The organism is Streptomyces sp. NPDC003943, assembly GCF_053605265.1.
In genome coordinates this window covers 56,168-143,913 of sequence record NZ_JBSGIW010000006.1, presented here as the reverse complement: position 1 = coordinate 143,913, position 87,746 = coordinate 56,168, and the positions used below count along the sequence as shown (strand labels likewise).

Annotated in this window: 70 protein-coding genes and 1 pseudogene (1 of these 71 cut by a window edge); 27 read left to right on the top strand and 44 right to left on the bottom strand. The window is 73.6% G+C overall.

The window, feature by feature from the left end:
- The first annotated feature begins 181 nt into the window (after window positions 1-181).
- Entirely contained in the window at window positions 182-538 is a 357-nt protein-coding gene (locus ACWEV0_RS04565; protein WP_453146389.1) for a DUF805 domain-containing protein, read from the top strand.
- A gap of 257 nt (window positions 539-795) precedes the next feature.
- Complete coding sequence (locus ACWEV0_RS04560; protein ID WP_453146387.1) at window positions 796-2,070, top strand: ATP-binding protein; 1,275 nt, start codon at window positions 796-798, stop codon at window positions 2,068-2,070.
- Window positions 2,071-2,134: 64 nt separating this feature from the next.
- Here ACWEV0_RS04560 and ACWEV0_RS04555 read toward each other — a convergent pair whose 3' ends face one another.
- The 3 genes from ACWEV0_RS04555 to ACWEV0_RS04545 form a co-directional block, all read right to left on the bottom strand.
- A complete protein-coding gene (locus ACWEV0_RS04555) occupies window positions 2,135-2,623 on the bottom strand; it encodes a GNAT family N-acetyltransferase (RefSeq protein ID WP_453146386.1) in 489 nt (162 codons plus the stop codon).
- A gap of 76 nt (window positions 2,624-2,699) precedes the next feature.
- The gene (locus tag ACWEV0_RS04550) at window positions 2,700-2,906 is read right to left on the bottom strand and encodes a hypothetical protein (RefSeq protein WP_453146384.1); all 207 of its coding nucleotides are present in this window, start codon (window positions 2,904-2,906) and stop codon (window positions 2,700-2,702) included.
- Between the two features lie 181 nt (window positions 2,907-3,087).
- Window positions 3,088-4,644, bottom strand: a complete 1,557-nt coding sequence (locus tag ACWEV0_RS04545) for a hypothetical protein (protein ID WP_453146382.1) — start codon at window positions 4,642-4,644, stop codon at window positions 3,088-3,090.
- Between the two features lie 210 nt (window positions 4,645-4,854).
- On the opposite strand from ACWEV0_RS04545, the gene ACWEV0_RS04540 reads away from it, so the two are divergent.
- A complete protein-coding gene (locus ACWEV0_RS04540) occupies window positions 4,855-6,312 on the top strand; it encodes a PP2C family protein-serine/threonine phosphatase (protein WP_453146381.1) in 1,458 nt (485 codons plus the stop codon).
- Window positions 6,313-6,462: 150 nt separating this feature from the next.
- Here ACWEV0_RS04540 and ACWEV0_RS04535 read toward each other — a convergent pair whose 3' ends face one another.
- Window positions 6,463-7,953, bottom strand: a complete 1,491-nt coding sequence (locus ACWEV0_RS04535; RefSeq protein ID WP_453146380.1) for a DNA-binding protein NsdB — start codon at window positions 7,951-7,953, stop codon at window positions 6,463-6,465.
- Window positions 7,954-8,190: 237 nt separating this feature from the next.
- Here ACWEV0_RS04535 and ACWEV0_RS04530 point away from each other — a divergent pair, with 237 nt between their 5' ends.
- The 3 genes from ACWEV0_RS04530 to ACWEV0_RS04520 all read left to right on the top strand — a co-directional run bounded on the left by ACWEV0_RS04530 (window position 8,191) and on the right by ACWEV0_RS04520 (window position 13,919).
- The gene (locus tag ACWEV0_RS04530; RefSeq protein ID WP_453146378.1) at window positions 8,191-9,321 is read left to right on the top strand and encodes an aminoglycoside phosphotransferase family protein; all 1,131 of its coding nucleotides are present in this window, start codon (window positions 8,191-8,193) and stop codon (window positions 9,319-9,321) included.
- Window positions 9,322-9,589: 268 nt separating this feature from the next.
- Window positions 9,590-11,539: an N-acetylmuramoyl-L-alanine amidase gene (locus ACWEV0_RS04525; RefSeq protein ID WP_453146377.1), complete on the top strand. Its 1,950-nt coding sequence runs from the start codon at window positions 9,590-9,592 to the stop codon at window positions 11,537-11,539.
- A 172-nt stretch (window positions 11,540-11,711) separates the two neighbouring features.
- Window positions 11,712-13,919 carry a terpene synthase family protein gene (locus ACWEV0_RS04520; RefSeq protein WP_453146376.1) on the top strand — a complete coding sequence of 736 codons (2,208 nt, stop codon included), beginning with the start codon at window positions 11,712-11,714 and terminating at the stop codon, window positions 13,917-13,919.
- Between the two features lie 46 nt (window positions 13,920-13,965).
- Here ACWEV0_RS04520 and ACWEV0_RS04515 read toward each other — a convergent pair whose 3' ends face one another.
- From ACWEV0_RS04515 to ACWEV0_RS04475, 9 genes are all read right to left on the bottom strand, one after another.
- On the bottom strand, window positions 13,966-14,334 hold the full coding sequence (locus ACWEV0_RS04515; protein ID WP_451611348.1) for an RNA-binding S4 domain-containing protein: 369 nt from the start codon (window positions 14,332-14,334) through the stop codon (window positions 13,966-13,968).
- A gap of 16 nt (window positions 14,335-14,350) precedes the next feature.
- Window positions 14,351-14,851, bottom strand: a complete 501-nt coding sequence (locus tag ACWEV0_RS04510) for a hypothetical protein (protein WP_389213830.1) — start codon at window positions 14,849-14,851, stop codon at window positions 14,351-14,353.
- 51 nt (window positions 14,852-14,902) lie between these two features.
- Window positions 14,903-18,127 carry an ATP-binding protein gene (locus tag ACWEV0_RS04505; protein ID WP_453146375.1) on the bottom strand — a complete coding sequence of 1,075 codons (3,225 nt, stop codon included), beginning with the start codon at window positions 18,125-18,127 and terminating at the stop codon, window positions 14,903-14,905.
- A 96-nt stretch (window positions 18,128-18,223) separates the two neighbouring features.
- Window positions 18,224-18,646 carry an ACT domain-containing protein gene (locus ACWEV0_RS04500; protein WP_453146373.1) on the bottom strand — a complete coding sequence of 141 codons (423 nt, stop codon included), beginning with the start codon at window positions 18,644-18,646 and terminating at the stop codon, window positions 18,224-18,226.
- Entirely contained in the window at window positions 18,643-18,909 is a 267-nt protein-coding gene (locus tag ACWEV0_RS04495; RefSeq protein WP_453146371.1) for a DUF397 domain-containing protein, read from the bottom strand. Before ACWEV0_RS04495 ends, ACWEV0_RS04500 begins: the two co-directional genes overlap by 4 nt.
- 64 nt (window positions 18,910-18,973) lie before the next feature.
- Window positions 18,974-20,155, bottom strand: a complete 1,182-nt coding sequence (locus ACWEV0_RS04490; RefSeq protein WP_453146370.1) for a thiolase domain-containing protein — start codon at window positions 20,153-20,155, stop codon at window positions 18,974-18,976.
- Window positions 20,148-21,209: a thiolase domain-containing protein gene (locus ACWEV0_RS04485; RefSeq protein ID WP_453146404.1), complete on the bottom strand. Its 1,062-nt coding sequence runs from the start codon at window positions 21,207-21,209 to the stop codon at window positions 20,148-20,150. Before ACWEV0_RS04485 ends, ACWEV0_RS04490 begins: the two co-directional genes overlap by 8 nt.
- Before the next feature lie 8 nt (window positions 21,210-21,217).
- A complete protein-coding gene (locus tag ACWEV0_RS04480) occupies window positions 21,218-22,180 on the bottom strand; it encodes a Zn-ribbon domain-containing OB-fold protein (RefSeq protein ID WP_453146368.1) in 963 nt (320 codons plus the stop codon).
- A 105-nt stretch (window positions 22,181-22,285) separates the two neighbouring features.
- Window positions 22,286-23,086, bottom strand: coding sequence for a crotonase/enoyl-CoA hydratase family protein (locus ACWEV0_RS04475; protein WP_453146366.1), 801 nt, complete (start codon window positions 23,084-23,086; stop codon window positions 22,286-22,288).
- A gap of 166 nt (window positions 23,087-23,252) precedes the next feature.
- Between ACWEV0_RS04475 and ACWEV0_RS04470 the strand changes: the two genes are divergently transcribed.
- The gene (locus ACWEV0_RS04470; RefSeq protein ID WP_453146365.1) at window positions 23,253-24,875 is read left to right on the top strand and encodes an acyl-CoA synthetase; all 1,623 of its coding nucleotides are present in this window, start codon (window positions 23,253-23,255) and stop codon (window positions 24,873-24,875) included.
- Here the strand turns inward: ACWEV0_RS04470 and ACWEV0_RS04465 are convergent.
- Window positions 24,872-26,392 (bottom strand): alpha/beta fold hydrolase, encoded by a 1,521-nt coding sequence (locus tag ACWEV0_RS04465; protein WP_453146364.1) that lies wholly within the window; start codon window positions 26,390-26,392, stop codon window positions 24,872-24,874. The two genes, ACWEV0_RS04470 and ACWEV0_RS04465, sit on opposite strands and share 4 nt — an antisense overlap.
- Before the next feature lie 102 nt (window positions 26,393-26,494).
- Here ACWEV0_RS04465 and ACWEV0_RS04460 point away from each other — a divergent pair, with 102 nt between their 5' ends.
- Window positions 26,495-27,340 carry a pentapeptide repeat-containing protein gene (locus ACWEV0_RS04460; protein ID WP_453146362.1) on the top strand — a complete coding sequence of 282 codons (846 nt, stop codon included), beginning with the start codon at window positions 26,495-26,497 and terminating at the stop codon, window positions 27,338-27,340.
- Here the strand turns inward: ACWEV0_RS04460 and ACWEV0_RS04455 are convergent.
- From ACWEV0_RS04455 to ACWEV0_RS04435, 5 genes are all read right to left on the bottom strand, one after another.
- Window positions 27,337-28,113, bottom strand: a complete 777-nt coding sequence (locus ACWEV0_RS04455) for a GNAT family N-acetyltransferase (protein ID WP_453146360.1) — start codon at window positions 28,111-28,113, stop codon at window positions 27,337-27,339. The genes ACWEV0_RS04460 and ACWEV0_RS04455 overlap by 4 nt on opposite strands.
- Before the next feature lie 134 nt (window positions 28,114-28,247).
- Window positions 28,248-29,489 carry a cytochrome P450 gene (locus ACWEV0_RS04450; protein WP_453146359.1) on the bottom strand — a complete coding sequence of 414 codons (1,242 nt, stop codon included), beginning with the start codon at window positions 29,487-29,489 and terminating at the stop codon, window positions 28,248-28,250.
- Window positions 29,486-30,037, bottom strand: coding sequence for a cupin domain-containing protein (locus tag ACWEV0_RS04445; protein WP_453146358.1), 552 nt, complete (start codon window positions 30,035-30,037; stop codon window positions 29,486-29,488). The genes ACWEV0_RS04450 and ACWEV0_RS04445 overlap by 4 nt, the downstream gene beginning before the upstream one ends.
- A gap of 16 nt (window positions 30,038-30,053) precedes the next feature.
- A complete protein-coding gene (locus tag ACWEV0_RS04440; protein WP_453146357.1) occupies window positions 30,054-31,277 on the bottom strand; it encodes a cytochrome P450 in 1,224 nt (407 codons plus the stop codon).
- Complete coding sequence (locus ACWEV0_RS04435; RefSeq protein ID WP_453146403.1) at window positions 31,274-32,434, bottom strand: type III polyketide synthase; 1,161 nt, start codon at window positions 32,432-32,434, stop codon at window positions 31,274-31,276. The genes ACWEV0_RS04440 and ACWEV0_RS04435 overlap by 4 nt, the downstream gene beginning before the upstream one ends.
- Before the next feature lie 332 nt (window positions 32,435-32,766).
- On the opposite strand from ACWEV0_RS04435, the gene paaK reads away from it, so the two are divergent.
- Complete coding sequence (gene paaK, locus ACWEV0_RS04430; protein ID WP_453146355.1) at window positions 32,767-34,065, top strand: phenylacetate--CoA ligase PaaK; 1,299 nt, start codon at window positions 32,767-32,769, stop codon at window positions 34,063-34,065.
- Window positions 34,066-34,243: 178 nt separating this feature from the next.
- Here paaK and ACWEV0_RS04425 read toward each other — a convergent pair whose 3' ends face one another.
- Window positions 34,244-35,788 carry a fatty acyl-CoA synthetase gene (locus ACWEV0_RS04425; protein ID WP_453146353.1) on the bottom strand — a complete coding sequence of 515 codons (1,545 nt, stop codon included), beginning with the start codon at window positions 35,786-35,788 and terminating at the stop codon, window positions 34,244-34,246.
- Window positions 35,789-35,987: 199 nt separating this feature from the next.
- Here ACWEV0_RS04425 and ACWEV0_RS04420 point away from each other — a divergent pair, with 199 nt between their 5' ends.
- Entirely contained in the window at window positions 35,988-38,417 is a 2,430-nt protein-coding gene (locus ACWEV0_RS04420) for a penicillin acylase family protein (protein WP_453146351.1), read from the top strand.
- Between the two features lie 11 nt (window positions 38,418-38,428).
- Here ACWEV0_RS04420 and ACWEV0_RS04415 read toward each other — a convergent pair whose 3' ends face one another.
- The 5 genes from ACWEV0_RS04415 to ACWEV0_RS04395 all read right to left on the bottom strand — a co-directional run bounded on the left by ACWEV0_RS04415 (window position 38,429) and on the right by ACWEV0_RS04395 (window position 44,143).
- Entirely contained in the window at window positions 38,429-39,535 is a 1,107-nt protein-coding gene (locus tag ACWEV0_RS04415; RefSeq protein ID WP_453146350.1) for a calcium:proton antiporter, read from the bottom strand.
- A 90-nt stretch (window positions 39,536-39,625) separates the two neighbouring features.
- Window positions 39,626-40,498, bottom strand: coding sequence for a S1 family peptidase (locus ACWEV0_RS04410; protein WP_453146348.1), 873 nt, complete (start codon window positions 40,496-40,498; stop codon window positions 39,626-39,628).
- Between the two features lie 136 nt (window positions 40,499-40,634).
- A complete protein-coding gene (locus ACWEV0_RS04405) occupies window positions 40,635-41,375 on the bottom strand; it encodes a hypothetical protein (protein ID WP_453146346.1) in 741 nt (246 codons plus the stop codon).
- Window positions 41,376-41,459: 84 nt separating this feature from the next.
- Window positions 41,460-43,037, bottom strand: coding sequence for an acyl-CoA synthetase (locus tag ACWEV0_RS04400; RefSeq protein WP_453146345.1), 1,578 nt, complete (start codon window positions 43,035-43,037; stop codon window positions 41,460-41,462).
- On the bottom strand, window positions 43,034-44,143 hold the full coding sequence (locus tag ACWEV0_RS04395; RefSeq protein WP_453146344.1) for an NAD(P)H-dependent flavin oxidoreductase: 1,110 nt from the start codon (window positions 44,141-44,143) through the stop codon (window positions 43,034-43,036). Before ACWEV0_RS04395 ends, ACWEV0_RS04400 begins: the two co-directional genes overlap by 4 nt.
- 98 nt (window positions 44,144-44,241) lie before the next feature.
- Here ACWEV0_RS04395 and ACWEV0_RS04390 point away from each other — a divergent pair, with 98 nt between their 5' ends.
- The gene (locus ACWEV0_RS04390; RefSeq protein WP_453146343.1) at window positions 44,242-46,098 is read left to right on the top strand and encodes a serine hydrolase; all 1,857 of its coding nucleotides are present in this window, start codon (window positions 44,242-44,244) and stop codon (window positions 46,096-46,098) included.
- A gap of 25 nt (window positions 46,099-46,123) precedes the next feature.
- Here the strand turns inward: ACWEV0_RS04390 and ACWEV0_RS04385 are convergent, their stop codons facing one another.
- The 9 genes from ACWEV0_RS04385 to ACWEV0_RS04345 form a co-directional block, all read right to left on the bottom strand.
- Window positions 46,124-47,032, bottom strand: a complete 909-nt coding sequence (locus ACWEV0_RS04385) for a LysR family transcriptional regulator (RefSeq protein ID WP_453146342.1) — start codon at window positions 47,030-47,032, stop codon at window positions 46,124-46,126.
- Window positions 47,033-47,036: 4 nt separating this feature from the next.
- The gene (locus ACWEV0_RS04380; RefSeq protein WP_453146340.1) at window positions 47,037-48,236 is read right to left on the bottom strand and encodes a glycine C-acetyltransferase; all 1,200 of its coding nucleotides are present in this window, start codon (window positions 48,234-48,236) and stop codon (window positions 47,037-47,039) included.
- An 18-nt stretch (window positions 48,237-48,254) separates the two neighbouring features.
- On the bottom strand, window positions 48,255-49,283 hold the full coding sequence (tdh, locus tag ACWEV0_RS04375; protein WP_453146401.1) for an L-threonine 3-dehydrogenase: 1,029 nt from the start codon (window positions 49,281-49,283) through the stop codon (window positions 48,255-48,257).
- A 192-nt stretch (window positions 49,284-49,475) separates the two neighbouring features.
- Entirely contained in the window at window positions 49,476-51,029 is a 1,554-nt protein-coding gene (locus tag ACWEV0_RS04370) for a phytoene desaturase family protein (RefSeq protein WP_453146338.1), read from the bottom strand.
- 80 nt (window positions 51,030-51,109) lie between these two features.
- On the bottom strand, window positions 51,110-53,242 hold the full coding sequence (locus ACWEV0_RS04365) for a tetratricopeptide repeat protein (protein ID WP_453146336.1): 2,133 nt from the start codon (window positions 53,240-53,242) through the stop codon (window positions 51,110-51,112).
- Window positions 53,218-54,144 (bottom strand): oxygenase MpaB family protein, encoded by a 927-nt coding sequence (locus tag ACWEV0_RS04360; RefSeq protein ID WP_453146335.1) that lies wholly within the window; start codon window positions 54,142-54,144, stop codon window positions 53,218-53,220. The genes ACWEV0_RS04365 and ACWEV0_RS04360 overlap by 25 nt, the downstream gene beginning before the upstream one ends.
- Before the next feature lie 39 nt (window positions 54,145-54,183).
- The gene (locus ACWEV0_RS04355) at window positions 54,184-54,639 is read right to left on the bottom strand and encodes a hypothetical protein (protein ID WP_453146333.1); all 456 of its coding nucleotides are present in this window, start codon (window positions 54,637-54,639) and stop codon (window positions 54,184-54,186) included.
- Window positions 54,640-54,663: 24 nt separating this feature from the next.
- Window positions 54,664-55,938, bottom strand: a complete 1,275-nt coding sequence (locus tag ACWEV0_RS04350; protein ID WP_453146331.1) for a phage baseplate protein — start codon at window positions 55,936-55,938, stop codon at window positions 54,664-54,666.
- Between the two features lie 45 nt (window positions 55,939-55,983).
- Window positions 55,984-56,295, bottom strand: a complete 312-nt coding sequence (locus ACWEV0_RS04345; RefSeq protein ID WP_453146330.1) for a hypothetical protein — start codon at window positions 56,293-56,295, stop codon at window positions 55,984-55,986.
- A 102-nt stretch (window positions 56,296-56,397) separates the two neighbouring features.
- Between ACWEV0_RS04345 and ACWEV0_RS04340 the strand changes: the two genes are divergently transcribed.
- The 5 genes and pseudogenes from ACWEV0_RS04340 (at window position 56,398) to ACWEV0_RS04320 (ending at window position 62,238) form a co-directional block, all read left to right on the top strand.
- On the top strand, window positions 56,398-57,462 hold the full coding sequence (locus ACWEV0_RS04340; protein ID WP_453146328.1) for a helix-turn-helix transcriptional regulator: 1,065 nt from the start codon (window positions 56,398-56,400) through the stop codon (window positions 57,460-57,462).
- A gap of 67 nt (window positions 57,463-57,529) precedes the next feature.
- On the top strand, window positions 57,530-58,876 hold the full coding sequence (locus ACWEV0_RS04335) for a nicotinate phosphoribosyltransferase (protein ID WP_453146326.1): 1,347 nt from the start codon (window positions 57,530-57,532) through the stop codon (window positions 58,874-58,876).
- Between the two features lie 30 nt (window positions 58,877-58,906).
- Entirely contained in the window at window positions 58,907-59,770 is an 864-nt protein-coding gene (locus tag ACWEV0_RS04330) for a potassium channel family protein (protein WP_453146325.1), read from the top strand.
- 508 nt (window positions 59,771-60,278) lie between these two features.
- Window positions 60,279-60,440: pseudogene (locus ACWEV0_RS04325) on the top strand (molybdenum cofactor biosynthesis protein MoaE); the annotation flags it as partial.
- A 106-nt stretch (window positions 60,441-60,546) separates the two neighbouring features.
- Window positions 60,547-62,238, top strand: a complete 1,692-nt coding sequence (locus ACWEV0_RS04320; RefSeq protein ID WP_453146400.1) for an FUSC family protein — start codon at window positions 60,547-60,549, stop codon at window positions 62,236-62,238.
- A 32-nt stretch (window positions 62,239-62,270) separates the two neighbouring features.
- On the opposite strand, the gene ACWEV0_RS04315 is transcribed toward ACWEV0_RS04320, so the two are convergent.
- The 4 genes from ACWEV0_RS04315 to ACWEV0_RS04300 all read right to left on the bottom strand — a co-directional run bounded on the left by ACWEV0_RS04315 (window position 62,271) and on the right by ACWEV0_RS04300 (window position 66,652).
- Window positions 62,271-64,589, bottom strand: a complete 2,319-nt coding sequence (locus tag ACWEV0_RS04315) for an FdhF/YdeP family oxidoreductase (RefSeq protein WP_453146323.1) — start codon at window positions 64,587-64,589, stop codon at window positions 62,271-62,273.
- A gap of 157 nt (window positions 64,590-64,746) precedes the next feature.
- Window positions 64,747-65,937: an acyl-CoA dehydrogenase family protein gene (locus ACWEV0_RS04310; protein WP_453146321.1), complete on the bottom strand. Its 1,191-nt coding sequence runs from the start codon at window positions 65,935-65,937 to the stop codon at window positions 64,747-64,749.
- Window positions 65,938-66,100: 163 nt separating this feature from the next.
- Window positions 66,101-66,313 (bottom strand): hypothetical protein, encoded by a 213-nt coding sequence (locus tag ACWEV0_RS04305; protein ID WP_451607215.1) that lies wholly within the window; start codon window positions 66,311-66,313, stop codon window positions 66,101-66,103.
- Window positions 66,314-66,442: 129 nt separating this feature from the next.
- Window positions 66,443-66,652 (bottom strand): hypothetical protein, encoded by a 210-nt coding sequence (locus ACWEV0_RS04300; protein WP_453146319.1) that lies wholly within the window; start codon window positions 66,650-66,652, stop codon window positions 66,443-66,445.
- A 175-nt stretch (window positions 66,653-66,827) separates the two neighbouring features.
- Here ACWEV0_RS04300 and ACWEV0_RS04295 point away from each other — a divergent pair, with 175 nt between their 5' ends.
- Entirely contained in the window at window positions 66,828-68,921 is a 2,094-nt protein-coding gene (locus ACWEV0_RS04295; protein ID WP_453146318.1) for a SpoIIE family protein phosphatase, read from the top strand.
- Between the two features lie 19 nt (window positions 68,922-68,940).
- Window positions 68,941-69,951 (top strand): PHP domain-containing protein, encoded by a 1,011-nt coding sequence (locus ACWEV0_RS04290; protein WP_453146316.1) that lies wholly within the window; start codon window positions 68,941-68,943, stop codon window positions 69,949-69,951.
- 4 nt (window positions 69,952-69,955) lie between these two features.
- Here ACWEV0_RS04290 and ACWEV0_RS04285 read toward each other — a convergent pair whose 3' ends face one another.
- From ACWEV0_RS04285 to ACWEV0_RS04275, 3 genes are all read right to left on the bottom strand, one after another.
- Window positions 69,956-71,077, bottom strand: a complete 1,122-nt coding sequence (locus tag ACWEV0_RS04285; protein WP_453146398.1) for an MFS transporter — start codon at window positions 71,075-71,077, stop codon at window positions 69,956-69,958.
- A gap of 148 nt (window positions 71,078-71,225) precedes the next feature.
- The gene (locus tag ACWEV0_RS04280) at window positions 71,226-72,617 is read right to left on the bottom strand and encodes an NADP-dependent succinic semialdehyde dehydrogenase (RefSeq protein ID WP_453146314.1); all 1,392 of its coding nucleotides are present in this window, start codon (window positions 72,615-72,617) and stop codon (window positions 71,226-71,228) included.
- A gap of 113 nt (window positions 72,618-72,730) precedes the next feature.
- Window positions 72,731-73,420, bottom strand: coding sequence for a ThuA domain-containing protein (locus tag ACWEV0_RS04275; protein WP_453146312.1), 690 nt, complete (start codon window positions 73,418-73,420; stop codon window positions 72,731-72,733).
- 152 nt (window positions 73,421-73,572) lie between these two features.
- Here ACWEV0_RS04275 and ACWEV0_RS04270 point away from each other — a divergent pair, with 152 nt between their 5' ends.
- Window positions 73,573-74,439: a DUF3626 domain-containing protein gene (locus ACWEV0_RS04270; RefSeq protein ID WP_453146310.1), complete on the top strand. Its 867-nt coding sequence runs from the start codon at window positions 73,573-73,575 to the stop codon at window positions 74,437-74,439.
- Window positions 74,440-74,511: 72 nt separating this feature from the next.
- Window positions 74,512-75,318: a class II aldolase/adducin family protein gene (locus ACWEV0_RS04265; protein WP_453146308.1), complete on the top strand. Its 807-nt coding sequence runs from the start codon at window positions 74,512-74,514 to the stop codon at window positions 75,316-75,318.
- A gap of 11 nt (window positions 75,319-75,329) precedes the next feature.
- Here the strand turns inward: ACWEV0_RS04265 and ACWEV0_RS04260 are convergent, their stop codons facing one another.
- Window positions 75,330-75,959 (bottom strand): TetR/AcrR family transcriptional regulator, encoded by a 630-nt coding sequence (locus tag ACWEV0_RS04260; protein ID WP_453146307.1) that lies wholly within the window; start codon window positions 75,957-75,959, stop codon window positions 75,330-75,332.
- 111 nt (window positions 75,960-76,070) lie between these two features.
- Here ACWEV0_RS04260 and ACWEV0_RS04255 point away from each other — a divergent pair, with 111 nt between their 5' ends.
- From ACWEV0_RS04255 to ACWEV0_RS04245, 3 genes are all read left to right on the top strand, one after another.
- Window positions 76,071-78,671 carry an FHA domain-containing protein gene (locus tag ACWEV0_RS04255; protein ID WP_453146305.1) on the top strand — a complete coding sequence of 867 codons (2,601 nt, stop codon included), beginning with the start codon at window positions 76,071-76,073 and terminating at the stop codon, window positions 78,669-78,671.
- Window positions 78,672-78,734: 63 nt separating this feature from the next.
- The gene (locus ACWEV0_RS04250; RefSeq protein WP_453146303.1) at window positions 78,735-79,457 is read left to right on the top strand and encodes a hypothetical protein; all 723 of its coding nucleotides are present in this window, start codon (window positions 78,735-78,737) and stop codon (window positions 79,455-79,457) included.
- Window positions 79,454-80,554: a serine/threonine-protein kinase gene (locus ACWEV0_RS04245; protein WP_453146301.1), complete on the top strand. Its 1,101-nt coding sequence runs from the start codon at window positions 79,454-79,456 to the stop codon at window positions 80,552-80,554. Before ACWEV0_RS04250 ends, ACWEV0_RS04245 begins: the two co-directional genes overlap by 4 nt.
- Before the next feature lie 97 nt (window positions 80,555-80,651).
- Here ACWEV0_RS04245 and ACWEV0_RS04240 read toward each other — a convergent pair whose 3' ends face one another.
- Window positions 80,652-82,022 (bottom strand): streptophobe family protein, encoded by a 1,371-nt coding sequence (locus ACWEV0_RS04240; protein WP_453146300.1) that lies wholly within the window; start codon window positions 82,020-82,022, stop codon window positions 80,652-80,654.
- 85 nt (window positions 82,023-82,107) lie between these two features.
- Here ACWEV0_RS04240 and ACWEV0_RS04235 point away from each other — a divergent pair, with 85 nt between their 5' ends.
- From ACWEV0_RS04235 to ACWEV0_RS04225, 3 genes are all read left to right on the top strand, one after another.
- Window positions 82,108-83,553, top strand: coding sequence for a DUF6777 domain-containing protein (locus ACWEV0_RS04235; protein ID WP_453146298.1), 1,446 nt, complete (start codon window positions 82,108-82,110; stop codon window positions 83,551-83,553).
- Window positions 83,554-84,180: 627 nt separating this feature from the next.
- Entirely contained in the window at window positions 84,181-85,662 is a 1,482-nt protein-coding gene (gene yczR, locus ACWEV0_RS04230; protein WP_453146297.1) for a MocR-like transcription factor YczR, read from the top strand.
- Window positions 85,663-85,746: 84 nt separating this feature from the next.
- Entirely contained in the window at window positions 85,747-86,250 is a 504-nt protein-coding gene (locus ACWEV0_RS04225) for an FBP domain-containing protein (RefSeq protein ID WP_453146295.1), read from the top strand.
- Window positions 86,251-86,255: 5 nt separating this feature from the next.
- Here ACWEV0_RS04225 and ACWEV0_RS04220 read toward each other — a convergent pair whose 3' ends face one another.
- Window positions 86,256-87,461 carry an acyl-CoA dehydrogenase family protein gene (locus tag ACWEV0_RS04220; protein WP_453146293.1) on the bottom strand — a complete coding sequence of 402 codons (1,206 nt, stop codon included), beginning with the start codon at window positions 87,459-87,461 and terminating at the stop codon, window positions 86,256-86,258.
- A gap of 245 nt (window positions 87,462-87,706) precedes the next feature.
- On the opposite strand from ACWEV0_RS04220, the gene ACWEV0_RS04215 reads away from it, so the two are divergent.
- Window positions 87,707-87,746, top strand: partial view of a CaiB/BaiF CoA transferase family protein gene (locus ACWEV0_RS04215; RefSeq protein ID WP_453146291.1) — the 5' end (the start) only. The gene runs 1,133 nt beyond the window's last position; only the first 40 of its 1,173 coding nucleotides appear in the window; it begins with the start codon at window positions 87,707-87,709; its stop codon lies beyond the right edge, outside the window.

The following is an 87,746-nucleotide window of genomic DNA, read 5'->3' as shown; positions in this document are numbered from 1 at the left end:
CCTCCCGCTCAACACCCACCCGAAACAACACCCCCCGCCGTTCACTTTCGTCCCGCCCGTGCCTGTGAAAGGCCACTGTTCGGTAACTCATTGACCCCTCAGGTTTGAGCCACATAAGTTCTGCGTAAAGCTTGCTCCACAGGGACAGGCTCCCGCTCACCACCAGTGCTTGGGGGGAAAAGTGAACTGGTACCTCGACGTTCTGAAGAAGTACGCGGTATTCACCGGCCGGGCGCGCCGCCAGGAATTCTGGATGTTCGCGCTGTTCAACATCATCGCGGCGATCATCGTCATGGTGATCGACATGGCGATAGGTTCCTACCCGCTGCTGTACACCGTCTACGCCCTGGCCGTGCTCCTGCCCAGCCTCGGTGTGACCGTTCGCCGTCTGCACGACACCGGCCGCTCCGGCTGGTGGATCCTGATCGACCTGATCCCCTTCGTCGGCGCCATCATCCTGATCGTCTTCCTCGCCACCGAGGGGGCCGCCCAGGACAACGCCTACGGTCCGAACCCGAAGGCCGCCCAGGCGTACTGACGCCCCACTCGTCGGCGCCCCGCTCGTCGGCGACCTGCTCGCCGGCGGCCCGCTCGTCGAGACGCACAACCCCCCGGAAGCAGCGCTTCCGGGGGGTTTCCCTTTGCACACGCGCCGCATAGAGCCGGTACGGAGCGTTTGACCGCCCCGCCTTGTGCACGGCGGCACAGGACCGCCCGCGCCCGCCCCGCCTAGCCTCGCCGACACCAGGCGCGTCAGCACGCGAGCACACGCAGCAACGAGGGGCGGTACCACCGGTGAACTGGCTCATTCACGACTACCGCGAGAGCGATCTCGCCGCCGTCGTCCATCTCATCGACACCACGGCCGAGCTCGGCCAGGAGTCGGTCTTCTCGCTCGCCGAGTGCATCGGCGCCCTCACCTCCCGCCAGCCGGCCGTCGTCGCCGTCCACCAGGGCGCGCCCATCGGCGCGGCCCTCGCCTGCGTCGCCGGGGAGCGGGCCTGGGTGATGCGGATCGCGATCTCGTCGGCGTGGCGCGGCCGGGGCCTGGCCAGCGCGCTCCTGATGGAGCTGGAGCGGCGGCTGGTGGCGGCGCGGGTGGCCCGGATCGCGTACGTGCTGCCGGAGGAGGAGCTGCTCGGCGAGGGACTGCTGAACGCCGGCTACACCCGGCAGCCGGCCGTCGCCTACTTCGAGAAGGTCGAGCCGCTGCACGGCCCGGCCGCCGGCCTCCTCGACGACCTCGGTGGCCGGCTGCTGCCGACTGACCTCTGGGGCAAGGTCGCCGGCATGGAGCGGGAGAAGGACCTGATCGAACGGCGTGTCGTGCTGCCGCTCGCCGAGCCCGAGCGGGCTGCCAGGCACGGCGTGCGGCCGCCGCGCGCGATCGGTCTCTTCGGGCCGCCCGGCACCGGCAAGACGACCTTCGCCCGGGCCATCGCCTCCCGGCTCGGCTGGCCGTTCGTGGAGATCCTGCCGTCCCGGCTCGCCGACGAGGGCAACCTGGCGGCGGCGCTGCGCGCGGCCTTCGCCCGGATCGCCGAGCTGGACCGGGTGCTCGTCTTCATCGACGAGGTGGAGGAGATCGCGCCCGTGCGCGCCGAGCCGGTGCAGCCGGGCGGCATGCACGGCGTCACCAACGAACTCCTCAAGCTGATACCGGGGTTCAGGGAGCGGGACGAGCGGCTGCTCGTGTGCGCGACCAACTCGATCCGCTCGATCGACCCGGCGTTCCTGCGCCCGGGCCGCTTCGACTACCTCATTCCGATCGGTACGCCGGACAAGGCGGCCCGCGCCGCGATCTGGTCCCGTTACACCGACGCCCGCCCGGACGTCGACGTGGACGCGCTGGTCGCCGCCAGCGATCTGTTCACCCCGGCGGACATCGAGCACGCGGCGCGGATCGCCGCACAGAACTCCTTCGAGCGGGACCTGGTGGCGCTGCAGGCGGCGGCGCCCGGCGCGAGCACGGAGGACTACCTGGAGGCGATCGCGCAGTGCCGGCCGACGGTGACCGCCGAGATGATCGAGCAGTTCGGGTCGGACATCACGACGCACGCCCGCTTCTGACCGCGCGCGGTCCGCCGGTACCGGAGGACGGCGGGGCCGGCCGCCGGCCGCCTGACGGCCGGCTTCAAGCGGTGCGGCGGTAGAGCACCTGGTGGGCGTCCCACTCCGTGAACGACTCGGCGTGGGTCATCCCGACCGCCTCCAGGAGCCGGCGGGACGGCGTGTTGGCCTCCTGGGTGACGGCGACGACACTCCGCGTGTCCTCAAGGGCCCGCGCCACGGCCGCGGCGACGGCCTCGCGCGCGTACCCCTGCCCCCAGTGCTCGGGCAGGAACTGGTACGACACCTCCGTCTCGCCGCCCCGCCCGGCCCGCTCGACCGTGACAAGGCCGAGCACCACGCCGTCGGCCGCCCGCTCCACGGCACGACAGTGCGGCGCGCCGACGATCCGCCGCTGCCGGATCCGCACGACGGACTCGGTCACCGGGCCGCCGAGGTGCCGCCGCACCTCCGGGTCGGTCCACAGCCGCGTCATCACCGGGAGGTCCCGGGGGCGCACGGGGCGGAGCACGAGCCGGTCGGTGATCAGCGGTGCGTCGGAGGAGGAGGGCATACCTCGATGATGACAGGCCCCGGGACCTCCCGGCGACGCCCCGCAGACGCGGGTCACTCCCCCGTGACCAGCGCCTTCAGTCCTCCCACGCCAGGTCCACGAGGGCTTGGGCGTCCCGGGCCGTGGCCGTGTCCGCGTAGCCGCCGGAGGTGGCCACGCGGACGACGGGGCCGTCCTCGTCGGCCGGCTTCGGGCCGTTGGCGCGCAGGCCAGCGAGGCCGGCCGCGGCGGAGACCTCGCACCGGAGTCCCTGCCCCGCCAACTCGGCCTGAGTCGCTGCCAACTGAGGATCGGTCACGGTACGGGCCCCGCCACGGTGGCCGCCGATCTCGCAGTCCACGGCGTACGCGGCGGTCACAGCGGGTGGCGCACGTCCGGGTCGCGGAGCGAACGCTGAGCGATGGCAAGGGAGCCGGTGGACGCGGTAGGGGTGAACCCGCCGTCGGCCGGGTCGGTGCGGAGGCTCATGCCCCCATCCTCCGCTGGAGTGCGGCGAGCGCTCCGGCGTGTCGTCCGGGAACCCGGCGGCGCAGCTCGACGAGCGCCGGGCCGAGGGCACGGGCCCGGGCCGGGTCCTTGATCTGCTCCCACTGGTGGTGTGCCCGGTCCACCGCACCCTCGACGTCCGGCTCGTCCGGCTCCTGCCGCAGCCCGAGCCGGGCCTGCGCGGCGGCGATCCACAGCTCGCAGCTCCGGGCCGGCTCTCCGGCGAGCCGCGCCAGATCCGCCCGTACCTCCACCCAGTGCAGCGCCTCCGCCGACCTGGGCCCGTGCCGCCTGAGCGCCTCGCTCTCCCACGCGGCCGCCATCGCGGCGGCCTCCCCGTGCCGCCCGGCCATCGCCGCGGCCAGGATCGCCGGATGCGGGTCCATGTCCCGGCCGGGCCCGGGCGAGCCGTACCCGGCGGGGACCTCGGGCGCCTGCGCCGGACGCGGCGGCACGACGGCGGGGGTGCCCGCGCGGGGCGGGACCGGCGGCATGGTCGCAGGGGCAGGGGCGGGGGTACTCACGCCAGGCGGGACCGGCGGCATGGTCGCAGGGGCGGGGACGGGGGTGCTCACGCGGGGCGGGACCGGCGGCACGGCCGCAGGGGCGGGGACGGGGGTGCTCACGCGGGGCGGGACCGGCGGCACGACCGCGGGGGCAGGGGCGGGGGTGCTCGCGCGGGGCGAGGACGGCGGGTCGGCCGGGGGCCGCGACGCGCCGTACGCGCCTGGGGCACTCTCCTGGGCCCGGGCGTGCGCGGGCTCGGCGTGCCCCGCCTCCTCTCCCTCCTGCTGTCCCGCCTGCTGCACCGCCTGCTGTCGCGGCACCGCCATGGCCCCGGGCCCCGTCGCCGCGCTCAGCGGCGTGTCGGCCGACCCGTCGCCCACGCTCAGGAGAAGCGCCTCCTCCTGGCCCGCGGCCCGCGCCACCGCTCCCGCCTCCTCGTGCAGGGCGGCGAGCGCGGGACGCGCGCCCGACCGCCACACCGAGGCGAAGTGGCGGAGGTAGTCGGGCGTGTTGAGCGCGCCGCGCCGCGGGAAGGGGGTGATCCGGGCGAAGAGGCCGACGGCCGGGGCGAGTTCGAGCGGGCCCGGTCCGGCGCCGCGCAGCCGCTCCCACAGCTCCGGATCGGCGGACAGGTCCGCGATGACCGTGGTGGTGCCGGGTCGGCGCTGGGCGAGTTCGGTCGCGAGCCAGTGCCAGGGGAGGCCGGTGTAGCGGAGGGTCGCGGGGGTGCTGCGGGCGAGCGCGAGGTGCGGCAGGCGCTGGCGGCGGTCGAGTTGGAGCTGGCCCGCGAGGCACAGGGCGAGCGGGCCGGGCGCGGCCGCGGCGGCGCGCAGCCGGGTGAGGACGGTCTGCGGGTCGAGGGGGTCCGCCAGTTCGACGACCGTCGCCGTGTGCGTACCGGTGAGCACCCCCGCGGGCACCGCCGCGAGCACGGGCAGCACCGTCGCCGCGTCCATCGCCCGGCCTCTTCCGGCCGGCGCCGCCGCCAGCAGTACCGCCGTACCCACCGCGTTCACCTCGTTGCTCACCACCCCTGCACCGTAACGCGTGGCCGCCTGGCCGAATTGCGGACGGGGTGTGTCCGGATCGCCGCTGGGCCTTTGGCACATGCCAGAAGCACCACCGTATCGAGTGTTGCCAAATCCCTTACGGCGTGTCCCGGGCTGTGCGAGAGTCTTACCCGGGCTTTCCTTCCAGACCTGGCCGTGCCACGTCGCCTGCCTGCATCGGAGTACGACATGCCGTCCCATCTGTCCGCGGACCGTCCGGCCCAGCCGCCCGAGCCGGGCACGGTGGACGCGCTCATCAAGCAGACGCGCCGGCTGCGCGGCGGGGTGGACGCGGTGCGCCGGGACGCGGTGGTGAACGAGGACGACCCGCGCAACCGCTGGCAGCGCGCTCTGTGCGATCTCGCGGTGCACCAACTGGACGACCTCGACGAGCACTTGGGTCAGCTGAAGGCCGGGCTGCCCGGCGATGCGACGCCGGCCTTCGCTGACCCGTCCGGGGCCGCCGCCGCGTACGCCGAGCCGGCGGCCCCGCCCCGGCTCACCGGATCGCTCCTCTCCCGGGTCGGCAGCGCCGAGTGGGACCTGCTCACCGATGACGCACACTGGTCCGAGGAGCTGTTCCAGATCTTCGGCCGGCCGCGGGAGAGCGGCCCGATGACGCTGGACGAGCTGCCGTCGATGGTGTTCGCCGAGGACCAGCCGCTCCTCCAGGCGATGGTGACCGACTGTCTGATCGACGGGAAGCCGATCGACGGCGAGTTCCGCATCGTCCGCACCGACGGCCGGGTCCGCACCGTGCACATGACGGGCGAGCCGGTGCTCGACGCCGACGGCTGCACCGCCTCCATGTGGGCGGTCTTACGGGACGTCAGCGAGCTGCGCCGCAGCGAGCGCGCGGTCCGCGAGACCCGGGACAGCCTCCAGCGCCACCGGCAGATCGAGCACACCGAGCGGCGGGTGGCGGTCGAGCTCCAGGAGGCCGTGCTGCCGCCGTGGCGCGGCTCGCTCCGCTTCGCCCACGACGGCCCCGCCCCGCTCGACGTGGCCGCCCTCTACCTGCCGGCCGAGACGACCGGCCTCATCGGCGGCGACTGGTACGACGCGCTGGCGCTCCCGGACGGGGACGCGCTGCTCACGGTCGGCGACCTGACCGGGCACGGCGTCGCCGCGACCTCCTCGATGGCGATGCTGCTCGGCGCACTGCGCGGCATGGCCGTGGCCGGGATCCGGCCGGGCGCCCTGATGGGGCACCTCAACCAGCTCCTGGAGACGTCGGTCCAGCCCGCCCTCGGCAGCGCGCTGTGCTGCCGCTACGACCCCGCCGCGCAGACCCTCGCCTGGGCCCAGGCCGGCCACCCCGCCCCGGTGCTGTTCCGGGACGGGACGGGGCGCGCCCTGAGCCGCCCGGAGGGCGTGCTGCTCGGCGCGACGACCGGGGCGGTGTACGAGGAGGCCGAGACGCGGCTGCTCCCCGGCGACCTGCTCCTGCTGCACACCGACGGACTGACCCGCACCGGCGACGCCCCGGAGGACACCGGTCCGGAGCGCCTGCTGGCTCTCGCCCCGCGCCTCACCACCGCGCGCGACGCGCAGGACTGCGTCCGGTCGGTGGTGGAGGAGTTCGGCGAGGGTCCGCGCGAGGACGACGCCTGTGTGATGGTCGTACGGGTCGGGGACGGGCGCTGAGCACCGGGCCGGCGGCCCGCCCGCCGGTCCTCGGCCCCGATGGCGCCAATGGCCCCGACCCCCCGCTCCGTAGGGTGACCCGGCCCCGTACCCGGTCCTGTGGCCCAGCCCCCCCCGTGCCCGGTCCCGCGACCGGGCGACGGCTCCGCCTCACGCCTCCCCGGTCCGCGGCCGGTTCGCCGGCGCCTTCGGGAGCGCGGTCTCGATCTCCTCCCGCAGGTCCTCGATCTTGGTGTAGCCCGCGTACTGGCCGGTCAGCCGGTACATCTCGCGCAGTCGGTCCCAGGTGCGGTGCGAGGAGGTCTCGCCCATGGAGACCAGCGCGAGCCGGGCGTAGCGGTCCGCCTGCTCGGGGTCGTCGGCGATGAAGCAGGCCGAGGCGAGCGAGATGTGGTCGAAGAGCTTCGACCGGTCGTGGCCGTTCTTGCGCAGTTCGAGGGCGAGCTTGGCGTGGCGCTGGGCCGGGACCGCGGCGGCCGGGTCGTGCTCGGCGAGGGTGCGGTAGGCGAGCGCCTGCATGCCGTGCAGGTCGGCCTTGTCGAAGTTCTGCATCCAGCTCGGCTTCTCCTCGCCCTGGTCGGAGACGAAGAGGTCCTCGGCCTCGCCGAGCGTGCGGCGCATGGCCTGGCCGCGGCCCATGGACGCCTGTGCCCACGCCTCGATGGTGTGGAACATGGCCTTGGTGCGGGGCAGCAGCCGCTCCCCGGCGCCGGAGGTGGCGAGCTTCATCAGGTCGAGCGCCTCGTCGGGCCGGCCGAGGTGGACCATCTGGCGGGCGGCACGCGAGAGCGCCTCACCCGCGCGCGGCCGGTCGCCGCCCTCGCGGGCCGCGTGCGCGGCGATGACGAAGTACTTCTGGGCGGTGGGTTCGAGGCCCACGTCGTGTGACATCCAACCGGCCAGCACGGCCAGGTTGGCGGCCACGCCCCACAGTCTGCGCTGCAGGTGGTCGGGGTGGTGGTAGGCGAGCATGCCGCCCACCTCGTTGAGCTGGCCCACGACGGCCTTGCGCTGCAGCCCGCCGCCGCGGGAGGCGTCCCAGGCGCGGAACACCTCGACGGAGCGCTCCAGGGCATCGATCTCCTCCGACCCGACGGGGGCGGCCTCGTAGCGGTCGTACCCGGCGGGGTCGGCGTGGAGGGGATCGATGGCGCGGGGGGCGGCGCCGGCGCGTGCGGGGTCGGTGTGGAGCCATTCGTGCATGGCGTTGGTGAGTACGGAGCCGGCGGCGAGTGCCGCGCCGGCGCCCACCAGGCCGCGTCGGTTGAGCATGAGGTCCATTCCCGTGAATTCGGTGAGGACCGCTGCCGTACGCTCGGGCGCCCAGGGCAGCCCGTCAGGGTTGTCGGTGTTCCTGACGTCCCGCCTCTTTCCGGCGCGCCCGTGTCGTACGAACCCGAGGTCCTCGATGGTCACGACACGGCCGAGTCGCTCGGTGAACAGCGCCGCCAGCACCCGGGGCACGGGATCGCGCGGGGTCTCCCCCATGTCGATCCAGCGCCGGACCCGTGAGGTGTCGGTCGCCAGCTGCGGGTGGCCCATGGCCGCCGCCTGCCGGTTCACGAGTCTCGCGAGTTCGCCCTTGGACCAGCCGGCCAGGCCGAAAAGGTCCGCCAGGCGGGTGTTGGTTTGTCCTGTCACGTCTAAGCCCCCAGGTTCTCGGCTGAGTTGACAGTAGCCCGCTGTCATAGGGCTGGCGACTATTCGCCAGGGTTCGCCAGGGTGCGCCCGATGTTCCGCCACCCGCGCCCGGGTGTCAGGTAGGAACGCGCCACCCCGCCCCGTCGACCGGCCCTCATTTTCCCCAGGGTGCGGTCCGGTCGGGCGGGCGGGGCGACGCACGCAACTCGTCGGCGCACGAAGGGATCTGTCTCCTCCATGTACACAGCATCGTCCTCCGTGTCCGCCCCGCCCCGGCCGCTCTACCCCACCGTTCCGGCCGGTTCCGGACCGTACCTCGCCCCCGCTCCGAGGCAGGGAGCGGCGCGGCCGAGGCGCTGGGCGGGCAGCACCGTCCAGCCTCCCAGCGGGAGAATCGATCTGTCCGGCCCCCAGGGCGCCCAACTGCGCATGGCCATCGCGTCCGTCCACCGGATCTGCCCGGAGTTCAACCCGGTGCAGGTGCTGCGGCGCAGCGGACGCTCCGTACTGATCGTGGGCACGACCGGGCGGATGACCGCGGTCGCCAAGTGTTTACTGGACCACTCCCCCGCGTGGGTCGAGCGGTTCCGGCACGAGATAGCTTCCTACCGCTCCTTCGTCCGGCACCGTCCCCCGGTGCGCGCGCCGCGGCTGGTCGCCGCGGACCCGGAGAACTGCACGCTGGTCATCGAGCGGATGCCGGGACGGGCGGCGGCGCTGACCCGTCACCCGGTCGAGGCGCCGCCCCGCGCGGACGTCCGGGCCGCGCTCGGCGCCGTGGCACGGCTCAACGCCTGGCGGCCGCCGGCCGGGACGTTCGACGCGCCGCTCGACTACGGGGCGCGGATCGCCCGCTACCACGAGCTGGGTCTGTTCACCGACCGGGACCGGGACGACCTGCAGAAGCTGCTGCACGGGCTCGCGCAGGCGGGCGGACGGCAGGGCATGGGGCAGTTCTGTCACGGTGACGCCCTGCTCTCCAACATCCTGCTGTCGCCGGCCGGTCCGGTGCTCGTCGACTGGGAACACGCGGGCTGGTACCTGCCGGGCTACGACCTGGCGACGCTGTGGGCGGTGCTCGGCGAAGCGCCGCTCGCCCGGCGCCAGATCAGCCAGCTGGCGCAGCAGGCGGGGACGGCCTCGCGGGACGCGTTCCTGGTGAACCTGATGATCGTGCTGACCCGCGAGATCCGTACGTACGAGACGGCGGTGCAGCGCACGATCAAGGAGGCGCCGCCGGCCGGTTCGGTCCCGGTGCCCGCGGGCGCCCTGGCGCCAGGAGAGGAGCAGCGGCTGCTGCTGCGGCGGCTGCACGACGACTGCGCCATGGCCCGGCGGGCCGTGCGCGCGGCGGTCGGCACGCGCTGAGCGGGCCGGTCGTACGGAGAAACGGGGTGGCGCGCCGCGCGCCCGGTGCCGACACACCGGGGGCGCGGCGTTTCGTTTCGGTACGCCGGGCCCGCCCCCATTGGTCCACTCCACTGACGCGCCGCAGGCGGGCGCACCGCCTCCGGGAAACTGCCCTGACGTGGGAAATCGACGCGTCCGGCGGGTGATTGACGGATCGTCCGGGAGCCGCTACCCCTGTACGGGTTCGGTCCCGCACGCCCCCGCCCACCCCTCCCTGGAGGCTGCTTTGCTCCGTTCCACGTCCCTCAGACGTGTCGCGCCCGCCGTCCTGCTCCTTCCCCTGCTGTCCGGCGCGCCCGCGGCCACCGGCACCGCCACCGCCGATCAGCCCGAAGCGGGTCTGCTCCAGCGGCAGTTCGCGGTGGCCGCCGAGCGCCACGGCGTGCCGCAGAGCGTGCTGCTCGCCGTGTCGTACCTCCAGTCGCGCTGGGACACGCACGGCGGCGCGCCGAGCGTGACCGGCGGCTACGGTCCGATGCACCTCACCGACGCGGTGACGGCGCTCGCCGAGGCGCCGCACCACGCCGACGGCACGGAGGACGCGCGTGGCGACGACGCGCGGGCGCCACGGCTGCCGAAGCCCGTGCCGGAGCCGGAGCCGGGCACGGCGCTGCCCGCCCGGCTGCGGACCCTGGAACAGGCCGCCGAGCTGACCGGCCGGCCGGCCGAGGAGCTGCGCACCAGCACGGCCGCGAACATCGACGGCGGTGCGGCGCTGCTCGCCGCCGCGCAGCGCGCCGCCGGCCTGCCGGCGAGCGCCGATCCGGCCGACTGGTACGGGGCGGTGGCGCGCTACTCGGGTGCGGACGACACGGCGACGGCGGCCACGTACGCGAACGACGTGTTCGACGTGATCCGCTCCGGCGAGTCGCGCACCACGGACAGTGGCCAGGAGGTCGTCCTGGCGGCCGACCCGGACGTCGCTCCGGCCACCGGCCAGGTCGCGGCGCTCGGCCTGCGGGCGCCCGCGAAGGGCCCGGTGGAGTGCCCGGAGGCGGTGGCGTGCGAGTGGGTCCCGGCGCCGTACGAGGAGTTCGGGGACGGCGACTACGGCAACCACGACAAGGCGGACCGCCCGGTCTCGCAGTCGGTGGACTACATCGTCATCCACGACACCGAGGGCAGCTGGGCCACCACCCTGAAGCTGGTGCAGGACCCGACGTACGTGTCCTGGCAGTACACCCTGCGCTCCTCGGACGGGCACGTGGCACAGCACCTGGCGCTGAAGGACGTGGGCTGGCACGCGGGCAACTGGTTCCTGAACGCCAAGTCGGTGGGTCTGGAGCACGAGGGCTTCCTCACCTCGCCGGACTCCTGGTACACGGAGGCGATGTACCGCTCGTCGGCGCGCCTGGTGCGCTATCTGGCGAAACGGTACGGCATTCCGCTGGACCGGCAGCACGTCCTGGGCCACGACAACGTGCCGGGCCCGACCGCGTCGAGCGTCAGGGGCATGCACACGGATCCCGGCCCGTACTGGGACTGGGCGCACTACTTCCAGCTGCTCGGCCGGCCGATCACGCCGAGCGCGGGCCCGGACGCGGGCGTGGTGACGATCCGCCCGGACTACGCGTCCCACCAGCCGGTGTACACGGGGTGCGTGACGGCCGGGGAGGCGTGCGCGCCGCACGGGAGCGGTGCGGTGCGCCTGCACACCTCTCCGAGCGCCGACGCGCCGCTGGTGAAGGACATCGGACTGCGGCCCGGCGGGCAGGATTCCACGACCGGGGTGAACGACACGGGCGCGCGGGCGTCCACCGGCCAGAGCTACGCGGTCGCCGAGCGGCAGGGTGACTGGACGGCGATCTGGTACCTGGGGCAGAAGGCGTGGTTCCAGAACCCGAAGGAGGAGCCGACGGCGGTGAACGCGCGCGGTTCGGTGCTCACTCCGAGGGAGGGCCTGGCGTCGGTGCCGGTGTACGGGCGGGCGTATCCGGAGGCGGCGGCCTATCCGGCCGGGGTGCCGGTGCAGGCGGTGTCGCCGCTGCCGTACAAGCTGCTCGCCGGGCAGCGGTACGTGGTGGGCGGCCGCACGGCGGGCGAGTACCTCTACGCACCCACGTTCGATACAGCGGGCCACGCGGTCGTCCGCGGTCAGGAGGAGTACTACGAGATCCAGTTCGGCCATCGGGTGGCCTTTGTGAAGGCCGCTGACGTGCGGGTTTCCCAGGCCTGAGCGGGGCTGGCCGAAACCCTGCGGGTGTCGCCGGGCCGCGGCTGGAACGCGGTCCGGACGGCACCCCATGGCCGTTCGTATGACTATTCCGGTGTCCGCGTGGAGGCAGGGGTCGGCGGGTAATGCTCGGCCGGACGACCGCCCACCACGCTCACCGAGAGGCCCTCCTCGCATGGCTCAGCCCTTCGTTCTGCCGGATTTCTATGTTCCGTATCCGGCGCGGCTCAATCCCCATGTGGAGGTGGCCCGGACGCACACGCGCGACTGGGCGCGCGCGATGGGGATGCTGGAGGGCTCCGGCGTCTGGGAGGAGGCCGACCTCCAGTCGCACGACTACGCACTGCTCTGCTCGTACACCCATCCCGACTGCGACGCCGAGGTGTTGTCGCTGGTCACCGACTGGTACACCTGGGTCTTCTTCTTCGACGACCACTTCCTGGAGATCTTCAAGTACAGCGGGGACCGGGCCGGCGGCAAGGCCTATCTCGACCGGCTGCCGCCCTTCATGCCCGCCGATCCGGCGGCCGGCATGCCCGAGCCGACGAACCCGGTCGAGGCCGGGCTCGCCGATTTGTGGCGGCGGACCGTGCCGGCGATGTCGGAGGCGTGGCGGGTGCGGTTCGCCGAGGCGACCGAGCACCTGCTCTACGAGTCCCTGTGGGAGCTCGACAACATCAACTCGGGCCGGATCGCCAACCCCGTCGAGTACATCGAGATGCGCCGCAAGGTCGGCGGCGCGCCCTGGTCGGCCGGGCTCGTCGAGTACGCGGCGGGCGCCGAGGTGCCCGAGCAGTTGGCGCACTCCCGGCCGCTCCGCGTGCTGCGGGACGCCTTCTCCGACGCGGTCCATCTGCGCAACGACCTCTTCTCGTACCAGCGGGAGGTGGAGCGGGAGGGCGAGAACAGCAACGGGGTGCTGGTCCTGGAGAAGTTCCTCGGCTGTACGACGCAGGAGGCGGCGGACGCCGTCAACGACCTGCTGACCTCGCGGATCCAGCAGTTCGAGAACACGGCGCTGACCGAAGTGCCCGCGCTCTGCCTGGAGCAGGGCCTCGGCCCGGCGGAGGCCGCGGCGATCGCCGCGTACACCAAGGGACTCCAGGACTGGCAGTCCGGCGGCCACGAGTGGCACATGCGCTCCAGCCGCTACATGAACGAGGGGCTGGTGACCGGCGGTGCGCCGTTCGACGGGGTGCTCGGCACCTCCGCCCGCGACGTCCGCACGCTGTTCGGGCGCCCTGCCGAGAGCCGGGTGCGCGCGCTCACCCACCGGCCGCACCAGGAGGTGGGCCCGTCGCTCCTGCCGGACTTCGACCTGCCGTATCCGCTGACGATCAACCCGTACCACGCGGAGGCGGCGCGGCACACGGTGGACTGGGCGGAGCGCATGGGACTCCTGGACGACATCTGGGACCGGTCGATGGCGGAGGGCTTCGACCTCGCGCTCTGCTCGGCGGGCCTCGACCCGGACGCCACCGCGGAGGAGCTGAAGCTCAGCGCCGACTGGCTGAGCTGGGGCACCTACGCGGACGACTACTACCCGATCGTGTTCGGCCGGCCCCGCAACCTCGTCGCCGCGAAGCGCCAGACCGACCGGCTCAAGTCCCTGATGCCGTTGGGGGATCACCGAACCGCGGGGGCGGGTGTGGCGGGAGCGCTCAACCCGCTGGAGCGCGCGCTCGTCGACCTGTGGGCGCGCACGACGGGTCCGATGACCGAGGCGGCCCGCGCCGAGCTGCGCACGGCCCTGGACGCCATGCTGGACAGCTGGCTGTGGGAGCTGCACAACACGGCCCAGCACCGGGTGCCCGACCCGGTCGACTACATCGAGATGCGCCGCAGCACCTTCGGCTCCGAGCTGACGATGCTGCTGTGCCGGCTGCGCCACGACACGGCGCTGCCGCCGGAGCTCTTCCGCACGGGCACGGTGCGCGCGCTGGAGGGCTCGGTGATGGACTACGGGGCCATGGTCAACGACCTGTTCTCGTACCAGAAGGAGATCGAGGTCGAGGGCGAGCTGCACAACCTGGTGCTCGTGGTGCAGAAGTTCTTCGACTGCGACTACCCGGCCGCGGTGTCGATGGTCGACGACCTGATGCGCGGACGGCTGCGCCAGTACGAGCACCTGAAGAAGCACGAAGTGCCGCTGCTCTTCGAGGACTTCGAGCTCGACGCGGCGGGCCGGGCGGCCTTCGGCGCGTATCTGCGGGAGCTGGAGGACTGGCTCGCCGGGGTCCTCAACTGGCACCGCAGCGTGCGGCGTTACGGAGCGGAGGACGTCCACGCGGGCGCCGGTACCTCGCTGGCGCGGCGGGGCCCGCGGGGCCTCGGCACCTCGGCGGCGCGGCTCGCGGCGGCGTACGGCTCGCTCGTGCCGTAGTGGCGCGGACAGCCCCCGGCATCGCGCCGGGGGCTGTCGTGGCCGGTCAGGGGTGCAGGCCGCGCAACCGGTCGAGCTCGCGGCGGTCGCGCTTGGTGGGGCGGCCGGCCCCGCGGTCGCGGACGGCGGCGACGGCGACCTCCTCGCGCGGCGGCGGGGGCGGGGAGTTGTCCACGTACGCCTCGGCGGCGACGGGCGGGCCGACCCGCTTGGTGTGCAGCTCCTTGACCTCGACGATCCGCTCCCGGCCGCCGTGGAAGATCCGCACCTCGTCGCCCGGCTTCACGGGCTGTGCGGGCTTGGCCCGCTCCCCGTTGACCTTGACGTGCCCGGCGCGGCAGGCCGCCGCGGCCTGGGAACGGGTCTTGGTGAGCCGGACGGCCCAGACCCAGCTGTCGACGCGCGCGCTGCTCATCGCCCCCGCCTCCCGGTCAGCCCTGCTGGAACAGCTCGGCGGGCAGCGGCTTGAGCAGGGCGTACAGGTCGTCGGTGATGGGCCGGTCCCAACTGACGATGGTCACCAGGACGTTGTCGCTGCGGTCGAACTGCACGCAGGAGATCCGGCTCTCGGAGAGCTTGAGCCGGCGCACGATGAGCAGGTTGTCGCCCTGCATCACGGGCACGTCCTCCCGGTCGACGACCTCGACCGGCTCGTCGTTCTCGAGCGCGGCGAGCATCTGCGCCACCTCGAAGGGGACCTGCCCCTCGCCGAGCTCACGCGCCGGGGAGCCCTCGGGCAGGTTGCCGATGATCATCGCGGGGCCGCGGCCGCCGAACAGGTCGTAGCGCAGGAACACGCCCTGGCAGCTGCCGTCGGGGGCCGGCAGGAGACCGGCGCCGAGATTGCCGGGCCAGTCCCCGGGGTCCATGGCCAGGACGTCGAAGTCCGGGCCCGCGGGTGTGGCGGCGCTGCGGCGGCGGAGGAAGGACATACCGCCATGGTACGTGTCCCGGCGCACCGTGCGGCGCGCCGGGGCAGGGGGTCAGCGGCCCATGGCGATCAGGGCCTGTGCGAGGCCGGACTGGTCGGTGCCGAGCTTGCGGTAGACGGCGGAGAGCAGGCGGGTGGCGGTGGCGCGGTCGACGCCGAGGGCGGCGGCCGGATCCTCGCCGCGGGCGGCCACCTCGGCGGCGGTCCGCTCACGCGCGGTGAGCGCGTCGGTGCCGGCCGTCCGCAGCGTACGGGGGCGCAGTCCGGCGGCGGCGAGCTCGGCCCGGGCGTCCTCGACCAGGGCGTCGGCGCCGCAGCTCTGGGCGGTCTCCAGGCCCCGGTAGAGGTGCTCGGCGGCCTCCTCGGTGCGGCCCGCGCGGCGCAGCGCGATGCCGAGGGCGACGAGGGAGCGGGCCAGTTCGTACGCGGCGGGCGAGCGGTCGAGCCACTCGACGGACTCCTCCAGGAGCTTCACCCGGTCGGCGTCGCCGGAGACCTCTGCGGTGACACGGAGCGCCCGGCCGATCGCGGAGGGCGCGCCGTACTGGCGGGCGCGGGCGACGGCCTCCTGGGCCGTCGCGAGGGCCCTCGACGGGGAGACGCCGGACTGGGCGAGGGCGAGGTGGAGCTGCCAGGGGCAGCACGAGGGGTTGCGCTTGCCCCGCGGGTCCAGGCGCCGGCCGACGGCGGACAGCGCGCCGAGGGCCTCCTCGGTGCGGTCGGTGGCGAGGAGCAGTCCGGCGTGGACCGTCTCGCAGTCGGGGATGGTGACGGTGTTGGGGAAGGGGTCGCCGAAGTCGTGCTCGCGGGCGACCCGCTCGGCCTCCTCCGTGCGGCCGCGGGCGAGGAGGATCTCGATCATGACGCCGGTGGCGTACCACAGGGCGGGGGTGCGGGGGCCGACGCGCTCGGCGAGGCGGAGTCCGGCGCGGGCGAAGTCCTCGGCCTCCAGGAGCCGGCCGCGCCGGAAGCGGATGTAGCCGAGCAGGGTGTAGGCGAAGGAGAGGTGGGCACCGCGCCAGCCCCGTTTCTCGAACTCGGCGGTGCCGGCGGCGAACAGCTCCTCGGCGCGGCCGGGCCGGTCGGCGTAGAGGAAGGTGAGGGCGACGAGGACGGGGACCTCGAAGCCGCGGCTCTCGTCGGCCATGCTGAGGCCGCCTTCGAGGGCGCGTTCGGCGTACCGGAGGGCGACGGAGGCGGGTTCGGCACGCAGGGTGGCGTCCCAGGCGCGCAGCCCGATGACATAGCGCTCGGTGAGGTCGCGGCCGGTGAGCCGGTCGGCGAGGGCGGCGAGGCGCCGGGAGCGGGCGGTCGATTCGGGTTCGTCGGCGCGCAGGGCGTCCCACATGAACTTCTCGGCCTGCATGCGCAGCCTGCTGCGGGCGTCGGTGGTGAGCCGGGTCTCGCGTTCGAGGAGCTCGGTGGCCTCGACGAGGCGGTCGCTGTGGGCGAGGACCTGGGCGAGGCGGTAGACGATGCCGTGCCGCAGCGCCGGGTCGGCGACCGGTTCCTCCAAGGCGGCGCGGAGGTGGTTGACGGTGGTGGCGGGTTCGGTGAGGAGGGAGGCGCAGCCCAGTTCGAAGAGGACGGCGGCGCGCTCGTCGTGGTCCGGGGGTTCGCGCAGCGCGCGGGCGAGGTAGCGGCGGGCGGTGTCGGGCGCGCCGGCCCGCAGGGTCTCGCCGGCGGCGGCGCGCAGGTGCTGCACGACCCACGGGTCGCCCTCGGGGTGGGTCTCGACGAGGTGGCGGGCGGCCGCGGTGGAGCCGAGTCCGGCGTCGACGACGCACCAGGCGGCCTGGCCGTGCAGGGCGACGCGGGTGGCGGCGGGGATGGCGTCGTAGACCGCGGTGGCGATGAGCGGGTGGACGAACTCGAGGGCGTCGCGCTCCTCGTCGACGGGGTCGGCGAGGACGCGCGCGCCGCGCAGCAGCGTGGCACAGCGGGTGACCTCCTCGCTGCCGAGTCCGGCGACGGCACCGGCGAGCTGCGGGGAGATCTCGGTGCCGAGGACGGCGCAGGCCCAGGCGAGGCGGACGGTGGCGGTACCGAGGCGTTCGATCTGGGCGATGAGTCCGCTGCCCTTGACGGCGGCGGCGAGGTCGCGCAGGGCGGGGGCGCGGTCGGCGACGGGTTCGAGGCCGCGGTCGCGGATCCTGAGGGCGAGTTCGACGGCCTCGAAGGGGTTGCCGGAGGTGACGGCCCAGCATTCGTGGCAGAAGGCGTCGTCGGCGTGGGCGCCGACGCGGTCGCGGACGAGGCCGGCGATGGCGGTGGAGGTGAGCGGCTCCAGGCCGATGGGGCGCTGGCCGGACCGGCGTCCGGTGAACTCCTCGCCCGCGTCCGGGAGTTCGTCGGGCCGGTAGGCGACGACGAGCAGCATGGGCAGTTCTTCGGCGCGGGGTGAGAAGGCGGAGAGCCAGCCGAGGGACTCGGGGTCGGCCCAGTGCGCGTCGTCGAGCACGACGACGAGCGGGGCGCGGCGGACGGCGAGGTGGGTGAGCACCCAGTCGAGCCCGTCGCGCAGGCCCTGCGGGTCCGGCGGGGCACCCTCGGCGGCGGTGCACAGGCCGAGGGCGGGCCCGACGATGTCGTACCAGCTGCCGAGCCGCTCGCGCAGCTCGGTGCGGGAGGCGGCGGCGAGCTGCGGCTGGATCAGCTGCCGGGCGACGTGGAAGGCGACCCGCTGCTCCTGGTCGCCGCCGCGCGCGGAGAGCACGGTGCAGCCCTTGGCGGCGGCCCGGCGGCGGATCTCGGCGAGCAGGGTGGTCTTGCCGAGGCCGGCGGGCGCGGCGTACGCGAGGACGCCGCCGCGGCGCGGGGCGGCACCGGGCCGTACGGGGGCGCGGCCGGGGCCGGAGCCGGGGACGAGCCGCAGGGCACGGCCCGGACGGCCGAGGTGGTGGAGAGGGGTGAGGGCGGCGACGGCGTCTTCCGGGCGTACGGCGTCGGCGGTCGGGGCCGGCGGGTCCGCCGGGTCGGCACCGTCCTTGCGGGGCGCCACGGCGGACCGGACGGCGCCGGGCTCGCGGCCGGAGTCCGCGGCGGGATCCGCGGGTCCGGACCCGTCGGCGTCCACGGATCCGGGAACGGATCCGGTGACCGGTCCGGGAGCGGACTCGCGCGGGGCCGCGTCCTGGTCCGACGGGGACGGCCAGGCCGCGTCGGAGCCGAGCCCGACGAGCAGGTTCAACGCGTCCTCGGCCGCCGCGAGTTCCGCCTCGCGCTCGAAGAGGCCGAAGCCGCGGCCGGCGGGACCGCCGGTGTGCTGTGTTGTCATCGTCCACCCCCACGATGGGGGCGCACGCCCGGCGCACAGGGGGGTGCGTCGGGGCGGTGGCCCCACGAAAGGCCCAGCGTACGCCGGGAGGCCGGGTCAGTGAGCAGCTTTGTGTGGGTTGTGTGAAAGGGCGTCGAGGACGGCCAAAGCCTGCTCCACCCGGGCGTGTTCGACGAAGAGGTGATCATGATGGAAGCCGGCGACGACGTTGCAGCTCAGGCCCGCGTCGGCGAGGGCCCCGGCGACGGCCGCGGTGAGTCCGACGGCGTCGAGCGCGGAGTGGACGCGCAGGGTGATCCACGCGGCCACGTAGTCGTACGCCAGCGAGGCCGCGTCGGCCTCCTCCTGGCGTACCACCATCGTCACGCCCTCGGGCTCGGCGACGGTGACGACCGGAGTGAGGCCCGCGGGCAGGGAGCCCGGCTCGGCGCGCTCCAGCGTGGTGAAGACATAGCGGCCCGGGTTCGGTTCGGGCCGCATCCCGGCGAGCAGCCGGGCCAGGTCGCGCTCGGGCCTCACGTCAGGTCGAACTCTCCGTCGCGCGCGTTCACCACGAACGCCCGCCATTCCGCCGGGCTGAAGACGAGCGACGGCACCTCCGGCCGCCGCCCGTTGCGCATCGCGATGAAGCCCTCGACGAACGCGATCTCGACGTCCCCGACGCCCTGGCTGCCGGAGCGCCATTCGGCGTGTGACAGGTCGAGTTCGGGCACGCTCCGGCCCGTGACCCCGTCCTCGGTGAAGGCGTGCCGACCGGTAAGGGTGCTGGTGCTGTCCGCCACGTCCCTGCTCCTCTCGCGCGGTGGGGCCTCAGCGTAGCGAGCGGCCGGAGGTGCGGACAGACCCTCATCCGGTGGGCGGCCGGTCGCCCACGACCCACATCGAGAAGAACTGCGCGCCCCCTCCGTACGCGTGCCCGAGCGCCGTGCGCGCGCCTTCGACCTGGTGTTCGCCGGCCTGGCCGCGGACCTGCAGCGCCGCCTCCGCGAAGCGGATCATGCCGGAGGCGCCGATGGGGTTGGTGGACAGGACACCGCCGGAGGGGTTGACGGGCAGGTCGCCGCCGATCTCGGTGACCCCGGCCTCGGTGAGCTTCCAGCCCTCGCCCTCGGCGGCGAAGCCCAGGTTCTCCAGCCACATCGGCTCGTACCAGGAGAACGGCACGTACATCTCGACGGCGTCGATCTGGCGCCGCGGGTCGGTGATGCCGGCCTGCCGGTAGACGTCGGCCGCGCAGTCGCGGCCGGCCCGCGGCGAGACGAAGTCCTTCCCGGCGAAGAGGGTCGGCTCGCTGCGCATCGCCCCGCCGTGCACCCAGGCCGGCGGGCGGGGCGAACGGGCCGCGCCCGTGCGGTCGGTGAGGACCATCGCACAGGCCCCGTCGGAGGACGGGCAGGTCTCGGAGTAGCGGATCGGGTCCCACAGCATCGGTGCGGACTGCACCTTCTCCAGGGTGATGTCGTGCTCGTGGAGATGGGCGTAGGGGTTCTTCAGCGCGTTGCGGCGGTCCTTGTAGGCGACGAGGGAGCCGATCGTGTCCGGCGCGCCGGTGCGGCGCATGTAGGCGCGCACGTGCGGGGCGAAGAAGCCGCCGGCGCCGGCGAGCAGCGGCTGCTGGAAGGGGACGGGCAGCGACAGGCCCCACATGGCGTTGGACTCGGACTGCTTCTCGAAGGCGAGGGTGAGGACGGTGCGGTGCACCCGGGCGGCCACCAGGTTGGCGGCGACGAGGGCGGTGGAGCCGCCGACCGAGCCCGCGGTGTGCACCCGGAGCATGGGCTTGCCGACGGCGCCGAGCGCGTCGGCGAGGTAGAGCTCCGGCATCATCACGCCCTCGAAGAAGTCGGGGGCCTTGCCGATGACGACGGCGTCTACGTCCGCCCAGGTCAACGCGGCGTCGTCGAGCGCCCTTTGGGCGGCCTCGCGGACGAGTCCGGCGATCGACACGTCCCGGCGGGCGGCGACGTGCTTGGTCTGCCCGATGCCGACGACGGCTACCCTCTCTTTGGATGTCACAGCCTTACTCATGCGAGTCCCCTTCCAGGACGGCGACCAGGTTCTGCTGGAGGCAGGGCCCGGAGGTGGCGTGGGCCAGGGCGCGGTGGGAGGCGCCGCGGTGGATGCGGGCGGCGGCCTCGCCGAGCCGGATCAGTCCGGCGGCCATCATCGGGTTGGCGGCGAGCGCGCCGCCGGACGGGTTGACGCGGACGTCGTCGGCGAGGCCGAGCGCCTTGCGCAGGACGACCTCCTGGGAGGTGAAGGGCGCGTGGAGTTCGGCCGTGTCGATGGGCCGTCCGGCGGCCGGGTCGTACGCGCCGGCGCGCTCGGCCGCGAGGCGGGTGGAGGGCGAGTCGGTGAGGTCGCGCACGCCCAGCGCGTGCGCCTCGATGCGGTGGTCCATGCCGGTGATCCAGGCGGGCCGGGCGCACAGCTCCCGGGCCCGGTCGCCCGCCGCGAGGATCACGGCGGCGGCGCCGTCGCCGACCGGCGGGCAGTCGCCGGTGCGCAGCGGCGCCACGACGTAGTCGCCCTGCGGGCGGGCCCCGGGCAGCTGGGCGTGCGGATTGGCGGCGGCGTCCTGGCGGCTGCGGGCGGCGATCGCCGCGAGGCCGCGCTCGTCGGTCTCGCCCGCGTCGATCAGGGCCCGGGCCTGGAGCGCGGCGAGGGCGACGGAGTCGGGCCACAGGGGCGCCGCGTAGTACGGGTCGAGCTGGCGGGTCAGCACGTCGCGGACGGAACCGGGCGAGGACTTCCCGTAGGAGTACACCAGCGCCGTGTCGGCCTCGCCGGTCAGCAGCTTCACCCACGCCTCGTACAGCGCCCAGGCGCCGTCCGTCTCGACGTGCGACTCGGAGATCGGCGGCCAGGCACCGACGCCGTCCAGGGCCATGGTGAAGGAGAAGGCGCGGCCGGCGAGGTAGTCGCAGGAGCCGGAGCAGGTGAAGCCGATGTCGGAGGTCTTCAGTCCGGTCTGCCGGAGCACCTCGTGGAGCACCGGCATCAGCATCTCGACCTCGGAGAGGTCGTCGGTGCGGCGGGCGTGGTCGGTCTGGGCGAAGGCGACGATCGCCACGTCGCGGATGGCGGGGCTCACAGCAGCTCCTTGTACGTGTCGTAGTCGGCGTCCGGCTCGCCGCAGGGGCGGTAGTGGTCCGGATAGCGGCCGCCCTCGGTCCACACCGGCTCGACCCGCAGGCCCATCCGGACCTGGTCGTACGGGATGCCCGCGATCCGGCCGTGCAGCGCGAGGCCGGCGCCGTCGAGGGCGATGTGGGCGTAGACGTAAGGGACTTCGATGTCGAGGTTGCGCGCCTTGATGTTCACGATGCAGTACGTGGTCACCGTCCCGCGCGGCCCGACCTCGACCTTGTCGGTCGTCGCGACGCCGCAGGTGGGGCAGGCGCCGCGCGGCGGGACGTACACCTTGGCGCAGGACGGGCAGCGCTCGCCGACGGTGCGCCGGTCGGCGAGGGCGTGGAGATAGGCGGTCTGGGCGCGGCCGGGGGTGTAGGTGTAGTCGAGGCGGGCGGGCGCGACGATGCCGGTGACGGGCTCGGCGAACACGCCGTCGTGCGGGCGGGGTCGGGGCCGATGCTCGGCCGTGGTGTCCGCGTACGGCTCGAAGCACGCGATGTCCGTGATGGCCCCGTGCCGCTCCTCGGCCCAGCGCACCCGGACCCGCATCCCGCTCCGTACGGCCTCGGGCCCGGGCGCGTCGAGCGCGTGCAGCAGCGCGGTGTCGGCACCGTCGGGCCGTACGAGCACCCAGGCGAAGGGCGTCGCGAGCGGCTGCCCGGGCCGTGGCTCGGCGTTCCACGCCCAGGTGGTCACGGTCCCGGTGGCCTCGACTTCGACCAGCTCCCGCAGCTCGGCCGCGGTCTCGGGGTCGTACTCGACGGGCGGCACGAGCACCCGTCCGGCCTCGGTGCGCACGCCGAGGACGACGCGCTCGCGCAGCCCGGTGAGGAACGCGGACTGGACGGGCCCGAGGGAGCGGGTGAAGGGGAACTCGACGACGAGGGGGGCGCGGAGCGTTTCGGGGGCGGGGGGCATGAGGACCTCCAAGTTCAGCCCGTCCGGCGTTTGAGGACACGGCCGCAGGCCGTACGGGGTCCGGGGCGGAGCCCCGGTTTCGGGAAGGGGCGGGGTGGGGGATCTTCACTCGCGCCGGTACACCGGCGTCCGCTTCTCCGCGAACGCCTTCGCGCCCTCCTTCGCGTCCGCCGTCGCGAAGATCGGCCACCCGCGCTTCAGTTCCGCCGCGAGCCCGTCCTCCTCCGTCATCTCGGCGGTCTCGTAGACGGATGCCTTGACCGCCTCGACGGCGAGCGGACCGCAGGCGTTGATGCGGTCGGCGATCTCCAGGGCCGTGTCGAGCGCCTGGCCGTCGGGGACGACGCGGCCGACGAGGCCGATGCGGGCGGCCTCCTCCGCGGGGTAGGGGCGGCCGGTGAGGAGCATTTCCAGGGCGTGGGTGCGGGGTATCTGGCGCGGGAGGCGGACGGTGGAGCCGCCGATGGGGAAGAGACCGCGGCGGACCTCGAAGAGGCCGAAGGTGGCGGAGGCGCCGGCGACGCGGATGTCGGTGCCCTGGAGGATCTCGGTGCCGCCGGCGACACAGTGGCCCTCGACGGCGGCGATGACGGGTTTGCGCGGGCGGTGGTGGCGCAGCATCGCCTTCCAGTGGAGGTCGGGGTCGGCGGTCATGCGGTCGCGGTAGTGGTCGCCGGCCATGCCGTCGCCGGCGAGGGCCTTGAGGTCCATGCCGGCGCAGAAGGTGCCGCCGGCGCCGGTGAGGACGACGGAGCGGATGGTGTCGTCGGCGTCGGCGGCGAGCCAGCCGTCGTACAGACCGACCAGCATCGGCAGCGAGAGCGCGTTCTTCGCCTCGGGCCGGTTGAGGGTGAGGACGAGTGTGGCGCCCTCGCGCCGCACGGTGAGGTGTTCGGTGCCAGCCATGGGCATCTCCCGTCTCCGTTTCTGGAACAGGTTGCAGGAGTCGCCAGGCCACTTCAATAGTTTTCTGACACCTAGTCAGATTCTTCTGCGCGGGCTCTTCCCACCTCTTCCCATCGGCGCTCTAATGACCGACCGAGTCGCTGGCGGGCCAGGATCAGGAGGAACGGTGGAGTACAACCTTGCCGACCTGTTCGAATCGGTCGTCGACGTGGTCCCGGACCGCGAGGCGCTGGTCTACGTCGACCACCCCGGCACCGGCGCCGAGCGCCGGCTCACCTACGCCGGACTCGACGCCGCCGCCAACCGGCTCGCGCACCACCTCGTCGACGCGGGCCTCAGGCCCGGCGAACACCTCGGCCTGCACCTCTACAACGGGGTCGAGTACCTCCAGACCGTGCTGGCCTGCCTGAAGGCCCGGCTCGTCCCGGTGAACGTCAACTACCGTTATGTCGAGGAGGAGTTGGTCTACCTCTACCGGGACGCCGATCTGGCCGCGCTCGTCTTCGACGCCGAGTTCACGGAGCGGGTGGCGGCCGCGCTGCCGCAGACGGAGAAGCTGCGGCACCTCGTGCGGGTGGGGACCCCGGACGAGGACGCGCCCTCGCTCGACTGCGTGGAGTACGCGGACGCCGAGGCGGCCGGTTCGCCGGAGCGCGGTTTCGGGCCGCGCTCGGCCGACGACCTGTTCGTCATCTACACCGGCGGCACCACGGGCATGCCCAAGGGCGTGATGTGGCGCCAGGAGGACCTGTTCTTCGCCGGACTGTTCGGCGGCGATCCGAGCGGCGAGCCGGTCAAGCGGCCGGAGGAGCTGGCCGAGCGGGTCGCGGCGGGCGGCGCGGGGCTCACCTTCTTCCCGACTCCCCCGCTGATGCACGGCACGTCCACGCTCACCTCGTTCATCGCCTTCAACTACGGGCAGCGCGTGGTCATCCACCGCAAGTACGTGCCCGAGGAGGTGCTGCGCACCATCGAGAAGGAGAAGGTGTCGAGCGTCTCGCTGGTCGGCGACGCGATGCTGCGGCCCCTCGTCGACGCCCTGCGCGGCCCGCTCAAGGGCACCGATCTCTCCTCGCTGTTCAGCGTGTCGTCCTCCGGGGCGATCATGTCGGACACCGTCCGCGAACAGTTCCAGGAGCTCGTGCCGAACGTGCTGCTGCTCAACAACTTCGGCTCGTCCGAGTCCGGTTCCAACGGCCGGGCGACCGACGACTCCGGGCCCGCGAAGGGCTTCCGGCTGCACGTCAACGAACGCACCCAGGTCGTCGACCCGGCCACCCACGAGCCCGTGGCCGCCGGCGGGACCGGCCGGCTCGCGCAGCGCGGACACGTGCCGCTCGGCTACTACAACGACCCGGCGAAGACCGCCGAGACCTTCTTCCAGAAGGACGGCGAACGCTGGGTGCTGCTCGGCGACATGGCCACCGTCGACGAGGAGGGCATCGTCACCGTCCTCGGCCGCGGCTCGCAGTGCATCAACACCGGTGGCGAGAAGGTCTATCCGGAGGAGGTCGAGCAGGCGCTCAAGGCCCATCCTGACGTGTACGACGCGCTGGTCGCCGGCGTGCCCGACCCGAAGTGGGGCAGCCATGTGGCCGCCGTCGTCCAGCTCCGCGCCGGGGCCGCGTCCCTGGACCTGGCAGCCGTCCAGGCCCACTGCCGCACCCGGCTCGCCGGCTACAAGGTGCCGCGCCAGCTGGTGCTCACCGACCGGATCCAGCGCTCGCCCAGCGGCAAGGCGGACTACCGCTGGGCCCGGTCCGTGGCGGTGGAGGCCGACGGCTCCTAGACGCCGAACTCCCTGATGACCGCGAGGAACTCGTCGGGCCGGGTGGCGTGGATCAGATGCCCGACCGCGATGGTGACCAGGCGGGCGTCCGGGATCTGCTCCGCCATCCAGGCGAGCTGGTCCTGCCGCAGATGGCTCTGCTCGCCGCCGCCGACGATCAGGGTGGGCGCGGTGATCGCCGGCAGCTCCGTGCGCCAGGCCGGGTCGGGCTCGTTCAGCTGGGCGTTGGTCGCGCCGACCACCGCCCAGTCGAAGCCGAGCGGCTCGTCCGGACGCTCCACCGGGCCGCGCGGCGGATCGAGCGGGAAGAAGACCGGGGCGTCCTCCAGGACGAGCCGCCCGATCAGCTCCGGCTCCCGCTGGGCCAGGAGGTACGCCGCCGCGCCGCCCATCGAGTGCGCGACGACGGTGGCGCCGGCCAGCCCGAGCGCCTTCAGGAAGCCGCCGAGCTCGTCGCGGAAGACGTCGAAGCCGTAGCGGCCGGGACGGTCGCTGAGTCCGTGGCCGCGCAGGTCGAGCGCGTACACCCGCCGGTCGGCACGGAGCGCGGCGGCGATCCCGGCCCAGTCGGTGCCGTTCTCGCCGCGGCCGTGCACCAGGACCACCGGCGGCGCGCCCTCCGGCCCGCCGACCCGGTACGCGAGGCGGACGCCGTCGACGACGACCGTGCGCACCTCCGGGTCGAGGAAGGCGGCGACCGGGCGCACGAAGGCGCCGGCGTCGTCGACCCACGGGAAGTGTCCGGCGCCCGGCTGGACGACGACCTCGCCGCGCGGGAAGCAGGCGGCGATCTCGGCGGCCCTCGCCGGGGTGGGACCGCCGTCGTACTCGCCCGCCAGGACGAGGACCGGCGCGTCGAGGGCGCGCAGCGCGGCCCGGGTGGTCTCCGGGTCGAAGGCGCCTTCCCCGTAGAAGACCCGCGCGGCCTCCCAGTTGGTCTGCTCGCCGACGCCCGCCGCGTGCGCCCGCGCGGCCTCGTCCCAGCGGCCGTACGCGAACGGCATGACGACCGGGGCGGCCTCCCGCTGCGGGGTGTCGGGGCCGAGGGCCTCCAGGGCGGCACGGGCCTGCGGGTACCAGGGTTCGGCGGCGAAGACCTCGGCGGCCTTGTCCCACTCCTCGTCGGTGACGCCGACGCCGACGGCCCGGCCGCCCGGGGTGACCAGGACCAGGGAGCGGATCCGCTCGGGGTGCGCGGCGGCGTAGAGGGTGGCGAGGTTGCCGCTGCCGGAGTGACCGAGCAGATCGATGCGCTCCAGGCCGAGGTGGGCGCGCAGCGCCTCGACGTCGGCGACCTGGCGGTCGCAGCGGTAGCTCGCCGGGTCGGCGGGGACGGCGCTGTCGCCGGTGCCGCGCGGGTCGAGCACGATCAGCGTGCGGTGGGCGCCGAGTCCCCCGAGGTCGCCGAGGTAGACCGGGTCGCGCATGGGCCCGCCAGGCAGGACGAGCAGGGGTTCGCCCTCGCCCTGTGTCCGGTAGGAGAGTTCGGTTCCGTCGTGGGTGGTGAACTGAGGCATGTCGTCGATCATGTCCGTCCGGCGAGGAGCGCGGCAATCGGGTTCTCTCCGGGCGCGATACGGTGGGATGTCCGCCCCACCAGCGAAGGAACCCGCCACACCGTGTCCGAGACCCGTCAGGCCGAGCCGCATCCCGACGAGCCGCACCACGACGAGCTGCGCGGTGACTGCGCGAACTGCTTCGGGCTCTGCTGTGTGGCCCTGCCCTTCGCGAAGTCCAGCGACTTCGCGGTGAACAAGTCCTCGGGCGATCCCTGCCGGAACCTCCAGGACGACTTCCGCTGCGGCATCCACACCCGGCTGCGGGACAGCGGCTTCCGCGGCTGCACGGTGTACGACTGCTTCGGCGCCGGCCAGAAGGTCTCGCAGGTCACCTTCCGCGGGGTGTCCTGGCGGGAGGCGCCGGACAGCGCCCGGCAGATGTACGAGGTGTTCCCCGTGATGCGCCAGCTGCACGAGCTGCTGCGCTACCTCAGCGAGGCCCGGGCGCTCACCGCGACGCGCTCGCTGCACCGGGACCTGGACCGTGCCCTGGCCCGGGTGACGGAGCTGACGGACGGCTCGGCGGCGGACCTGGAGAAGCTGGACGTCGGCCCGGGGCGGGCCGACGTCAATCCGCTGCTCCTGAAGAGCAGCGTCCTGGTCCGGGCGGCGGCCGGCGGCAAGCCGAAGAGCAGGCGCGGCGCGGACCTGATCGGCGCCCGGCTGCGCGGGGCGAAGCTGCGCGGCGCGGACCTGCGCGGGGCGCTGCTGATCGCCGCGGACCTGAGCGGGGCGGACCTCTCGCTGGCCGATCTGATCGGCGCGGACCTACGGGACGCCGATCTGTCGGGCGCGGACCTGACCGGCGCGCTGTTCCTCACCCAGCCGCAGCTCAACTCGGCCCGCGGCGACGCGGCCACCCGGCTGCCCGAGGGCTTCGAGCGCCCGGCGCACTGGACGCGCTAGAACTCGTACGTACAGGGCGTGGTCGTGGTCAGCGCCGCGAAGCCGAGCCGCGTCAGGATCGGGCGGCTGGTGTCGGCCGCGTCGACCTGGAGGTAGCGGTAGCCGCGGGCGGCGGCGATACGGGCGCGATGGGCGACCAGGGCCCGGTAGAGGCCGCGGCCGCGCCAGCCCTCGACGGTGCCGCCGCCGTACAGGCCGGCGAAGTCGCTGCCCTCCGCGAGCTCCAGGCGGGCGGCGCTGACGGGTTCGCCGTCGGCGAGGGCGACGACCGCGGCGACCGTGCCGGGAGTCTCGGCGAGCTGGTCGAGCAGACGGCGGCCGAGGGCGGAGCTGTCGGTGCCGAAGGCCAGTTCGTGGACCCGCACCACCATCTCCACCCCTGCCTCGTCGGTGACCGCGCGCAGCTCGACGCCTTCGGGCAGCCCCTCGTGCGCGGGCAGGGCGGCGGTCTCGGCGACCATCAGGGTCTCCGGCTCCTCGGCGGTGAAACCGGCGGCGAGCAACCGCCCCGCGAGGTCGGCTGGGCCGTCGTGGCCGTACAGCTTCCATTCGAAGGAACGCCCGGCGAGCCGGTAGTGGCGGATCTGCGCGGCGATGACGGCGTCGGCGTCGTGCGCGTCGAGGCCGGACCAGAGGATGCCGTTCCAGCCGTGCGCGGGCCCCGTCTGGCGGACGACGGGACCGTCGCGTTCGACGCGGGCGCCGGGCCCGTCGGGGCGGGCGCCGAGGCGGAGCTGCTGGTCGAAGAGGGTACGGGTCTGGTGGAGGTCCATGGCCTCACCCCAGCATCGGGCGAGGTCATGGCGCCACTGGATTACGCCGGGCCCTGCTCAGAGCGCCCCGTCACCGGGTGGCCAGTTCGGAGGTGCCCCGGTCACCAGGTGGGCCTGTTCGGAGGCTCCTTCGGTCACCAGGTGACGGGCAGTGTCTCGGGTCCGCGGTTGACCGAGCCGGTGCGCCAGGCGATCCGGTCGGGCGGGACGCCGAGCGCGAGGCCGGGGAAGCCGGCGAGCAGGGTGGCGAGCATGACCTCGGCCTCCATCCGGGCGAGCTGGGCGCCCGCGCAGTAGTGGGCGCCGTGACCGAAGGCGAGGTGCGGGGCCTCGGCGCGGGTGAGGTCGAGCCGGTCGGGGTCGGTGTAGACGGCGGGGTCGCGGTTGGCGGCCGGGTAGAAGACGTGGACGGCCTCGCCCGCCCGGACGGTGACGCCGCCGACCTCGACGTCCTCGGTGGCGACCCGGGGCATGCCGACGCCGTTGCGCTGCGGGATGTAGCGGAGCAGCTCGTCGACGGCCCGGGGCAGCAGCGCGGGGTCGGCGCGCAGCTTGGCGGTCTGCTCGGGGTGGGTGAGCAGCACGTACAGCATGGTGGAGACGATGTTGCGGACGGCGTCGAGCCCGTTGAGGGTGAGCATGACCGCCATGGAGACCAGTTCGGGGGTGCTGAGGCCGCCGGTGGCGCGGGCCGCGGCGAGTTCGCTGATCAGGTCGTCGGCGGGGTGCTCGGCGCGGTGGCGGGCGAGGTCGGCGAAGTAGCCGGCGATCTCCCGTTTGACGGACTCGCCTGCGGCGGCGGTGGTGTCGTGGGAGAGGAGCCCGGCGCGCCATTCCTCGACGCGGTCGAGGTCGCCGGCGGGGACGCCGAGGAGTTCGGCGACGACGGTCGCGGAGAGCGGACCGACGAAGGTCTCGGCGAGGTCGGCGGGCGGTCCGGTGTCGAGGGTGCGCAGGGCGAGCTGTTCGGCCCTGCGGGTGGTGTGGTTCCGCAGGGCGGTGATGCGGCGGCGTCCGAAAGTGGGGGCGATGAGCCTGCGCAGCCGGGTGTGGTCGGGCGGGTCGGCGCGGCCGACGCCGCCGGCCGGGGCGAGGGTGTGCGGGGTGGTGCTGGTGATGGGCCGGCCGACGGTGAGCGCCCGGCTGAACCGCGGGTCGGCGGCGACCTGCTTGACGTCCTCGTAGCGGGTGACGAGCCAGGCGTGGCCCTCGCCGTACGGGAGCCGGATCCGGGCGACGGGCTCCTCGTGCAGGAGCCGGTGCGGCACCGGGTCGAAGTCGGTGCCGCGCAGCGGGGCCACGGCCCAGTCGTGGACGACCGGGCCGTGGGACGGGGACGGGGACGGGGACGGGTGCGGGTGCGGGTGCGGGGTCATGGCGCGGCCGTGCGTTCCGCCCGGGCGCCGGCGTCGTGCCGGAGCGGGGTGATCTGCTCGATGTCGTAGCGGATGCGGAGCTGTTCGATGGCCTCGTGGTCGACCGGGCCGTCCGAGCCGAGAATCTCCATCAGCTCCTCGAAGTACGTCTCGTGGTACGTGGGCGGCGCCACCTGGAAGAGCAGGCGGGCGGGCCGGCCGCCGAGGTTGGCGAAGGCGTGCGGGCAGCCGGGCGGGACGAGCATGAGCGTGCCCGGGGTGGCCCGTACCGCTCGCCGGCCGTCGGCCGAGCGCCAGCCGTGCCAGCTGTCCGCGGTGCGCACCTCGGGTTCGAAGGCGAGCACGTCGAGCTCGCCTTCGAGGAGGTAGAACAGCTCCTCGGCGCGGCCGTGGGTGTGGGCGCCGACGTCGAAGCCCGGCGGGACGACCACCTCGAAGGTGGAGGCGGTGGTGGTGTGCTCGCCGGTGACTTTGAAGGTGACGTGCTGGGCCGGGGTGGACAGGGTCCTGCCCTCCCCCGGTGGCACGATGAGACCGCTGAGGGTCATCGTCGCGTCGGTCCTCTCACCAGGTGACGGGCAGGGTCTCGGGGCCGCGGATCAGCGCGCCGCGCTGCCAGCGGATCTCCTCCTCCGGGACGGCGAGGCGGAGGTCCGGGAAGCGGGTCCACAGCGTGTCGAGGAGGATCTCGGACTCGATGCGGGCGAGGGCGGAGCCGGGGCAGTAGTGCGGGCCGTGGCCGAACGCGACGTGCGGGTTGTAGCCGCGGTCGAAGTCGAGCTTCTCGGGCTCGGCGAAGACGGCGGGGTCGCGGTTGGCGGTGAGGTAGGAGACGTAGACGGGGTCGCCCTGGGGGATCTTGACCCCACCGACCTCGACGTCCTCCGTCGCGATCCGGGACAGGCCCACGGCGTTGCGGTGCGGGATGTAGCGGAGCAGCTCGTCGACGGCCTGCGGGAGCAGTGCGGGTTCGGCGCGCAGCCGGGCCAGGTGCTCGGGGTGGGTGAGCAGCGCGTAGACCATGTTGGCGCTGTTGTTGCGGACGGCGTGCGCGCCGCCGATCTGGATGAGGACGGCGAGGCCGACGGCCTCCTGCTCGTCGAGGGTGTCGTCGTCGATCGCGTCGGCGAGGACGGCGGCGAGGAACTCCTTGCCGGTGCCGTGGCTGCGGCCGATGAGTTCGGCGAAGTAGCGGCCCATCTCGCCCTTGGCGCGCTCGCTGGCCTCGCGGCCCGCGCCGGCCGAGATGATGGTGTCGGACCAGTTCGCCATCAGCGGCTGGTCGCCCTCGGGGACGCCCATGAGTTCGCTGACCATGGCGAGCGGGAAGGGCCGGTTGACCAGCTCCATGAGGTCGGCGGGCGGGCCCTGCCGTTCGAGCCGGTCGAGCAGCCGGTCCATCACGTCCTGGGCGTGGTCGCGGAGCGAGCGCAGCGCGCGGGCGCTGAAGGCGCGGGCGACGACCCGGCGCATCCGGGTGTGGTCCGGCGGGTCGGCGAAGCCGACGGCGCCTTCCATGGGGATGAAGTGGGGGGCGAGCCGGGTGATGGAGCGTCCGTAGACGGCCTGGCGGCTGAACCGCGGGTCGACGGAGACGAATTTGACGTCCTCGTAGCGGGTGACGAGCCAGGCGTGGCCCTCGCCGTGCGGGAGGCGCACCCGGGTGACCGGGTCCTCGTGCAGGAGCTTGGCGAGGAGCGGGTCGAAGTCGAGGCCGGTGAGGTCGGGGACGGCCCAGAAGTGCACCTGGGGCTCGTCGGTGGTGTCGGGGTTCGTGGTCGTGGTCATGAAGCCACCGCCGCAGTCGTGGGGAGAGCGCTGTCGAAGGGGAGATCGGAGGAAACGAGGTCGGGGAGGTCCTGGGGGAGGGTCTCGTGGCGCGGGGGCACGAGGGCCCCGGTCACGGTCCAGCTGCCGAGGGAGATCTCGGCGGTGATGCCGGGGCCGAAGCCGGCCAGGATGCCGGTGGCGCCGGGCTCGGGGCCGCCCTCGTCGAAGAGCCGGCGCAGCGCGTCGAGGACGACGGCACTGGCGATGTTGCCGTACTCGGTGAGGGTGGCCCGGCTGAAGCGGAACAGCTCGGGGGCGACGCCCAGGTGGGCGCCGAGGTCGTCGAGGATGCGGGGGCCGCCGGCGTGGACGATGTAGAAGTCCTGGCGGCCGGCGTCCCGGCCGTGCCGGGCGGCGAGCTCGACGAGGGCGGGGGCGAGCTGCTCCATGGTGCCGGGGACGCGCTTGTCGAGCATGAAGTGGAAGCCGGTCTCGCGGACCCGGTAGGCGATCCAGTCCTCGGTGTCGGGGACCAGGTGGCAGCCGTTCGCCTCGAGCCGGATGCCGGTGCCGCCGGAGCCGCGGACGACCGCGGCGGCGACGGCGTCGCCGAACAGGGCGTTGGACAGCAGGTTGCCGACGCTGAGGTCGGTGGGCTGGTAGCACAGGGAGCAGAACTCGCAGGCGACGATCAGCGCGTTGGCGCCCGGGTAGGCGGCGCAGAAGTCGTGGGCGCGGTTGATGGCGGCTCCGCCGGCGGCGCAGCCGAGCTGGGCGATGGGCAGCTGCCGGGTGTCGCTGCGGAAGCCCAGGGTGTTGATCATCCAGGCGGTGAGCGAGGGCATCATGAAGCCGGTGCACGAGACGTAGACGATGAGGTCGATGTCGCGGGCGGCGAGGCCGGCGTTGCGCAGGGCCTCGGTGACGACAGCGGGGACGCGGGCCTTGGCCTCGGTCTCGTAGCGCGCGTTGCGGGCCTCGAAGCCGGGGTGGGCGAGGGTGTCCTCGATGGGCTGCACCAGATGCCGCTTGGCGACGCCCGTGTTGGCGATCAGGCGCAGGACGAGCGGCAGCGACTCGTGTCCCGCGTGCAGGGTGCGGGCCAGGTCGAGGGTCTCCTGCCGGCTGATCGTGTGTTCGGGCACGGCGACGGAGGGACGGCACAGGACAGGCATGACGGTCTGACGATCCATTCGTCCGGGGGTGGGGAGGGAAGCCGGACGGCCACATCTTCTGTTCCGCTTTCCCTCGCGGCGCGCCGTTCCGGCGTTCGCGGGGACAATCACACCCGAATGTGTGATCTTCGTCCGGAGGTTCGTGACCTGCGGGCGCGGTCGTTACGCTCGGCGGTTCAGGCAGGTGTACGAGCGGAGAAAACCCGTCCCGGACTCTTGCCAAGGCCGGGGGGCGAGCGGCTTTACTGACCCCGTAAAGATCTACCGAATGATCGGTCGTCCGTTTTGTGGCGGATGGAACGCGGTATGCGCGTGAGGCGAGGGAGTGGGGCATGACCGAACTGCTGGACGCGGGCGAGCGGCTGAGCCGCGACGAGCTGGAGGCACTCCAGCTGGAGCGGCTGCGCGCGACCCTGCGGCACGCCTACGAGAACGTGGCGTTCTACCGGCAGTCCTTCGACAAGGCGGGGGTACGGCCCGATGACTGCCGCTCGCTCGCCGACCTGGCCCGCTTCCCCTTCACCGCCAAGACCGATCTGCGCGAGCACTACCCGTTCGGGATGTTCGCCGTCGACCAGTCCGAGATCCGCCGCCTGCACGCCTCCAGCGGCACCACCGGCCGGCCCACCGTCGTCGGCTACACCCAGCGGGACCTCGACACCTGGGCCGACGTGGTGGCGCGCTCGATCCGCGCGGCCGGCGGCCGGCCGGGCCACAAGGTCCATGTGGCGTACGGGTACGGCCTGTTCACCGGCGGCCTCGGCGCGCACTACGGTGCCGAACGGCTCGGCTGTACGGTCATCCCGGCGTCCGGCGGCATGACGGCCCGGCAGGTCCAGCTCATCCAGGACTTCCGCCCCGAGATCATCATGGTGACGCCCTCGTACATGCTCACCCTGCTCGACGAGTTCGAGCGCCAGGGCGTCGACCCGCGCGGCACGTCCCTGAAGGTCGGCATATTCGGCGCCGAGCCGTGGACCGAGGAGATGCGCCGGGAGATCGAGGAGCGCTTCGCGATCGACGCCGTCGACATCTACGGACTGTCGGAGGTGATGGGGCCGGGCGTGGCACAGGAGTGCGTGGAGACCAAGGACGGGCTCCACATCTGGGAGGACCACTTCTACCCGGAGGTCGTCGACCCGATCACGGGCGAGGTGCTGCCGGACGGCGAACAGGGCGAGCTGGTCTTCACCTCCCTCACCAAGGAGGCCATGCCGGTCGTCCGCTACCGCACCCGCGACCTGACCCGGCTGCTGCCGGGCACGGCGCGCGTCTTCCGGAGGATGGAGAAGGTCACCGGCCGCAGCGACGACATGGTCATCCTGCGCGGCGTGAACCTCTTCCCCACCCAGATCGAGGAGATCGTGCTGCGCACGCCGGCCGTGGCCCCGCACTTCCAGCTCCGGCTGACGAAGGAGGGCCGCCTCGACGCGCTCACGGTCCGCGCCGAGGCCCGCCCGGAGGCCACTCCGGAACAGCGCGCGGAGGCGGCGCGGGCGATCACCACCGCGGTCAAGGACGGCATCGGCGTCTCGGTGACGGTGGAGGTGGTCGCCCCGGAGACGCTGGAGCGCAGCGTGGGCAAGATCAAGCGGATCGTGGACCTGCGGGAGGGCCCGCAGGAGCGGTAGGGCCGGCCGGAGCGGAAGGGCCGGTGGGAGCCGGGAGGCCGGCCGGAGCGGAAGGGCCGGTGGGAGCCGGAGGGCCGGCCGGTCCGGGAGGGGGCCGGTCCGGGAGGGGGCCGGTCCGGGAGGGGGCCGGTCCGGGAGGGGGCCGGTCCGGGAGGGGGCGGTCCGGCGCTGGGGAGGGTCAGTCCTTGTAGCGCTCGCGCAGCTCCCGCTTGAGGATCTTGCCGCTGGCGTTGCGCGGCAGGGCGTCGATGAGGATCACCCGCTTCGGGGCCTTGAAGTGGGCGAGCTTCTCGCGGGCATGGGCGAGGAGTTCGGCCTCGGTGACGTCGGCGCGGGGGACGACGAAGGCGGTGACGGCCTCGATCCAGCGGGCGTCGGGGAGGCCGACGACGGCGGCCTCGGCGACTGCGGGGTGGGTGTAGAGGGCGTCCTCGACCTGGCGGGAGGCGACGAGGACGCCGCCGGAGTTGATGACGTCCTTCACCCGGTCGACGACCGTGAAGTAGCCCTCGGCGTCCCGGACGGCGAGGTCGCCCGAGCGGAACCAGCCGTCACGGAAGGCCTCCTTCGTCTCCTCCGGCTTCTCCCAGTAGCCCTCACACAACTGGGGGCTTCGGTAGACCACTTCACCGGGCGTGCCGTCCGGAACGTCCTTGCCGTGCTCGTCGACGATCCGCGCCTGGACGTGGCGGACCGGGCGGCCGCAGGAGTCCATCCGGCCCTCGTGCTCGTCCGGGCCGAGGACGGTGGCGAGGGGGCCGATCTCCGACTGGCCGAAGCAGTTGTAGAAGCGGAGGGCGGGCAGCCGGCCGCGCAGGCCCTCCAGGACCGGAACCGGCATGATCGATGCGCCGTAGTACGCCTTGCGGAGGGCGGAGAGGTCGCGGGCGGCGAACTCGGGGTGTCCGGCGAGGCCGATCCAGACCGTGGGCGGCGCGAACAGGCTGTCGCAGCGGCCCGACCCGATCAGGTCGAAGAGGACGGCCGGGTCGGGGCCGTCGACGACGGTGTTCTCGGCGCCGACCGCCAGGTACGGCAGCAGGAAGACGTGCATCTGGGCCGAGTGGTAGAGCGGCAGCGCGTGCACGGGCCGGTCGTCCTCGTGCAGGTCGAGCGCCTCGATCGCGCTCGCGTACTCGTGGACCAGGGCCCGGTGGGTCATCATCGCGCCCTTGGGCAGGGCGGTGGTGCCCGACGTGTAGAGCAACTGCACGAGGTCGCGGGCGTCCCGGTCCGCCTGGTACGAGTCGGCGCCGGGGTCGGGCCCGGCGAGCGCGGGCCCGGCGAGCGCGGCGAGGAACGAGTCCTCGGTGTCCCGCAGCGGCCGTACGGAGAAGTCGTCGGGCACGCGGCCGGCGAGAGCCGGATCGGCGAGGACCAGCGAACTGCCCGACTGACGCAGGACGTAGGCGAGGTCGTCGCCCGTGAGGTGGTGGTTGACCGGTACGTGGACGAGGCCGGCGCGGGCGCAGGCGAGGAACGCGACGAGGTAGGCGTCGGAGTTGTGGGCGTAGGTCGCGACCCGGTCGTTCTCCTGGAGCCCCCAGCGCTCCCGCAGGACGGCCGCCGCCTCGGTGACGGCGACGTCCAGCTCCGCGTACGTCCAGGTCCGCTCGCCGTACCGGAGGGCGATCCGGTCGGGGACGCGCCTGGCGCTCGTGCGCAGCACGTCGTCGACCGTTCCGGTGAGCAGTTGCGGGTCCATGCGGTCCATGCGCTCCATGGCTGGAGATCTTCGGCGGGGTGGGGCGGCCGGTCAAGTACCCGGACGACCCTGGGGCGTCCTTCCGGGGTTCCCGGAGCCGCCTCTCCGGGAGTACCCGGAAGCGACCCTGAGATACCGAACGGGATGTTGAAGAGCGTGCGCTCAGCGGTGTGTGATGGTTCAACCCGCAGTCATCTGCTGTCCGTTGGGAGGCACCTTGCACTTCCGCACCTTCTTGCCCGCCCGCCTGAAACGCCTCGCGCTCCTCGGCGCGGCCCTCGCCACCGTCACCGCCTCGCTGCCCGCTTCCGCCGGCGCCGCCACCGCCGCCGCGGACGTGGAGGCGCGCGACCACGGCCTGTCGGCGGTCATCCGGTACACCGAGTACGGCATCCCGCACATCGTCGCCAAGGACTACGCGAACCTCGGCTTCGGCACCGGCTGGGCGCAGGCCGCCGACCAGGTGTGCACCCTCGCCGACGGCTTCGTGACCCTCGACGGCGAGCGCTCCCGCTGGTTCGGCGCCGACGCCGCGCCCGACGGCTCCCTGTCGGCGGCGTCGAAGAACCTCTCCAGCGACCTCTTCTTCCGCGGCGTCAAGGACGCGGGCACCGTCGAGGCCCTGGTGGCCACGCCCGCGCCCGCCGGGCCGAGCCGGCAGCTCAAGGAGCTGATGCGGGGCTGGGCGGCCGGTTACAACGCCTGGCTGCGCAGGAACCGGATCACGGATCCGGCCTGCGCGGGCCAGGAGTGGGTCCGCCCGGTCACCGCGCTCGACGTGGCCCGGCGCGGCTGGGCGCTGTCGATACTCGGCGGCGAGGGCCGGGCCGTGGACGGCATCACCGTCGCCCAGCCCCCGGCCGCGCCCACGGCCCCCACCTCGTCCGTCGCGCCCGGCACGGCCCGTGCCGCGGAGTCCCCCGACCCCGCGCGCACCGCGGCCGCCGCCCGCGAGCTGTTCTCGGCCGAGAACGCGACCATGGGTTCCAACGCGGTCGCCTTCCAGGGCTCCACCACGGCCGACGGGCGCGGGCTGCTGCTCGGCAATCCGCACTACCCGTGGCAGGGCGGCCGGCGCTTCTGGCAGTCGCAGCAGACCATCCCGGGCGAGCTGAACGTCTCCGGCGCCGCCCTGCTCGGCTCCACGCTCGTCAGCATCGGCTTCAACGACAAGGTGGCCTGGAGCCACACGGTCGCCACCGGTGTCGCGCTCAACATGCACCAGCTGACCCTCGACCCGGCCGACCCCACCGCGTATCTCGTGGACGGCAGGCCGGAGCGGATGACCCCGCGCACGGTCACGGTCGCGGTCAAGGACGGCGCCCCGGTCACCCGTACGCAGTGGTGGACCCGGTTCGGACCGGTCGTCACCGGGATCGGCACCGGGCTGCCGCTGCCGTGGACGGCGACGACGGCCTTCGCGATGAACGACCCCAACGCCGCCAACCTGCGGGCCTCGGACACCGCACTCGGCCTCGCGAAGTCACGTTCCACCGGCGACATGGTGAAGGCCCTGGCCCGTACGCAGGGCCTGCCGTGGGTGAACACGATCGCCGCCGACGCGGCCGGGCACACGCTGTTCGCGCAGGCGCAGGTGCTGCCGCGGATCACCGACGAGCTGGTGGCGCGCTGTTCGACGCCGCTCGGCCGGGCGACGTATCCGTCCTCGGGCTTCGCGGTGCTCGACGGCTCGCGCGGCGACTGCGTGCCCGGCTCGGATCCCGACGCGGTGCAGCCGGGGATCTTCGGTCCGGCGCGGATGCCGGTGCTGCGGGACGCCCCGTACGTGGAGAACTCCAACGACAGCGCCTGGCTGGCCAACGCGGACCGGCCGTTCGCCGGCTACGAGCGGGTCTTCGGCAACATCGGCACCGCGCGCTCGCTGCGCACCCGGGGCGCCATCGAGGACGTGGCCGCGATGGCCGGGCGCGGCGGTCTCACCGTGGCCGATCTGCAGCGGCAGCAGTTCGCGAACCGGGTCCCGGCCGCCGATCTGGCCGCGGCGGACACCGCCCGCGCCTGTGCGGCGGTGCTCCCCGACGACCCGGAGCCGTGCCGGGTGCTCGGCGCCTGGGACCGTACGGCGAACGCGGACAGCCGGGGCGCGCTGCTCTTCGACCGCTTCTGGCGTCGGTTCACGGCCTCGGCGCCGCCGGCCGAGCAGTGGCGGGTGCCGTTCTCGACGGCCGACCCGGTGCACACCCCGAACACGCTCAACACCGACTCCCCCGCCTTCGCCAAGGCGCTGAAGGACGCGGTGGCGGAGCTGCGGGCCGCCGGGATCGCGCTCGACGCGCCGTTCGGGGAGCACCACTTCGTGGTGCGGAACGGGGCGCGGATACCGGTCGGCGGCGGTACCGAGGCGCTCGGCGTCTGGAACAAGACGGAGGCCGTCTGGAATGCGGCGGGCGGCGGCTACGCGGAGGTCGCGCACGGCTCCAGCCACATACAGGCGGTCGGCTGGGACGGCAGCCGCTGCCCGGTGGCCCGCACCCTGCTGACCTACTCGCAGTCCTCGAACCCCGCCTCGCCGCACTACAGCGACCAGACGCGGCTGTTCTCGGACGAGCGCTGGGTGACCTCGCGGTTCTGCGAGAAGGACATCCTGCGCTCGCCGGACCTCCGGGTGGTGGTCGTCCGGGGCTGATCACCGGCTGATCAGGGGCTGAACGACAGGAACACGAAGGCGGCGAAGATCGAGAGATGGACGCTGCCCTGGAGGAGGGTGGCGCGCCCGGGGACCACGGTCAGGGCGCTCACCACCGCCGTGAGCACGAACAGCACCATGTGGAGGGGCCCCAGACCCAGGATCAGGGGTCCCTCCAGCCACACGGAGGCGAGCGCGATCGCAGGGATCGTGAGGCCGATGCTGGCGATGGCGGAGCCGTACGCGAGGTTCATGCTGGTCTGCATCCGGTCGCGGCTTGCCGCCCGCACGGCCGCGAGCGTCTCGGGCAGCAGCACCATGAGGGCGATGACGACGCCGACGACGGCCTTGGGCAGGCCGGCGGAGGCGACGGCGTCCTCGATGGTCGGCGAGACGAGCTTGGCGTTGCCGACGACGGCGACCAGGGCGACCACGAGCAGCGCGAGGCTGAACCAGGTCTCGCCCAGGGACGGCGGCTCGGCGTGCTCGTCCTCCGCCGCCCGGTCCTCCTGGCCGGGCCGGGGCACGGGCAGGAAGTAGTCGCGGTGCCGGACCGTCTGGACGGCGACGAAGACCCCGTAGAGGAGGAGCGAGGAGACGGCGGCGAAGGCCAGCTGTCCGGAGGAGAACTCGGGGCCGGGGTGGGTCGTGGTGAAGGTCGGCAGGACCAGGGTCATGGTCGCGAGAGTGCAGACGATGGCGAGTTCGCCGCCGGAGCCCTCCGCGTTGAAGACGGCGACCCGGTTGCGCAGCGCGCCGACGAGCAGGGAGAGGCCGACGATGCCGTTGCACGTGATCATCACGGCGGCGAAGACCGTGTCCCGGGCGTAGCTGCTCGCCTTGTCGCCGCCGCCGATCATCAGCATGACGATCAGCCCGACCTCGATGACGGTGACCGCGACCGCGAGCACGAGGGAGCCGTAGGGTTCGCCGACGCGGTGGGCGATGACCTCGGCGTGGTGCACGGCGGAGAGGACGGCCGCGAAGAGGCAGAGCACGATCAGCACCACCGCGAAGCCGGGAAGGTCGCGCCCCCAGCCGAGGGCGAGGCCGACGGCCGCGACGACCGGTCCCCAGGTGGTCCACTGCCGTGCCAGTGCTGCGGTGCTCGAACTCATGCCCCGAATCCTGCCACAATGGGGAGAAATGCCTCTGTCCGCCGCGTTCGGTGCGTACACGGCGGACAGGGGCGGGCGAACTGTGGGGTGTTACGGCTTCGGCAGGGTGCAGCCGGAGCGGTTCAGGTCGATGACGTTGCCGGCGCCGACGCAGGGGACGATCTGGTAGGTCTCCTGGGCGTAGTTGATGCCCTGGCGGACCGTCACGTTGCCGTTCTCGTCGACCTCGCACGGGTTGTTCACGGTGCAGCTCTGCCCGTCCTCGTTACCCGTGTTGTTGACGGCGACGACCTTGCCGGTGTTCCGGTCGATGACCGGCGAGCCGGAGGTGCCGCCGATGGTGTTGCAGGTCGAGGTGTAGCGGACCGAGTCCTTCCAGGTCCAGTCGCCCTCTTCGAGGCGGTAGACGAACCCGTCGATGTCGCAGCTGTAGGTCCGCTTCCAGTACCCGGACACGACGGTGATCGGCGTGCCCGCCACCGGGTGGGTGTCGGCGAGCGTGAGGGCGCTGATCCCGTACGTGCTCTGGATCTGCGCGTACGTCTTGGTCAGCTGGTAGATCGATATGTCCGTGTCGGTCATCGTGCCGTAAGCGATCTTGCTGGCGCGCAGGGTGCCGACACCGGTGCCGGCCGAGTTGAGCAGCGTGAACGAGCGGGTGGAGCGCTTGTTCATGACGACCTGGCCGGGCGCCGGGAAGCCGGTCTCCAGGCAGTGGCCGTTGGAGAGGACGAGCGCGTAGTCGTTCGGCTGGGAGTTGGGCATGCGCACGACGGACCCGGAACAGTTGCTGAGCGCGACCGTGCCGGCGAAGTCGACGGCGGCGACCGTCGTGGACGCGCTGCGCGGTGCGGATGCCGGGGCCTGTGCGACCGTGTCCGACGGCGCGGCCGCCACGGCCGGGGCTGCCGCCGCTCCGGTGAGGAGCAGGGCGAGCAGGGCACCGACGAGAGGCTTCTTCATGTGGGGGTTCCCCTCTGCATGATGTGCAACCGGAGATCCTCCGGTTGTCATGAGCATTCTCGAAAGGTTCGGTGCCGGCTGACAAGAGGGCGTATCTGCCGCCGCGTTGGCGAGATCACGCGGCGGCAGGGGCCGGTCAGGACCCGGCGGGGAGGCCGAGGGCGCGGGTGACGAAGTCCTGGGTCAGCCGGGAGGCCGACGCGACCGGGATGTACTGCCCGTCGAAGGGGAAGAAGTCGACGACGCCGGCCGCCCCGTAGTTGGCCCACAGACAGGTGGTCATGGGGAAGGTGTCCGCGACGTTCTGCTGGCACTTCGTCACCATCGTGCGGCTGGTGACGAGTTGCGGCTTGCCGACGAGGTTGCGGCCGTAGCTCTCGCCGAGGCGCATCGAGTCGCCGAAGATCCTTTCCACGGACGCCTTGGGGTCCTGGATCTTCTCGTACAGCTTCGTCCGGGCGGTGAAGGTGGGCGCCGCCGCCGACCGGGTGCCCTTGCGGAGGATGATCTGGGGGCTGCCCGAGCAGGAGATCTCGTCCGCGATGTCACCGCCGTCGTCCTCGATCTCCTTCAGGCCGTCGTCGCCGGTGACGCTCATGTCGAGGTCGCTGCCGAAGTGGAAGCCCCCGTCGCCCTCGTCGCACACCTGGCCCTCCATCGTCGTCGGCACGACGATCTTGGTGTAGCGGGTGCCGGGGTCGGCGGCGAGCTCCCGCGCCGTCGACCCCTCACCACCCGTCGTGCCGGGCTGCCGCGCCGTCGGTGTCGCGGCCTTGCCGTGCTCCCCCGGCTGTCCATCCGCCTGCTGCTGCGTGCCGCAGCCGGCCAGGGCCAGCCCCACGGTCAGCACCGCCGCGGTCGTCCGCCATGCACTCATGTCCGCCGATTCCCCCGGGATCCGTCGATGTCGATCAAGACCTATGTGATCTTAGGGGAGTGCGGAGCACCGGAGATTCCGCCGTCACATGGGACGCTCGTGCCCCTCCCAGTACGGGTCCCGCAGCCGGCGCTTGTAGAGCTTGCCGTTCGGGTCGCGCGGCATGTGCGTGATGAAGTCGACGGACTTGGGGCGCTTGTAGGAGGCGAGCCGGCTCTCGCAGTGGGCCAGGATCGCGGCGGCCAGATCGGGGCCCGGGACGTGGCCCTCGGCCGGTTCGACGACGGCCTTGACCTCCTCGCCCCAGTCGGCGTGCGGGATGCCGAAGGCTGCGGCGTCGGCGACGGCGGGGTGGGCGAGGAGGGCGGACTCGATCTCGGCGGGGTAGATGTTGACCCCACCGGAGATGATCATGTCGATCTTGCGGTCACGGAGGAAGAGATAGCCGTCCTCGTCCAGGACGCCGAGGTCACCGACGGTGAAGAAGTCGCCGATCCGGTTCGACGCCGTCTTGGCCTCGTCCTTGTGGTAGCGGAAGCCGCCGGTGCTCATCTTCATGTAGACCGTGCCGAGCCGGCCGGGCGGCAGCCGGTGGCCGTCGTCGTCGAAGACGGCGAGTTCGCTGATGGGCCAGGCGCGGCCGACCGTGCCGGGCTTCTTCAGCCAGTCCTCGGCGGTGGCGAAGGCGCCGCCGCCCTCGCTCGCCGCGTAGTACTCCTCGACACAGCTCCCCCACCACTCGATCATCGCCCGCTTGACGTGGTCGGGGCAGGGCGCGGCGCCGTGGATGGCGTGGCGCATCGAGGAGACGTCGTAGCGGCCGCGCGTCTCCTCGGGCAGGGCGAGCAGCCGGTGGAACTGGGTCGGCACCATGTGGGTGTGGGTGCAGCGGTGGGCTTCGATGAGCCGCAGCATCTCCTCGGGGCTCCACTTGTCCATGAGGACGAGCGGATGGCCGATGTGCAGGGCGGCCGCGGCGAATTGGAGCACGGCGGTGTGGTAGAGCGGCGAGCAGACCAGATGGACGTTGCCGTCGAAGGGCTTGATGCCGAAGATGCCGAGGAAGCCGCCGAGGTGGGTCTCCTCGGGGAGCTTGCCGGGCAGCGGACGGCGGATGCCACGGGGGCGGCCGGTGGTGCCGGAGGTGTAGTTCATGACCCAGCCGAGGGTGCGGTCGGCGGGCGTGGACTCGGGCTGTCCGGCGAGGAGTTCGGCGTACGGCTGGAAGCCGGGAACCTCGCCGACCGCGTACCGTACGGCCTCCGGCAGCCCGGCCTCGTCGGCGGCCGCGGCCGCGGCCTCGGCGAAGCGTTCGTGGGCGATGAGGACCTTGGCGCCGGAGTCGGCGACGATCCAGGCGATCTCCGGGCCTACCAGGTGGTGGTTGACGGGCACGAGGTAGAACCCGGCCTGGGTGGCGGCGAGACAGGCGGTGAGGAAGGCGGTGCCGTTGGGCAGGACGACGGCGAACGCGTCGCCGCGCTCCAGACCGGCGGCGCGCAGTCCGTGCACGAGCCGGTTGACGTCGGCGAGCAGCCGTCCGGCGGTCCACTCCTCGCCGTCGGGGGCGACGAGGACGACGCGGGCGGGGTCGGCTGCGGCCTGCGACCAGAATCCTCCCCCGGACTTCGTCCGGGGGGACCCCCACGGTCCGTCACTCACTGCGGGCTCCTTCCGGCGATGCGGTTGATCCGGTCGATCGCCCGCTCGAAGCCGCGGGTGAGGTCGTCGAAGACCTGCTGGACGCTGCGCTCGCTGTTCATCCGGCCGACGATCTGACCGACGGGTGTGCCGAGCAGCGGAGCGATCTCGTACTTCTGGATCCGGGAGACGGCCTCGGCGACGAGCAGCCCCTGCAGCGGCATGGGCAGGGTGCCGGGCCCGGCCGGGTCGTCCCAGGCGTCGGTCCACTCGGTGCGGAGCTGGCGGGCTGGTTTGCCGGTGAGCGCGCGGGAGCGGACGGTGTCACCGGAGCCGGCGGCGAGGAGCTTCTCGGTGAGGGCGCGGGAGTGGAGTTCGGCCTCGGTGGTGGTCAGCCAGAGCGAGCCGAGCCAGACCCCCTGGGCGCCGAGGGCGAGTCCGGCGGCGATCTGCTCGCCGCTGCCGATGCCGCCGGCGGCGAGGACGGGCAGCGGGGAGACGGCCTCGACGACCTCGGGAGTGAGGACCATGGAGGCGATCTCGCCGGTGTGGCCGCCGGCCTCGTATCCCTGGGCGACGACGATGTCGATGCCGGCCTCGGCGTGGTGCCGGGCGTGCCGGGCGCTGCCGGCGAGGGCCGCGACGAGGACGCCGTGGTCGTGGGCGCGGGCGACGACGTCGGCGGGCGGCGAGCCGAGCGCGTTGGCGAGCAGTCTGATGGGGTAGTCGAAGGCGACGTCGAGCTGGCTGCGGGCGACCTGCTCCATCCAGCCGGTGATGCGCCAGCCGGACGCCTCGCCCTCGGCGAGCTCGGGGACGCCGTGCTTGGCGAGCGTGGCGCGGACGAACTCCCGGTGCCCCTCCGGGATCATCGCCTCCACGTCGGCCTCGGTCACGCCCTCGACCTTCTTCGCCGGCATGACGACGTCGAGGCCGTAGGGCAGGCCGTCGGTGTGGTCCTGCATCCAGTCGAGGTCGCGGGCGAGGTCCTCGGGGGCGGTGTAGCGGACCGCGCCGAGGACGCCGAATCCGCCGGCTCTGGTGATGGCGGCGGCCACCGCGGGGAAGGGCGTGAAGCCGAAGATGGCGTGCTCGATCCCCAGTTTCCGACTCAGCTCCGTCTTCATGGGCGGCATGGTGCCGCAGCCGGTGCGCCGAGGGAAGAGATTTTCTGATGCAGTGTCAGATTGTTTCGGGACGGCGGGCCGGGTGGGAGAGGCTGGGCATGACGGAGTCGACGAGGACATCGGGGTACGGGGGGCGTGGCCGGGGGCCGAGCCGCCGGGCGTTCGGCGGTGGACTGCTCGCGCTGGGAGGTGCGCTGATGATCGGTACGGTGCCGGGGACGGCCGGGGCCGCGCCCGAGCCGGGCGGCGGGGGCGAGCCGGGCGGCGGAGGCGAGGGGTCCGCGGGGCCCGGCTTCGGCGGGGCGCGGCGGACCGTGCTGCGGCGGGGCCCGGCCGAGCGGGCCGGCTTGCTGCCCGAGCATCTGGACCGGCTCGTCTCGGACGCCGAATCCTTCCTGCGCCCCTCCCCCACGCATCCCTGGTACGCCGGAGCGGTACTGCTCGCGGGGCGCGGCGGTACGGTCGCGCTGCACCGGCCGATCGGCATGGCCGTGCGCTACTCCGCGTACGACGAGAAGACCGACACCGGCGTGGAGCTGCCGTCCGACGAGCAGATCCCGATGCGCGAGGACACGGTCTTCGATCTGGCGTCCGTCTCCAAGCTCTTCACGTCGATCCTGGCGGTGCAGCAGATCGAGCGCGGGGCGCTGGAGCTGGAGCAGAAGGTCACGGCGTATCTGCCGGAGTTCGGAGGCGGCGGCAAGCAGGAGGTCACGGTCCGTCAGCTGCTCACGCACACCTCGGGTTTCCGGGCCTGGATCCCGCTCTACAAGGAGCCGACGCGGGAGGGGCAGCTGCGGCTGCTGTGGCAGGAGGTGCCGGCGAACCCGCCCGGGACGGTCTATCTCTACTCGGACCTGAACCTGATCACGCTTCAGCTGATCCTGGAGGAGATCACCGGTCGCCCTCTGGACGACCTGCTCCGAACCGAGATCACCGCTCCGCTCGGGATGCACCGCACTCGTTTCAAGCCACCGCTCTCCTGGCGCCGGGAGATCGCCGCCACGGAGGACGCCCGCAAGCCCTGGTCCGGGCTGGACCGGGGAATGGTGTGGGGCGAGGTGCACGACGAGAACGCGTACGGGATGGGCGGAGTCGCCGGTCACGCCGGAGTGTTCTCGTGCGCCTGGGACCTGGCGGTCCTCGCCCGGACGCTGCTCAACGGCGGGGCCTACGGCGACGCCCGGATCCTCTCCCCCGCCTCCGTGGAGCTGATGTTCACCGACTTCAACACCGCGTTCCCCGGCGACGAGCACGGCCTCGGCTTCGAGCTCTACCAGCACTGGTACATGGGCGCGATGGCCACCCCGCACACGGCGGGCCACACCGGCTTCACCGGCACCAGCCTGGTCCTCGACCCGACGACCGACGCCTTCCTGATCGTCCTCGGCAACTCCGTGCACCCGGTGCGCACCTGGCGCTCCGGCTCCGCGCCGAGGGTCGCCGCCGCCGACGCCCTGGCCCGCGCCGTGCCGGTGCGCCCGGCCCGGGGCCGTGAAGCATGGTTCTCCGGCATGGCGAGCGGCACTACGGCGACCCTCACCCTGCCCGACGTCCCCGGCGCCGCCCGCCTCGCCTGCGCCCTGTGGTGGGACACCGAACCCGGCGCGGACACCGCCGTCCTGGAGGCCTCGGCCGACCGCGGCGCCCACTGGGCCCCTGTCCCCTTCACCACCATCCACCGGACCGACCCTCCCGAGGACCGTCCGACGGGCGCGGTCGGCGGCTGGTCGGGCCGGGTCTGGCACGACGTCTCCGCCGACCTGACGACGTGGTCGCCCGGGCCCGTACGGCTGCGCTGGCGGTACACCACCGACCGGCGCTACGTGGGGCGCGGCGTGTACGTGGCCGGGCTGCGGGTCCTGGACGCGGCCGGGGCCCCGCTGTTCGACGCGGCCCGCCCGGCGGACGGGGCGCGGATCGAGCCGGTGGGGTGGACTGCCTCGGCCGACTGAGCACCCGGCCGGGGACGAGGGCCGGTCAGGCGCCCGTCTCGCCCGCCGCGCGCAGGGCGTCGAGCACCGGGCGGATCAGGGGATGCTGTTCGGCCCCGCGCCGTACCGCCGCGAAGACGCGGCGGGTGGGGGCGACGCCGTCGACCGGCCGGACGACGACATCGGTGAGGTCGGTGCCGCGCAGGGCCGAGCGCGGCACCAGGGCGACGCCCGCGCCGGCGGCGGCGAGGGCGACGACGGCGCGGAAGTCGTCGGAGATGTGCTCCAGGCTGGGCGCGAAGCCGGCGTACTCGCAGGCGAGGACGGTCACGTCATGGCACGGGTTACCGGCGGACTGGCCGATCCAGGGGTCCTTGGCGAGGTCGGCGAGCGCGATGCGCTCCCCGGCGGCGAGCGGGTGGTCCGGCGGCAGGACCGCGTCGAACGGCTCCGCGTAGAGCGGTACGCGGGTGAGGCGGGCATCGTCCTCGCCGGGCGCCCCGCGGTACTCGACGGCGACGGCCACGTCGACCTGCCGGTCCAGGACCATCAGCAGGCTCTCGTCGCCCTCCGCGTCGCGCACCCGCACCCGGATGCCGGGAGCGGTGCGGGCGAGGGCGCCGATGGCGGGGGCGACGACGAGACCGATGCCGGTGGCGAATGCCGCCACGGTGACCGTGCCGGCCTCGCCCGAGCCGTACGCCGCCAGCTCGGCCTCGGCGCGCTCCAGCTGGGCCAGGACGGCGTTGGCGTGGCTCAGCAGGATCTCGCCGGCCGGGGTGAGCCGGGCACCGCGGGCATTGCGGTCGACCAGACGGTGGCCGGTCTCCTGCTCCAGGGCGGCGAGCTGCTGGGAGACGGCGGAGGGCGTGAGATAGAGCGCGGCGGCAGCCGCCGTGACGGTGCGGTGGTCGGCCACCGCCCGGAGGATGTGCAGCCGCCGCGCTTCGATCATGCCCCTAGTCTCGCAGGGCGGCGCGCGCGTCGACGAACGCGTCCACAGCCCGGTTCACATCATCCGACGAATGGGCGGCGGAGAGCTGGACGCGGATGCGGGCCTGGCCCTGCGGCACGACCGGGTACGAGAAGCCGATCACGTACACGCCACGCTCCAGGAGCAGCTCGGCCATCCGTCCGGCCTCGGCGGCGTCGCCGATCATGACGGGGGCGATGGCGTGGTCGCCGGGGAGGATGTCGAAGCCCTCCTCGGTCATCCGGCGGCGGAACAGCTCGGTGTTGGCGCTCAGCCGCTCGCGCAGGTCGCCGGCCGACTCCAGGAGGTCGATGACCTTCAGGGAGGCGGCGGCGATCACCGGGGCGAGGGTGTTCGAGAACAGGTACGGGCGCGAGCGCTGGCGCAGCAGGGCGACGATCTCGGCGCGGGCCGCGACGTAGCCGCCGGAGGCGCCGCCGAGGGCCTTGCCGAGGGTGCCGGTGATGATGTCGACGCGGTCCATCACGCCGTGCAGCTCGGGGGTGCCGCGGCCGCCGGGGCCGACGAAGCCGACGGCGTGCGAGTCGTCGACCATGACCATGGCGTCGTAGCGCTCGGCGAGGTCGCAGATGTCGGCCAGCGGCGCGACGTAGCCGTCCATGGAGAACACGCCGTCGGTGACGATCAGCTTGCGCCGGGCGCCGCCCGCGGTGGCCTCCTTGAGCTGCTGCTCCAGGTCCGCCATGTCGCGGTTGGCGTAGCGGAAGCGGCGGGCCTTGGAGAGGCGGATGCCGTCGATGATCGAGGCGTGGTTGAGGGCGTCGGAGATGACCGCGTCCTCGGCGCCGAGGAGGGTCTCGAAGACACCGCCGTTGGCGTCGAAGCAGGAGGAGTAGAGGATCGTGTCCTCCTGGCCGAGGAAGTTCGAGAGGCGCGCCTCGAGCTCCTTGTGGACCTCCTGGGTGCCGCAGATGAAGCGGACGGACGCCATGCCGTAGCCCCAGCGGTCGAGGGCCGTGTGGGCGGCGGCGATGACCTCGGGGTGGTCGGCGAGGCCGAGGTAGTTGTTGGCGCAGAAGTTCAGCACCTCGCCGGGGCGGCCGCCGGCGGTGACCGCGACGGTCGCGGACTGCGGCGTGCCGATGACCCGCTCGGGCTTGTGCAGACCGGCCTGCTGGATCTCGTCGAGGGTGGCGCGGATGCCGTCGCGTACGGAATCAAACATGTCAGGGGCTCCTGAGGATCAGACGGTCCAGTCGAGGATGATCTTGCCGGACTTGCCGGACGCGGCGTCGTCGAACGCGGCGTCGAAGTCGCGGTAGTCGTAGCGGCCGGTGATCACCGGGGAGAGGTCGAGGCCGCCCTCCAGGAGGACGGACATGGCGTACCAGGTCTCGAACATCTCGCGGCCGTAGATGCCCTTGATGGTGATCATCGAGGTGACGATCCGCGCCCAGTCGACGGCGAAGTCCTCGCTGGGCAGGCCGAGCATGGCGATCTTGCCGCCGTGGGTCATGTTGGCAACCATGTCGCGCATCGCGTGCGGGTTGCCGGACATCTCCAGGCCGACGTCGAAGCCCTCCTTGAGCCCGAGGGTGCGCTGGCCGTCGGCGATGGTCTGCTCGGCGACGTTGAGCGCGAGCGAGACGCCGGTCTTGCGGGCCAGGTCGAGGCGCTCCTCGCTGACGTCGGTGATGACGACGTTGCGGGCGCCGGCGTGCTTGGCGACGGCCGCGGCCATGATGCCGATCGGGCCGGCGCCGGTGACCAGCACGTCCTCGCCGACGAGCGGGAAGGAGAGCGCGGTGTGCACGGCGTTGCCGAACGGGTCGAAGATCGCGGCGACGTCCAGGTCGACCTCGACGCGGTGCACCCACACGTTGGAGGCGGGCAGCACGACGTACTCGGCGAAGGCGCCGTCGCGGCCGACGCCGAGGCCGACGGTGGCACGGCACAGGTGGCGGCGGCCGGCCAGACAGTTGCGGCACTTGCCGCAGACGAGGTGGCCCTCGCCGCTGACGAGGTCGCCGGCCTTGATGTCGGTGACGTCGCGGCCGGTGTCGACGACCTCGCCGACGAACTCGTGGCCGAGGGTCAGCGGCGTGGCGATGGTCTTCTGCGCCCAGCCGTCCCAGGAGCGGATGTGCAGGTCGGTGCCGCAGATTCCGGTCCGCTTCACCTTGATCAGAACGTCACCGGGGCCGTACTCCGGCTCGGGCACGTCCGTGAGCCAGAGTCCCGGCTCCGCCTTCTGCTTGACCAGCGCCTTCAATGTCACGGCTCCCGACGTACGTGTCCTGTGATGTCCGGGTCCGGGCACGGCGAAGCACCCAAGATCCCTGGAAGGAAATCTTCCGTACGTCGGGCTCGTGGTCCATCGAGGTTTTCTTAAGCGCGCTCGCAGATCAGCTTCACGCCCCTGGCGGGAGCGGTGCGGCGTCAACCTCGGACGCCTTCGGTTCCGCTACTGCTTTCGAGTAGCCCCGAGTACCGCCATGGCCGCGTTGTGGCCGGGGACGCCGCTCACGCCGCCGCCGCGGACGGCGCCCGCGCCGCACAGCAGGACGTTCGGGCGGTCCGTCTCGACGCCCCAGCCGCCCTCCGTTCCTTCCCCGAAGGGGAAGGAGAGGTCGCGGTGGAAGATGTGGCCGCCGGGCAGCCGCAGTTCGTGTTCCAGGTCGACGGGGCTCTTCGCCTCGATGCAGGGCCGGCCGTCGGCGTCCCGGGCCAGGCAGTCGGCGATCGGCTCGTCGAGGACGGCGTCGAGCCGGTCGAGGGTGGCCTTGAGGAGTGCCTCGCGGGCGCCGTCGGGGTCGGCGGCGAAGAGCCGGGCGGGCGCGTGCAGGCCGAACAGGGTGAGGGTCTGGTAGCCGCGGGCGGTGGCGTCCGGGCCGAGGATGCTCGGGTCGGTGAGGGTGTGGCAGTAGATCTCGGCCGGCGGCGCGCCGGGCAGGTCGCCGGCGGCCGCCTCGGCGTAGGCGGTGCCCAACTGCTCGTATCCCTCGGCGATGTGGAAGGTGCCGGAGAACGCCTCGCGCGGATCCACGGCGCGGTCCCGGAGCCTCGGCAGCCGGGTCAGCACCATGTTGACCTTGAGCTGCGCGCCCTCGGCGGGGGCCGGTGCCGGGTCGCCCAGCAGTCCGGCGAGGGCCTGCGGGGAGGCGTTGACGAGCACGTGGTCGGCGGCGACGACGCCCTCGCCGCCCGCGGTGCGGTACGCGACCTCGGCGCGGGTGCCGTCGGTGTCGATCCGGGTGGCCTCGTGGCCCGTGAGGATCGTGGCCCCGGCAGCGCGGGCCGCGTCGGCGAGGGCGTCGGTGAGCGCGCCCATGCCGCCCACGGGGACGTCCCAGTCGCCGGTCCCGCCGCCGATGACGTGGTAGAGGAAACAGCGGTTCTGCAGCAGCGAGGGGTCGTGGGCGTCGGCGAAGGTGCCGATGAGCGCGTCGGTCAGGACGACGCCGCGGACCAGGTCGTCCGCGAAGTGCCGCTCGATCGCCGCCCCGATGGGCTGCTCGAAGAGCATCTCCCAGGTCTCCGCGTCGTCGACCCGGGCGCGCAGCGCGTCGCGCGTCGGCAGCGGTTCGGTGAGCGTGGGGAAGATCCGGCGCGCGGCGCGCGCGGTCCGCCCGTAGAAGCCCTGCCACGCCTCGTACTCGCGGTCGGAGCCGGTGCGCGCGGCGAAGGAGGCGCGGGTGCGGGCGTCGTCGCTGCCGACGAGCAGCCCGGAGTCGCCGTACGGGGTGTACGAGGCGACCGAACGCTTCCGCACCGAGAAGCGCAGCCCGAGGTCCCGGACGATCTTCTCGGGCAGCAGCGACACGAGGTACGAGTAGCGGGACAGCCGGACGTCCACGCCGGGGAACGGCCGCGTCGAGACGGCGGCCCCGCCGGTGGTGCCGAGCCGTTCCAGGACGAGGACCCGGCGCCCGGCGCGGGCGAGATAGGCGGCGGCGACGAGGCCGTTGTGTCCGCCGCCGACGATGACGGCGTCGTAGGAGCTCTGCGGTGCGGTCATGCCTCTTGCTAACAGCTACCGGCCGGTCTCACCAGGGTCCGCGCACCGGGCGGTTGTCCGTGGCGCCGCCGCCGCGCCTCCTACGCCTCCGCGAGCCGTTCCCGGCAGTAGCCCTCGTCGGCCCGCGCGGCACGGGTGTCCGGGTGGTCCGGGCCGAGGAGCCGGGTGCGGGTCTGTGTCACGCGGCGGTACTGGTCGAGGGCCTCGGGCCAACGGCCCAGCCGGCCCAGGGCGATGGCGGTCTCGCGGCGACTGGCGAGGGTGTCGGGGTGGTCGGGGCCGAGGACGTGGGTGCGCGCGTCGAGGACCGTGCGCGACTCGGCCAGGGCCTCGTCCCACTGGCCGAGGCGGCCCAGGTTGACGCCCAGGCCGTGGCGGGCCCGTAGCGTCTCCGGGTGGTCGGCGCCGTCGACGCGGGTGCGGGCGGCGGCGAGGTCGCGGTAGAGCGTGGCGGCCTCTTCGGCGCGGCCGAGGCGGCCGAGGCAGATGCCGGTCTCGTAGCGGGCGGCGAGGGTGTCGGGGTGGTCGGGGCCGAGGACGGCGTGGCGGGCCTCGGCGACCTCGCGGTACTGGGTGAGGGCGTCGGCCCAGCGGCCGAGCCGGCCGAGGGCGTGGCCGATCTCGTGGCGGGTGGCGAGGGTGTCGGGGTGGTCGGCGCCGAGCAGCCGGGTGCGGGCGTCGGCGACCTCGCGGGCGGTCGCGTACGCCTCGGTGACCCGGCCGATCCGGCCGAGGGTGCAGGCCAGGTTGTGCCGGCAGCGCAGGGTGTCCGGGTGGTCGGCGCCCATGGTGCGTTCGCGGGCGGCGAGCACGGCCTCGTACACCGAGTGGGCCTCGGCGTGCCGACCGAGGCCGCCGAGCACGTACGCGGTCTCCTGCCGGGCCGCGAGGGTGTCGGCGTGGTCGGTGCCGAGGGTGCGGGCGCGGCCCTCGGCGACTGCGGCGAAGCGGCTGAGGGCGTCGGAGGTCCGGCCGAGCCGGGCGAGGGCGAAGCCGAGTTCGTAGCCGCTGGCGAGGGTGTCGGGGTGGTCGGCGCCGAGCACGTGCGTCCGGTCCCGGACGACGGTGCGCAGCAGGTCGGCGGCCTCCGCCCAGCGACCGAGCCGGCCCAGGCCGAGCCCGGCCCGGTGCCGTCCGGCGAGCACGGCGACGAGCTCACCGGACGGCACCGGGGCGTCGGCGACGGGCATGGGAGCGACGGCGCTGGTCCAGGCGCCGGTGAGGGCGGTGGCCGGGTCGTGGGCGGGGGCCGCCCGCCCGGCGAGGGTGCTGACGGCGGTGCGGCCGGTGCCCATGGCGCGGGCCCAGCCGGGCAGGGCGGGCGGCGCCGGGGGCGTGAGGGTCCAGGCGCCGCTGTGGCGGCCGGAGGTGAGCCGTTCGCGCAGTTCCGCCGCGTCGGACGGCCGGCCCTCGGGGGACTTGGCGAGCAGGTCGAGCACGGCCAGGTCGAGATAGCCGGGCAGTTCGGGGCGGTGGCTGCGCAGCGGCGCGGGCGTGGTGTCGCGGTGGCCGATGAGGATGGCCCAGGTGTCGTCCATGTCGAACGGCGGGGCGCCGGTGGCCATCTCGTAGAGCACGCAGCCCAGCGAGTAGAGGTCGCTGCGGTGGTCGACCTCGTCACCGCCGCCGATCTGCTCCGGCGACATGTAGTGCGGGGTGCCCATGGCGATGCCGGTGCCGGTGAGGCGGGAGGTGAAGCCGATGTCGGCGCCGAGGCGGGCGATGCCGAAGTCGCAGATCTTCACGGTGCCGTCGCCGAGCCGCACGATGTTGGCGGGCTTGAGGTCGCGGTGGATGACGCCCTGGCGGTGGGTGTAGGCGAGGGCGTCGGCGACCTGTTCGGCGATCTCGACGACGTCGCCCACGGGCAGCGGCCGCTTGCCGTTGTCGTTGAGAAGCTGGCTCAGGTTGCGCCCGTCGAGGAGTTCCATGACGAGGAAGAGCACGCCGTCGGACTCGCCGAAGTCGTGCACGACGGTGATGCCGCGGTGCTGGAGCGCGGCGGCGACGCGGGCCTCGCGGCGGAAGCGTTCGCGGAGCACGGCGAGGTTGGCGGGGTCGCGCTGCTGGCCGAGCGGCCGCAGGCACTTGACGGCGACGCGCCGGCCGAGCGATTCGTCGGTGGCCCGCCAGACCTCGCCCATGCCGCCGCGGCCGATCACCTCGTGCAGCCGGTACCGGCCCTGGATCAGCCTGGTGTCCGTGTCCGCCATCGCGTGCTGTCGCCCCCGTTTGCCCTGTTGCCGTGCGGCTCCCTCCCCGGCTCGTCCAGTATGGCGGCCGCGCTGCGCAGACTGTACGGCATGGGCCGGGTGTCGGGTCCGAGCCGGTCCATGGCACGCAGGATGTGCCGCGGGGGCAGCCGCCAGCGCAGCCGGCCGGGCACACAGCGCAGCAGGTTCGCGGTGGCGGTCAGCCGGTGGGTGACGGTCCCGGGCGGCGGCGCGGGCCGGCCGTACAGCTCATGGGCGTACGGGGGCAGTGAGTCGTACGCGAGGGCGGCCACGCGCCGCCAGATCACCTCTCGCGCGGGGCGCAGCGCCGGGGCGACCGGGGGGCTGCGCAGGAAGGCGTCGACGGTGCGGGCGTCGTCCCCGGCGGCGAGCCGGGGCCGGATGTCCTCGAAGTAGCGGGCGAGGGTGGCGGTGCTGCCGGGCACGGCGTCGGGGTCGAGGCCGACGAGCCGGGCGGAGGTGCGCTGTTCGTCGACGTACCGGTCGGCCTGGGCGTCGGTGAGCGGGATGCCGGAGCGGCGGACGACGTGGAGGTACGAGTCGATCTCGGCGCAGTGCACCCAGAGCAGCAGCCCGGGGTCGTCGACGCCGAGCAGCCGGTGGATCTTCCGCACCCGGGCGCCCGCGGCCTCGGCGGCCTCGGTGGTGCCGTAGGTGAGGGTGCCTACGAAGCTCGCGGTGCGCATCAGCCGGCCCCAGGCGTCCCGCCGGAAGTCGCTGTTGATCATGACTCCGCGGACGGCGACGGGGTGCAGCGCCTGCAGGTACAGGGCGCGCACCCCGCCGATCCACATGACGGGGTCGCCGTGGAGCTGCCAGGTGACGGACCGGGGGCCGAAGAGCCCCGGGTCGGGGTCGTGCGTGGTGGCGTCGGGCCGCATGGTTCCAAGGCTAGGTGGGGGGCCCGTCCGCGCGAAGGGTCAGCGCCAGATCGTCTGCACGGAGTCGAACTGGACCCAGGTGATCGGGCTGCTCGTGTTGGCGCCGAAGACGCTGACCGAGCCGGTCGGGTTGATCTCGAAGCGGCAGGCGTTGATGCCCTGGCTGTTGTTGCGGGGCACGGCGGCGCGGACGTAGCCGGTGGGCGGGGTGAAGCCGTCGGGCAGCCGGCCGACCTTGGCGTCGCCGGTGAGGCTGCAGGTGACCAGGCCGCGGGCCTGGAGGAAGACGGTGCCGGCGATGGTGACGAGGCGGACCTCGGGCGTGGCGCCGGCGCTCGGGGTGATCCCGGTCTCCAGGACGAGCGGCGTCCAGGCACCGGCGTCGACGGTGCCGGTCACGGCGGCCGCCGGGGTGGCGGCGGCGAGGCCGCCGGCGGTGAGCGCGGCGGGCAGGGCGAGGGCCGCGCCGAGGACGCTGCGGCGGTTGTGGGACATGCGACTCCTTGAGGTGGGGAAGGTCTAGCGCCAGACGGCGCTGAAGTTGTCGAGCTGCGCCCAGGCGATCGGGTTCGTGGTGCGTCCGCCGAACAGCCGCACCGCGCGGTCGCTGCCGATCTCGACGCGGGCGACGGCGGGGCCGCCGGCCGCGTTGTCACGGGGCACGGTGGCGCGGGCGGTGATGCTCGGGGTGAGCGGGTCGGGCAGGGTGCCGAGGACCGTGTCGGCGGTGAAGGGGCCCGCGACCCCGCCGGAGAGCTGGAGCACGGTGGTGCCGGCGAGGCTGATCAGACGTGCCTGCGGGGCGTTCTGATCGGGCGTCACGCCGGTGGCCAGGACGATCGGCTGCCAGTCGGTGAGGACCTTCACGCCGTCGGTCTCGGGGGCCCCGGACAGCGACAGGATCGTGCAGGTGCGCGGGCCGGGGTCCTCGCAGGCATAGCCGAAGTGGAGGTGCGGGACGCCGTCGCGGACGGAGACCGCCATGCCCTCCGGCTCGCGCCATTCAAGGCCGGGTGCGGCGGTGACGAACTGCCGGTCGAGCTGGTTGCCGGTGGCCCACTCGAAGGCGGTGAGGTAGGTGTTTCCGGGCAGCGGGACCTTGGCCAGGGACTGGCCCTGGAGGGTGTAGAGGACGCCGGCGTGGGACGTGTACCCCTGGAAGTCGACGCCCTCGGGCGGCAGCACGGGGGTGATCCGCTGGAGCGGCTGCCATGCCCCGGCGGCCGCCTGCGCGAGGTCGTAGCGCTCGTAGCAGGTGGCGCCGCCGAGTCCGAAGCGGAGCACGAGCTCGTTGGCGCCGTGGTCGACGGTGGGGGTGATCCACCGGGCGGCGGGGTCGGGGGTGTAGGGCTGGGTGTGCCGCGGGGTGTCGTAGTCGACGACGTCGCCGTCCGCGTACGAGAAGCTGGTCACGGCGGTGCCGAAGCCCTCGTTCTTGCTGTTGGGCGTGGAGGCCGTCTCGGTCCACAGCCACACGGCCCCGCCGCGGTTCTCCACGCCGAGGTTGACGCCGTGTCCGAAGCCGCGCAGGTACATGTGCCCGAGGATGGCGCCGGCCGGGCTGAGCCGGGTCAGGCACAGGTCGCCGTTGCTCAGCCGGGTGGCCCAGTCGGGGGCGGTGGTCTCACCGGGCAGCAGGATGCCGCCGTCCATGATCTGGAGGGTGTAGACGTCGGCGGTGACGGGGTCGAAGGCGAACGACTGCATGACGGTGCCGTTCTGCAGCGGGCGCCGGTGGAGCAGTTTGCCCACCGGGCCCGCGATGTCTATCTGTCCTGGGATGGTGACGCTCAACGGCGCGCTCCTCGACGACTCGGCTGGCGATCTGTTCATGCCCGTTCATGATCGAACCGCGTCAGTCTGCCAAACCTCCTCCTCGACCGACAGGAAACGGGTCTGCGGACTTCCCGCGAGCGCGGGCGAGTCGGCCGGCCGCGCCCAGACCCGGGCCGTGAGGAAGCCGAGGAAACGCTCGGCCTGCGCGGCCTCCGCGAAGCCGAGGTCGACCACCACCCAGGCCGGGTCGTCGACGGGGCGGCGGACGGAGTGGTGGAGCACGCCCGCCTCGGCGCGCGCGGCGGCGAAGGCGTCGAAGGCGCGCTTCCACACGGCGTAGTCGGTGATCGGGTGCTCGATGTGCAGGGTGATCATGACTCCTCCTCGTCTCCCGGGCGGTCTCCTCTCAGCGTGGGGCGGGGCGGCGCGGCGCCGGTATCCCAGATATCGGGGGATTCGCCCCGTACGCTCCACGCCATGCCCTCCCCCTCATCCCGGGCGTACGACCGGGCGTACGAGCGGATCGCGCGGGTCTGCGCGGCCGGCGGCGACCCGCGGGAGCTTCGGGTACGGCTGCTGCGCGAGCTGGGCGAAGTGCTCGCCTTCGACGCCTTCGCGTTCCTGCTGACCGATCCGGTGACGGAGGTCGGCTGCGCCCCGGTGGCGCGCGTCCCGGACCTCGCGGACCTGCCGCGGATCGTGCGGCTGAAGTACCTGACGCCGGTGAACCGCTGGACGCGGCTTTCCGGGGCCGCCGCGCTGAGCGGGTACGAGCCGGGGGCGCGGGGCCCGATGTGGGCGGAGGCGCTGGGTCCGCTCGGGGTGCGGGACCTGGCGTCGGTGGTCTTCCGGGACCGCTACGGCTGCTGGGGCTTCCTGGACCTGTGGCGGTACGAGACGGAGGCCGGCGCCTTCGGATCCGCCGAGCTGGGCTTCCTGGACCGGATCGCCGGCCCCGTGACGGAGGCGCTGCGCGCGGGACAGGCGGCGACCTTCACGGCCCGGCCGCCCGGCGCGCTCCGGCCCGGCCCCCTCGTGCTGCTGCTCTCGCCGGGGCTGCGGGTGCGCGGCCGGACGCCCGGCTCGGACACGTACCTCGCCGGACTCCTGCCGCCGAGGGAGGGCGAGGCCCCGGTGCCGGCCGCCGTCTACAACGTCGCGGCCCAGCTCCTCGCCCGCGAGGCCGGCGTGGATCAGCGTCCGCCGCGCGCCCGGGTCCATCTCGCCGACGGGCTGTGGCTGACCCTGCGCGCGGCCCGGATCGGCGACGAGGAGAAGGAGCCGGCGGCGGACCGGGAGATCGCCGTGACCATCGAGGAGTCGACCCCGGCGGAACGGCTTGACGTCTTCTGCCGGGCGTACGGTCTGAGCGCGCGCGAGACCGGACTCCTCGGGCTGCTCGCGGAGGGTTCCGACAGCCACGCGCTCGCCGGGAGCCTCCACCTGTCCGAGCACACGGTCCAGGACCATCTGAAGTCGGTCTTCGCCAAGACCGGCACGCACAGCCGGCGGACGCTGCTCGCACGGGCGCTCGGCACGTAGGAGTGATGAGGCCCCCGTTTCCGCCCGTCCCCGTGCGGGGTGCCGGCCGGCCGCGCATGATCGAAGCATGTCCCAGGTCACCACCACCGACCTGTACGAGGTCACGATGGCGCTCTCGTACCTGCGGGAGGACATGCGCGCACCGGCCACCTTCAGCCTGTTCGTGCGCGAGCTGCCGCCGGGCCGCGGGTTCCTCGTCGCCGCCGGCCTCGAACCGGCCCTCGACTACCTCTCCCGCTTCCGGGTGGGCCGCGCCGACGTGCAGGAGTTCGCCGAGGTGCTGCGCCGGCCCGTCGAGGACCTCGAACCACTGCGCGGCCTCTCCTTCGAGGGGCAGGTCCGGGCGGTGCCCGAGGGACGCCTCGTCCTGGCCGGTGAGCCGCTCCTGGAGGTGACCGCGCCGCTGCCGCAGGCGCAGCTGGTGGAGACGTATCTGCTCACCCTGGTCTGTCACCAGACGGCGGTGGCCTCCAAGGCGGCCCGGTGCGTGCTCGCCGGCGCCGGGCGCCCGCTGGTGGACTTCTCGCTGCGCCGAGCCCATGGGGCCGAGGCCGGCATGCAGGCGGCGCGGCTCGGTGCCCTGGTCGGCTTCGCGGGCACCAGCAACGTCGCCGCCGCCCACCGCTACGGCATCCCGGCGGCGGGCACCATGGCGCACTCGTACGTGGAGAGCTTCCCCTCGGAGGAGGCGTCCTTCCGCGCCTTCGCCCGCACCCATCCGGGGCCGGTGACCTTCCTGGTCGACACCTACGACACGGACCGCGGGGTGGCGACGGCCGCGCGCGTGCTGTCCGACCTGGGGCTCGGGCCGGGGTGCGCGATCCGTCTCGACAGCGGCGACCTCGGCGCGCAGGCCCGCCGGGCGCGGGCCGCACTGGACGCGGCGGGCCTCGGGGACGTACGGATCATCGTGAGCGGCGGTCTGGACGAGTACGCCGTCGACCGGCTGGTTCGGGACGGGGCGCCGGTGGACGCGTACGCGGTGGGGACGAAGGTCGGCACGGCCGCCGACGCGCCCTATCTGGACGCGGCGTACAAGCTCGTCGAGTACGACGGGCGGCCGGTGATGAAGCTGTCGGCGGCGAAGGCGACGGCGCCGGGCCCGAAGCAGGTCTTCCGCGGGGCGGGCACGCGGGATGTGATCGGCCTGGCGAACGAAGAGCCGCCCGAGGGCACCGAGCCGCTGCTCACGACGGTGATGAGCGGCGGTCTTCGCACCGGGCCGCCGGACACCCTGGCGGCGGCCCGCGCCCGCTTCGAGGCGGATCTCGCCGCGCTTCCGGAGGAGGCCCGGCGCCTCGCGGACCCGGTGGCCCCCGCGCCGGAGGTGTCGGCTCGCCTCACCGCCCTGACCAGCGTCGTACGGCACCGGATGGGGAGCCGGACCGGCGCCGGGCGCGGTGAGCCGGGCTGAGGTGCGGGTCCGAGGGAGGAGCGTGGCCGGATGACGTGGGTGCTGTCGCTGGTGGGAGCGGCCCTGGTGCTGATCGTGCTGCGCGACGTCTTCCACACGCTGTGGCACCCGACCCGGCACGGCGGGCTCAGCCGGCTGGTGATGCGGTCCGTGTGGCGGCTGTCGTCCCGGATCGAGGACCGCACGCGGCCGGCCGGTCTCGCGGGACCGACCGGCATGATGATCGTCGTCGCCATCTGGGCGCTCCTCGTGGCCGTCGGCTGCGCGCTGATGTACTGGCCGCACATGCCGGAAGAGTTCTCGTACTCCGCCGGGCTCGCCCCCGGCTCGCACGCGGGTCCGCTGGACGCGCTGTACGTCTCCCTCGTCACCCTGGCCACCCTGGGCCTCGGCGACATCGTGCCGACGTCGGGCTGGCTGCGCGTGCTCGCCCCGATGGAGGCCCTGGTGGGCTTCGCCCTGCTGTCCGCGACCGTCGCCTGGATCCTGGGCGTCTACCCGGCCCTCGCCCGGCGCCGGGCGCTGGCCCTGCGCCTGTCCCATCTGCGCCGCAGCCGCGCCACCGGCCGGGCCCTGGACACCGACGGCAGCGCCGCCCTGCTCGATGCCCTGGCCTCGGCCGTCGCGGTCGTCACGGTCGACTTCCTCCAGTACGCCGAGTCGTACTACTTCTACGACGGCGAGGAGCACATCGCGCTGCCCGCCCAGCTCACCTATGCCACCGGCCTGGCCGATCAGGCCACCCGGGCACATCACCCGGACGTCCGGGTGTCCGGGGCGGCGCTGCGGACGGCCCTGGACGACCTGGCCGCGGTGCTCGACGCGCGATTCCTGCGGACGGGCGAGGACCCGGCGGGTGTCTTCGCGGCGTACGCGGCCGACCACGGGCGCTGACGCGGCGGGCAGGGAGGCCGGGTAGGGCCAGGCAGGAAAGAACGAGGAGGAGGGGCCCATCCGCTTCTCGCGGATCCTGATTGTGCGGTGCACGGCTCGAAGCCGCTTCTCCGCGTCCTCTCGGAAGGGGACCCCTCCTCACCCTCAGCAAAGCACCGGTCGGCGTCCGGCGCCACACTGTGCGTCCGGCTCAGTCCTCGGGCAACCGCTCCAGCGCGGCGACCACGTCGGTACGGCGCGCGACCTCCGTGAGGGCGCGCCAGCACCGAGCCCGGCTCCCGGGCCGCGACCACGAGCCCCCCTCTTTGACTTCGCAGGAAAGTTCCCAGAGGGTTTTCGAGGAGCGATGATTCCGTTTCGGCAGCCCTGAAATGACTGCCTCCGCACAGAGGAAGAAGGCCAGGTGAGCACGATGCGCCGTCGGATCGCCGCGGCCCGCACCCCCGCCGGCCCGATCCGCCTCGTCGGCAGTCGCGACGCCCCGCTTTCCCTCGCCGAGGTGTCCGCGGCCGTCGGCGACGTCGCCGTGATCGCGGCCGTCTCCCGCCCGCACCGCGCGGACGCGTTCGCCGCCTGCGAGCGCCTGGTCGAGGACCTGAAGCACGAGGTGCCGATCCGGAGGCACCAGCTCTTCGCGGACGGCGAAGCGGAGCGGGTGGGCGCATGCTGACGGCCCGCCAGGCGCGGCACACGCGTGCTGTACACCGACTGTGTCCCGTTCGCGCCGTCCGCTCGCCGCGGTGACCGGGCCCGCCCGGCGCCGGTCGGCCGCCCGCATGCGGCGCGCGCTCTCGCCACGGGGCGCGCTCGCCCTGCAGAGCGTTGACGGCGCCCTGTCCTTCGCCCTGCGCGCGGCGGCGGCGATGGCCTTGCCGGCGGTTCCGCTCGCCCTGGCCGGCCGGGCCGACGCGGCCGTCTACGCCATGCTGGGCTCCTTCACCACCACGTTCGGCCGCAACCTGCCCTACGGCCCGCGGGCCCGGGTGCTCGCCCTGGTGGCCGTGGCGATGACGGCCTGCGTCGCCGGCGGTTCCGCGCTCGGCGCCTGGGCTCGGCCCCAGGACGGAGGAGCGGGCGCCGCGCTGGTCGTCACGGCGACGGCCCTGGTGGCCGGGGCCGCCAAGTTCGCCTGCGACGCGGCCCGGCTGAGCGGCCTCGGGGCCGTCCTGCTGCTGTTCTCCTTCGCCGTCGCGGCGAACGGCTCACCGGACCCGTCCGACGTCCTGCCGCACACGGGCCTGGCCGCGTTGGGCGCGGCCGTGGCCTGGCTGCTCGGCGTGTCCGGCCGGTTCGTGCATCCGGACCGGCCGCAGCGCCTCGCCGTCGCCGCCGCGCTCCGCGAGCTCGCGGACCTGCTACAGGCGGTCGCCGCGGGCGAGGGCCACGGGCTCGCCCGGCACCGGGCGACCGCTGCCGTGCTGGCGGCGTACCGGACGCTCGGCCTGCTCCCTCCTACGGCCGCCGAGCGGGGCGGCCGCGGCGACACCTGCGTCCGTCTGACCGATCTCTCCTGGTCGCTGCTCATCGGCTCGGCCCGCCGCCCTCCGGACGACCCCACCGGCCTGGCGGGGCGGCTGCGCCTCCAGGTCCGCCTGCTGGTGCGCCGCCGGGCCGGGCAGCGGGAGCTGCCCGAGCTGTCGCAGGCGTCCGCGGCCGGGCGCGGCAACGCACCCTCCGCCACGGGCCACGATCCGGCACCCGCCCGCCCCGCCGACGAACTGCGCGCGGCGGAACTCCTCGCGGGCCGCGCCCACGGACACACGGCGGTCCTTCTGGTGCCCGCCCTGCGGATGGTCCTCGGCACCGGCCTGGCGGGCGGGGCGGCCCTCGCTCTGGGACTCGGCCACGGCTATTGGGCGGCGATCTCGGCCGCGGCCGTGCTGCACTCGATCAATGTGCGCACGGCGGCGCAGCGAGCCGTGCAGCGCACCCTGGGCACGATCGCCGGCCTGATCCTCGCGCTGGGCATCCTGGCCAGGCACCCCGGCCCCCTGGTGCTGGTCCTCGTGGTCGTGCTCCTGGAGTTCCTGCTGGAGTACGTCGTGGCCCGCAACTACGGACTCGGCGTCGTCTTCCTCACTCCGCTGGCGCTGCTGCTCAGCGACCTCGCCGCGCCCGCGCCGGCCGGGACCCTCGTCCAGGACCGGGCCCTGAGCAGCCTCCTTGGCATCGCCGTCGCGCTGCTCTGCGCGCTCGTGGTGGTGCACGACCGGGCGGCGCTGCGGGCGAAGCGCGCGCTGACCGCGTGCACCGAGGCGTCCGGGCGGGCCGAGCGGGCGCTGGCGGACCGCGACGAGACGTCCTTCCCGCACGCCCAGACGCGCCTGGCGGCCGCCGTGGTGGAGCTGCGCGAGGCCGACGACGCGGCGGCGGGCGAACTCTGGCCCGCGGAGATCGACCCCACCGAACTGGCCGCCGCGGAGCAGCGCGCGTACCTCCTGCTCGAACGGCTCGTACGGGGGCGCTGACGCCGCGTACGAGCCGCTCGAAGGCGTCGGTATCAGGCAGCCGGGCTGATGGTCACCTTCAGGTGCTTCATGATCGGCTGGTCGCTCTGCGTGCTGTAGTCGCCCAGCGCGCAGAGCACGTTCATCTCCGGCATGTAGCCCGCCGCACAACCTCTCGGAATGTCGTACGGGACCGCGAGATAGCCGTGGAGACGGCGCCGTCCGCCGTCCCTGGCCGTGCTCGTGATGTCGACGGGCGCCATGTCCTCGATACCGCGCTCGCGCATGTCGGCACGGTTCATGAAGACCAGGGTGCGAAGGTTCCTGATGCCGCGATAGCGGTCGTTGTCCGAGTAGATCGTGGTGTTCCACTGGTCGTGCGAACGCATCGTGCCCAGCGCCAGCGTGCCCGGCTCCGGCACCACGTCGGGCAGCCGCGCGGTCGAGAACTCGGCCTTCCCCGAGGGGGTGAGGAATACCAGTTCCCGGGCCGGCTGCTTGATCCGGAAGCCCAGCGGCAGCCGCACCCGCCGGTTGAAGTCCTCGAAGCCGTCGAGTGCTCTGGCCATGGTGTCGCGGATGCGGTCGTAGTCCTCGATGTACCACTCCCACGGCGTCTCGCTGTCCGGCAGCGCCGCGCGGGCCATGCCCGCGATGATCGCCGGCTCCGACAGCAGGTGCGGCGAGGCGGGCCGCTTCATGCCGACCGACAGGTGCACCATGCTCATCGAGTCCTCGACCGAGGTGCTCTGGACGCCCCGGCGCTGGTGGTCCTTCTCGGTGCGGCCGAGACACGGCAGGATCAACGCCTGGCGCCCGTGCACGATGTGACTGCGGTTCAGCTTCGTGCTCACCTGCACGGTCAGCTCGCACGTCCGCAGCGCCGCGTACGTGACCGGGGAGTCCGGCGCCGCGAGCGCGAAGTTGCCGCCCATGCCGACGAACACCTTGACTGCGCCGTCCCGCATCGCCTTGATGGTGCCGACCGTGTCCAGGCCGTGCTCGCGCGGCGGGTCGATCCGGCAGACCCGGGCCAGCCGGTCCAGGAACTCGGGGCTGGGCCGGTGGTCGATCCCGCAGGTCCGGTTGCCCTGGACGTTGCTGTGGCCGCGTACGGGAGAGGGGCCGGCCCCTTCGCGTCCCAGGTTGCCGCGCAGTAGCAGCAGGTTGACGATCTCGCGGACGGTGTCCACGCCGTGCTCGTGCTGGGTGAGCCCCAGGCACCAGCTGACGATGCTGCGGTCGGCCTCCGCGTACGTCCGAGCCGCCTTGAGCACGTCCTCGCGGCTCAGTCCCGACTGGTGCTCGATCTCCTCCCACGACGTGCCCTCGCACAGCGCGCGGTACTCGTCGAAGCCCTGGGTGTGGCGCTCGATGAACTCCTGGTCCAGCGCCTTCGGGTCGGTGACCGCCTGCTCCATGATCGCCTTGGCCATCCCGCGCAGCAGCGCCATGTCGCCGCCGATGCGTGGCTGCAGGTTCAGCGTGCTGGTCTTCGTCGAGTGGAGGGTGGCCATGTCGCGGAAGTCGTGCGGGATGATGGCGCGCGTGGCCGCCGCCTCGATCAGCGGGTTGACGTGCACGATCCGCGCGCCGCGGTGGTACGCCTCCGCGAGCGCGGTCAGCATCCGGGGCGCGTTGGACGCGGCGTTGACGCCGAAGATGAACAGCGCGTCGGCGGTCTCCCAGTCCTTGAGGTCGACCGTCCCCTTGCCGGTGCCCAAGGATGCCTGCAGGGCCCGGCCGCTGGCCTCGTGGCACATGTTGGAGCAGTCCGGCAGGTTGTTGGTGCCCAGCTCGCGGGCCATCAGCTGGTACAGGAAGGTCGCCTCGTTGCCGAGCCGGCCCGAGGTGTAGAACGCCGCCTCGTTCGGGTTCTCCAGCTCGCGCAGAGTGCGGCCGACCAGCTCGAAGGCGTCCTTCCAGCCGATCGGGACGTAGCGGTCCGAGTCCGGCTCGTAGACCATCGGCTCGGTCAGCCGGCCCTGGTCCTCCAGGTCGTAGTCGCTCCACTCGGCCAGCTCGGTCACCGTGTGCGCGGCGAAGAACTCCCGGCCGACCCGCTTGCTGGTCATCTCCCAGGTGACGTGCTTGATGCCGTTCTCGCAGATGTCCAGATGGAGACCCTTGGTGTCGTCCGGCCAGGCGCAGCCCGGACAGTCGAACCCGGTGTTCTCGTGGTTCATCTTCATGATCGCCCGGGGCCCGTCCAAGGGCAGGGCGCCCTCGCGCAGCATGAACCGGGTCACGCTCTTCGCCGCGCCCCAGCCGGCGGCGGGGCGGTGGTACGGGTGGAACTCCGGGTCCCCCTGGGGAACGGGGCCGACACGGGGTTCCAGAGCGGCTTCCGGCTCGTCCTTCTCGACGGTCACGGCACTCAACCCTTCCCAGCGGAGGCACACGGGCGCGCGAGGGTGGACCTACGGCACCTTCGAGCAGGCTAAGTCCGCCGCTCGGGCCCCGCCATCCGGCCGCGTCGCCGCCCCGGCGCCGCCCGCTGCCCGCCGCCGGATCAGGCGCCGGGTCCGGTCAGCGGCGGACGCGGGGCATGCCGAGGCCGATCCAGGAGATGATCTCGCGCTGGATCTCGTTGTTGCCGCCGCCGAAGGTGAAGATGACGGCGGAGCGGTAGCCGCGTTCGAGTTCGCCGTGCAGGACCGCGCCGGCCGAGCCCTCCTTCAGCGCGCCGGCCGAGCCGGTGACCTCCATGAGCGAGGCGTAGGCGTCGCGGCGGGCCTCGGAGCCGTACACCTTGACGGCGGAGGCGTCCTGCGGGGTGAGGGTGCCGTGCTGGACGGCGTTCACCATCTGCCAGTTGAGCAGCTTCATCGCGTCGAGGCGGGCGTGGGTGCGGGCCAGGGTGCGGCGGACCCAGCCGAGGTCGAGGACGCGGCGGCCGTCGGCGAGCTTGGTGCCGGCGGCCCAGCGCTGCACGTCGTGCAGGGCGCGGATGGCCATGGTGCCGTGGGCGGCGAGGGTGACGCGCTCGTGGTTGAGCTGGTTGGTGATCAGCCGCCAGCCCTTGTTCTCGTCGCCGACGCGGCGGGAGCAGGGCACGCGGATGTTCTCGTAGTAGCTCGCGGTGGTGTCGTGGGAGGCGAGGGTGTTGATGATCGTGCAGGAGTAGCCGGGGTCGTCGGTCGGCACGAGCAGCATGGTGATGCCCTTGTGCGGCGGCGCGGCGGGGTCCGTGCGGACGGCGAGCCAGACCCAGTCGGCGGTGTCGCCGTTGGTGGTCCAGATCTTCTGCCCGTTGACCAGGTAGTGCCCGGTGGTCTCGTCGCCCTCGCGGACCGCGCGGGTCTTCAGGGCGGCCAGGTCGGTGCCGGCGTCGGGCTCGCTGTAGCCGATCGCGAAGTCGATCTCGCCGGAGAGGATCCGGGGCAGGAAGTACGCCTTCTGCTCGTCGGTGCCGAACTGCATGATCGTCGGGCCGACGGTGTTGAGGGCCATCAGCGGCAGCGGTACGCCGGCCTGGGCGGCCTCGTCGAAGAAGATGAACTGCTCCATGGGCGTGAGCCCGCGGCCGCCGTACTCGGTCGGCCAGCCGACCCCCAGCCAGCCGTCGGTGCCGAGACGGCGCACGGTCTCGCGGTAGAAGCGCTTCTGGGCGGCGGGGTCGGCGTATCTGGCGTGGACGTCCTCGGGGACGAGCTCGGCGAAGTAGGCCCGCAGCTCGGCGCGCAGGCGGTGCTGGGCGGGCGTGTACTCGAGGTGCATGGCGTCTCCCGTGGCTCGGGCTCGGGGCGTGCGGCGGCCACGGTAGAACGTGTTCCAAAAATGCGGAAGGCCCGTGCACCGGCCGGTGGGGTGACACGGCAGGTGGCGCACGGGCCCTTCCGCCCCGCTGGGCGGGAGACGGCGATATCGGGAGTGTGGAGCGTCAGGGGAGGAGTTCGTCCATGCAGGCGCGGGCCCCCTTCTCCGCCATGCGGCGCTCCGCCCAGGCAAGGCTCTTCTTGTTCACGTCACGCCCCGAGGCCAGGATCAGGTCCTCGGCCGTGAACTCGCCCTCGGACCCGGCGTGCAGCAGCCTGTCGGGTGTCGGGCTGTCCCCCCTCAGCGTCTTGGACGTCTTGTCGGCTTCTCCGTTCATGCCGCCTCCTCGTGTTCCGCACGCTTCTGCAGGCACTCGCCATTCTCGCGGCCGGGTCCCGGTCCCGCACGTCGGTGCGGTGCCGAGCCGCGCCGAAGACCCGGCCGCTCGCCCCGCGCACAGCCCCGGTCACCCTCGGCGACGAGTGGTCTGGTCAGACCCGGTGTGGGCGGTGAGGGGGCGGATCCCGGCGCCCGCCGGGCCCTGGGCGACGAGACGGGCGTGACCCAACGCCTCGTCCAGGTCGGCCAGTTCGATCGCTGGTCCGAGGAAGGAGACGAGCGGTGCGGGCAGCGCCGGCCGCGCCGAGGGGCGGCGCGGCCGCTCGCCCGCCGACAACTCCTCGTACGGGGACCGCCGAGGGCGGCTTCGCGGTCGTCGGCGGCGGACGCCTGGGCGGGTCCGCGGATGCGGTGGGGCGGGGGCGGCTGTGCCCGGCCATTCTGCCGAATACGCCCGTGTGGGCGTGTCGCCGCCATGGCGTCCGGGGGGTGCCGGTTCGACAATGGGGAGGATGACCGATGACGAGCTGAGCGCGCACGGCGGCGAGATCAGGCCGGCCGAGCGCCTCGCCATGAACCGCACCGGCAGCTTCGACTGGGACCTCGACACCGGCACCATCGATGTCGACGACGCGGGCCTGCTGGTCTTCGGCCTTGCCCAGGCCGACTTCGACGGGCGGCCCGCGACGCTCGTCCGCGGTCTCGACCCGCAGGAGCGGGCCCGTCTGGAGGGCGTGGTCCGGCACGCCATCACCGGCGGCGAGAACTCGTACTCGGCACACGTGCGGCTGGAGGCGGCCGACGGGACACCCCAATGGACGCATGTCCAGGCCCGCATCCTGCGCCGCGACGACGGGCGGGCGCACCGGATCGTGGGGATCGCGCGGGACGCGACGGCCGAGGTGACGCACTCGGCGTTCCTGCTGGACCTGGAGAAGCGCCGCGAGGTGCAGACGAGCATCGTGGAGCGGACGACGCACGCGCTGTCACGGGCGGTCACCGTGGACGACGTGACGGCCTCGCTGACCGGCCCCGGCGGGCTGGCCCGGCTCGGTGCCGACGGGCTGGCCCTCGGCCTGGCGGAGAACGGCTCGCTCAACCTCATCGCGCTCAGCGGCGAGTCCATGGAGGCCTTCGACGACTTCCGCAGCCGCCGCCTGGACCGGGGCCTGCCGCTCGCGGAGACGGTGCTGAGCGGGCGGCCGCGGTTCGTGTCCTCGTTCCAGGACCTGGGCCGGGACTTTCCCGAGCTGGCCCCGTACGTGCTGCGGATGCCCTTCCGGTCGGCCTGTTATCTGCCGCTGATCGCGCAGGCCCGGGCGCTGGGCGGGATGGCGCTGTTCTACCGGCGGCCCAGTTCGTTCAAGGCCGACGAGCGCAATCTGCTGCTCGGTCTGGCGGCGATCGTGGCGCAGTCGCTGCAGCGGGCGATCCTCTTCGACGAGGAGCGCGAGCTGGCGACCGGGCTGCAGGCGACGATGCTGCCGCGCCGGATCCCGCAGATCAAGGGCGGCGAGATCGCGGTGCGTTACCACGCGGCGTGGAGCGGACGGCAGGTCGGCGGCGACTGGTACGACGTGATCCCGCTGCCGCGCGGGCGGGTCGGGGTCGTCGTGGGCGACGTGCAGGGCCATGACACGCACGCGGCCGCGATCATGGGCCAGCTGCGGATCGCGCTGCGGGCGTACGCGGGCGAGGGCCACTCCCCGTCGACGGTGCTCGCCCGGGCCTCCCGCTTCCTCGCCGAGCTGGACACCAATCGCTTCGCGACCTGCACGTACGCGCAGGTGGACCTGGCCGGCGGCACGGTGCGCGGGGTGCGGGCCGGTCATCTGGGGCCGCTGATCCGGCACACGGACGGGCGGGTGGGCCGGCCGAAGCTGCGCGGCGGGCTGCCGCTGGGACTCGCCACGGTCTTCGGGGACGAGGAGTTCCCGGAGACCCGGCTCGACCTGGTGCCGGGCGAGACGCTGGTGCTGTGCACGGACGGGCTCGTCGAACAGCCGGGCACGGACATCGAGAGGGGTTTCGACGCGCTCGCGGCGGCGGTGAGCAGCGGCCCGCCGCAGGCGGAGGCGCTCGCGGACCACCTCTCCGAACGGCTGTGGGAGCGCTGGGGCTCGGGCGACGACGTGGCGCTGCTCGTGCTGCGCCGCACCCCCGATCCGGGCACGCCCCGCGCTCCGCGCATCCACCAGTACATCCACCAGGCCGATCCGCAGGGCCTGTCGGACGCCCGGGCGGCCGTGGGCCAGGCGCTCGTCGACTGGGGCATGCCCGAACTCTCCGACGACGCCGAGCTGTTGACCGGTGAGCTGCTGGTCAACGTGCTCCTGCACACCGAGGGCGGCGCCGTCCTCACCCTGGAGGTGCTGCCGGAGCCGGTGCGCCGGGTGCGGCTCTCGGTGCAGGACCGGTCGAGCGCCTGGCCGCGGCGGCGCACCCCGGGCGAGGCGGCGACGTCGGGGCGCGGGCTGCTCCTGATGGACGCGATCGCCGCGCGGTGGGGCGTGGAGCCGCGCGGCGAGGGCAAGGCGGTGTGGTGCGAGATCGGGCCCGCGCCGTCGAACGGCCCCGCCGACGGTGTCCCCGTCGGTTCGGACTGAGCGAAGGGCGGTGCGGCCGATGGACCCGGTGGCGGCCCTGGACCGGATCGCGTTCCTCCTGGAGCGCGCGCAGGCGCCCACGTACCGGGCCCGTGCCTTCCGTACGGCCTCCGCGGCCCTGACGGCCCTCGGCCCCGACGAGGTGGCGCGGCGCGCGGCCGCCGGCACCCTGAAGAACGTCAAGGGCATCGGGCCGAAGACGGCGGCCGTGGTGCACGAGGCGCTGGCCGGGCGGGTGCCCGAGTACCTGGACCGCCTGGAGAAGGAGATCCCGGTCCCGGAGGCCGCCGGCGGTCAGGCGCTGCGGGCCGCGCTGCGCGGCGACTGCCACATGCACTCGGACTGGTCGGACGGCGGCAGCACCATCGAGGACATGGGCGGCACCGCGGCCCGAATCGGCCACGAGTGGACCGTTCTGACGGACCATTCGCCGAGCCTGAAGGTGGCGCGCGGGCTGTCGCCCGACCGGCTGCGCGAGCAACTCGACGTGGTGGCCCGGCTGAACGAGCGGTGGGCGCCGTTCCGGCTGCTCACCGGCATCGAGTGCGACATCCTGGAGGACGGCTCCCTCGACCAGGAGCCCGAGCTCCTCGACCGGCTCGACGTGGTGGTGGGCTCGGTGCACTCCAAGCTCCGGATGGACTCCCGGGCGATGACCCGGCGGATGGAGCGCGCGGTGCGCAATCCTCTGATGGACGTCCTCGGTCACTGCACCGGCCGCCTGGTCAGCGGCGGCCGGCTGCGCCCCGAGTCGGAGTTCGACGCCGAACGGGTCTTCGCGGCCTGCGCGGAGTCCGGCACGGCGGTCGAGATCAACAGCCGCCCGGAGCGCCTCGACCCGCCCCGCCGGCTGCTGCGCGAGGCGGTGGCGGCGGGCGTGTACTTCGCGATCGACACGGACGCGCACGCGCCGGGCCAGCTGGGGTGGCAGATCCTGGGCTGCGCACGGGCGGAGGAGTGCGGAGTGCCGGCGGAGCGGGTGATCAACACCTGGCCGGCGGAGACCCTTCTGGCGTGGACGCGGGGCTGAGCCGCTACGGGCCGGCCGCTCGACCAGGACGGGTCCGGCCCGACGTCAGTACGGCACAGGCCGCGGCCGTCAGGAGTCCGCCGGCGAGGAACGTGGCCCGCACGTCGGCGTGCGGCAGGATCAGGCCGCCGAGCGCGGCTCCGGCGGCGATGCCGGCGTTGTAGGCGCCGGAGTTGGCGGCCAGGGCGAGGTCCGTGCGGTCGGGGGCGCAGTGGAGCATGGCGTGCTGGGTGGCCATGAAGACGGGGCCCAGGGCGGCGCCGGTGAGCAGCAGGAAGAGGACGGCGGTCGTGGGGCGGTCGCCCGCCGCGGACAGGCCGAGCAGGCCGGCCGCCTGGGCGCCGACGGCGGCGGTGAGGACACCGCGCGGGTAGCGGTCGAGGAGGGCTCCGGTGAGGGTGACTCCGGCCAGGCAGGCGGTGCCGAAGGCCGTGAGGAGCACGCCGATGGTGCCCGGACGGAATCCGCTGACGTCGCCGAGGAAGGGCACGAGGTACGTGTATCCCGCGAACGCCCCGGTGGCGGAGAGGGTTCCGGCCGCGAGCACGGTGGCGAAGCGGCGCCGGTCGGGTCGCGTTCCGTAGGCCGCGGGTTCCGTTTCGGGGCGCGAGGTCGGCAGAAGGACGGCGACGACCAGCAGGGAGACGAGCCCGAGGCCCGCCACGACCGCGACCGGCACCGGCCAGCCGCCGTGCCGGCCCAGCCAGGTCCCGGCGGGCACCCCGGCCACCAGGGCGAGCGAACCGGCCATGGACAGCGCACCGACCACCCGCCCCCGCACCCGGGCCGGGTAGAGGCCCACCGCGACCGGCCCCATCACGGCCCAGAACAGCGCCTGGGCGAGCGCGGTCACCAGTCGGGCGGTGAGCAGCAGCCCGTACGAATCGGCGAGCGCCGCGGCCAGGCTGGAGGCGACGAGCGCGGCGAGCAGGCCGGTGAGGACGTGTCGGCGGGGCATGGCCCGCACGGCGTGGGCGAGCGGCAGCGACGCGACGGCCACGGTGAGGCCGTAACCGGTCACGAGGAGGCCGACCGCCGGCACGGACACGCCGAGGTTCGCCGCGATGACCTCCAGGAGCCCGATCGGCAGGTTCTCGGCGGTGTTGAAGGTGAAGGCGGCCAGCATCAGCGCGCCGAGCACCGCCGCCCGTCGCCACGCCGCCGTCGGCCGCCGGAGATGCCCGGTTCCGGCACTGACCCTGGTCCCGTCCATGGGACCAGCCCACCGGCCGCGCCGGTCCCGCCGCAACCGAATTCGGCGGGCGGGGGGCGGGTCAGGCGCGCTGCCAGACCGTGGTCGCGTTGCAGAACTCGCGGATGCCGTGCCCGGACAGCTCGCGCCCGTACCCGGAGCGCTTCACGCCGCCGAACGGCAGCGCGGGGTGGGAGGCGGTCATGCCGTTGACGAAGACGCCGCCCGCCTCCAGGTCCCGGACGAAGAAGGCGATGTCCTCGTCGTTGCGGGTCCAGACGTTCGAACTGAGGCCGAAGGGCGAGTCGTTGGCGACGGCGACGGCCTCCTCGATGTCGGCGACCGGATAGAGGGTGGCGACCGGGCCGAAGGCCTCCTCGCGGTGGATGCGCATGGCCGGGGTGATGCCGGTGAGGACGGTGGGCTGGTAGAACCAGCCGCGCGGGAATCCGTCCGGGCGGCTGCCGCCGCACAGCACGGTCGCGCCGACGGAGACGGCGTCGTCGACGAGGGCCTCCAGGTCGGCGCGGCCCTGTTCGGTGGCGAGCGGGCCGACGTCGGTGTCGTCGTCGAGCGGGTCCCCGACGGTGAGGGCGTTCATGGCTGCGGTGAAGCGCTCGGCGAAGTCGTCGTAGACGGCCTCGTGGATGATGAACCGCTTGGCGGCGATGCAGGACTGGCCGTTGTTCTGGACGCGGGCGGTGACGGCGGTCTTGACGGCCCGGGGCAGGTCGGCCGAGGGCATCACGATGTACGGGTCGCTGCCGCCGAGCTCCAGGACCGTCTTCTTCACCTCGTCCCCGGCGATGGCGGCGACGGAGCGGCCGGCCGGTTCGCTGCCGGTGAGGGTGGCGGCCGCGACGCGGGGGTCGCGCAGCACCTCCTCGACGGCGCCGGAGCCGATCAGCAGCGTCTGGAAGCAGCCTTCGGGGAAGCCGGCGCGACGGAAGAGGTCACCGAGGTAGAGGGCGGTCCGCGGCACGTTGGAGGCGTGCTTGAGGAGACCGGTGTTGCCGGCCATCAGGGCGGGCGCGGCGAACCGGATCACCTGCCAGAGCGGGAAGTTCCACGGCATGACGGCGAGGATCGGGCCGAGCGGCCGGTAGTGCACCCGGGCCAGGTCGGCGCCCGAGTCCTGGACGTCCCGCTCGGCCGGCTGCTCGTCGGCCAGCAGCGCCTCCGCGTTCTCCGCGTACCAGCGCATGGCCTTGGCGCACTTGGCCGCCTCGGCGCGGGCCGCGACGATCGGCTTGCCCATCTCGGTGGTCATGGTGCGGGCGATGTCCTCGGCGTCCTCGTCGAGCAGCGCCGCGGCGGCGCGCATCAGCCGGGCGCGCTCGGCGAAGGAGGTGGTGCGGTACTGGCGGTACGCCTCGTGGGCGGCGCCGATGCGCCGCTCGACCTCCGCGGGCCCGTGGGCCTCGTACGTACGCAGCGTCTCGCCGGTCGCCGGATTCACGGTGGCGATGCCCATGTCGTCTCCTCGTGGCCTGGAGCCCCTCGCGCGCGGTCTCCCCCACGGTCAACGTCTCGCGGACCGGGCCCGGCCGCAATCGGGGCGGGACGGCGGGGTGACCGGCGGTCGCCTCAGGCGCGGCGGGTCACCCAGCGCAGGGCGCCGTCGAGGTGGGCGCGGAAGGCGGGATCGGCGTACGACTCCGGGGTGTGGCCGAGCGCGGTGAACAGCACCCGGCCGCGGCCGGGCACGGCCTCCCGGCACCACACCAGGGGGTGGTCGGCGCCCAGTGTGCCGCCGCGGTAGCTGGTCTCGTCGGCGCGGGCGAGGACGTGCACGCCGGTGGCCCGTGGATTGGCGGTGAAGTTGTACCACTCGTCGGTCCACTCCCAGCGGGCCGGCAGCGCGGCCGTCGCCGGGTGGTCGTGGTCGTCGACGGAGACGGCGCCGGGCTGGAGCTCGGGGTGGCCGTCGAAGCGGGTGCCGAGCAGCTCGCCGTAGAAGGGCCAGTCGGGTTCGGCGTTGGCCGCCGCGTGCACCGCGAGGACGCCGCCCCCGCCCCGTACGTACGCCTCGAACGCGGCCCGGCCCGCGTCGGTGAGCACGGTGCCGGTGGTGGAGAGCAGGACGACGGCGGCGCAGCGGGCCAGCCGGCCGGGCGTGAAGGCGGCGGGGTCCTCGGTGGTCTCGGCGGTGAGGCCGATGGCGCGGGCGAGTTCGGCGAGGGCGGCGGCGCCGGCGGGGATGGAGTCGTGGCGGTAGCCGGCGGTGCGGGTGAAGACGAGGACGTCCACGGTGTCACCGGTGTCGCTGCTGGGCACGTTGTGCTCTCCCCTGCCTGTCGATGAGCGCCGTGTCAGTAGGCGCGTGGTGATGAGGCACCGCGCCAGCAAGCGCTTTCCCCCTGTCCGGCCCGACCGTAGCCAGCGAAAACGCCGCGCCGCAAGGCCCGCCCCTGCGGCAGACTGCGCCGATGGACCTGCTTCCCCGGCCGCGCCGCGCCCTCGCCCATGTCTCCGCCCGTGCCACCGGCGGCCCGCTCGACCCCGCCCTGCGGGTGACGCTCAACTTCCATCCCACCTTCCTCTCCCGCCTCGCCGAGGACGGCGTCTACCGCTCGCAGTTCGTCACCGGCACCAGCAACGGCGGGCTCACCGCGCACCCCGGCGGCGACCGCTGGCGCTGGGAGAGCCGGATCTTCGGGGGCGCGTACGACGACGCCCCGGCGCACGAGCGGCCGGTGTACGGCGCGCTCGACCACCGGCGCCGCCCCTTCGGTGCCGCGCCGCGCTTCGGCTCCGCGCATCTGCGGCTCGGCGCGGCCACGCTGTCCCGGACCACCTTCTGCTATCCGGACAGCGTCCTGGAACCGACCGACTTCGGCGTCGTGGAGCGGACGGCGCCGCTGATCGCGCTCGCGCTCGCCGACGCCCGGGACGCGCTCGACGACTACGTGGAGGCGCAGGTGCACGGGCCCGTCGACCTCGCGCGGGACGTGGAGGCGCTGGTCCTGGACCCGTCGTTCCGGGGCACGGAGGTGGAGGCGGCGGCCCGGGCGCTGCCCTGTCCGGTCGAGTGGCACGGCGGCTTCCGGCTGTCGGTGACGGAGCTGCGGCGGCATCCGGAGTACCGGGGGGCCGCGTTCGTGGAGCTGGGCGCGGCCATGGCCGCGGACGGGTGGCTGGACGCGCGGATCGTGCAGGAGGCGGCGGAGTCGGGGCGGTACGACCGGCAGGACGTGAAGCGGGTGTGGCACCTGCTCGCCCGGTTCGGGGCGCCCGGCGCGCAGGAGGCCGAGTCCGGGGGCGGGGTGGGTCGGCCGCTTCCGCTTGAGCGGTGAGGTCATTGTCGTATCGGATACACCTCTGTATCTTTTGGCGCGCCCGCACACCCGATGCCGCCGGAGGTCTCCATGAGCACCCTGCCGCCCGCCCTCGCCGCCGCCGTCGGCCCCCTGCCGGAGGGCGTGACGCTGCCGCTGCCGCCGCGCTTCGACTCGGTCGAGGAGGAGCGGCAGCACCGCAAGGAGCAACTGGCCGCCGGCTTCCGGATCTTCGGCCGGTTCGGCTTCTCCGAGGGCGTCGCCGGACACATCACGGTGCGCGACCCGGAGGACCCCGACACCTTCTGGGTCAACCCGTTCGGCATGAGCTTCAGCCAGATCAAGGTCTCCGACCTGATCCGCGTCGACCACGACGGCCGGGTGCTCGACGGCCGGCGCCCGGTGAACCGGGCCGCCTTCGTCATCCACTCCAAGGTCCACGCGGCCCGGCCGGACGCGATCGCCGCCGCGCACTCGCACTCGCTGCACGGCAAGGCGTTCTCCAGCCTGGGCGTGCCGCTCGACCCGATCACCCAGGACGCCTGCGCCTTCTTCGAGGACCACGGGATCTACGACGACTACCGCGGCGTCGTCAACGAGCTGGAGGAGGGCGAGCGCGTCGCCAAGGCGCTCGGCGCGTACAAGGCGGTCATCCTCAAGAACCACGGCCTGCTCACGGTCGGTCAGTCGGTCGCCGAGGCGGTGTGGTGGTTCGTCACGATGGAACGCTCCTGCCAGGCCCAGCTGTTGGCGATGGCCGCCGGCACCCCGCAGCTCATCGACCGCGAGACGGCGCTGCTCACCCGCGGCCAGGTCGGCACGCCGCTGGCGGGATGGTTCCAGGCCCGTCCGCTGTGGGACCGGATCACGGCCTCGGACCCGGACCTCTTCGACTGAGGCTGAAAGGCTTACGGAGTCGGCAGATCCGACGACACCGGGCGGGTGGCCGCCTCCAGCAGCGGGGCCAGGAAATCCCGTTCGAGGCTGCCCGGGGGCAGCTCGCCCGGTTCGACGTAGCTCTGGGCGAGGCCGCCCTCCCGCAGGGCCACGATCAGGCGGGCGAAGCGGTCGGCGTCCACGGTGAGTTCACGGCCGGCGCGGCCGAGGACAAGTTCCAGGCCGCGGGCGAGTTCGGCGCGCAGCCGGGCCTCGTGGCGGGCGAGCGCCCGGGCCGCCCGGGGGTCGCGGATGGCGTGCAGGGTGAACTCCATGCTGACCAGGTACCAGTCGCGCTCGTCCGGCTCGACCCGCGCGGCGAGTTCGGCGAGCCGCTCCAGGGTGTACTCCTCCGGCGCGAGCGCGTCGATCGACTCGGCGAGCCGGCGCACGATCCCTTCGCCGTGCTCGTCGAAGAGGGCCAGGAAGAGCTCCTCCTTGCTGGCGAAGTTCGAGTAGTAGGCGCCGCGCGTGAACCCGGCGCGCTCGCAGATCTGCTCGATCGACACCGCGTGGAAGCCGTGCTCGGCGAAGGTCTCCAGGGCCGCCCGCAACAGGGCCGCGCGGGTGCGGGGACGGCGCTTGGTGACACCTTTCGGCACGGGTGGCTCCTCCTTCGGGCCCCCGCCCGGGCGGCCGGGGGGTCGGTCGGCCGCCCACGATACCGGCGGCCAGCCCGGGCGAGGTCCGGCCGCCGACGATAGGATTCACGCATGGGAGAGCGGCCCGTCGCGCCCGCCGCACCCGAACTGGTCCTCGAGATCAACGGGGACGCGACCGTCATGAACCCGGGTCGCGTCTATCGCATCGGACGCGACCCCACCAGCGACTTCGTGCTGGCAGACGCCCGGGCGTCCTGGCACCACGCGGTGCTGCGCGCGGTCGACGACCACTGGACGCTCGAGGACGTCGGCAGCACGAACGGCACCTTCACCGACGACCACCGGGTGGGCCTCAGCATGGTCGGCCCCGGCACGGTCATCCGCTTCGGCCATCCCTCGGAGGGACCGATGGCGGTCCTGCTGGCGGCCGCGCCCCCGGAGCCCGTACGAGAACAGCCGCCGCCGGCCCCGGAGCCCGTACGAGACCAGCCGCCGCCGGCCCCGCACCCCGCACGACAGGAGCCGCCGGCCCCAGAGGCCGCACGTGCACAGCCGCCGGCCCCGGAGCCCGTACGGCAAGAGCCGCCGGCCGCGGAGCCCGTACGGGAGCGGCCCGCGCGCCCCGGGCCCGTACCGCCCGCATCCGTACCGCCCGGAGCCGCGCAGCCGCCACCGCGCCCCTCGTCCGTCTCGTATCCCGCCCTGACCGGCACCTTCCGGCAACCCACCTCCGTCCGTCCGCTGCCCGCGCACACCGTCCGCATCGGCCGCGCCTCCGACAGTGACCTGGTGGTCGACGACCTGACCGTCTCCCGGCGGCACGCGGAGCTGCGGGCCGCGCCGGACGGCACGTACTGGATCCATGACGTCGGCAGCCACAACGGCACCTTCCTCAACGGCCGCCCCGTCACCGAGGCGCGGGTGACGGCCGAGGACATCATCGGCATCGGGCACCACGCGTTCTGCCTCATCGGCGGGAACCTCGTCGAGTTCACCGACACCGGCGAGATCTCGCTCGACGTGCAGGAACTGGCCGTCACCGTCGACCACGGCCGCAAGACGCTGCTCGACGGGGTGTCGTTCCCGGTCGGGGAGAAGTGCCTGCTCGCGGTCGTCGGCCCGTCCGGCGCGGGCAAGTCGACCCTGCTCGGTGCACTGACCGGGCAGCGGCCGGCCGACCGGGGCACGGTGCTCTACGACGGCCGCGACCTCTACCGCGACTACGCGGAGCTGCGCCAGCGCATCGGCCTGGTACCGCAGGACGACATCCTGCACCTGCAGCTGACCGTGCGCCGGGCCCTCGGCTACGCCGCCGAGCTGCGCTTCCCCGAGGACACCGCGGCCGCCGAGCGGCGCGCCCGGGTCGACGAGGTCATCTCGGAACTGGGCCTGGAGGAGCGGGCCGGGCAGCCGATCCACAGTCTTTCCGGCGGTCAGCGCAAGCGGGTGAGCGTGGCCCTGGAGCTGCTGACGAAGCCCTCGCTGCTCTTCCTCGACGAGCCGACGTCCGGACTCGACCCGGGCATGGACCGCTCGGTCATGCACATGCTGCGCGGGCTCGCCGACGACGGGCGGACGGTCGTCGTCGTCACGCACAGCGTCCTCAGCCTGGACGTGTGCGACCGGCTGCTCGTCCTCGCGCCCGGCGGCCGGGTGGCCTACTACGGTCCGCCCGGCGACAGCCTGGACTTCTTCGGCTTCCCGCAGTGGCCGGAGGCCTTCGAGGCGTTCGAGAACGACCGGGAGCGGGACTGGGCGGCCCAGTACCGGGCCTCGCGCTTCCACCACCGCTACATCGAGGAGGCCACCGTACGGCCGCCGTCCGCACTTCCCGGGGCGGGCGCGCCGCTGCCGGGCGCGCCGATGGCGGAGGCCGCGCCGCCTCCGCCGCCGAAGGCGCAGAGCTGGGGTTCCCAGCTCCGGACCCTCGTACGGCGGTACGCGGCGGCCCTCTCCGCCGACCGGACCTTCCTGGCGATCATGGTGGCGCTGCCGTTCATCATGGGCGCGATGGCCCGTGCCCTGTCCGAGGGACGACTGGGCCCCGAGTCGACGTTGAACGTGCTGCTGATCCTCTGCGTCGGCGCCGTCCTGACGGGCGCGGCGAACGCGGTGCGCGAGCTGGTCAAGGAACGCAGCATCTACCGCCGCGAGAGAGCCGTGGGCCTGTCCCGCTCCGCGTATCTGATGTCCAAGGTGGTCGTCCTCGGGACCATCACCGTCGTGCAGGCGGTGGTGCTGACGCTGGTGGCGCTGATCGGCGTGCCGCTCGGCGCGCCCGACGGCAAGGGCGTGCTGATGCCGCCGCTGCTCGAACTGACGCTGGCCGTCGCGCTGCTCGCGTTCACGGCGATGATGCTGGGCCTGTTCGTGTCGGCGCTGGTGCGCAAGGAGGAGGTGACGATGCCGTTGCTCGTCCTCCTCGCGATCGTCCAGGTGGTGTTCTGCGGCGCGCTGCTGAGCGTGCGCGGCACTCCGGTCCTGGAGCAGCTGGCGTGGCTGGTGCCGTCGCGGTGGGCGTTCGCGGCGATGGGCGCGACGATCGACATCGGCGCGATCGTGCCGGGTGACAAGACGGCGGATCCGCTGATGCACCACACGGTCGGCGCCTGGCTGTTCGACATGGGGATGCTGGTGGTGCTGTGCCTGGTCCTCGGTCTCGTGGTGGCCAGGCTGCTGCGCCGGCACGAGCCGGTCGTGATGCGGAAGTAGGCGGGACGGGAAGAGACCGGCGGAACTGACGGAAGCAGGCGGGACAGACGGAGGTAGGTGAACGTGGTCGCAGTGGATGGCGTGTCGGAGTACGTGCCGGACTTCCGGCCCACGCATGTGGTGCCGCGGGACGGGCTGCCCGCCTGGGAGACGCCCGATCCTGCGCTGCCGACGGCGCCGCTCGACGCGTTCCTGCCGGTGCGGCTGCTCGACCGGGTCGGCGACTGGGGCCAGGTGCTGTGCTCCAACGGCTGGTCGGCCTGGGTCGACGCGCGGCTCCTCGTCTCCGTGCCCACCGATCCGCCCGCCGCGGGCCGTGCGCTCGCCCGGACCGCCGACCCGCGCCCGCTGATCGCCCGGGCCGCGGACGCGCTCGGCCGCTACCGCCGGGCGGCGGAGGAACTGGCGGCGGGGCGGGCGGACGGCGAGGCGTTCCGGCAGCGGACCCGGGGGCTGCGAGTGGGGATGGTGGTCGACGGGGAGGCGGTGTGGCTGTACGACGCGGAGCACGAGCGCTGGGTCTTCTGTGACGGCACCGGGCTGAGCACGTACGCGGCCTCGTCGGCGCCGTCGGCCGCGACGCCGCCCGCCGAGGAGGCGCACGAACCGACACAGGTGGTGCCGCAGCTCGACGCCGACGGACCCGGGGCCACCCGGATGGCGCAGGAGTCCGACGCCGACGGACCCGGAGCCACCCAGGTCGTGCGGGAGCCCGACGCCGACGGACCCGGAGCCACCCAGGTCGTGCGGGGGCAGCCGGCGGGCGGGCCGGGTGAGGCCGGATGACCCGGGCGCCGGGCCGCGGAACGGGCGCCGTGGGCGGCCTCGGCGGTGGCGGCGGTCGCGGCCTCGGTGGCCGTGGCGCCGAGCGTGCTGCCGGCCGTGGCACGGACGCCGACGGCGCGCTGCCGGCCGGCCGCGAGTCGGGGCTCATCGGGAAGCGGGTCGCCGGGTACGTCGTCGAGGCCGAGATCGGGCGCGGCGGCATGGCCGTCGTCTACCGGGCGCACGACCTGAACCTGGACCGCACGGTGGCGCTGAAGCTGCTGGCGCCGGAGCTGGCCCGCAACGACACCTTCCGCAAGCGCTTCACGCACGAGTCCCGGGTGGCGGCGGCCATCGACCACCCGCACATCGTGCCGGTCTTCGAGGCGGGCGAGACGGAGGGCGTCCTGTACATCGCGATGCGGTACGTGCCGGGCCAGGACCTGCGGGCTCTCCTCGACCGCGAGGGGCCGCTGGAGCCGGTGAAGGCGGGGCGGATCGCGGTGCAGGTGGCCTCCGCGCTGGACGCGGCGCACGCGCACGACCTGGTGCACCGGGACGTGAAGCCCGGCAACATCCTGGTGGCCGAGGGCACCGACCGGGACCATCCGGAACACGTCTATCTGACCGACTTCGGGCTGACGAAGAAGTCTCTTTCGCTGACCGGGTTCACGACGGTGGGGCAGTTCGTCGGGACGCTCGACTACGTGGCGCCCGAGCAGATCTCCGGCAAGCCGGTGGACGGCCGCTGCGACGTCTACAGCCTCGGGTGCGTGGTCTTCGAGACGCTGACGGGCGTGCCGCCGTTCCGCCGGGACGACGACATGGCACTCCTGTGGGCGCATCAGTACGACCCGCCGCCCCCGCTGTCGGAGGAGCGTGCGGGGCTGCCGGAGGCGGCCGACGCGGTCCTCGCGAAGGCGCTGGCGAAGACGCCGGAGGAGCGGTACGGGACGTGTCTGGAGTTCGTCGCGGAGCTGCGGGCGGCCCTGGAGCGAGGCAGGCGGTCGAGGTCGGCGGCCCCGCTCGGGACCGCCCCGGCCGGCACCGGGAGGTGGCCGCAGGGTCCGCCGCCGGAGCCGCCGGTGTGGGCGCGTCCGGTGTTCCGGGAGTTGTGAGGGCTCTACGCCGGCGGTAAGGGCCTTACGCCGGCTTCTGCGGCGGCGGCGGTAACGGGCCTTACGCCGGCTTCTGCGGCGGCGGCGGTAACGGGCCTTACGCCGGCTTCCGCGGCGTCGGGGAGGTCTCGACCTCGCCGCGGCGGTGGACGGGCTTGGCGAGGAGCCCGCCGAGGAAGCCGGCGACCAGGCCCCAGAGCAGGGCGAGGCCGACGGTGGTCCAGACGTTCGGGCGCAGCAGGACCGTGCCGCCGAGCGCGTCGAGGTCGCCGATGCCGATGATCGACAGACCGAAGTGGGCCTCGACGAGGGTCAGCGGGGTGACGACCAGCATCGCGACGGCGAAGCCGATGCCCAGGTGGAGGCCGTGCCGCCAGGGCGGGATGCGGGCGGGCGAGCGGACGGCCATGACGAACGCGGCGCCCAGCACGAGCGCGGCGGCGACCGGCAGCAGCCACCAGGCGCGGGCGTCGTAGGAGGCAAGGGTGGACAGGTCGACGGTCGACAGGTCCTTGCCGCCGTTCCCGCCGCGCAGCACCTCGTCCAGGATCTGCGGCATGGGCAGGCCGAACGGGCCCTCGGCCCGGCCCTCCCAGGAGCCGCCGATGCCGACGCCGAGCGCCAGCCAGGTGACGTTGGGCAGGCCGAGCAGCAGCACGGCGAAGGTCTCGGCGGCGTGCCCCTTGGTGGCGGCGACGACCAGGCCGATGAGGAGGCCGACGAACACGTACGCGAGCAGCAGGAGCAGCAGCGCGGAGGCGGCGGGGCGGACGGCCTGGTGGTGGCGGACGAACCGGGCCGGCAGGGGGGTGCGGCGGGAGACGAGGAGGGCGACGATCAGGACGCCGAGGATCCACAGCAGGCCGTAGAAGAGCGTGGGGCCGTAGTCGGTGCGGAAGCCGACGCTGGGATTGGTGGCGTCGAGGAGGCCCTTGAACAGGTCGGCGAGGTCGCCCGTCGTCTCGGCTTCCTGGTCGGAGCCGCCGAGGCTGATCGGGAAGTCGTGGCGGGCGAGGGCGGAGACGGCGGCGAGCCCGGCCAGCCAGAGCACGACGGTGGGCACGGCGAGCGCGAGCAGGTCGCGGCCGCGGGCGACGGCGTGGTGGCGCAGCGGACGCAGGAACAGGAATCCGACGACGAGTGCGCCCACCAGGGTGACGGTGAGCGGCATGGCGGTGAGTTCGGCCTGGGTGCCGGCGAGGTCGCCGGCCTGGCCGGAGAGGCCGACCTGGCCGCCGGAGGCCATGACGACGACCGCGGCGGTGACGGACACGAACGCGCCCGCGCCGCCCGGCAGGTCGGCGGCGCCCGCGGCCCACAGGCCGAGGGCGGCGGTGACGCCCATCGCGAGGAAGCCGGCGACGACGGTGCCGAGTGCTGCCGCCAGGTCGCGGGCGAGGTGCTCGCCGAGGTCACCGGGGGCGGACCGGCCGGAGGAGGTGGGGACCCGCGTGCTCACCCTGCACACGCTAGTACGGGCGGGTGCGGTCCGCTTGCGGGCTGCACCCGGTAGAAGCACACAATGGGCGCGGAACGGAAGAAAGGGAAACAACGTGACTTCCCACCCGCCTTCCGGGCAGCCCTCGGTCCCCCCGAAGGGCCCGCCCTCGGGCCCGCTCTCGGGCTCCGGCACGCGCCCTGGCCAGACCACTCCCCCGCCGACCTCCGGCCCGCCGCACGGCGGTTCGGGCGGAGGCTCCGGCGGCGGCTCCGGGGGCGGTGGCGGCGGTTCCGGCGGTACGGGCCGGGGCGGGGTGAGCGGCGGTGGCGGCGGGGGCCCGTGGTGGCGCTCGGTACCCAAGGTGGCCTCGCTGACGGCCGTTCTGGTGGCGGCGGTGGCGCTGATCGTGGTGCTGACCCAGCGGGGTGACAACGGAAACTCGAACCAGGCCGGTTCGGGCAGCAGCGAGATCTTCGCGCAGAACGCCGCCGCGAGCGGCCCCTATCCGTTCACCGCGTCCACGGCCCGTACGGGCGCCTCGTTCTCGCCGCCGGCGCTGCCCAGCCAGACCGGCGGAGACGCCAACGCGGCACGCCCCGTGTCGGGTTCCGCCCCGGGCCTGTACGGCGGAACGCAACGGACGGCGAGCTGCGACGTCGAGCGTCAGATCCGCTTCCTCGCCGACGAGCCGGCCAAGAACGCGGCCTTCGCCTCGACGGTCGGCGTCCCGGCCGGCGACGTCCCCGGCTATCTGCGCGCGCTGACGTCGGTTCAGCTGCGCGCGGACACCCGGGTGACCAACCACGGCTTCCGCGACGGTTCCGCGTTCGCCTTCCAGTCGGTGCTCCAGGCCGGCACGGCGGTCCTGGTGGACGACCACGGGGTACCGAGGGTGCGGTGCGCCTGCGGCAATCCGCTGACGCCGCCGGTGGCCCAGAAGTCGCCGAAGCAGGTCGGCACGGCGTGGCCGGGCTTCCGGGCGAACAACGTGGTCTTCGTACAGCCGTCCGTGACGGTGATCAACGTCTTCGTGATCTTCGACCCGGACACGGACCACTTCATCGCCCGCCCTCGCGGCCATGAGGGTCACCGGCACGACCGGCCGACGACTCCCCCGCCGCCGCCGACGACCTCCCCGTCCACCTCGCCCTCCACGTCGACCTCGCCGAGCAGCCCGCTGCCGTGCGTGACGGTGACGGGCAACGAGCCGCCGACCCCCGTGAACGGCGTCACCCCCTCGCCGTGCCCGTCCACCCTGTCGTCCCCGCCGACCACGACGAGCAGCCCGCCGACGTCCGCCCCGACCTCGCCGCCGACCTCGGCGCCCACGTCCCAGTCGGCATCCGAATCCGCGTCCTCGGCCGCGCCTTCGACGCTGTCGTCGCCACCGGAGACGCAGTCCCAGTCGGCTTCGGCGCCGTCCTCGTCGCTGTCCTCCGCCTCGGCGCCGTCGTCGTCACTGTCCTCGGCTGCGGCCTCGACCTCGTCGCTGCCCTCTGGTTCGGCGTCGACCTCGCCGTCCCTGTCGGGCGCGCCGGGCAGTCAGCCGCTGATCTGAGTGCGCGGGGCGCACGCCCCCGACTCCGGTACGTCGGTACGGGCGTGCCGCCGCAGCCGCCCGCGCCTCACCACGGCGCGGCTCGGGGCCCGGGACCACCACTACGGGGCCCCGGGCCCCGGCCATGACCCGCCGCAGCACCGGCCGCCGCCGCAGCCGCCCGAACCGGCCCCGACACGGGGTCATGCCGAGGACCAGCGGACGCCGACGACGATCCTGGTCATGCCTGGGCTCCTCGGCGGAGGGCCCGCTGCAGGGACTGGATCCAATGTCCGGTATCCCGCGCACGGGATCCGATGTCCTGCGAGCGGGCGGGCCGGGATCCAATATCCGATGTCCTGGATCCGACCCACCGCACCGTGGATCCGCTATCCCGGCCCTTGGATCCAATGTCCCGGGCCTTGGGTCCGGTATCCCGGGTCTTGGATCCGATGTCCCGAATCCTGGATCCCCTCCCCCACTGCCGCAGGATCGGCTCCTCGGCGCGGCTCTGCCACTTCCTTTCGTCCCGGTCGGTGAAGTACTCGGACATCTCCCCACGCTCCTTTCCCCAGGGCCACCAGGCCACTTGCAGGGAGTCTGTAACCTTATTGGCCTGGACAGCACAGCCAATGGGGAGTGATTGGCATGGCAGAGGGTCGAGTGGTCCGCAGCGTGGTCGCCCTGCCGGACCGCATGCTGAGCGGACGGCAGCTGGCCGCGTTGCTCACCCCGCCCGTCGAGGGCCGGTTCGGTTACCGCGAACTGGCCCGGGCGGTGCGGCAGGCGCTGCTCGACGGGCGGGTCGCGCTGCGGATGCGCCTGCCCGCCGAACGCGAACTGGCCACCGCGCTGGGGGTGAGCAGGACGACGGTGACCGCCGCCTACGACCTGCTCCGCGAGAGCGGTTACGCGCACAGCCGGCAGGGCGCCGGCACGTGGACGGCGCTGCCCGAGAACGAGTCGCCGACCGGGCCCGCCGCCCTGCACGGGGACACCGGGGCGGTCATCGACCTGGCGCTCGCCGCGCCCGAGGCGCCGGCCGGTCTGCTGGCGGAGGCCCTGGCGCGGGCCGCCGAGGAGCTGCCCCGGCTCGCGACCGCGCAGGGCTACCACCCGTACGGGATCCCGGAACTGCGGGCCGCCATCGCCGACCGCTACACCGCGCGCGGGCTGCCCACCCGGCCGGAGCAGATCCTCGTCACGACCGGCGCCCAGCAGGCCCTGGCGCTCGCGCTCGCACTGCTCGGCGGGCCCGGCGACCGGGTACTGGCCGAGAACCCCTCGTACCCGAACGCCCTGGACGCCATGCGCGGCCACCGGCTGCGGATCACCCCCGTGCCGGTCACCGAGACCGGCTGGGACAGCGGGCTGATCGACGCGGCGCTGCGGCAGACCGCGCCCCGGCTCGCGTACCTCATCCCCGACTTCCACAACCCGACCGGCCGGCTGATGCCGGAGGAGCAGCGGCGGGAGGTGGCCCGGGCGGCACGGGCCACCGGGACCTGGCTGATCGTGGACGAGACGCTCACCGAGACGGCCCTGGACGTGCCGGCTCCGGCGCCGTTCGCGGCCACGGCCGGGCCCGGCTCCGGGGAACAGCTGATCACCGTCGGCTCGCTCAGCAAGAGCTGCTGGGGCGGCCTGCGGGTGGGCTGGGCACGGGCCTCCGCGCGGGTGGTGACCGAACTGGCCCGGGTCCGGATCACCCACGACCTCGCCGGTTCGGTGCTCGACCAGCTCGTAGCCGTCGCCCTGATCGACCGCATCGACCCGCTGCTCCCGGCCCGCGCCGCGGAGTTGCGGCGGCGCCGTGACGCCCTGGTGACGGCACTCGCCCGGCACGTTCCGGAGTGGCACTGGACGCTGCCGCCCGGTGGCCTCTGCCTCTGGATCGACCTGGGCCGGCCGATCGCCTCGCAGTTGGCGGCGCGGGCGCTGCGGCACGGCGTACGGGTGGAGGGCGGCGCCCGCTTCGGGGTGGACCCCGGCACCCACGAGCACCGGATCCGCATCCCGTACGCGCTGCCGGGCGAGGTGTACGAGACGGCTGCCGAACGGCTCGCGGCGGCTCTGGAGGGCGCCCCGGCCCGGTTCGCCGACCCGGGCCTGCCGGACTGGGTGGCCTGAGACCCGACACCGACGAAGGGCCGTCGCGCCGGGTGCTCCGATAATCGGATGCCCCGGGCAACGGCCCTGTGTACGGTCGTACGAGTGGAACCACTGACCGACAAAGAGATCCGCGCGTCCTTCGTGAACTGCACGAAGGGTGACGCGGCCCGGATGAAGCTGCCGCTCGACTTCGCCGAGCTGCCCTGGCCCGACCTGGACTTCCTGGGCTGGGTGGACCCGGGCGCGCCGCTGCGCGCCCATCTCGTCGTGCCGCGCCCCGAGGGCCCCGTGGGCGTCGCGCTGCGCGTGCCGGCCGTCGGCCGCACCAGTGCGATGAAGTCCAGCATGTGCCAGATCTGCCTGACCTCGCACGCCTCGTCGGGCGTGACCCTGCTGGCCGCGCCTCTGGCGGGCGCCCGGGGCCGTGAGGGCAACACGGTCGGCACCTACATCTGCGCCGACCTCGCCTGCCCGCTCTACGTGCGGGGCCTGCGGCAGCCCAAGCTGCGCGGCCGCCGGCACGAGGAGTCGCTGACCCTGCAGGAGCAGGTCGAGCGGATGACCGGCAACCTCAACGCCTTCGTGGACCGGGTGACGGCCGGCTAGCGCCCCTAGCGGAAGGCCTGCTCGCCGGTGAGCGCCTTGCCGATGACCAGGGCGTGGACCTCGCTGGTGCCCTCGTAGGTGAGGACCGACTCCAGGTTGTTGGCATGGCGCAGCACCGGGTACTCCAGGGTGATGCCGTTGGCGCCGAGGATGGTCCGGCACTCGCGGGCGATGGCGATGGCCTCGCGCACGTTGTTCAGCTTTCCGACGCTGATCTGCTCGGGGGCGAGCGCGCCCTGGTCCTTGAGCCGGCCGAGGTGGAGGGCGAGCAGCATGCCCTTGCCGAGCTCCAGGGCCATGTCCGCGAGCTTCTGCTGGGTGAGCTGGTACGAGGAGAGCGGCCGCGCGAAGACGGTGCGGTCGCCCGCGTACGAGATGGCCGTCTCCAGGCAGTCGCGGGCGGCGCCGAGGGCGCCGAAGACGATGCCGAAGCGGGCCTCGTTGAGGCAGCCGAGCGGACCGGACAGGCCACGGGCCTCGGGGAGCATGGCGTCGGCGGGCAGCCGCACGTCCTCGAAGACGAGTTCGCTGGTGACGCTGGCGCGCAGGGACAGCTTCTGCTTGATCTCGGGCGCGCTGAAACCGGGGGTGTCGGTGGGCACGACGAAGCCGCGTACCCCCTCCTCCGTGCGCGCCCAGACGACGGCGACGTCGGCGACGGAACCGTTGGTGATCCACATCTTGGTGCCGTTGAGCACCCAGTCCGAGCCGTCCCGCTTGGCGTTGGTACGCATGGCGCCCGGGTCGGAGCCGGCGTCCGGCTCGGTCAGGCCGAAGCAGCCGATGTACTCGCCCGCCGCCATCCCGGGCAGCCAGCGCTGCTTCTGCTCCTCGGAGCCGAACTTCCAGATCGCGTACATGGCGAGCGAGCCCTGCACGGAGACGAGCGAGCGCAGTCCGGAGTCGACGGCCTCCAGCTCCATGCAGGCGAGGCCGTACGCCACGGAGTTGGTACCCGCGCAGCCGTAGCCCTCCAGGTGCATGCCGAGGACGCCGAGCCCGCCGAGGGTGCGGGCGAGTTCGCGGGCGGGGATGGCGCCGGACTCGAACCAGCCGGCGATGTGCGGGCGCAGTTCGCGGTCGGCGAGGGCCCGCACGGTGCGGCGGATCTCTCGCTCCTCGTCGGTGAGCAGGCCGTCGATCGCGAGCAGATCGAGGGGGTGGACGGGCGACGACTGCGGCGAACGCGACGGCTGCGACGACGACTTCACGGACGGCCTCCTGGCGACTGTGGCAACTCGGCGAGCGGAAGCGTAGCCCTAGATTGGATATTGGATCCAGTATTGAATATCCGATCTCCAGTGCATACGGTCCGCTTGGATCCGATCTCCGGGATCCGATCCCTTGGATCCAATGCCCGAGATCTCGGGTCCTGGATCCGATGTCCTGGATCCGACGTCCTGGATCCGACGTCCTGGATCCAATCGCCGACGCATCGCCGACGAAGAGGAGCGGTATGCACGCGGAACAGCCCGAGGCCGCCCCGCCCGGCGCCC

Coding starts and splice junctions, on each gene's coding strand:
- ACWEV0_RS04305 (WP_451607215.1), bottom strand. CDS start 66,313: ATGAACGGAGAAGCCGACAAGACGTCCAAGACGCTGAGGGGGGACAGC.
- ACWEV0_RS04440 (WP_453146357.1), bottom strand. CDS start 31,277: ATGACCACGACCACGAACCCCGACACCACCGACGAGCCCCAGGTGCAC.
- ACWEV0_RS04410 (WP_453146348.1), bottom strand. CDS start 40,498: ATGAAGAAGCCTCTCGTCGGTGCCCTGCTCGCCCTGCTCCTCACCGGA.
- ACWEV0_RS04365 (WP_453146336.1), bottom strand. CDS start 53,242: ATGGCGGACACGGACACCAGGCTGATCCAGGGCCGGTACCGGCTGCAC.
- ACWEV0_RS04455 (WP_453146360.1), bottom strand. CDS start 28,113: ATGGACCTCCACCAGACCCGTACCCTCTTCGACCAGCAGCTCCGCCTC.
- ACWEV0_RS04475 (WP_453146366.1), bottom strand. CDS start 23,086: ATGGCTGGCACCGAACACCTCACCGTGCGGCGCGAGGGCGCCACACTC.
- ACWEV0_RS04445 (WP_453146358.1), bottom strand. CDS start 30,037: ATGACCCTCAGCGGTCTCATCGTGCCACCGGGGGAGGGCAGGACCCTG.
- ACWEV0_RS04520 (WP_453146376.1), top strand. CDS start 11,712: ATGGCTCAGCCCTTCGTTCTGCCGGATTTCTATGTTCCGTATCCGGCG.
- ACWEV0_RS04385 (WP_453146342.1), bottom strand. CDS start 47,032: ATGATCGAAGCGCGGCGGCTGCACATCCTCCGGGCGGTGGCCGACCAC.
- ACWEV0_RS04435 (WP_453146403.1), bottom strand. CDS start 32,434: ATGCCTGTCCTGTGCCGTCCCTCCGTCGCCGTGCCCGAACACACGATC.
- ACWEV0_RS04340 (WP_453146328.1), top strand. CDS start 56,398: ATGCCCTCCCCCTCATCCCGGGCGTACGACCGGGCGTACGAGCGGATC.
- ACWEV0_RS04380 (WP_453146340.1), bottom strand. CDS start 48,236: ATGTTTGATTCCGTACGCGACGGCATCCGCGCCACCCTCGACGAGATC.
- ACWEV0_RS04370 (WP_453146338.1), bottom strand. CDS start 51,029: ATGACCGCACCGCAGAGCTCCTACGACGCCGTCATCGTCGGCGGCGGA.
- ACWEV0_RS04555 (WP_453146386.1), bottom strand. CDS start 2,623: ATGCCCTCCTCCTCCGACGCACCGCTGATCACCGACCGGCTCGTGCTC.
- ACWEV0_RS04480 (WP_453146368.1), bottom strand. CDS start 22,180: ATGCCCCCCGCCCCCGAAACGCTCCGCGCCCCCCTCGTCGTCGAGTTC.
- yczR (WP_453146297.1), top strand. CDS start 84,181: ATGGCAGAGGGTCGAGTGGTCCGCAGCGTGGTCGCCCTGCCGGACCGC.
- ACWEV0_RS04285 (WP_453146398.1), bottom strand. CDS start 71,077: ATGCTGGCCGCCTTCACCTTCAACACCGCCGAGAACCTGCCGATCGGG.
- ACWEV0_RS04335 (WP_453146326.1), top strand. CDS start 57,530: ATGTCCCAGGTCACCACCACCGACCTGTACGAGGTCACGATGGCGCTC.
- ACWEV0_RS04255 (WP_453146305.1), top strand. CDS start 76,071: ATGGGAGAGCGGCCCGTCGCGCCCGCCGCACCCGAACTGGTCCTCGAG.
- ACWEV0_RS04530 (WP_453146378.1), top strand. CDS start 8,191: ATGTACACAGCATCGTCCTCCGTGTCCGCCCCGCCCCGGCCGCTCTAC.
- ACWEV0_RS04330 (WP_453146325.1), top strand. CDS start 58,907: ATGACGTGGGTGCTGTCGCTGGTGGGAGCGGCCCTGGTGCTGATCGTG.
- ACWEV0_RS04265 (WP_453146308.1), top strand. CDS start 74,512: ATGAGCACCCTGCCGCCCGCCCTCGCCGCCGCCGTCGGCCCCCTGCCG.
- ACWEV0_RS04490 (WP_453146370.1), bottom strand. CDS start 20,155: ATGAGTAAGGCTGTGACATCCAAAGAGAGGGTAGCCGTCGTCGGCATC.
- ACWEV0_RS04390 (WP_453146343.1), top strand. CDS start 44,242: ATGACGGAGTCGACGAGGACATCGGGGTACGGGGGGCGTGGCCGGGGG.
- ACWEV0_RS04425 (WP_453146353.1), bottom strand. CDS start 35,788: ATGGAGCGCATGGACCGCATGGACCCGCAACTGCTCACCGGAACGGTC.
- ACWEV0_RS04510 (WP_389213830.1), bottom strand. CDS start 14,851: ATGTCCTTCCTCCGCCGCCGCAGCGCCGCCACACCCGCGGGCCCGGAC.
- ACWEV0_RS04360 (WP_453146335.1), bottom strand. CDS start 54,144: ATGCGGCCCGACGCCACCACGCACGACCCCGACCCGGGGCTCTTCGGC.
- ACWEV0_RS04270 (WP_453146310.1), top strand. CDS start 73,573: ATGGACCTGCTTCCCCGGCCGCGCCGCGCCCTCGCCCATGTCTCCGCC.
- ACWEV0_RS04310 (WP_453146321.1), bottom strand. CDS start 65,937: ATGCACCTCGAGTACACGCCCGCCCAGCACCGCCTGCGCGCCGAGCTG.
- ACWEV0_RS04395 (WP_453146344.1), bottom strand. CDS start 44,143: ATGAAGACGGAGCTGAGTCGGAAACTGGGGATCGAGCACGCCATCTTC.
- ACWEV0_RS04355 (WP_453146333.1), bottom strand. CDS start 54,639: ATGTCCCACAACCGCCGCAGCGTCCTCGGCGCGGCCCTCGCCCTGCCC.
- ACWEV0_RS04450 (WP_453146359.1), bottom strand. CDS start 29,489: ATGACCCCGCACCCGCACCCGCACCCGTCCCCGTCCCCGTCCCCGTCC.
- ACWEV0_RS04320 (WP_453146400.1), top strand. CDS start 60,547: ATGCGGCGCGCGCTCTCGCCACGGGGCGCGCTCGCCCTGCAGAGCGTT.
- ACWEV0_RS04280 (WP_453146314.1), bottom strand. CDS start 72,617: ATGGGCATCGCCACCGTGAATCCGGCGACCGGCGAGACGCTGCGTACG.
- ACWEV0_RS04295 (WP_453146318.1), top strand. CDS start 66,828: ATGACCGATGACGAGCTGAGCGCGCACGGCGGCGAGATCAGGCCGGCC.
- ACWEV0_RS04245 (WP_453146301.1), top strand. CDS start 79,454: ATGACCCGGGCGCCGGGCCGCGGAACGGGCGCCGTGGGCGGCCTCGGC.
- ACWEV0_RS04290 (WP_453146316.1), top strand. CDS start 68,941: ATGGACCCGGTGGCGGCCCTGGACCGGATCGCGTTCCTCCTGGAGCGC.
- ACWEV0_RS04505 (WP_453146375.1), bottom strand. CDS start 18,127: ATGACAACACAGCACACCGGCGGTCCCGCCGGCCGCGGCTTCGGCCTC.
- ACWEV0_RS04515 (WP_451611348.1), bottom strand. CDS start 14,334: ATGAGCAGCGCGCGCGTCGACAGCTGGGTCTGGGCCGTCCGGCTCACC.
- ACWEV0_RS04345 (WP_453146330.1), bottom strand. CDS start 56,295: ATGATCACCCTGCACATCGAGCACCCGATCACCGACTACGCCGTGTGG.
- ACWEV0_RS04465 (WP_453146364.1), bottom strand. CDS start 26,392: ATGCCTCAGTTCACCACCCACGACGGAACCGAACTCTCCTACCGGACA.
- paaK (WP_453146355.1), top strand. CDS start 32,767: ATGACCGAACTGCTGGACGCGGGCGAGCGGCTGAGCCGCGACGAGCTG.
- ACWEV0_RS04405 (WP_453146346.1), bottom strand. CDS start 41,375: ATGAGTGCATGGCGGACGACCGCGGCGGTGCTGACCGTGGGGCTGGCC.
- ACWEV0_RS04540 (WP_453146381.1), top strand. CDS start 4,855: ATGCCGTCCCATCTGTCCGCGGACCGTCCGGCCCAGCCGCCCGAGCCG.
- ACWEV0_RS04415 (WP_453146350.1), bottom strand. CDS start 39,535: ATGAGTTCGAGCACCGCAGCACTGGCACGGCAGTGGACCACCTGGGGA.